We start from the raw sequence: 115,343 nt of genomic DNA, 5'->3' as shown, positions 1-115,343 counted from the left end.
GCTAAATGAGTGGACGCAATGATGCGTGCCCGTGTGGCAGTGGCAAAAAGTATAAGAAATGTCATGGTCAAGAACAAACGCTCGATTTGAAGGAACTGACAGAGAGAGAACTGGCGGTCATCAACCGGCGATTTATCGATGAAGGCATGAACATCACCCATGTCGAGGAAATGATTCAGCGAGATAAACAGTGGTTCACAGCGTTGGAAGCGATTTTTCCTCCTTATTTAATTAGTGATTTGTCTTTTGAGAGTTATGCCTATATAGAGAACCGTGATGTATGGGTGGCGTTTGTGAAGCGCGAACTGAAAAACAGTCATCGGACTGGCGTAACAAGAGTGCTTGAAGCATGGTTGCACCCGCTATGGATCCTGGCGGAAGTGCTTCGTGAAAAAGATGGGGTGCTAGAAGTTAAAGACGAGATGAGCGGGATTGTTTATACGATTAAATCTGAGGCAAACAGTAAAGAAGGGGATTGGCTGTTCGGCATCGCTTTTTATAATTCGGATGCAGCGGACAACCGTTTGCAGATTACGAAAGGCTTGCTGTTTATCCTTCAACACCGTAAAGATGTAATGGAAGCGGTTTATGCTAAACTGAGCGATTTCGATAACGACTCGCTCAGGCTTTATTGTTCTTTTGAAAAATTGCATGAGTAAGATTAAGTAGACAAGAAAACGCGTCCTTTTGAGCGGAACAATTCCGTCTAGACAAAGAAATGGGATAGAGAAAATGCCACCTTCAGTGAAATCAATCGATTTCGAAGGTGGCATTGTTTAGTTAGAAATCCTGTTAACGACATTCGGAAAATCGCTGATTACTGAAAGTATTCATATGTCGTTGGATTACATAAACAAATATGCGGTTCCTAACTAGAGACGAGCATGCACTGTTAGTTTGTTTTTTTATCAAGTCGTCGCCGGAGTGTTAGTGCTGAAATCGCAAGGACCACGAAAGCCATTGCTGAACCGGCCGTAAGGATCTTCCATACCGTGTCGGATGACGGGTTGAATAACTGAGCAACCGATAGGATGAGGACAGCACCCGTAACGCCCATACCTAAAATTGCCGACGCCAAAATTTTGTTCATGCTCTTACCACCTTTCGCTAAAGTAAAAAAAGCTACTCCTGTCATCATACCAGCACCATGTGCCATTGCAATCACGGACTGCCAGATGTCTAAAGCTAGGGAGGAGGGTAAAAGGGAATTGTCGACTCGCGGAAACTCCTTTTTCCAAGATGGGCGATTCTAAAAATAGAGGTGAAGAGGACCGGCCTGCCTGAGCAGCACCGACCACTTTTTACTTCTATAAGATAGGCAAGAACGCTATGGGACGCATTGGAATAACACGTTTACGAAAGCCAAAGATCGTGGGCGTTTTGTAAGAGTGGAAGGTTAACGCATGGAGTGGGAAATTGTATGTCTAAAGCGGGTTGATCGGGTAGCTGTAAAAAACTAATCGTAATTTTCACATTAAATTATTTTAATATTTTGATAATTGGAGTGAAGCAAAGTATCTCTATATAAATTTCTCCTATTTTGTTGGGAAATTTCCTGATTTGAGTTTATTCCTATTTTGATTAGGGAAAAAATCTATATCTTGAAATAGTATTGAGGAGGAAATTCGTTGGAGCGTTTTTTGCAGGGGGTTGCTGATTTTTCAGCTTGGTTATGGGGAGTTCCACTCATCACCGTGTTGCTCATATCAGGTCTTTACATGACAGTAAAACTTGGCTTTTTTCAATTTCGTTATTTTGGTTACATCGTTGGGCAAACTTTTGGCAGTGTCTTTAAAAAACCAAAAGGAGAAGGAACGGTTACGCCTTTTCAGGCATTAACCTCGGCTCTGTCTTCGACAATCGGAGCGGCTAACATTGTCGGGGTGCCGGCCGCGATTATGTTTGGTGGACCGGGTGCTGTTTTTTGGATGTGGGTCATTGCGCTGATCGGGATGGCGCTGAAATTTTCGGAAAGCGTACTTGCTGTTGAGTACCGTGAGAAAAACAGCGTGGGCGAATTTGTTGGCGGGCCGATGTATTACATGACCAAAGGCTTGAATATGAAATGGTTGGGGATTTGGTTTTCATTCGCCTTGATGATTGAATTGATCCCGAGCATCATGGTGCAAGGAAACTCCATCGCGACGACAGTCGAAGCGACATTCGCTATTCCAGCGTTGTGGACGGGCATTGTGACAGCAATCCTGGTGTCGATTGTGGTCTTTGGCGGCATTAAGCGTATTGGAAAAGTGACGGAAATTTTTGTGCCGTTTATGGCCTTGGTTTATGTCGGAGGGGCTTTGGTCATTTTGCTGATGAACGTCAGTGCTGTTCCGGAATTCTTTATGCTAATTTTCAGCAATGCCTTTTCGCCTGCACCGGTGATGGGTGGCTTTGCTGGTGCAGCGATTGTGGAAGTGATTCGCTGGGGATTTGCCCGCGGCCTGTATTCAAACGAGGCGGGACTCGGTACGGCACCTATCGCTCACGCAGCGGCGATGACCGATCATCCTGTGCGTCAAGGATTCTGGGCGGTCATTGGGGTAGTCGTCGATACGCTAATTGTGTGTACGGCAACGGCTTTTGTGGTGTTGTCTTCAGGTGTCTGGACAGAAGAAGGCGCAATGGAGAACTCCTCTGCGCTAACGAGTCTTGCTTTTGAATCGTATTTCGGCCAATTTGGCGCCGTTCTCGTTACGATTTGTTTGATTTTCTTTGTGTTGTCAACGATTTTGGTCGTTGTGTTTTACGGGGCTAAGCAGGCGGAGTTCTTGTTCGGCTTAAAGGCTTCTTACGGCATGCAAGTCGTTTACATTTTGGCGGTTGTGTTAGGAGCGGTTGGTGCAGCAGAAGTGATTTGGGGCTTCCTAGACATTATGCTTGCAGCCATTCTGATTCCGAATGTTTTCGCTATTTTGCTGTTGAGTAAAAAGGTAAAGGCGTTGACGGTCGAGTTTTTCACAGCGGATCCGTATTACAAAAAAGACCAACGAGAGAAAAAAGAGAAAAAAGCAGCAGGTGTGTAAATCTGTGTTTTGGAGAGTAAGTTTGCGTGGTTAGGTAATATAAGTTGTGAAAGCTCTATTGCTGAGGACTTTGTGTTCTTGGGAATGGGGCTTTTTATGTAGAAAAGAAAAAAGACGACGAATTCCACGTGATTTTATTAAATAGCTCTACAGAAAAATTATTTATTTGAGGCTATAGTCTTAGGCTTAACTAACTGGTACACTAAGTGAGTTAACAATATTTGGATGACTTTTTTTGTCGTGAGTAAAGACGGCGACGGAAAATTTCAGCGCAAATAATTGCGAAGAGGAGGAAACAATAATGAAGAAAATTGGTTTTGCAATTATGTCATTGATGGTGGTTATTAGTTTTACATTTAGCGCAGCTCCTACGCCAGTAGACGCTGCAGGCGTAAAAGCGAAGACCTATGCCAACTGCACCGAAATCAACAAAAAGTATAAAGGCGGCATTGCTCGTTCTTCCAAAGTGAAAAACAAAGGCGGCGTAACGAAACACAAGCCGTTTGTTTCCCAAGCCTTGTATGACGCCAACAAAAAGAGTGATCGTGATAAAGATTTGATTGCTTGCGAGAAATAAGCGTTTGGTGTGACTTGTGAGGAAGATGCAGTGCATGAAAAAACCGGTGTCAGGAATCACTCAGATTCCTGGCACCGGTTTTTTGTGGGAATTGTTTGGAAGTTGTGTGGGTGCCTGGCACCCACGCAACTGCCGAGTAGTTGCGCGAGCTCCAGCATGCCGTATTTACCTGCAACCGCTTCAGCGTCTGCATTGTAATTGGTGTTGGTATTAACGTCGTACGTGAAAATATCTCCGTCGCTATTGCGGATAAATTCAATGCCAGCGACGGCAATCTCGTTGAGGCGTAGGAAGTTTTCGTATTTTTCGATGATTGGATCATTGAATCCTTCCACGATTTGAAACTTCGGTTGTTCTTCTGTTTGTTCACCAGCAGGGCACAACAGATCGTCAATTCGGCAAGCGTCTGCTGGGCACAACTCAAACCCTTCTGACGTATCCACTTGTACGGCGTAAACAAATTTTCCGCCCACAAATTCACAGCGCGTGATAAACGGTTCGGGCGCTTGGATGTATTCCTGGATCAGCGTGATGCCGTCAATGGATGGCTCAAATTCTTCGCTGTCTAGGTATTGCTTTAGTGCATCGATTGAGTGGAACAAGCGAACGCCGAGCCCTTTGCCAGCGCGGTTATGTTTGGTGATGAACGCCGAAGCACCTAACTTCTCGGCAGCCTCGATGATTTGTTGCTGACCGTTCGCAGCAATTGTTTTCGGCGTTTTTATACCGGCAGCATTCAATGCCATGGACTGATTCACTTTGCTGACTTCGAGACGCAACGCGCGCGTGCCGTTAAAGACCGTTCTGCCATGGTGCTCGAGCCAAGCAAGTAAGGAATCGGCCATTTCCGGCGCAAAACGGTGACCTCTCGTGTGAGAAGAGGCACTCATGCGACTGTAAAAGATGCCTTCAGGAGGGGTGTCGTTCAAATCCACGAGCCCTTCATTGATAAACCAGTCTTCGTACGGCAATTCCAATTCGTCTAGCCGCTTAAATAAATGCGTCGTCCATTCTTCGTTTTCGTGTATGACGTAAATCTTTTCAGTCATCAGTATCCTCCTTAGTTGATAAGTTCTTTAAGAGCTTGTCGTTTTTCTTCAACGAGTGGCATGACTTGTTTTGAAAAGCGTTCCATTTCTTCCAGTTGTGGTGAAAATTGCAGCAGCAGTAAATCCAGTCCCACTTGTTCATAAGCAAAAATCCGCTCAGCGATTTGCTCCGGTGTACCAATCAAGTTTGGACGAAGCCCCCGGTTGGAGACCGAATAATCTTCCAGTTTTACTTGTTGTTCCAGCTGTGATTTGCTGACGAAATCGTCATAACCGACATAGCCGCTCGAATCTTTCATGTCGACAATGCGGGCATATTCCGTTGCCACTTCTTCTTCGGTATCGCGGCACACAACATAAGCGGCCATACCAAATGACTGGAGCGGTGCTTTCCCAGCTAGGTGTCGCAAGTGTTTCATGTCTTTGATCTTCGCTGCGATTTCCTCTACCGTACCGCCGTGCATTACATAAGCGTCGCATGCGTCAACAATCGATTTCTTGCCGCGTGGGCTTTCGCCTCCAGCATAGAGAATAGGATACGGACGTTGCACAGGCTTTGGTGCGAGGCGTGCATTTTGGACATTGTAGTATTTTCCGGTAAATGAAAACTCTTCTTCAGTCCACATGCCTTTGACGATTTACAAAAACTCATCTGTCCGGTCGTATCGTTCATCGTGCTCCGTAAATTGCCCGCCGTATTGCCGAGCTTCCTCTGCCCACCAAGCCGATACGACATTTAACGTGAAGCGGCCATTGGAGATTTGGTCAATATTCGCTGCCATTTTCGCAGTGACTGCAGGATGATGAAAAGCAGGCCGTATGGCTGTCATGATTTCGATTTTCTCGGTCACAGCCGCAAGTCCTGCCGCGGTCGACCAGGCTTCTAACGAATCAGCGGCCATTCCTTTTATATCATTCAAATTCAGTTCAGCGATCAACGTGATGTCATAGCCCCATTTTTCCGCTGACTGCACCACTTGTTTGGCATAGTCGAACGTAGTCGGCATGTTTTCATCTGCTACATTGCGCAGCCATCCCCCGAAAATCGGTAGCCAAAATCCATATTTCATCTATCAACCATTCCTTTCAGTAGGAGATTCCACTCTCACAACATTCACTCAATTAGCGAGTGAAACTAGTATACATTAAAACAATCTATTCTTACCAGTAAACTTGGTTTTAAATTGTTTGGAAGTTGTTTGGGTGCCTGGCACCCAAACAACTCAAAAAAACTCCCTCCCGGGAATCTACTTCTCAGGAGGGAGTTTGATCTTTGTGAAAAACTTAATAAGCACTCCAACCAGCATCTGCGGCTAGTACAACGCCGTTAATGGTTTTGGATTCATCGCTCGCTAGGAAAAGGGCAATGTTGGCGATGTCTTCGGGTGATGCAGCAGGGCCCATCAAGTCTACGGCGCGTGTTGCTTGTTTAAAGCCAAACATGTCGTAGCCTTCTATTGATTGCGTTAGCCCAGTTTCGACTTGTGCAGGGGCAATGGCATTACAGCGAATCCCTTGTGGCCCGTACATGGAAGCAATGTTTTTGGTCATCCCGGCAACTGCGTGTTTCGCTGCTGTGTACGTTAAGCCACCGCGTCCACCTGTGAGAGCGGTAATCGACGCAAGGTTGATGATCACCCCACTGCCTTGTTCAGTAAACAATGGCAAAATCTTGCGTGATCCGCGCATCACACCACCCACGTTGATGTCCATGACGCGGTTCCAAATGGCGTCTTCTACGTTGTGAGCGGCTTGAATATTATCCAAGACACCTGCACAGTTGACTAAAATGTCGACACGCCCAAAATGAGCTACGGTATCGTCGACCATTTTTTGAATGTCTTCCTCAGATGCAACGTTCACTTTGACGCCAAACGCATCAAACCCTTGTGCCGTAAATTCTTCGACTGTACCGGTTAACGCCTCTTCGTTAAAATCTGCGATTGAAATTTTCGCGCCTTCTTTTGCATATGCTGTGGCAATGGCTTTGCCAATCCCATTTGCGCCACCTGTGATGATGGCTACTTTGTTTGCTAAACGCATAGAAACAACCTCCTCAAATTTATGTATCTAGTAGACTATACTTCGCCAAGTTAAGGGCTGTCAAAGAGAGCAAGGGGAATTGTGTGGGTGCCTGGCACCCACACAACTTTCATTGTTTACACGGAAAGTTCAACCCAAAAAACGTCTCGGGAGATCAACTAAATCTCCCGAGACGCTTTTTGATTATTTTTTCTCGATTCCAAGTGCAAAGCCGAGATACATCAATGCATTGCGCGCTTTAAACGCCGTCGTCATCGACAGGCGTTCGAGTTCAGCTTGCGTCATTTGATGTTTACGCAATTCGCCCGTTTGTGCGACTTCTTCTTTTTTGGTAATAACGTCAACAAAGCTACGTTCCATTTGGTCGCGTAACAACAGGGCACGAACGGTTGCAATGTTTTGAACTTTGGATTGCTCGTAGCCAAATAGTTCCTTGCTGTGCCAGAATAACGCTTTTAGTGCACCGTTTTTAGTGTCCCGAATAAACGGCTTGAGCAGATTTTTTGGATCTTCATCTTCAAACCATATGCGTTGCATGCCCGCACGCGAATTTTTCATGTCGAGCTCGTAGTACGAACTGATAAACTGCGCCATTTTTGAAAACAGTGAAAAAGCCTGACGGTAGACGGTTTTTAATTGTTCGTTGCGTTCTGAACTTGGCTCTTGCTCGAGTGCTTCGAATAGATTCCAGCGCAGCACGGTAAATTCCGAAACCATGGAGTCCATAAATGTTTCAAGGAACAGTCCACGTTCTTTGTCATCGGCTTTTTTATGACGGTAGTTTAAGGTATCGACTTTCATCGTGCCTTTTGGATCGATTTCATTGTTATCATTCAGCAGCAACCGGTGTTCTGCACACCAATCACGGTACTCCCGCTCACGGCCGTCAAAAAAGTTCGGCTTGTAATTGCCGGTTAAGTCGATCGGTCCGATGTCCTCTAGCATTTTGACAGCCAGTTTCAATCGGTCTGCGTACAACGCACGGCCGTTAACATTGGTGATTTTCTCCAGGCCGTCACGCAGCAAGTCGCGCGACAGGTGAAGCGCCTCGGCTTTTTGTTCTTTGCCCCGTAGAAAAGTGGAATAAAACAACAACCCCCAGCCGCGCTCCGCATCTTGACGTTCGTAAGACGCATCATTCTCTGCCTCAGTCATTTGTTCGAGCACATGGAGCCCGTCAAGTGAGCGGCCGATGTAAATCAAGGCTTCTGCGTAATTCAAGCAGATTTGATTCCATATGGTGGGGGGGACTTTGCCACGGAACTGGGCATAGACACTTTCAAATAAAAACAACTGACGCTGTTTCATCGGGCTGTTCCAGTCTTTTTGCAGCTGGTGTTGAACACCGAGCTGACTTGTTTCCAGTAAAATGGCAAGCGGATAAGCAGCTTGTCCATCTAAACGTTTTTTCAAATGATCGATGACGTTTTGCAGTTTTTCCGGTTCGTTACGTGATTTTTGAAATTCCTGCAGCAAGTGTTGAGCCGCTTGGTACACTTCTTTCAATTCAAACTGCCCGTAATCATCTGACTGGGCAATCTCATGTAATGTCGACATAGAAATTCCTCCTTGGATCGGTGCTTCTGTTCTTATTGTATCGAAGAGCGGGCGCCTGGTCACCCATTTGTCCGAATTTTTGGGGATTGCGTTTGACGAAGTCGCATTAGTGGAGATTCCGCACGGTCGTGGGGAAATATGCGCGGTCGGGATGGGGCTTATGCACGCTCACAGAGAAATACGCACGTTCAAGAAGAAATACGCACGCTCACAGAGAAATACGCACGCTCAAGAAGAAGTACGTACACTCACAGAGAAATATGCACGCTCACAGAGAAATACGCACGTTCAAGAAGAAATATGCACACTCACAGAGAAATACGCACGCTCAGGAAGAAATACGCACGCTCACAGAGAAATACGCACGCTCACCAAAAAAGCCTGCGTCAGAAAGAATCTGTCGCAGGCTTACTGTTTTCAAGCAAGAGCTGATAATGCATATAATCGAAAAAATGAGCTTCATTTAATAGATCATCTGTTCCGAGTGCTGTTGCACGTTGGAAGACTTCGCGGGCTAGTTGTTCTTCGCCGGCAACGGTCAAATAAGCGTGCAAGTAGTAATACACAGCGAGCGATTCGTAATCGACGGTCGGCTGTTGTGTTTTTCGGTCATAGCGGCCGTAAAGTCGTTGATCGCTAGGCCATTCTTTTTTCACCCAGCTTAGAAATGTGGGGGAGGCTTCACCCAGTTTCTGCCGATTTATCGCAATTAACAATTGATCGATAAGATGGACTTCGTTGCTTTTTTTATACAATTGCTGTTTCGTATCGTAATACTCTGGAAAAAAGATTTCAGTGGACTCGGTGTTTTTCAGTAACGCGAGCGACGTGTCTGAAATCCATTGATTCTCAGAAACATAACTTAAGGTCAGACGCTGTGCGGGCAATGCAAGTGTCCAGTCGTAAAAATCTACGGTTGAGCCATCTTGCTGCTGAACACTTGCAATGGATTCGCCCAATGTTGTTGCGGTTTCTGCGTATTCCTCACGGCCAAACACAGTTGCCGCTTGTTGCAATGCTTCGATAATGCGCACGTCATCAATCAATGCATTGGTAGTTGCTTGTTCATTTAAACGCCAAAAAACGAAGGAAGTACCGTTTTTTCCGGTAACAAAATGCGCTTTTAATAATTTGTATTGCTCGTGAAATGTTTTTTCATCTCTAGTTAAAACCAAATATTCCATATATAAGCCAATGCTTTCTGACAAATATTCGGATTTTGGATCGTCAGGATAGGCATAGATCAAGCCATCTTCATTTGTGTAGCTTTTTTCAACGTGCTGTTGAACAGAGTCCACACTTCCACACCCACCTATCAGTAATAAAAGAATCAACAGAAAGCCAAGCTTGGTTTTCATTAGCCAATCCCCTTAAAGCGTTTTGTTTTGTCCCAGGCAATGGTTTTGCCTCGCAAGCGGCTCCATAAGTAAGTTGAAAAGCTGCGAACGAGTAGGATAATGAATAATTGAGCGTAGGTAAAGTACATAATGAAAATATACAGGACATTTTTCAATGACACGTTGCGATCGACGACCAATGCGCTCAATAATTGACTGGTGTACACAATGTAACTCATAAACCACAAAATCAATAAAGGCGCGTCCATGTTGGGGAGTTGGTAGCCCGCGACACTCATAACGAAAAACACATCTGAAAATAATAAAACCACGACAAATACCAAGTAGGTTAAAACGTGTTGAAGACTGAGGAAAAACGTTTTCCCTTTCCAATGCGACAAGTCTTGCAGTGACTTTTCCAACAAGTAAATATTACCGGTTAGCCAGCGTGTTCGTTGCTTGATGAAGGTTTTCATTTGTTCCGGTTCTTGTTCCCACGTTCTGGATGTAGGTACTACCGGCAGTAAATAGCCTTTTGCGGTCAAGCGTACGGTTAATTCGGCGTCTTCCGCCAGCGCGAAAACGTCGTAGCCGCCGAGTTCTTCGAGTACCGATCTGCGGAGCAACATATTGGTGCCGGCAAGTGAGCCAAGTTTGAACAGTTTCCAACGTCCCGACTGCATCAACAATTGAAATACTTGGAATTCGAGCGCAATCATACGCGTTAAGGTGTTGGTTTCTGCGTTTTTTGTTTTTACATAACCAACAGCACCGGCAGCATCTTTTGTTGTTTCTGCTGCACGAACCAATTTGTCTAAGGCATCAAATTCCGGTTCATTATCCGCGTCGTAAACCACAAAGTATTCCGAGTTTGAAATACTGAGTCCGTAATTTAATACGCGTGACTTTCCAGAAGGCGAGCCGGGTGGTACTGGGATATAGTGAATGCGTGAAAATACCGAAGCGAATTCCATAGCGATTTCCGCTGTGTCGTCTTTGGAGTTGTCATCGAGTACGTAAATATCGAGTTGTCCTTTGTATTCGAGTCGCGCCATGGCACGCAATGTATGTTCAATCACAATGCCTTCGTTATGGGCTGGAATGAGTAAAGCCACACTTGGATAAACGTCTAACTCGTCGCTGTCTTTAAAGGTCAAACGAAACCAAATGCCCGCGATGGTGACGAGTGAATAGAAGATGAGCAATATCCAGAAAAAAGCCATGATGATCATGATGATGGAACCCATTATAGACGTCCCACCAAACTAGCCAGTTGGCCCGCATTTTCAACGACTGTTTTCATAAATGAAAACGGAGGATCAATAAAATTCAAATCGTTTCGCGTTTTATCTTTGAAACGCTCAATCATTTGTTGTGCGCCTTCAGCGTGCGTATTTTTGAGTAGCACGTAAATAACCCCATTGTTGCTAGTGATCAAATCAAATTTTTGGCGAATCGTTTGCAGCGCTAAGCGTTCGATGTCTTCCTGCAAATTAGCTTTGGTTCGTTTGTTTGAAAAGTGAATGTCGATTTTCACAAGCCACACTTCTTCTTTATTGCGCTCAGTTGATGTTAACAGCCACTGGGCTTGTTCATTAAATTCAGTAAGCGTCAATAGCTTGGTCACGCCGGTATATTTCTGCAACAATTGCACTTGTCGCTGAAGTTCTACGTTTTCGTAACCTGTTTTTTTGATCGAATTCATCAAAATCCAATACAGCAACAGAAAGCTCGTTAACAGTAAATGATCGTACATATACAACAACTGCACTTCTTGTGATTTCAAGTTCACAAAAGAATAGGTAGTTAAAAATCCACCATATACGAGTGATACAGCAATGGCGTACAAAAAGACGAAACGTTCATGAATAACGGTCATGATGACAAGCGACAGACCCGCGATCAGGAGGACTGCGTAATAAAAGGGCAGAGCCAAATAAGCAATCGCCCAACCGTTAATCAAAACACCTAAAATTAAAGTAGCCATAATTACATTTTTCTTCATTTTTTCATCCCTTTTGTCTAATGATTTCAAAAACCTGTGAAATAAATCTTATTGAGGTTATATAATACCATCGTATCTTTTTTTTTCCATTTATTTAGTCTTGATGCTACTAACTACTTGTACCCTCTCCTTGTGGTGAAAAAAGTAGGATAGCGAGTATAACTAATATAAATCGGGTAAAAAAAGTGGATTTTTGTGAAATGGTGCCTGGCACCCACACAATACCCAAACAACTCCCCAAAAAATACCCGCATCAAAGCTAGGCGGTTCAAAGTAGTTGCAAATCTCTTTTTTTCGTATTATATTAAATGAGGAGTCAAACGTTGAGGTATCAATCATTGATGCATCACACAATATTACACACGAAAAAGGAGCACGTCTAACATGCAAACTACGCAAACGTATCAAAAAACAAATGATTTTAATGACATTTTATCGAATCGTCGTTCGATTAAACAATACGACCCATCGGTGAAAATCAGCCGTGAAGAAATGAGCCAAATCATTGAACAGGCATCAACAGCACCTTCATCTATTAATATGCAGCCTTGGCGTTTTGTGGTCATTGACAGCGAAGAAGGAAAAGCGAAAATCGCACCACTGGCTTCATTTAACTTGGATAAAGTGATGAGCTCATCTGCTGTAATCGCTATTTTTGCAGACCGCAAAAATATTGAATACGCGGAAGACATTTATGGCAAAGCGGTTGAACTGGGCTATATGCCTGAAGAAGTTAAACAAGCACAACTGGATTATTTCAAACCGGCTTACGAAAACGCACCTGACGATCAAATGAAAGACATTATTATGCTTGATGCAGGTCTTGTGTCCATGCAATTGATGTTAGTGGCACGTGCTCACGGATATGGTACGAACCCAATTGGTGGCTATGACAAAGAAAACATCGCAGAAGCTTTGGATATGGATAAAGATCGCTATGTTCCGGTAATGTTGATAACAATCGGGAAAGCATTAAATGAAGGATTCCCATCGTACCGTTTGCCTGTTGACACGACTACACAATGGAAATAAGTTGAAAACCGATTGATTTTAGCTTATGTTTGAGAATAGGTCAATGAATAGTGGACACTGCTATAAATTGATCTTGGAAATTACGTAGGAGGTCAATTTATGCCATGTTCATTTTCAAAACAAGAGCAAGTTTTACAGTTAGTTAAAGGCCTCAACAATCAAATCAGTCCTAAATTTGAACGCTGTACAGGCATTAGTGCATCGCGCTATGAATTGCTTTATCAGCTTTATAAAACAGCAGAAATCAACCAGTCCACATTGCAAAAAGCCGTGAACATCGACGGTGCTGCCATTACGCGTCACTTAAAACAGCTTGAAGCAGACGGCATGGTAACAAGACGTAGAAATCCTGCGGACAATCGCGTGATTTTTGTCCGTTTGACTCAACAAGGACGCGAGCAAATTGTCGGCTACCGAAAAGAAAATGTCGGCTTTGTCACGCAAATGCTGAACGACTTCACAACGGAAGAAGTCGACACACTGTCAGACATGCTGACGCGCATGCAACACAACATTATCGACTACTGATTTTTTTCAGTAAATACACTCAAAAAGGATGGATCCCATTGATTATTATTCACGCGAACTTACAAGTAAGAGCAGACCAAGAACAAGCATTTCTAGAAGCCAGCAAAGCACTGGTTCAAGCTTCAAGAACAGAAGAAGGCAACATCAGCTACGAATTAAAAAAATCAACTGAACAAAACCAGCACTACACAATGGTTGAAGTTTGGAAAGATCTACAAGCAACTGAAGTTCATAACAAGAGTGAACATTTCACAGCCTTTACGCAACAAGCACCAGGCTTCATGGCTGCACCAATGGACCTACACGTATTCAGCGGCGAGGCTGTAAAAGCGTAAGAATTTTGAAAATGAATAAGCAATTTCAAGAGTAGCCTCGGCTGCTCTTTTTTTTTGTAAGAACACGATAGTGGCTCATATGAGCAAAAAGATTTATAATAGATTAAATGTTCAGTTTATTTCGGAGGGGAAATAGCATCAAGTAATAAAACTGACTAACAATCGTGTAGTCTTTAGTCGTTTGAATAGAAGGGAAAGCCTAGTGGCTGCTCAAAGACTTCAAGCTACTTGAAAAAAGTTAATGTTGCTTCAAAATAGAGTGAAAGGATGGATACTCATGATTATTAATTATGTCCATTTGCACCTACAGCCAGACCAAGAACACGTATTTCTAAAAGCGAGCAAGCTACTTATTCAAGCATCAAGAGCTGAAGCTGGCAACGTAAGCTACGATTTATTGAAATCTACTGAGCAAGATTTTCGCTACCACGTAGTCGAAATTTGGAGAGATGCACAAACTTTTGAAACGCATATTGCTACCGAGCATTTGGCGACTTTCCTTCAACAAGCACCCAGCTTTCTTGCTGCACCAATGGACATGCATGCTTTCGATGGACAACCTTTAAATCTACAATAAAACTTAGTTCTCGTTCTTTAAACGACTACACGCGATGGGTAGACATCTCAAAAAGTGGCTCTGGCCACTTTTTTACATATCCACAAACTTGCACTAGTTATTTAAAATCAACCGACATATAATAAGCTTAGAGAATCTGCAGGAATTTTTATGTCATATATAGTGAACCGCTAGTCTACACAAAAAAGGGGTTCGAAGGGAAGAATGTTTTGAAAACTAAGTACATACCGGTTGTCCTGTGGGGCTTTTGCATCCTGTTGGCTACCAATAACTACAACTTCCAAGCCTTGTTGTTCGCACAAGAAATAGACTTCCATATTCGTTTACTTCCCGATTTCTCGGATTTGTTCATCACGAGCGACATCCAGTTAGACAGTAAAACGTATGTGTTTCAAAAAATAGGCCATGCGTTGTCTTTCGGTATTCTTTTTCTTTTGCTAGCCAAAACAATTGGAAGCAATGCGAAAGCCATCGTGTTCTGTAGCTTGTTCGCTTATTTCACGGAATTCCTGCAGTTGTTTTTCCTGCGAAGTGGAAGAATCTCCGACGTTTTGATCGACATCGGCGGTATTTATTTGGCTTATCGTTTGACTGGTTATGTCGAATCACAAGGAGGGCTATCTGCTGTTTTCGGAAAAATAGCAGATAGTTTTATAGATGACAAGTCACGCTAAAACGAGATATCTCTTAAAAAAAGAGAATCATTGAAACCTATCCGCTGTGTCGCTTCTTAAAATCTTCCACATGTTAAGCCTGATTCAATAAATCGAAAAAAGCTCCTTCACAAGGGCTTTTTTTCTTTAGCTATGGAGAAACGAACAAACCCTCGTTACTCGAGTTTATTCAATTGCCAAACAATGGTTGAAAACTGTCGAACTGTGCTACATAATAAAAAATAGGAGTATAGTCACGACCGGAACAAATAAGGAATAGAGTAAGGAGTTGCAAAAAATGAAATTAATTTTGAAAACAATCGCAGTAAGCGTCGCGGTATTGGCATTAGTAGCAGCTGGAGGGTATTACTTTATCACGCAGCAGTCCTCTGGCGGCAAAGAAATTCAGCAAGTCGCTGAGAAAATCGAGAAGCGCCAAAGTCAATCGACTGAAAAAGCGGGCAGTAAAGACAGCCAAGCGGACATGGAAGAAAGAGAAGTGCAGATTCACCTCCATCAAATGACGCATCAAAAAGTCGTCGATAAGGAAAAAAACGGTGCTGTCGAAATGACACCTGAAAATATTGAAGGCCTACTAACAATCATAAACGCCAATAAACACTATTATGAGAATGGCGATTACTACGAACAAACCTTAATTTCTTGGCAGCAAGATGATTTTTCCACTATTGTGAGTGCTCATAATACGGTTTGGAGTTGGTACAGTGGCACCGCGGGTAGAGCAACAGGGCGACTGAGTGCAGAGGAAGAACAACAGTTTATTGAGAAGAATTTTAGGTAATCGGAATTTACAACCATACCTCTAAAAATAATCGCAATCAATTGGAGAGGAACTTACCTATACGAAGAAAATGCTGTTCCTTAATTATATTGGGGACAGCATTTTTTTCAACACGATGACGAATCAAGAGATAGCGATTATTTGACTTGAAATAGTTTTTGCTATTATGATTCAATATTCTTATAATATAGGTAGAAGTTGTAAAATCGAGGAGGTAGTGTTGTGAAGCTGAATATGGAACAACGTCGCATTGTTGAACTAGAACCATCAGGACCCATGCTCGTAAAAGGGGTAGCGGGATCAGGCAAGACGACCGTTGCGATTCGAAGAATCCATTTTTTGATGGATCATTATTGTCACGAAGAAAATGATAAAATTCTACTAGTTACTTACAACAAAACCTTACTTTATTATATTAAGCATCAGTATGAGCGTATGGCTGAAAAAGAACTGCAAGAAGCCGAACGTTTTTTCTCATCCGATGCAGAAGTAGAAATAACAACGATTGATCGCTTGATGTATAAAGAGTTTAGGAAATATCAAAAACGTATGGGCAAAAAGCTTGAAATCGCTCCTAATGATCAAATTCACAAACTAATGGTGCAAGCCATACATGAAGTGAAAAAAGCGTACCCTGAAGTTAAACTGCTGTTGCCAAAAAACAGTAAATTCCTATTAGACGAAATAGAATGGATCCATTCTTGCTCAATGGTGAATCTTGAGACGTATCAATCGGTAGATCGAATTGGCCGTGCTTCAGGAAACAGTGGAACGCCGCAAAAATTATTGAAAAATTCGCAAACACGTGAAGCTATTTATGAGGTCATGACAGTGTTTGGTCAATTGCTTGAAAGAGCAGGACTGACAACATTCAAACAAATGAACCTCTATGCGTTAGCAGAATTACGCTTGGGTGCTGCTGGACGATACACGCATATTATTATTGACGAAAGTCAGGATTTAACGCGTGTTCAGCTGGAGTTTCTAAAAGAGTTATACAAAGAAAAGGAATATTCTTCGCTCATGTTTGTTGCAGATAACACGCAAAGCATTTATCCACAGTCTTGGCTCGGGAAAGGACGTCCGTTTACGACCATTGGCTTTGATATGAGCGGGAAATCACGTACATTGAGCAAGAATTACCGAACGACAACGGAAATTTCGACAGCGGCTTTCAATTTGATTGAAGCGGATGAAAGCATCCAGTCGAATGTCGATTTTGTGAAACCGGCATTGATTGATCGCCACGGGCATCCGCCGATTTATCGATTCTTTTTAACGCCTCAACAGCAGGTCCATTTTCTAGCAGAGGAAATCGCATTGCTAAAAAATGATTACGCCTTATCCGAGATATGCATTGTGGCGCGAGGAAAGCGAAATATTGAAAGTGCAGCTATCGATTTAGAGCAGGTCGGCATCCCTTGTGAAATTTTGCAAAGCAACGATCCAGATTTTGAATCCGATAAAGTAAAACTCGTAACAATGCATTCGATTAAAGGGTTGGAATTCAAGGTGATTTTCCTAATCGATTTAAACAGTGGATTGATTCCACAGGATTTGTATGCAGATGCTGAAGATCAAAAAACAGTCGAATCAGATGAGCGAAAATTGCTGTATGTGGGCATGACACGAGCAAACGAGCTTCTGTATATGTCTTCAGTAAAAAAACCATCTAGCTTTGTCAAAGAAATTCAACGAAATCATTTACGAATGAAAAAAGATGCATCGCTCCGGCCATTTGAATCAATCAGTATGACAGAATACCAGATGACGGATCGACTTGTTGATATCCATGCGAAAGAAGAAATTACTCGTCAATGGCTCATCCGAGAGTTGCACGAGACGTATGGCTATCCGTATGAACTGATGGAACTGGAATTTCCTGTTCAGCAGTTTTCCAGAAAAGGGTATTGTGACATTGCGGTACAGGTTTACACAGGAGAAGAAGCAAGGCCTTATATTCTTGCAGAAGTCAAACGTTTTGGCAGCGGAATCGAAGACGCCATCAAGCAGCTGACAAGTTATATGGAAGCCGATAGTCGCGCTTTTTACGGCATTGCGACCGATGGGCTCGAAGTCAAAATAATCGATCGAAAAGGTGAAGAAGTACAAGATTTGCCGAAATGCCGTGCCCAATTCTTACCAGATACGAAAAGTCGGCGTATCTATAAGAATCTTAAAAATGGCAGACAATACAATTATGCAGAAGATCGTGATTCGCCAGGACAAATTGAAGTAAGTGAAGCTGGGCAAGAAGTGCTCACGCAAGTACATGAAACTGTGGCAGTCCCACTGATTGGGAACGTTGCGGCTGGCTTGCCAATTTTAGCGACTGAATCCTACGAAACATTTCATACGTTGCCACGTGAATGGCTAGTATCTCCAACTGAAACGTTTTCATTAACGGTGACAGGAGACAGCATGAACGGCGCTGGCATCGACAAAGGAGACGTCGTCTTTGTTCATCAGCAAAATAATGCTGCTAACGGCGACATCGTTATAGCCGTTATCGATGGCGAAGCGACCATGAAAAAATACATGCCAATGGGCAGTGAAATCATCCTGGTGTCCGAAAATCCAAGCTATGAACCAATTATTATGCGAAGTGAAGATGTCTTCATTAACGGCAGAGTGATCGGTGTACTAAAACAATAAGCAGCAAGCATAAAAAAAGCCGCCTCTTCAATCGCTGAAGAGGCGGCTTTCTAGTTAACGGCTATTCATTTCATTGGGATGCGGACCATTGCGACGTTCTTTGTTTAACGCGTCGATCGCCGCCATTTCGTCTTCTGTTAATTCGAAATCAAACACATCAAAGTTTTCTTCAATGCGCGATGGAGTAACAGATTTCGGAATGGCGATGGTGTTGTTCTGCAAATGCCAGCGCAACACAACTTGAGCGGGTGATTTGTCTTTTGACTCCGCAATGTTGACTACGGTAGGATCCTTCAGCACATCGCCCCCTTGTTCAAGCGGACTCCAAGCTTCTAAGAAAATATCATGCTTGGCACAAAATTCTTTTAAGTCCTTTTGCGCCAAGTAGGGATGACACTCCACTTGGTTCAACACGGGTGGAACGTCGCACTCGTCCAGCAGTCGCTGCAAATGCTCAATTTCAAAATTACAAACGCCAATTGCTTTTACACGGCCATCGTTATACAACTTTTCTAATGCTTTATACGTTTCAACATAATGATCAAACTCCGGAGTCGGCCAGTGAATCAAGTATAAATCCACATAATCAAGACCCAGACGCTCTAAACTTTCATCGAATGCACGCAAGGTATTGTCGTATCCTTGATCGCTGTTCCACACTTTGGTCGTGATAAACAAGTCTTCGCGCGGCACCTTGGTGTCTTTTAAGGCGTTCCCCACACCGATTTCATTTGTATAAATCATGGCAGTATCAATTGACGTATAACCCGTCTCTAATGCTTTGGCAACGACTTTTGTCGCCTCGTCATTTTCTACTTGCCAAACACCAAAGCCTAGCTGTGGCATTTTCAATCCATTATTCAATGTAATAAAATCCATTGTGCATAGCCCCTTTTTATGTAGATTCCGTTGCAGTAACTACATACCCGAAGCTTCGGAAAGCTAAGCATCCCAGTTAACGGAAAGCGCCCTGGCGCTTTCCTGAACTTGGGCATTCTAAAGGTTTTTATGGGAGGAATTGGTCATACTGTCGGATTGAGAGCAAATACTGTCCAAATTAGAAAAATACTGTCCAAAAAGCGCCCTATACTGTCCATATCGCCAAAATACTGTCCGCTCAACGATACAAGCAATCCAGCAACAAGCAAGTCTAGCATCTCAGCTAGCGGAAAGCGCGAACGCGCGCTTTCCATGGGCTTGCATCGCTAATTCTTTTCGTTTTTTGGGTTAATCTGGAAATACTGTCCGAATCAGTTGAAATACTGTCGGATTTGATGCGAATACTGTCCGTTCAAGCCGGAATACTGTCCAAATCTGAAAAATACTGTCCAACCCCAAATCTAACACCTCAATTCCACTTTCTCTAAAAAAGAGTATCTCTTTGCACAGCGGGTAGAGTACAAGCAACTACACATTCAGGAGGAATACACGATGACAAATAATTCACAACACAAGAAAGACGATCACGACTCCACGTTTGATAAAATCGTCGAGAAAACAAGCGAGATGCTGAGTGGTAGCGATGAAGGCTGGGAGTCTGACGGTCAGAACGGCAGCCGTGAAGTCGGCGAAGAACACCAACCGACGCCGGACGAAAGCACAGGAGATGTTCCGACAGAAGACAAAGTGGTTCGTGATTCGAAAACGGGTGAGAAGACCGTGATTAAGAATGACAATAAAAAATGGACACGTTAACTAGACTTGAAAACCCGCTCCATCCAATGGAACGGGTTTTCTCTATTCACATGTGATAAACTTTTTATAAAGTAAAATAATAGAATATTTAATTTTATTTAGAAAATAGAACTAGTAAGCACAAATCATAATTTCTTTAGGAATCGGAAGGAGCTGGAGGAAGATGACTGACAAAATGGAAAAAATTCAACAAGGAGCGTTGCAACGCTATTTGAAATTCGAAAAAGAGCGGGAAACAGCAAGCTTTGCTGCGGCGTCGACAGAGAAAATGATGACGCGGTCGAGTATTATCAATCATCACGACAATTTGGCGATTGAACGCATTATCAACAAAAGCGACTTGTTTCCGATTGCGCATTTACAGGCGGGACTCGACGTTAGTAAAGCAGTATGCCGCATCGCCATTCGTGGCAAAAACGGACAGCTTGAAGGCTACGGTACAGGATTTCTTGTGTCGCCGAATTTATTGCTGACAAACAATCATGTACTGGAAACGGCAGAATCAGCGATGTATGCAGTGGCTGAATTTAATTATCAAGACGATGTCCATTTTATGCCGCTTGAAATCATTAGTTTTAGACTGGATCCTCGCCTGTTTTTCATCACTAATGAAGCGCTTGATTTTACGCTAGTTGCAGTGGAACCGAATAATTCAAACGCGGTACCGTTGGCGAATTTCGGCTATTTGCCGCTGCTGCCAAAGCCAGGGAAAATTCTTGAAGGTGAGTACGTCACGATCATCCAACATCCAAACGGGGGGCCAAAAGCAATTACCATTCGTGAAAACGAAGTCAAGTTCATTTCTTCTGATTTTGTTCAGTATGTCAGCGACACAGAACCCGGTTCGTCTGGCTCACCTGTTTTTAATGATCAGTGGATGGTCGTCTCGCTGCACCACGCCGGAATTCCCGACCCGAACGACAACAACGTCTGGATTGCCAATGAAGGCATTCGCATCAGTTCGATTATTCAACATCTCAGTGACAAGCGGGTCGGAATAGAAAACGAGGAGTCGCGTAAACTACTAGATCAGTTGCTTTCAGTGGTTATGCCGGGATCAACGGCCACACCGATGGAAGTAGGGGTGTTGGACGCCGATTGGTACGCTGGTGCAACAGGTTATAACCCCGCATTTTTAGGCGAAAGATTCACTGTAGCGTTGCCTGGTCTAAGTGACGCCATGCTAGCAGACGTAGCAAAAACGACAGATGGTAAGCTCGAACTGGATTATACGCATTTCTCGATTGCGATGAGTCAGTCGCGGCGTCTTGCTTTTTTCACAGCCGTTAACATCGATGGCAATCAACTTGTAGACGTCAAACGAAGCAGCGACCGCTGGTATTTTGATCCACGTATTGATGAATCGTATCAACTCGGCAATGATTTTTACCAATCAAATGACATTGACCGTGGCCATTTGGTGCGTCGACGCGATCCAAACTGGGGCATTGATGCCGTAAAAGCCAATGAGCACACGTTCCATTTTACCAATAGCTCTCCGCAGCATAAAAATTTCAATCAAAAAGTATGGCTTGATTTAGAAGATTACCTGCTCGATAATGCGCGCGATCACGACATGAAAGTGTCGATTTTTACAGGACCGGTGTTCCGTGACAGCGACCGGATTTACCGCGGTGCAAAAATTCCAAGCCAGTTTTGGAAAGTGGCTGTAATGGTGAAAGACGATACAGAGCTATCAGCAACGGCTTATGTGCAAACACAAGAAGATTTGATTGGCGGTAATTTGGAATTTGTCTACGGAAAATTCGAAACGTATCAAGTGCCGATCGAACAAATTGAAAAGCTGACTGGACTGAATTTTGGTGAGCTGCAAAAAGCTGATCCACTAGCAGCGGGGCAAGTAGCTTTAGTCCAGAGCCGTGAGGACATTCGTTTATGAAAATGATGGTGGAACTCGAAGGCGTAACGCGTCGCAGAGATGACAAACTGCTGTTGGACGGAGTAGATTGGCAAGTCCAACAAGGCGAGCACTGGGTGTTATACGGCTTGAACGGTGCCGGTAAAACCTCGCTATTGGATTTAATCAATGCCTATTTTTTCCCGACACAAGGAAAAGTCACCGTGCTCGGCCTAGAGTTCGGTAAGACTTATCTGGCGGAAAAATTGCGCAGCCGAATTGGTTTTGTGTCAGCGTCTGTTCAGCAAAAGTTGCCGACTCATGATAATGCTTACGAAGTGGTGTTAAGCGGAGCGTTTGCTTCACTTGGTCTTTACCAGGAAACGACAGAAGCAATCGATCAACAAGGTGTCGATATTCTCCACGAACTCGGCTGCCTTGAGTATGCCAATCGACATTATCACTCGCTGTCGCAAGGTGAAAAGCAACGCGTGCTAATTGGTCGCGCGTTAATGGCGAATCCTGAGTTACTCATTCTCGATGAGCCAACTGCCGGACTCGATTTTATCGCACGTGAAGAACTGCTTGAGTCGATCGCGGCCATCGCTAAAAAACCAAATGGCCCGACCATCATTTACGTTACGCATCATATAGAAGAAATTTTACCGGAATTTAATAAAATCCTGCTGCTTAAAGCGGGCCGCGTCTTCGCTTCTGGAGATACCCAAAAACTCGTCACTAGTGAACAACTTAGCGCATTTTTTGAACTGCCGGTAAACGTCATGTGGAATGATGGACGTCCTTTGCTATCAAAAGCCAGAAGTAACAACGACTGAATGGCTAAGGGCAGGGTTCCAAGCCAAACTGCTTGGAACCGACCAATACATGCGTTCGGCGTCAAGATTTTAGCGGAAAGCGCAGTGCGCTTTCCTTTTTTTTAGGTAATTGGATGGGGTTTGAGGCTTTGGACAGTAATGCACTCGATCTGGACAATATTTTCGTTTATTGGACAGTATTTGGAGCGAATCGGACAGTATTTTACTCGAATCGGACAGTATATCCATTTAACTGGGAAAAAACGATCAACATGAAAAAATTGTTCGAAATCATAACGTCTAACTAGGTAAATGGCAATTCCTTCTTGCCATGGTGAACATATCGAGTTTGCTAGACGCTATCCGTTATAAAGACCTTGTCGGCGAAAAGAACATTCTAGCTAGCAAGGTTTTCATTTTGCGAATCGTTCCAAAAAGACTGAACTATCTGTGAACTGTGTTAAACTTTCGGTAGGCAGCTAAGATTCTCAGACGTTTTAAAATCAGTCAAATGGGGGGACTTTCGATGGTAGAGGGCATTCACAAGATTTTAGAAGAGCGGGGAATTCGAGTACCGGAGGAACATCAGGAAATGCTGGTGCAGCAGATGCAAGCTGTACAAAAGTTACGGGAAACAGTAGACAGCTCGAAGTTAAAAGATTTTGATATGGCACTGACACATGTACCAGGAGGTGAGCGTCCATGAATAACGAGTTAGCCGCACAATCGATTGGAGAACTGGCACCTAAATTGCGCGACAAGCAGCTATCACCTGTTGAATTAACGGAAGCAGTCTTAGCGAATGTGGATGCTCGTAACAAAGACATCAATGCTTTTATTGTTGTTCAAAAAGAGCAAGCACTGGAATCTGCGAGACAAGCAGAACAAGAAATCCAAAGCGGTAATTACCGCGGTTTTTTGCATGGCATTCCAATGGCATTGAAAGACATTCTGTATTTTAAAGATGAACCGGCGACGATGGGTTCAAAAATCCACGAAGGGTTTGTTGCTGATTTTGATGCGACCGTGGTTTCAAAACTCAAGATGTCGGGTGTGACGTTTCACGGCAAACTCAATATGCATGAGTATGCGTGGGGCGCAACGACGACCAATCCGCATTATGGTGCTTGTCGAAATCCTTGGGATCTCAACCAAATTCCAGGCGGTTCGAGTGGTGGCTCAGGTGCTGCGGTGGCTGCAGACATGGCCATTGCCTCACTCGGAACCGATACCGGTGGATCGATTCGGATTCCGGCGGCGAGTTGTGGCATCATTGGCTTAAAGCCGACCCATGGCCGCATTAGCAAGTATGGTTGTTTTCCACTAGCTTGGAGCCTTGATCACATTGGCCCCATGACAAAAACCGTTTTTGATGCGGCGCTGTTACTAGAAGTGCTCGGTGGTTACGACCCGAAAGATCCCACTTCGGTTGACCGGCCAACGCAAAGTTATTCTGGTTTATTGAATGAAGACGTCAACGGATTAGTGATCGGTATTGAAGAAGGTTATTTTTTCGAAAATGTCGATAGCCGTGTTGATGAAGCTGTCCGAAATGCGTTGCAACAGCTAGAAAAGCTAGGCGCACGGATCGAAATTGTTCAAATTCCGTCATTGGCACAAGCAGAATTCGCGGAACTGGTGACCATTACAACCGAAGCGAGCGCCGTCCATCATGACAATCTCGTCAAACAGCCGGAGAAATTCGGGGAGGATGTTCGCTTTTTGTTAGAAGTAGGAGAGCTCATGTCGGGTGTTGACTACGTACAGTCCCAGCAAATTCGCCGCAAGCTAAATCTCGAATTTGCCGCGGCATTTGAAAAAGTGGATGTGCTCATTTCACCGACTTTGCCTTTTTTGCCACCGTCGATTGGTGACAGCACGGTCAATATTAACGGTCAGTCATTGAGTTTCTTGGATGAAGTGATTCGTTTTACGGGACCAGGCAATTTGACAGGATTACCCGCACTCAGTATTCCTTGCGGTGTTCGTGACGGATTGCCAATTGGTCTGCAAATTATGGGTCCTGCCTTCCAAGAAGAAAAAGTTCTCAACGTCGCCTATGCCCTCGAGAAGCTGGAGCTGATGAAAGGCCAGAAGCCAAATTTAACGTAATTCAGTGAGTGCGAAACAAGGGGATCAACCAATCTCCTAGCTATGAAATAAAAGCTATTATACACAAAAGTAGTTTAGCCTCCAGCAAATTTGTGGGAAAGCGCAAACTTTTACTTTCCACTTTGCGGGTAATCAAACGGATTTTAGAGCGTTGGACAGTATTTCACTCGATTTGGACAGTATTTTCATTTATCGGACAGTATTTGGAGCGATTCGGACAGTATTTCACTCCAATCGGACAGTATATCCATTTAACTGGGAAATCTAGTAGAGAATACACGCGCTATAGCAGCTCCAAATACAACTTTGACCAAAGAAAGGATATCCTATATGACCACTACCCATCAATTTCCAGAAGACCGCGTTCATTATACATGGGACAAAGACCCGCAGCCCGTACTCACGATCAACAGCGGCGATCAAGTGGAATTTTCCACACGCGAAGTGGCTGATGATCAATTCAATAAAGACTCTGTGACAGAAGACATTGCTAGACTCGACTGGGCGAGAGTGTATCCACTCGCGGGACCCGTCGAAATTCGAGATGCCGAACCCGGAGATACGCTGGAAATTGAGATCGTCAAGTTGGTTCCCGGAAGCTGGGGCTGGATGTCGATTCTGCCGGGACTTGGTTTATTGCCTGAAGAGTTTCCGGAGGCCTACTTACGAACTTTTGATTTGAGTGACGGGCAATTCATCCATTTTAGCGACAACATTAAAGTACCCATTACACCATTTCTCGGCACGATGGGTGTTGGTCCCCAAAATGCGGAAGGGCAAGCCATTATGCCGCCTGGCACATTTGGTGGCAATATGGACACGCGGCATTTAACTGTGGGCACGAAATTGTATTTGCCTGTGCAAGTAGCGGGGGCGATGTTCAGCTGTGGGGATGCTCATGCGGCACAAGGAGACGGTGAAGTTTGCGTCAGTGCTGTGGAATGTCCGATGCAGGCATCGTTAAAATTCCGATTGATTAAAGGCAAGACAATTCCAGCACCGCAGTTTCAAACAGCTGGCGCATTAACGCCAAAAGTCGACCACAAAGGATTTTATGGCACAACAGGTGTGGGACCTGATTTGATGGAAGCTTCGCGCGACGCTATCCGTGCGATGGTGGAACACATTTCTGAGAATTACAAAATGGATCCCAAAGATGCCTACTTGCTGTCAAGCGCCTGTGTCGACCTCAAAATCTCCGAAATCGTCGATGCGGGGCAATACATCGTTAGTGCGCTATTGCCACTCGCTGTGTTTACAGAGGAATAGCCTAAAACGCTGCCAAATTCGGTGGCGTTTTTTAATGCACAAATTTAAAAAGATTTCTTAATTATCTGTATTGTTAGTTAACTAGGTGGTAAAATAGGAACAGCATCCTTAGTAACTGGGAAAATGAAATAAATTCCAGAAACAATTTTCAGTGAGAAAGAGGGCCTCTAAATGAACGATATTTATTTTAACAAAGAGTATGGCCGTTTATATGAAAAAATTGAAAAAGGTGAATGCCAAGAGTTTGTTTTTGAGCATACGTTAGGAAGGATATAGCATTTGTTTATCAAGTGTGAAATTCCACAAAAATTAACTGGTCAGGTGTTTTATGATTTGGTGACACCTTATGGCTATGGAGGTCCTCGAATTGTTAGCGGCGAAAATAGCAACAAGGTAGCATTGGTAAGTGCTTTTGAAGAAGAATTTGGAAAGTATTGCGCTAACCACCACATTGTTTCCGAATCGGTTCGTTTTCATCCGGTTATCAAGAATCATGTAGACTTTGAATCGTGCTACGAACTGAACTTCAGGCGTCAGACGATTCAAACGAGATTGGCAGGCATCGATGATCCGATTCTTACAGAATACTCGGCTTCTTGTAGAAGGGATATTCGTCACGGTTTAAAAGCTGGCGTCACGTATCGCATCATCGAACATCCGGAAAATTTAGAGGATTTCAAGAAACTTTATTATTCTACGATGCAGCGCAATGCTGCAAAGATGATCTATTATTTTAATGATGAGTACTTTCAGCAATGCCTCGATCGGTTGAGTGATTATTTGGTAGTTGTTGAAGTGACGTACGGAGAACAAATTATCGGCATGAGCTTAAATTTTGTCGGTGACTCGTTTATTCACGTTCATCTCACAGGCACATGTCAGAAATTTCACCAGCTGGCACCGGCTTATATTCTCCAATATGCTCTTGCGTTATGGGGAAAAGAGCAAGGCAAGGAATTAATCCATCACGGCGGTGGTCGGACGAAGGAAGTGGATGACAAGTTATATCTTTTTAAAAAGAAATTTGGACGGCGCTCAGAATTGACGTATTTTATAGGTCGCAAAATCTGGAATAGAGCGGTTTATGAACAACTGTGCTACATGAATAACGCATCAACGGGCAGCGACCAGTTTCCTGCATACCGTAGCTCGGGATCACCAGTACCTGTCTATTAGTTCAAAAAAACGCAAGTCGATTTAGGAGGAGAGCATATGGCCACTGTCATGCCAGATATTTATTTTTTGCCTGAATGGGGCAAATTTTTCGAAACAAAAGAACAAGATGGCAAAGTCCATTTTTTTGAAATAAACAATGAATTAGGCCATATTTTTTATCAATTTATCGTTCGTCCAACACCGGTACAAATAGAAGAAGAGACGTATTACGATATCATTACGCCGTATGGTTTTAGCGGACCCATCATTCTATCAGGTGACCTAGAAAATAAACCCCAGCTTATAAATCTTTTTGAGAAAGAATTTGGCGACTATTGTGACGAACACCGAATCGTCACGGAATATGTTCGCTTTAGTCCATGGTTAAAAAACCGATTGGATTTCGAATCGCTTTACGAATTTCGAGACAATGGACATGTGTTGTATATCGATTTAAGGGAAGAAGATTTTTTTATGCAACAATTTGCTTCTGTTACAAGAGGACAAGTCAGAAAAGCTTTAAAAAATGATGTAGAAATTGAATTCGATTTTACTGGTGAACATGTTGAAGAATTTCACCGTTTGTACATGCTGACAGTTAAAAAAAATCAAATCGAACCGTATTATTTATTTTCAGTAGAATCTCTTCGCAGCTCTTTTGAAAAATTTGGAGGGAGCCAATTCCTGTTGTTTGCGAAGCACCAAGGACAGTATATTTCGGCTACATTTGTACTTCACCACGGAGATTACGCTCATTATCATTTAACAGCGAATGACCCGGAATACTCATCGCTGTCCGGCAATAGTCTCATCGTATATGAACTTTGCCGCTGGGCAGTCGAGCATGACAAGAAGGAAGTTCATCTTGGAGGGGCGCCTAACGAAAATCTCTACCGTTTTAAGCGGAATTTCACCAAAGCAGAGCCACTCGAATTATTGATGGGAAAGAAAATCCATAACCAGCAAGCTTATGATCAATTGGTCGAAGCCAAGCGTCAAAATGGTGGCATCGAACTTCCCGGTTATTTTCCGTTATACCGAGGATAATATGCGAGGTGCGGTTTAGTGGCTGAGGTGCGGAAAATACGCTGCGAGGTGCGGAAATGAATGATTGAGGTGCCGTGTTGACCATTTGAGGTGCGGAAACTAGCATAAAAGGTGCGGTCAGACATAAATGCAGAAGATGAAAGGGCGATCTAATATGAGAGAACTAGGCGGATACTTTGGCATGGAGAAGTTAATCCATGATGAATTTTATAGCGAGTTGTTGGCGTTAAATAGCGGCAGTAACGCATTGTTGTATTTATTGAAAGCACGTGACATGAAAAAACTCTACATCCCCTATTATTTATGCGACTCGGTTAGTAATCTGTTGACTAAATACGGCTATGAATATGAGTATTATTCTGTTGACGCGCAGTTTCAACCGATTTTTGACAAGCCGTTGCTGCAAGGAGAGTATTTGTATGTGGTTAATTTGTATGGCCAAGTCACACAAGAAAAAACGCGTGCGCTAAAAACACGCTATGACCAACTGATTTTAGATCATAGTCAGGCTTTTTTCCAGAAGCCCCTAAAAGGCGTCGATACGATTTACTCTTGCCGCAAATACTTTGGCGTGCCGGACGGTGCTTATTTAGCGACGGACGTCGTACTAGCAGAAACACTCCAGCAGGACGTTTCAAAAGACCGCATGACACACGTACTTGGTCGCCTTGAGGGAACAGCTAGCGACTATTACGCAGATTTTCGCAGCAGTAACGACAAACTTTCTGAAGCACCGCTCCGGACGATGTCAAAACTCACAGGCAACATTATGGGCGCTGTCGATTATGAACAGGCCAATCGACTACGAAATGAAAACTATGCCTACCTAGACAAACAATTGGGACAAGAAAATTTGCTGAAACTAACAATGCCAGAAGGTGCTTTTGCGTATCCACTCTTAGTAGAAGATGGTGTCGCCAGTAGAAGTAGACTTGCCAAGCAGAAAATTTACATTCCGTTGCTGTGGCCAAATGTTCTCGATGACTGTCCAGAAGGGAGTACCGAATACCAATACGCTGCCAACATCCTGCCACTGCCTTGCGATCAGCGCTATACTGTAGAGGATATGGCGTATTTGGTGGACATGATGAAAAAACAATTGGTTTAACTAATCGAAAGAACATGCAAATAGTTTAAAGATAATTAGTTTAGTGTTAAACTAGTTGCGATAAACTAATTAAGGAGCTGTTCAGATTGAATAAATTACAAGACAAAGTAGTCATTATCACCGGTGGAGCTGGAGGAATTGGTGGAGGAATGGCAAAAGCGATGGTTAAAGAAGGCGCAATTGTCGTTGTTGTCGATTTAAACGAAGAAACAGGTAAAGCGATGGAGCAAGAGTTGCAGGCAATTTCTCCAAAATCCATGTTCTTAAAAGCCAACTTGATGGAACGTGACAAACTAAGTGGCATTATTGATACTGTAATTGAGAAATACGGTCAGCTAAATGTCTTAGTGAACAATGCGCATGCCTCTAAACAAAAGTTAATTGAAGACACCACGCAAGAAGATATTGATTTGTCATTTGGTACTGGCTTTTACCCGACATTTTATTTGATGCAAGCAGCACTTCCTTACTTAAAAGAAACGAAAGGAAGTATTATTAACTTCGCCTCAGGAGCTGGGTTAGAAGGTCATGCAACACAAGTGGCTTATGTAGCTGCGAAAGAAGCCATACGGGGTATTTCGCGCGTCGCTGCAAACGAGTGGGGTCAGTTTGGCATTAACGTCAATGTGATTAGCCCAGTAGCTGACTCGCCGGGTGTACGTGAATGGGCCAAAGCGCAACCTGAATACTATGAAAGAGTGAAAAACAACATTCCACTCGGCCGTTTTGGCGATTTGGAACATGACATTGGACCGATCGCTGTATTCTTAGCTTCGGAAGATTCGAAATACATGACGGGACAAACATTGATGGCTGATGGTGGTTCCATTATGTTGCATTAATCAAGCATACTAGAGCGTTGAAACCTTGTTGGTTTTCAACGCTTTTTTTTGTTGAATCGAATAAAGAAGAACAACCAAGGGCTAGAAAATAACGGTCTTTGCGGTAGTTACTTTGCGTCACGGATCAACTGTGAACACGTTTGATCTTTATTTTTAATTCGTGTTACACAATACTTATAATGTTCCCGAAATATGGTATGATGCTGAGTAGGTCAGCTTTACGGAAATGATACAAGTATACAAAGTTGCTCGGCAATTTTTGACTATTGTCCGGGCACTTCTATATGAACTGTCGATTATTTGCAGATCAGTATTTACTTTATTTCATCAATTGGAGGTTTTCTTATTACTACTATAGGATTTGTTATTAGTCATAAAAACAACGAAAAACGAAGAGCGCTTTTACCGAAGGACATGCCGAACATCAAAAATATCGAGCAATTGTTTTTTGAAGTGGGCTACGGTGACGCACTTGGTTATGCAGATGCGGAATATGCGGTTTCTGGTGCACAATTTGTATCGCGTGAAGAAGTACTAAAATGTGACGCCATTGTCGACGTAAAATTAGGCAACGCAGATTATTTTGATCAATTATCACCTGGGAAATTATTGATTGGTTGGGCTCACGCAGTTCAAGATATCGCTTTTACAGATTCTGTACTTGCGGGAGACCACACCGTCATTGCTTGGGAAGAAATGTTCGAAGACGGACGTTATATTTTCTACCGCAACCGTGAAGTGGCAGGAGAAGCAGCTATTTTACAAGCGTACCAATATTGCGGCAAAATGCCGTACGAAACGAAAGTAGCGGTTCTTGGTAACGGTCACACGACCAAAGGCGTACTGCGCATTCTTCATGGTTTAGGTGCCGATGTCGATGTATATGGCCGTAAGCTTGAATCGTTGTTCATGAAAAATATGGGCAATTACGACGTTCTTGTTAACTGCGTGATGTGGGATACCAATCGTACCGATCGCATTATTTACAAAGAAGATTTAGTGCGCCTTAAAAAAGGCGCAATGATCGTGGACGTTAGCTGTGATCCAAATATGGAGATCGAGACATCGCGTCCATCGACGATTGATGATCCCGTTTATACAGTGGATGGCATCATCCATTACACAGTAGACAACACACCAGCGATGTTCCCACACACCGTTACTAAAGTATTGAGCGAAGGATTTTCGCCGATGGTGGACAACTTTATCGAAGGCAACTGGACAGAAATGATTCAAAAATCGATGGTGATTGAAAAAGGTCATATTCTTGATCGCCACATTCGAGAGTTTAGAGAAGCCAGAAATCTATTAGTGAAGTAAAAGAAAAAGAGTCTCAACCGACAATTGTCGGTTGAGACTCTTTTTTAGATGAATAATTTACTGGTTAATGAACGCTGTCGTCAAATAGTTTTTGAATTCACCAAACAAATAAGCTTGTCCTTTTGTGTTTGGGTACAACTTATTTTGTATCAAATCGGTTTGTGCGATTTTCTTCGTATGAACGTCATTTGACATCACTTGATAAAAATCAAATAAATAAACTTGGTCTTGTGAAGCGAGTTTGCTGCTTGCACGCATATAAGGCAGCATTTTTAAGTTGTCTTTAAAGGAAGTTGTTGGATTAGGTGTTCGAATTAGCACTTCCGTTTCACCATTCGCGATAATTTCTTCCACAATCAGTCGGTAATTTTTGGCGTATTCCTCAACGGGAATTTTCCAATCACCCAGTGCATCGTTTAGTCCAGCGGAAATAATGACCAAATCAGGAGCATGAGTTAAAACGTCACTGGCGATTCGCTCTTTCATATGAGAAACGGTATTGGCGTTCATGCCTGCGTTGATGACGGTTATTTGCTCCGGGTATTTTTCATCCAACCATTCAGTCAACAGAGATACGTGATTGGGGTGGCCATCCGGCAATGAGTCAGCAGACGTCACGTAGTCACCTAAAAAGACAATCGTCACAGGATTCCCCGCAGCCAACTTTTCTGAAAAGCCAATAGGCTCTGCTTGTACTTTTTCTATTGTAGGAAGGAATGCCACTTCTTCTGATAGCTTAACGCTATTTAAATTTTTTTCTCCAGCTACAACAATAAAAATAAGAGCAATAATTAACAAATAGATTAATTTTTTTAGCATCTTAATACCTACCTTTCTTTTTTGAAATTAACTCTATTTTACCACAATTGTGCATTAAATTAGTTGAAATTTCAGAATGTTTATGAGTAATTTGTAGTTAAAACTGTGATAAAGCTGTTTTAGCAGTTTTAATGCAAGTAGAAAGGGGATAATAGACCGACAATATAACTCTTATCGCAACAATAGGGGGTATTTTAAATGAAGCAAATTGGCGGTAAATTAAAGCAAATGAGAGAACAAAATCAATTGAGCGTGGAAGACTTGGCGAATGCAGTAGGATTTGCCAAAACCGTCATCTGGGGATATGAAAGTGGTAAAAAGCAAGTAAGCGTTGCTCATTTAGAAATACTGGCTGATTACTATAAAGTATCAGTAGATTTTTTACTAGAACGCAACCAAGCAGTTACTGAGCTCGACTTTCTAAAAGTGTAGGATTTAGAATCCATCAAGTTAGTAGTAGATGACCGACCGGTAAACGATGAAGAACTGACAGAAGTTGCTTCTTACTTGCAGATTAAACGCCGCTTGCAACAAGAAGACTCGTAGACCGAAAAAACAGTCTGCAACATAAACGTTAATGGATTGTTCACTCAAAAGAGGCTATCTGTGAAAACACAGATAGCCTCTTTTGAGTGAACAAATACTGTATAGTTCCTGTGCTCGGCTAGTTTAAAAAGCTATGTTTCAGGGAAATCTTTGACTTATGGATGCTTTAAATTTTGGAGGAGATGGCAATGTCAGCTGCACTCGTAACCCTACTGTTAGGTATCGGTTATTTGGTATTTACAATTGATAAAAAACAAGAAAACTTTCCTGTACCGGTAGTGCTCGTATTAATTGGGATCGGCTTGTCATTTGTTCCTTATTTTAATCAAGTAGAAGTAACGGAAAATTTAATTTACGATGTCTTTTTACCCGGCTTATTGTTTGTATCGGCTTATCAATTTTCAACAAAAGCGCTACGAGAAAATGCTGGGATAATCGGTTTGTTGAGTACAGTTGGCCTCGGGCTGACAATTGTACTTGTGGGACTGGCGATCTTTTGGATCGGCGGCTGGTTTTTCTCGATTTCACTGGCTGGTGCATTCGTAGTTGCAGCGATTTTAGCACCTACTGACCCCGCATCGGTCGTTTCCATTTTGAAAAAATCAGCGCCTGATAAAAGTATTGCGGATATTGTTGACGGTGAGTCGATGATTAACGATGGTACCAGTATTGTCTTATTCACTGTTTTGTCGAGTATGTATCTGCAATCACAATCGCTCGATATAATCACTGTTTTTGGTGATTTTCTTTACGTTTCACTGGGAGGAATCCTACTGGGAGTTGCTATAGGCTGGGTGATGAGTAAAGCGGTTCACATTACGCATCACCGTGATTATCAAGTCATGCTTAGTATCGTGCTCGCATATGGTGTGTTTCAATTGGCTGAGAGCTTTGGATTTTCAGGCGTATTAGCAACCGTTTTTGCCGGCATTATGTTATCTTGGGAATTTTCACATACGAATAAAGAAGATCATTACCGAGAAGCGCTTTCAGGCTTTTGGGAAGTCGTTGAACCATCGCTGTTGTCGCTGTTATTTTTACTAATTGGCATCGAAGCAACCAAATATTTATCATGGGATAATTGGCTACTGGCAATCCTCATCTTGTTTGTGAGCATTGCGATTCGATTTCTTGTTGTCGGTAGTACATTTAAGGTAGTAGCTGGCAAAAAACACAAATCCATTTGGAAAAAGTCTCTCGTCATTTCGTGGTCTGGCATCCGTGGTTCGATGTCTGTATTCTTACTCTTACAGTTGGAAACGCTAGCGACTGGGGAAGCGGCAGCAGAATTGATTTCGTTAGGTTTTTCAGTGGTCATCTTGTCCTTGATTATTCAGAGTCTTGGCATACATCCGTTATCAAAGCTGCTCGCTAGCAAATAAAATAGCGCATGCCAAGAAACTGAACTTCTGGCAGACGCTATTTTTAACGATTTATCTAGTTTTTACTTTCAAATACAATTCCTCTATTTTTTCAGGCAATAAAGGCTTTTGAAAATAATAGCCTTGAGCTTGATTGCATCGTCGAGCTTTTAAAAATGTTAGCTGTTCCAAAGTTTCCACGCCTTCAGCGATTACATTCAATCCTAGATTACGAGCCATTTGGATGATTGTGTCGACCAAAGCTGCATCTTTTGAATCAATGAGAATATTGCGTGTGAAATGTTGGTCAATTTTTAATGTATCAATCGGGAACAATTTTAAATAGCTTAAAGAAGAGTAGCCAGTACCAAAATCATCAATTGATAAATGAATGCCCATCGCTTTGAGTTGTTGCATTTTTGAAATGGCGGATGTAGCGCCTTGAATGATGCTTTCAGTTAATTCGAGTTCAAGAAATTCAGGTGCGAGTCCCGCATCGTCTAAAGCTAACGTGATGACTTCGGCAATATTCCCTTGTGAAAACTGCCTCGCTGAAATATTGACAGCTACGCGAAACGGCTCTACTCCTGCATCTTGCCAATCTTTTGTTTGTTGACAAGCAGTTCGAAGAACAAATTCACCGATACGCAGAATCATGCCACTTTCTTCTGCAATTGGAATAAATTCAGCAGGAGAAATGGTTCCAAGCTTCGCATGATGCCAGCGAACCAACGCTTCAACACCAATGATTTTTTCGGTTTCAAGATCAAATTGTGGCTGATAATGAACCGAAAATTCGTTCAGCTCTAAGCCTTTTCGGATACTCATAGCAATTTTTGATTTCCGAGCAATCAGTTCATTCATCTCAGAAGTAAAAAATTGAAAGTTGTTTTTGCCTTCTTCTTTCACGCGGTACATCGCAAGATCGGCATTTTTCACTAAAGTTTCAGCATCTGTGCTATCCGCTGGAAATAAACTAGCACCGATAGAAGGCGTAATAAAAACAGCTTCGTTGTTTAATTGGAAGGGGTTACTTAACATCTCTAAAATTTTCTGTGCGGTAGTTTGAGTTTTTTCATCGTCCGTGTTGGGCAGCAGTAAAACAAATTCATCACTGCCAATTCTCGCTAACGTATCATTTTTGTGGATACAGGATTTAATGCGATCGGCCACTTTCACTAACAGTTGATCCCCTAGTTGATGACCATACGTGTCGTTGACCATCTTGAAATGGTCTAAGTCAAGGTAAAGTACAGATAAAACCATCTTACTTTCTAGTGCTTGATTGATTGTCGAACGAAGGCGATCATTGAACAATCGGCGATTTGGCAAGCTCGTTAACGAATCCAGGTAGACCAGGTTGCTGATTTTCTCCTCGTTCGTTCTCCGGTCAGTGATGTCTCGAATAATCAGGCTGTAGTAGTTGCCCTTGACTGTTTCCCAAGATCCTATGGATAATTCAACTGGAAACTGGCTGCCATCTTTTTTTGAGCCAATTAACTCAAGCGTTTTTTGAGTGATTGATGCTTCGACGTATTGACTCGGATCCAGGCGTGCTTCAGGAAAAATTAAACGAACATCTTCGTAAACAATTTCCTTTTTGTTGTAGCCAAAAAGAGACTGTGCGCCTCCATTCCACTGGATGATTGTGCCTTTCGCATCTGTTACGACAATCCCATCTGTTGCGGATTCGATAATCGATTGAAATTGACGATTGTATTCATCAAGTAATGATTTTACTTTGTTGTCGCTGCGAATGCTCAGTACAGCAATCAGCAAAATTAATGCCATGCCAATCCCAACAGTATAAGCAAGATAACTACTGTTCATTGAAGGAGCTGTTGTTACGTGATGAGTAGACGCTTCAAATCGTGCAGCTAACATGCCGATGTAATGCATGCCTGAAACACCGATCGTGATCAGCGCAGCGCTGGCTATTTTTGACCAAGAAAATCCGTGCCGGTCTCTCGAATAATGCAGTAAAAACATGGCTAATAGAGCAGCGACTAACGCGACCACTACTGACAATATCCACAGTACGGCATCATAGTAGACAATCGCCTGCGTTTGCATCGCGGCCATCCCAGTGTAATGCATGGCAACAATGCCGGTTGCAATTAAAACAGCACCAGCGATTACCTCGAATTTTTGGACGACGGGTTTACTGATAATGCTGAAAGCAAGTCCGCTTGCGAAAAGAGCCGGTAAGATTGAAATAACAACCAACGCTGTATTATAGGTTACTTCCATCGAGAGATGAAAAGCCAGCATACCGATAAAATGCATAGACCAAATGCCAAGTCCCATGACGAGAGCTCCGAACAAGATCCATTTTATTCGTGCTTTTCCAACGGTCTCGTGCAGCATTCCGCTGATGTTCAAGGCGATAAAAGAAGAAACGAAAACGACAGCGACCGAAAGAAAGATTAATCGTGGATCGTAAGACAATGGTAAAACGTTCAAGTAATTTACACTTCCTTTATTTAGTAGAGAGTAAAAAGATAGAGTTATTTATAAAAAAATAGAAATTATTGAATGTAATTAAGGACGTATGACTTATTTATCTTAGCACAGCTATCAATAAAATTGATTTATTTTCAAAATTTATTAATAAAATATTTTCATGTCAAAAGGGATTCGTCGTGCTAAGGATGAAACGGTTTTATAACAATAGCTTTATAATAAAGAACTGTTATTATTAAACAATAAAGGCTTAGAAAATAAGAATGAGAAGGTGAAAAGATGCAAGTTAAAAAAGCAATAATTCCAGCTGCTGGTCTTGGAACACGATTTCTTCCGGCAACTAAAGCAATGCCAAAAGAAATGCTACCTATCGTCGATAAGCCAACAATTCAGTACATAGTGGAAGAAGCAATTGCTTCTGGAATTGAAGACATTATCATTGTTACTGGTAAAGGAAAGCGTGCCATTGAAGATCATTTCGACCACGCCTTTGAATTGGAAGACACCTTATTAAAAAAAGGCAAGATTGACATGCTTGATTCGGTTCTAGAAACTTCCAATGTGGAAATCCATTACATTCGTCAAAAAGAACCACTTGGACTTGGTCATGCCATTTGGTCCGCGCGCCGCTTTATTGGCAATGAACCATTTGCCGTATTGCTAGGCGATGATATTGTAGAAAACGACGAGCCTTGTCTTGCTCAGTTGATGAAGCAAAACGAGTTGACTGGTAAAAGTGTCATCGGCGTTCAGCAAGTTCCAGAAGACGAAACGCATCGTTATGGCATTATTAATCCCGTTTCAATTGACGGAAAGCTAATCAAAGTTGATAACTTTGTGGAGAAGCCAGAAGCGGGAACTGCTCCATCCAATTATGCCATTATGGGCCGTTACATTTTGACACCTGAAATTTTCGATTTTTTAGGACAGCATCAGCTTGGTGCAGGCGGCGAAATTCAATTAACCGATGCTATCCAACAGCTCAACGAAGTACAGTCTGTCTATGCTTATGAATTTGAAGGACAGCGCTTTGATGTCGGTGAAAAATTTGGCTTTATTGAAACGACTATTGAATTTGCTTTAAAACGCCCTGAACTTAAAGATCGATTGTTAAAGCTTTTTGAGGAAAAGTTAAAACAGTCATACATTAGCGAGAAATAAGCAGAAGGCCATAAAAATCGTTTTATCCAATCGGGTGAAACGATTTTTATTTGTGTCTACTGATCAACGGTATCTTTGTATGAATAGCTTAAAATGTGAATAATCTCAAAAATCTGATTTCTTTAGTGAATAAACAAAAAAACTGTGGTAGACTATTTGATGAAGAGTGGAAAATCTTAACAGCTAGCTTTTATGATCAATCTGTCAGTGTTTTTTAAATCCAGGTGAAGGAGGCATCTTTGAGGTGAATGATATTTACTTTGAACCAAATTATGGTCGACTCTATGAAAAAATTGAACAAGGAACGTGCGAGGTTTTTGAATTTCATCATGATTTAGGAACAGTCAATCACATGTTCATTAAAAGAGCTGTTCCCATAAGCATCAATGAAGAACCCTATTTTGATATTACGACACCTTATGGCTATGGTGGTCCTCGTATTACGAAATGTGAAGAAGTCCATAAGCGTGAGCTAGTTCACGCTTTTCAGCTTGCTTTTAAAGCGTATTGTCAAAAAGAAAATATTGTTTGTGAGTTTGTACGTTTTCATCCTTTGTTTACGAATGCGCAAGATTTTGAAAGTTGCTATGACTTAACATTTCGCAGGTATACAACAGGAACCAATTTGAAAGATTATGATGACCCCATCAAATCAGAATTTTCCAAGTCAAAGCAAAAAAGTATTCAAAAAGCTTTACAAGCAGGTGTGGAATATCGAGTAACAGTCAATCCTCCAGACTTAGAGGAATTTAAACGTCTTTACTATTCAACGATGAAAAGAAAAGACGCGGATGCTGTCTACTATTTCAATGATGCCTATTTCAGTAAATTGCTGGACACTTTAGGAGAACACATCGTTCTTGTAGAAGTATTGTACGAAGAAAAGGTCATTGCAGTTGGCTTAAACTTGATTCACGAAAAATTTATCCACATTCACTTATCTGGAACACTCAAAGAATACCAACACCTGTCTTCTGCTTTTATTATGCGATATGCACTCGTTAAGTGGGGGAAAGAGAATGGCATGGAGCTGACTCACGAAGGTGGCGGTGTAACAGGAAGCGCGGACGATCCTTTGTATCTATTCAAAAAGCAATTCGGTAAAAACACAGAATTCAAGTACTACATTAGCAATAAAATCTGGAATCAAAAAATTTACGATTTACTGTGCACAACAGCATGGGTGGACAAAGAATCAACATCCTTCCCAGCTTATCGCTCAAAAGTAACACAAGCAGTACATAAATAAACTGCTTCTACTAATTATTTACGCATAAAAACGAGAGGTCTGCTTTGGAGCAGACCTCTTTTTGGGTTGTCTAAAAGCTTCAGGGATTCAGAAACGACTCTTCCTATCGATAGGGCTGGTTTTCGCTTTTTAAACTACCTGTTATAATAGACTTTATTGAATATGAACTAATTTCAACAGAAAAGGACTTATCATATGACTACTTATAAATTTTTTTCATGGATAGCAGCGTTGTTCTGGATGGCGGTTATTTTTTATCTGTCTCATCAACCAGGTTCTGCATCGAGTAATTTAAGTTCGGGCGTTGTAACGGCATTGTTAGACCTCATTAATCTAATAGCACCGCAAGTAGAATTAAATGTGGAAACATTTCATACCTTTATTCGAAAAAACGCTCACTTTTTCGCTTATTTTCTGTTGGGTCTGTTAAGTTTGAATGCCTGGAGAAGCAGTGGAATTACTGGACTCAAACAACTAATTCTTGGATTTGGCATGTGTATATTGTTCGCAACAACTGATGAGATCCATCAATTGTTTATTGAAGGACGAAGCGGAGAAGTTAGAGATGTCATGATTGATAGTGCTGGGGCAGTTTTAGGCGTTTTAATCTATGGCTTGTTTGGGTATTTATGGGGTTCGATGAAAGAAAAGACGTTAAAAAGAAAGTAAAGATGTAAAAATGACAACTTTATGACTGGATTAGGTTCAAAAGTCATAGATAATTCCGATGCGCTAATAGATATGAGACTAGTAAATGTTGAAAATTTAGCGTAAGATAGTATCAATTAGCAATAATAATGGAAATTATAAGGAGTAATGCAATCATGTCAGCAATTAGTTTGCCAAAAGAGAGGTGGAGTCCATGTGGGCTTTACTAACAGGTGGTTTTGTATTCGTTACGGCCATCATTTTTTCGTTGGGAAAAGCAAGCTCAAAACGAGAAGATGCTAGCCATCGCCATCGCGAAGAACTATTGGCACGTAACAAAGACACTGTCGCAAAAGAAACGGTTGTCACTATTTTAGAACCACAACCAGCAGAACAACAAAAATCACATAGAGAAAACAAGACACGGCATCCTTCAGAGCAACTATGAGGCTGTCGTGTTTTTTAGTTCTTAATGACTAATTCTTATTTTTATTTGAATTTTCAGTTTTTTAATTGTTATTTCCAGTCAACTATCTGTATGATAAGAAGTGAAGACATTTTATGCTGTGAGAGGTGATTGGGTTGAACATAAGGAAAATTGGTTTTGTGCTGCTATTGCTTCTAGGCATCGCGGGGGTTAGTTATTTCTTTTTAATAATGGAAAAGCTGCCGCAAGAAGTTGAAGTTGAAAACGGAAGTGAAGGCAATCGTACAGCTTTAGACGAAGCAGTCGATAAAACAACAGAAATTCAAAAATCCATCGATGAAACACCAGCTGGAGGAACGTTGGAAATTCCACCGGGCGTTTACAAGCTTAGCAAAAACCCAGATTTGAAAGCGGTCACTGGATATGGTGACAGTTATTTTGCATTAAAAATTTCAAAGCCAATCACTATTGTAATGGAAGAAGTTATCTTCCAAACAGATACAGATGACGAATACGGTGTGTTTTGGGTGAATGAAACAGAAGATGTTCATTTAAAAGGTGGTTTTCTTATGGGAGAACGTTTACCAGAAGAAGGCTCTTTAACCTCTCATATCGCAATTTTGTTTTTGTATACGAACAATAGTTCAATTGAAGACACTTACATGAAAAATTATTCTCAAGGCGTGCATCTCAACCATTCAGATCATAATGTTGTTCGAAAAGTAACCTCCGAATTCAATTATGGATCAGGAATTATCAACTTTGACTCTGATCAAAATGTCATTGATTCATGCGTCGTGCGAAATTCGGGTGATGGCCACATCTCTCTTTATGGAGGTGGCAGTGACAACCGTGTAATTAACTGCATGGTTACTGAAGATCGGCCAGGTTATGAGGATCAACAAGGAATTACTGTGGAAAGTGAAAAGGCTAGCACGATTGAAAACAATACAGTAAGCGGATTTTACTATGGCATTGATGTTAAAAATGCCTCAGAGTCAAACATCATCGAATCGAACATCGCCTTTAACAACGAATACAATATCGCTGTAAGAGGTGGAGATGGTGGTGAAAACTTAGAGTTGCCAAGCTACAATACACAGATTCTTAACAATATGGTTGTGGATCCGCGAGGTAAATCCTCCTATGGAATTTATGTTGGTGCAGGTGACGGCCATGTCGTGATTGGAAATACGTTAAATGTCGACAATCTCATCATTCCAGAAAAAGATTTAGAAGTTTATGAAAGCCAAAACTTTTTTGTAGAAGAATAAAATCAAACACGTTTCCCTTTAGAGCGGATAAAGGCTCTGGGAAACGTGTTTTTTACTGCCTGCTGTAAAGTGAGGTGCGGTTATAGACGTTTGGGGTGCGCTTCTAGCCATTTGAGGTGCGGTTTAGTCGAATGGAGGTGCGGCTTTACTCGTTTCAAGTGCGGTCAGTTCTCATCAATAAAATAAACGCTCTTACAAATTTTCTACAAATGATATAATTGGCAATAAGACAATGTTAAACAGCTAAGGGAGGAAAATAATCTATGGTAATTTTAGTTTGTGGGGGCGCAGGATATATTGGCAGTCACACTGTTAAAGAGTTGGTAACTACATACGAGGTAGTCGTGCTCGATAATTTGACGACTGGCTTTGAAAGCTTAGTCGATGAGCGAGCAACTTTCGTCAAAGGTGATTTGGGCGATCCGGAAGTAGTAGACACAATCTTCAAAACGTATAGCATTGACGCAGTCTTTCATTTTGCGGCGAACAGCTTAGTGGGGGAATCAGTGGAAAATCCGCTAAAATACTACCGCAATAATGTCGGTGCCACTTTGGTGCTTTTGGAGAAAATGATTGAGTATAACGTCAACCGCTTTATCTTTTCATCAACAGCGGCGACTTATGGCATACCTAATTCAGAACTGATTACCGAAGAAACCGCCACCAATCCGATCAATCCCTATGGACGCTCAAAACTGATGATTGAGCAAATTTTGGCTGATATGGCTCGCGTTCACGATTTTCAATATGTCGTGCTGCGTTATTTTAATGCTGCAGGTGCGCATCATTCGGGAGAAATCGGTGAGAGCCATGATCCGGAATCGCATTTGGTTCCAATTGTGCTTCAGCATCTTCTTGGAGAGCGTGAGCAAATTTCAGTGTTTGGTACGGATTATGAAACAAGTGATGGTACATGTGTCCGTGACTATATTCATGTAACTGATTTAGCGCGTGCGCATATTCTTTCTTACGAAGGAATGACCGGTGGGAAAATCGCGAATCAAACCTATAATCTTGGTAACGGTGCAGGTTACTCGGTCAATGAAATTATCGAAACGTGTCAACAAATTTCAGGCAAGCAAGCAACGATTAACTATGCGCCGAGACGTGCAGGAGATCCAGCAGCTTTAGTTGCCTCATCCGATAAAATTAGCAAAGAATTAGGATGGCAACCAACATTCGATTTGACTGCTATTATATCGAGCGCGTGGGCATGGCATTCGAAATGAAAAAATCCTTTGAGCCTATAGATGGCTCAAAGGATTTTTTTGAATTCTGCGTGAATGGTTTAGGTCGAGATTTTAAAAGCATTATGAGGTAATTGTGTTTCTGAAAAATTAGAATGTTTTGTCTTTATTTTTTATTGTGTGCTAAAATAAAAAAGGTACTAGCTATAAGTATAAAATGTTGGTTCGAGCTGTTACCTGCACACTCCATTCTTCTAGGTATTTTTATAAAATTTTTTAATTTCGTAATCTGTCTTACTCAAACTTGAAGGAGTGGAGCTTATGACAACTAACCCAGTGGTCAGCATTGTCTGCACGAGCTACAATCACGGAGATTATCTAGCTGACGCGATTGATAGCTTTCTTATGCAAGAAACAACATTTGATGTGGAAATCTTGATTTATGACGATGCTTCAACTGATCATAGTCCTCACGTAATCAAACAATACGAAAATAAGTATCCCTCTTTAATTAACCCAATCTACCAAACCCACAATCAATATTCAAAAGGAGTCCGAGTTGAACTTTTCAATCACAACCGGGCTCAAGGAAAATACATCGCTGTTTGTGAAGGTGACGATTATTGGACAGATCCCTACAAATTGCAAAAACAAGTTGACTATATGGAGGCTCATCCTTCTTGTAGTATGACGGTGCATGCGGCAGACCGTGTTCTTTCAGACAAGAAGAAAGTTCTATCTACGGTAAGACCGGCGCATGGAAATGCCGTTTTTTCCATGGAACGCGTGATAGAGGGAGACGGCGACTTGATTGCGACAAACTCCATGGTCTATTCCAAAGAAAAAATAGCTGTACTTGCCCCGTTTTACTTGAATGCAGTGGTAGGAGATTACCCGTTGGTTATTTTAGCCGCGCTTCATGGAACGGTAGATTATTTGGATGACAATATGTCGGCTTATCGAGTAGGAGTAAAGGGCTCATGGACAGAACGGGAGTTAGCGACCAGTACAAAGCGGATCAACCATTATCATCATATGGAAGAAATGTTCGACGAGATTAACGAATACACCCATTTTATGTATAACGATGCATTGACTAAGGCGAAAAATCGCTATCAGTTTTTACGTTTACTGGATCAGGGGAAATTTAAAGAAATAAAGCAGGGGGACCACCGAAAAATTTACTTAGAGCTCAGTATGAAAAAACGAATAGTTTTGGAGATGAAACGGTATTTTCCAACCATCACAAATACGCTTCGAAAAGTAAAGTGGAAAATGATTCGATAAGGATAAGGCGAACAGGAGAATAGGAGACCGGTAAATGGAACCACAATCGTCAATGAAAAAAAAGACAATCGGCGGTCTGCTGTGGAGTTTCGGGGATTTAGTCGGCAATCAAGGCATTCAGTTTCTTATTCAAATCATTTTGGCACGCATGCTGTTGCCTGAACATTTTGGGTTAATAGGCATGATACTGGTGTTTATTGCATTGTCGAATTCCTTAGTCGACAGTGGATTTACGCAAGCCTTAATACGAGAACGAAACGCGAGTCAAACGGATTATTCAACGGTTTTTTACTTTAACTTTTTGATTGCTGTCCTGATTTACTGGGTTCTCTACGCGGCAGCACCAAGTATTGGTCGCTTTTTTGATGAACCACAACTCGTACAGCTTGTTCGCGTATTGTCTATCAGTATTATGATCAACTCATTTGCCGTTATACCCAAAGCGATGTTCGCTAAAGAAGTGAATTTCAAGGTCCAAGCAAAAATTAATTTGAGTTCCAGTATTCTATCGGGACTTATCGCGGTTGGATTAGCGATGGCAGGATATGGTGTTTGGAGTTTGGTGCTACGGCAATTGTCGATGAACACCATTCAATCTCTGTTGTTTACGCTATCGAAAAAGTGGATGCCATCATTCGTGTTTAGCGTCACCTCGTTCAAACGATTATTCGGTTTTGGCTGGAAGCTTCTCGTCTCAGGTTTGATCGATACTTTCTATACCAATGTTTATTTCTTGATTATCGGCAAGCAATATTCCACTGCACAATTAGGGTACTATACAAATGCATCTCGTTTTAGTGAAATTGTTTCACAAAATCTAGCTGCTACTATTCTACGAGTGACTTATCCAGTGCTTAGTCGCATTCAAGATGATAATGAACGCTTAAAACAGTCTTATAAAAACATCACAAAGCTCGCAGCTTTTCTGATCTTTCCGATAATGGTAGGTATGGCAGCTGTGGGTGAGCCGCTAGTACTTCTCGTGTTTGGTGAAAAATGGCTTCCGATGGTCACTTACTTCCAATTGTTATCCATCGCGGGAATGCTCTACCCAATTTTAGCTCTCGATCTGAGCATTTTTCAAGTAAAAGGCCGATCTGATTTGTATCTTCTTTTGGAAATAATCAATAAAACGTCGTTGACCGTGCTACTGGCAGTTGCTATTGTCCTGGACTTAGGAGTTATTGGGTTGATCGTAGCGGCAATTTTGAATACGTACCTTGAATTTTTCGTTAACTGTCAGTTCTCTAAAAAAGAAGTGGCCTATCCAGCGAAAGAAAAAGTGCGTGACTTACTTCCAACGTACTTGCTGTCTCTAGGAATGGGCGGTGTCGTATGGACACTTGGCGAAATGTTGAAAATTCCAGTTTTTTTCCAACTGACAATCCAGGTTACGGCTGGAATAGTCGTTTACGTGACGGCCTGTTGGATTGCAAACGTCGGGGAACTGAAGACGGTCTATAAACTAATCATGTCTATTCCTTCATTAAAAAACCGGTAAGCAGGATTAGCTGCTTACCGGTTTTCGGGACTTCTTCATTTGGGTTTATGGCCATCGATAGGCTGGGAAAAGTTCGCTTTCAATATTGGCATCTGTTTCTTTTAGTAATTGCTGGTAAACTTGTTGGTCCCATATTTTATTGCCAACATAGTAGTCGAATTCCGTATTCTTCCCAAATTTCTTTTTGAATAAATACAGCGTGTCATCGGGACCAGGATTAACACCGCCACCTGAATGAATATATTCCACGCCTTGTTCTTTAGCCCATAACACAATGGCGTAGGTCATGACGTAAACAGGTGACAGGTGATTAAAGTCGCCGTCAACGGTGCCAGAAAGATGAGTATGGATGACATTGCCAGAATGGAAATGGAGCTCTGCACCAATCACTTGAGAATCGAAAATGGCCTCAACTAATAGTAGCTGATCACCAAAATTATCAAGAATTTTTGAAAAGTATTCACGATCAAACAAGTAGAAATCGGCGGCACCAACGCGTTTCATTGTGGCGAGATAAATATCTTGAAATTGATCTAAGTTAGATGGATTCAATGTAATTCGATAAGTCACACCGTCTCTTAATGCTTTTCGAATTCTCTTGCGTGTTGAGCCTGAAAATTCTTCCTGTACAGGATCTTCAAACCCTTTTAACGTGACGCCTGTAGTATGGCGCCTGAAAAGAACCGTATAACAGGACTTGAAATCTTCAGCATTGCCGGCAATTGGATGAAAGCGAACAAACTCACTGACGATATTGTGTCTTTGACAATAATCTTGAAAAGCTTGAGAAAATTGCGTAATCAGTTCATCCTTACGAGTTTTGTCCGCTAATTCGGTAATGATAGGACCTCCGTAGCCATAAGGCGTCAGTAGGTCAAAATAAGGACCACCTTCTAGTGAGACTGGAATTTCTCTTTTGATAAATTGGTGATAGACCGATCCTAGAGGATGTTCGAATTCGAAAACTTCGCAAATTCCTCCTTCCATCTTTTCATAAAGTTCAATATAATCTTTTGTCAAAAATAAATCCCTCAAAATAAAACCTCATTTCTTCAAATTGGTAGGATACATTTTAAACTTCATCTTCTCTATTCTAAGTTCAGTCATGTAGAATCCATTTTCTTGCTAGATATAACTAAATTTTCAATTAAATTAAACTCTCTATTGATTGTAGCTGATATTATAGGTAAATGCGAGGGGGTAAATCATTCGTTTATCCATCAAACTACATAAAAATTTTTAATACAGTACAAAATGAAGGAGTAAATGGTTATTTTTAAAAGAAAATAGTATTCAGAAAAATGTGCATTTAAAGAAAGGTTAGCTTATACTAGCATTAAACGGTGTGTAGCAATGCTATACCCTTTCGATGTAGTGTTGAGGTGGAAGGAGAAATGTTGATGACCTACAAGAAGATTTTTCGTAGGCTTCTTTGTGTACTAGGAATTTGTGGAATGGTTGCTGTATTTATTATGGGACAAAGCTCTTTCTTACCTGAAGAAAAAATTGATGCAAAAATACAGTTTGGAGCAGAAGGTGATGGTCTGACGGATGACACGAAAGCAATACAGCGAGCTATTGATGAAACGCCAATAGGTGGGACAATGCACATTCCACCGGGTATTTATAAATTGACCAAAAATCCTGATTTAAAAGCGAGTACAGGATACGGAGATAGTTTTTTTGCCTTGAAAATTTCCAAGCCGATTACCATTATGATGGATCAAGCGATTTTCAAGACGGAATCAGCAGGGAAATATGGTGTTTTTTGGATTATGGCTACTGCGGATGTTCATTTAAAGGGTGGTTTTTTGATGGGGGATCAACTACCGGATGGATCATTAACTTCCAATATTGCCATCCTGCTTCAAGATAGCCAAGAAAGTTCGATTGAAAACGTCTATACCAAAAATTACTCTCAAGGCATTCACTTGCACCACGCCAATAACAATATTGTTCGAAATGTGACGAGTGAATCCAATTATGGTTCCGGTATTATTAATTTTGCATCAGATTACAACACAATCGAGTCCTGTGTCGTTAGAAACTCTGGAGATGGCCACCTTTCGTTATTTGGGGGAGGTAAGAAAAACCTGGTGACAGGCTGCGTAGTGACAGAAAATCGCCCAGGCTATACCGATCAACAAGGCATTACGGTAGAAAGTGAAAAAGACAGTAAAGTTGAAAAAAATATGGTTAGCGGTTTTTATTACGGTATTGATGTCAAAAATGGAGCAGAGTCGAATGTCATTAAAGGAAATTTGGTTTACAACAATGAATACAATATCGCCGTCAGGCCAGGTGACGGAGGTGCTAATTTGATGACGCCGAGTCATCATATTAGCATTCTTCATAATCTGGCGATCAATCCGAGAAAAAGCTCAGAGCGTGGAATTTATATCAATGTTGGAAACGGACATATCGTGCAAGGCAATACGGTTGAAAAAAACAATCTGATTCTGCGCGATGAGAGTTTAAGGGTAAAATACCAGCAAGAGAATTTCATTGTCATTGACAAACAATAGTTGAAAACTTGCATAATTGTAAATTTTTTGTTTATTTTTCAGAATAATCAATTTACAATAAGTTTCTATGATAAGATAGAAACTGTGTAAATGAATTAGCGGAATTTTGTTCAGTTGAATCTGACAGTGGAAAGTTGGACGAATTCGTTATAGCTGCTGACAAAATATGCTTAACTGGGAGGGGGCTGTAATTTATGACAAGTGAGATAATGGTGAGTATCGAATGCAACAGTTATAATCATGAAGCTTTTATAGCGGAGGCATTAGATAGTATGTTAATGCAGAAAACAAATTTTGCTTTTGAAATTTTAGTTCATGATGATGCATCTACTGACCGAACAGCTGCTATCATCAGGCAATATGAACGGCAGTATCCAGATATTATTAAACCGATCTATCAGACCGAAAATCAATATTCCCAAAATATCCCTTTCGAGTTACTTGCTAACGAACGTGCATTAGGGAAGTATATGGCGGTTTGTGAAGGAGATGACTACTGGACCGATCCAGAGAAACTGCAAATACAAGTGGATTATATGGAAATGCACCCTGAGTGCAGCATGTGCGTACATGCTGCAGAAAAGGTCTCTGCCATAACTAAAAAAACCGTTGCTACGGTTCGACCAAGTCATAAGGACAAAATCTATTCGGTAGAAGAAGTGATTGAAGGAGGAGGCGAACTATTCGCTACCAATTCAATTTTGTATTCTCGTAACAGAATTTCTGAGATGCCTGAGTATTACCTAAATGCTACTATTGGCGATTATCCACTGGTCATCTGTGGCGCATTAAACGGGACGGTTTATTACATGGACCGGAATATGGCTGCATACCGAGTAGAAGTTAAAGGCTCTTGGACAGATACACAACTGTGTGGCATCTCTGCAAAGAAAAAACATCTTCAAGATGTTGAAAACCTACTCGATGAAGTTAATAGCTATACTCATTTTAAATACGACAAAGTCATCAATCGAACAAAACGTCGGGATCGTTTTTATGTGCTGCTAAAACAGCTGAAAATAAAGGAAACCATGAAAACAGGTTATAGACAGTTTTACGTAAAACCTGAATTTTTCAGAAGAATCTTTAAAAAAATCACAATTTGAAGTACCTGTTAGCTAAAAAAGCTTGCTTACTAACGAAAAACAAAAAGGAATTGGTTGTTTTATAACCAATTCCTTTTTGTTTTGATTTTTAATTAGCAAAATAGACCTATAACGAGTCTGGAAAAATAAATTCGATGAAAATAACAAGAAACAGGAAGGATATACCAGAAAAAACCTGAATTTTACGCGTGAAATTCATCAAAAAAAGAATGTATTTTCATTTTGTCAAAATAAAGTGGAATAATTTGCTTAATTAAAATAAAAAATAATCTAAATTATCTGTTATTTATGACATGTAGTGTGATAGAATGAAAATTAAGAATTAGAATTAAGCACAAAGTAGTGTATCTGAAATGGAGGATTAATAATTTAGAGGTTAACTAGATTTCATTTACCTATAATTAATTGAAAAATAAAATCCGGACTCAAAAATCTGAGTATTAAGTTTTCTGGTCAAAGCGTTTTAAGTAAAGTTGTTTTTCTTAATGTCTCGAACATCAATAACAATAGATGAGTACTATTAATTCGACCAAGTTACCAATAGGTTTGAGTAAATAGTTTTTCAGATAGGAGCCAGCAGATGAAACAGGAAAATTCATTGAAAAAAAAGACAATCAGTGGACTGCTGTGGAGCTTCGGAGACTTGATGGGAAATCAGGGCATTCAGTTTATCATTCAAATTATCTTGGCACGTATACTCATGCCGGAGGATTTTGGAATTATTGGAATGATTTTAGTCTTTGTTGCGTCATCAAATTCACTTGTAGACAGCGGATTTACACAAGCGTTAATCCGTGATCAAAAAGCCAATCAAACCGATTATTCGACGGTATTCTATTTTAATCTAGGTGTATCCATCGTCATTTATGCTGCATTATTCTTTTCTGCTCCATTAATTAGCGGTTTTTTTGAAGTCTCACAACTAACATCCATTATTAAAGTATTGGCGCTAGGTGTCATCATTAATGCATTTTCAATTATTCCCCGGGCAATGTTTACAAAAGAAGTGAACTTCAAAGTACAGGCAAAAGTCAATATGGCTGCCAGTATTCTATCAGGTGTAGTTGCAGTTGCAATGGCAATGACAGGCTATGGTGTCTGGAGTTTAGTTATCCGCATGCTCTTGATGAATTTAATTCAAGCGCTACTTCTCGTTTTTTCTAGAAAGTGGCTGCCTTCGTTAACGTTTAGCATGACATCATTCCGAAGGTTATTCGGATTTGGTTGGAAACTTCTTGTTTCTGGATTAATCGACACGGCTTATAACAATGTGTACTACATGATTATTGGTAAACAATATTCAGCCGGTGCTCTCGGGTATTACACCAATGCTGCAAAATTTAGCGATGTCGCGACGCAGTCGTTAACGGCGACAATTCAACGTGTGACATACCCGGTGTTAAGTGGTATTCAAGATCAAGAAGAGCGATTAAAACAAAGTTTTAAGAAGATCATTAAGCTTTCAGGATTTTTAATCTTTCCACTCATGGTAGGTGTTGCAGCTGTTGCAGAGCCACTCATTCTTTTAATATTCGGTGCCAAATGGATAGATATGGTTCCTTATTTTCAGCTTCTAGCCATTGCCGGTATGCTTTATCCGATTCATGCCTTAAATTTAAATATTTTACAAGTAAAAGGACGCTCGGATTTGTTCTTATATTTAGAAATTATTAAAACGATTGTTCCAACACTGTTGATTATTACCGTTATTTGGATGGACTTAGGTCTCACGGCATTAGTAGCAACGGTTGTATTAGATTCGTTTATATCACTATTTATTAATGTTTATTTTTCGGGACGTGAAATCTCTTACAGTACGAAAGAACAATTCCTGGATTTGTTACCGATTTTTACGATTTCAGTTGTTATGGGATCTGTTGTATACGGGATTGGCAATCTCTTGCTGTTTACAGAACTTTTAACGCTCATCATACAAATTGGAATAGGAGCGGTTCTGTACATTACGATGTGCAAATTGTTTAACATCAAAGAATTCGATACGGTCTACAAGTTACTGGTACCGGTCATAAAAAAGATAAAACCCGCTAAGACGGGATGATTCAGAAAAAAGTAGGTTGACATTGAGGGAGGGAATGGAATGGCAAAAGTTTTTGAACATCCGATTTATGTGACTAGACCATTACTGCCAGACATCACAGACGTTACAGCACGGATAAAGACCGTATGGGACAGTAAGCAATTAACGAATTTTGGTGCACAACACAATGAGTTGAGCGACAAGCTGAAAGTTTACTTAGAAGTGGATCACTTGTCTATGTTCAATAACGGTACGTTAGCGTTATTGCTCGGATTGAAAGCTTTAGCGTTAACAGGTGAAGTCATTACAACGCCATTTACATTTCCAGCAACTGTACAAGCACTAGATTGGAACAACTTGACGCCGGTATTTTGCGACATTGACCCTGTTACTTTTAATATTGATGCCGATAAAATCGAAGCCTTAATTACTGAAAAAACAAGTGCCATTTTGGGTGTTCACGTATTTGGTAATCCGTGCGATGTGGAAAAAATTCAAGCAATTGCGGATAAGCATGGGTTAAAAGTAATTTACGACGGCGCTCATGCTTTTGGATCGAAAATAAACGGGATACCGATTAGCAGTTTTGGAGATATGACCATGTTCAGTTTTCACGCGACAAAGCTGTTCAACACAATTGAAGGTGGTGCACTAGTTTATCAGGATCCAGCGCTCGTCAAAAAACTGGATTTACTGAGAAACTTTGGAATTGCTAATTCTGAAGAAGTAGTGCTGTCAGGGTTAAATGCTAAGTTGAACGAAGTCCAGGCAGGCGTTGGGCTAGAAGTTCTAAAAGTAATGGACGAAGAAAGAACCAAGCGCCATGCCGTTAAAAAAGTGTATGAACAGCATTTAGCAGCTATTGAAGGCATTAGAGTCTTGACGACTCTTGAGGATAGAGCGAGCAGCTATCAGTATTTTGTTATTGAAATTGATGAGGCTAAATTTGGGAAGTCGAGAGACGATGTTCATCGCGAACTTCAAAAACACAATGTATTTGCCAGAAAGTACTTTTATCCTTTATGTAGTGATTTTGACTGGTACAGCGATTTACCGTCAGCACGCCCGGAAAATTTGCCGAATGGTCAGAAGGCTGTTCAGCAAGTGTTGGCCATGCCTTATTACGGGGCATTATCAACCGATTCGGTCGCAGCGATCTGCGGCATCATCCAAGAACTTCATGTGACGCAAAAAAGTCTATCTCAACTATAAGAAATGAGGGAGTTATGATGAAAGGAATAATTTTAGCTGGTGGAACGGGTACGCGTCTTTACCCGCTAACAAAATCGATTTCTAAACAAATGCTGCCTGTCTACGACAAGCCCATGATTTATTATCCACTGTCTGTTTTAATGCTTGCGGGAATTAAAGAAATTTTAATTATTTCAACACCACGAGATATTTCTGGATTTTTAAGCTTGCTCGGTAATGGACAAAAATTAGGAATTAAACTGGAATATGCAATCCAAGAAGAACCGAACGGATTGGCTGAAGCATTTACAATTGGTGAGAGTTTTATTGGGGATTCAACGGTTGCGCTCGTATTGGGCGATAACGTTTTTTATGGCTCGGATTTTGGTAGCAGGTTACAAGAGTCTGCAGAATTAACGAAAGGTAGCATTATTTTCGGCTGTCACGTAGCGGACCCGAGAGCGTATGGGGTAGTTGAAATAGATGATGAATTAAATATCGTTTCTATAGAAGAAAAACCAGAACAGCCAAAATCTTCCTATGCTATTCCAGGTCTTTATTTCTTTGACAATCAAGTTGTTGAAATCGCTAAAAGCATAACGCCTTCAGCGCGCGGAGAAAAAGAAATTACTTCTGTTGTCGATGAATACTTAAAGCGCGGGGAATTGAATGTCAATATTATGGGGCGTGGACTAGCATGGTTAGACACTGGGACGCACGAAGCTTTGCTGGAAGCTTCAAACTTTGTCGAAGCTATTCAAAAAAGACAGGGGTTATATGTCGCTTGTTTAGAAGAAATTGCTTATAGGAGAGGGTATATTAGCCAAGCGCAATTGATAGAGTTAGCGCAGCCTTTGAAAAAAACCGATTACGGGCAGTATTTATTAGATATTGCTTCTGAAAAATCGTTGTTGCCGAGAAATACATTGTTGCCCAATAACTCATAGAAGGAGCACACCTATGGAAAACCTATTAGTAACCGGTGGGGCAGGTTTTATTGGGGGGAACTTTGTCCAATATATGGCCGACAAATATCCGAATTATCATATTTACAATTTAGATGTACTAACATATGCAGGGGATTTAACAAAACATCAGAAAATCGAAAATGGAAAAAATTATAGCTTTGTTCGTCTTGATATCGCAGATCGGCAGGCAATTAGTGAACTATTTGAGCAAATAGATTTTACTTATATTGTTCATTTTGCAGCAGAAAGCCACGTAGATCGTTCGATTACAGAGCCAGAAATTTTTATCCGGACAAATGTGTTAGGCACACAAGTGTTGCTGGATGCCGCAAAACGATCAACGATCAAAAAGTTTGTCCACGTTTCGACGGATGAGGTATACGGAGAGTTAGATTTCGATCCGACAACTTTTTTTACCGAAACAACACCGTTACAGCCAAGTAGTCCTTACAGTGCCAGTAAAGCGTCATCGGATTTATTGGTCAGAGCTTATTACGAGACTTACGGTTTGCCAGTTAACATTACGCGTTGCTCTAATAATTATGGCCCTTATCATTTTCCAGAAAAGCTAATTCCGTTAACAATTTCACGCGTATTAAATGACCAGAAAGTGCCTGTTTATGGCGATGGCAAAAATGTTCGTGACTGGTTGCACGTTCTGGATCATTGTTCAGCGATTGATTTAGTGTTGCATAGCGGGGAAATTGGCGAAGTTTACAACATCGGCGGTCACAACGAACAAACGAATTTGGAAGTGGTGCGGACGATTATTGAGACTTTAGGCAAATCACATGACTTGATCGAGTTTGTTGAAGATCGGTTAGGTCACGATAAACGGTATGCAATCGATCCGACAAAAATTGAGCAATTGGGTTGGCGACCTGTTTATGATTTTGAAACAGGTATTGCCCAGACAATCGATTGGTTTATGGAAAATAAGGAATGGTGGCAACAAATCATCAGCGGGGAATACCAACAGTATTTCGACAGGCAGTATGCAAGAAAATAACAAAATGTGCATAGTCTAGTATGCCGGTGGACGAGGAGGAATGGAATGATGGCAAATCAGCCAACAATCAGCGAGTATATAACGGCTTCTTATCCGAACAAACAAGCAGTGAAAATACTGGAATACAATGCTGAAACCAGCAGTTTAAAAAAACAGCTAGCAACTTCAGGATATAAAAACTTTCTTGGAATTTGTCGACGTAAATTAAGTGATAAACAGGATCCGGAGCTGTATTATGCGACTGAAAAGACGCTAACTTATAAAAACAATGCCGAAGTATTGATTATGAACAACGCTGATTTTTTAGATTTGAAAAATGCGTTTCATTCATCAGCAAATTTAATTCTTTTCATTCCGTCTAACATTGTTGATCGTGCCAGTTTCTTGCCGCTTTGGGCTTACAAACTAGCGAGAAAGAAAAAATGGACGTTCTATTTTGAGTCCTTTATTGACGGTTTGGGAAAAACAAAAGCGACCGTTGTCTTTAAACGAGATCATCAAAAGGACAAAGAAGCCCGACAATACTTGTCGCCGGAACTTGGACTTGATCCTTTTTTCAAGCTTCTCAACGAACATCAACTGGATTACGTTGTATTGCGCTGGTTTGATGAACTTCCTTTTCTAGACCTTAACGAAGATGTCGATCTGCTAGTTTCGGATAAACACATTGAAAAAGTCAGAGAACTGTTAAATGAGAAAGTCGGCATATTGCCGTTTGATATTTATAGCGTAGGGGGGCTGACAGGCAGTAACTTTAAGAATATTGCCTATTACCCACCTTATCTTGCTGAAACCATATTGGACCAAAAAAAACTGTGGAACAACAAGTATTACGTACCGTCTAACATTCATTATTTTCTTAGTCTGATGTATCACGCAGTTTATCATAAAGGTGAAAAATCAGGAATTCCAGTAAATGTAGAAGACCGTGTTAAAAAAATGCCTCAAGATCATGATTATCCAGCAGTTCTTCAGCAACTTGCAGCTGAAACGGGTAATTCTCTTGAAGAAATTAGTTTGCCTTATTTTCATCATTTTCTGGAGGAACAAGGCTGGGCACCTTCGACAGATACCATTCGGAAGCTTATTGAAGTCAGTGGCAATTGGTTAGAGTCTGTTATCAAGTCAAGTGAACATCATTTTGAGAAGGATGGCGAATTAATGGTTTTTGTCGTTCGGGAATGGGCAGAACAGAGGCAACTGACAGATTACATGATCGACTGGTTTGAACGTAATGGTCTATGTTTAGTTCGTGCAATCAAACTCGATGATGAACAAAAAAGAAACGCTGCTCAAAATTTGCGAGGAGGAAATTGGGGGCAAGGTCCATGGCCAGTTAGTGGAGGCAAGCCTTCCACTTTACTGGTCATGTATGATTATCATCCAAAACAACTCGATTCAAAAATGAAGAAAAAGTATCCGCATGTCTCAAATGAACATTACTTACTAAAAGAGCAGCTGCGCTCGGAAATTAATGGTGCATTGTCCAAAGAACAACGTGCTAATCCACTTCACAGCGCCGATGATGAAATTGAAGCGCTGGATTATATCGCTGCAGTTGCTCCTGATCTCGTAAATGAAGTTAAAAACGTCATCAATTGTTGGGATGAAGCTTATCGAACGCAGGAAAAAGTAATTGCAGACGTTTCAGAAAAAAAGCGACGCGCTAAAGTAGAGATTATTGAATATCTAGGAAATAAAGCGGTGAAGAAAACGTATAAAGCGGGTAGAGAACGATTTTTGGAACGAGAAAAATTTGTTTACGGAGAATTGAGTAAGGAGTGTGATTTTATTCCTAAGCTGTTAGACAGTGGGGAGAATTACATTATCGTTCCGTACTTGAAAACCAATCGACTGACTGAAAGTTGGCATATTAAAAAGCAAATTCTAAAACGAAAACATAAGCAGGAGATTTTTACGATAAATGAATTTTTCTACAATAAAGGCTATGCGCTAATTGACTTTCATCCCGGAAATATCTTGCTGAGCTCTGATGGATTAAAAATTATTGATTTTGAGTTTTTGTATCAATATGAAAAACTCCCACCAAATGTTAATGATTCATTTGATCTGAACGGATTTCCAGAAGATTTTGCAGCAGACAAGCCTTATGGAATATTTCCAAAGCAGCGCCGGAATATGTGGAAGAAGATTTTATATTAAACGCGATTAGAGGAATGACTTATGGCGTCTTTGAAAAACCAAGCAGCAAGCAGTGTAAAACTCACTTCCATTTCCATGCTCGTAACCAGTGTCCTTCAAATCGCTCAATTGCTGATTTTAGGTAAAGTATTGGGGCCAGAAGTTTTCGGACTAATTGCGATGGTCCAAATTGTCATTCAGTTTTCTCAATTATTCCTGGAGATGGGAATAACCGATGCTATTATTCAGAAAGAAAAAATCACCAAAATTGAGTTATCAAGTTTGTATTGGTTTTCTATTTTTGTTGGACTGGTGCTATTTATTGTCTTGTTGCTTGCGGCTCCTTTAATTGCAGGGTTGTTTGATCAACCGAGCTTAACGTCGATGATTCAAGTAGTGGGCATTAGCTTTCTCATTTTACCGTTTGGATTACAATTCCAAACACTTGCCACAAAAAAGTTGGAGTTTCTGCAAATTACAAAAAATGAAATTTTAGCAACAACTACTGGTGTGATGCTGACTATTTGTTTGGCTATTTTTACAAATCTTGGTCCGTGGTCTTTAGTCTATGGCCACATCGTTATGTCAGTGTTTAGGAGTGTTCCGTGGGTAATTGAAGGATACCGAAATCCAGAAACGAGACCACAATGGCTATTTTCTTGGGCTGCTATTAAAGGATTTGTCGCATTTGGTATGTATCGTCTAGGATCGACCAGCATCAATTATTTCACGACGAAAATTGATCAAATGATTGTCGGCATTGTTCTTGGTTCAGCGGCACTTGGTTATTACAGCATGGCCATGAACCTAATTATGCAGCCGGTTCAGAAATTAAATTCCATGATTAATCGGGTAGCCTTTCCGGTGTTTTCGAAAATTCAGCTGGATAAAAGCAAGTTGCGTAGAACCTATTTATTCATAACCCATATGTTAACGAGCTTTAATGCACCGTTATTGGCAGGAGTAGTAGTGTTAGCGCCGTATGCAGTTCCGGTAGTGCTTGGAGATGACTGGAAACAGAGCACAGTCATTATTCAAATCCTTTGTCTATATGCTTTGTTCAAAGCTTTGGGTAATCCAAGTGGCAGCTTATTTATTGCAGTGGGGAAAGTAAGATGGAGCTTTTACTGGCAACTGGTTCAATTAGCGATTATTCCAATTGTTGTCTTTTTCGCCGGTTTATCAGGAAGTGTCGTTATTGTTGCCTTAGCGGTTGGTGTACTCAGACTGGTTTTATTTTATGTCAGTTATTTTGTCAGGATTCGTCAAATTATTGGTGATAGTTTAAGTGAACTAAATAGAGCAATTGCTAAGCCGGTCATTCACTCAGTTATTATGTTAGCGCCTTTGTATATCCTAAATACTCAGCTAACGAAAGTTGGACCACTTGGTATTATGACGATCGATGTCATTATCGGAATGTTAATTTACAGCTTGTTAGTATTCTTAAATCAACGTGAGCTAGTAATAGAAGTAAAGAGTTTTTTTCAAAAAAGAACGACGATTAAAGAAGGGTAAGAAAAATACGGCAACCAGCTGGGGGAGACGAGTCCGATCGCTATGTATGAAAAAAGTTTTAGCAAGTTGGTTGAAAGTTTGTTGTTAAAATAAAAGAGAATTCATATTAATTATCAAATAGTCTAAATAATCTGTAATATTTAGGTTATTATGTGTTAGAATAAGAAAATAAAATCAATTAGTAAGTATATAGTCTTGGGTACAAAGGTTTTATAGCTACTAATTATCTTTTTTCTGAGGAACATGTAATAAATTCCAGCATCCATGAACTCATAATGGCATAGGCTGAAAAAAAGGTGGGGTACTTATGAAGTTAGATTCAAAAATTTATGTAGCTGGACATCGGGGCCTTGTAGGCTCTGCAATTGTGAGAAACCTACAGAAAAATGGGTATACGAATCTCGTATTTCGGACTAGCCAAGAATTGGATTTGACAAAAGCCGGTCAGGTTAGTGCATTCTTTCAAAAAGAGCGACCTGACTATGTATTTTTAGCTGCTGCAAAAGTAGGTGGCATTGTTGCCAATAACGATTATCCAGCAGATTTTATTCGAGATAATTTAATGATTCAAACAAATGTGATTGATACAGCTTACCAAAATAATGTGAAAAAACTACTGTTTCTAGGCAGTACGTGTATTTATCCGAGACTAGCAGTACAGCCGATGAGAGAAGACTCGTTGTTGACGGGTGAACTTGAGCCGACGAATGAGCCTTACGCAATTGCCAAAATTGCCGGTATTAAAATGTGCCAATCCTATAACCGTCAATACGGCACTGACTTTATTTCGATTATGCCAACAAATTTATATGGACCGAATGATAATTTCGATTTAACGAGTTCCCATGTTCTACCCGCATTAATTCGGAAATTCCATGAGGCGAAAATGAATCACGTAACGACTGTAGAGGTATGGGGAACGGGAGCGCCAAAACGAGAATTTCTTTACTCAGATGATTTGGCTGATGCTGCGGTTTACTTGATGAATACTTACAGCGGCAATGATTTGGTCAATATCGGAATGGGGAAAGATATTTCGATTAAAGAGTTGGCAGAGAAAATTGGGGAAACGGTTGGGTACCAAGGAGAAATCGTCTTTAATACATCAAAACCTGATGGAGCTCCGCGCAAATTAGTAGATGTTAGTCGTCTAAAAAGCCTCGGATGGGAAGCGGGAATTTCGTTAGATGATGGCTTAGAGTTAGCTTATAAATGGTTTTTAGAACATGTAGAAAAAAATACAACCATAACCACTTGAGGGGGAAAATCATGAAAAAGGCATTGATTACAGGAGTTAACGGGCAAGACGGTTCGTTTCTATCAGATTTCTTACTAGACAAAGGTTATGAAGTCCATGGCATTATTCGTAGAAGTTCTAGTTTTAATACGGGACGTATTGAACACCTATATATTGAAGAACTAAAGTCGAGTGAGAATTTTTATATTCATTACGGGGACATGACCGATACATCTAATATTATTCGGTTAATTAGCGAAATTAAACCAGATGAAATTTACAATTTAGCAGCAATGTCTCATGTAAAAGTATCCTTTGAGACGCCTGAATATACAGCAGATGTGGATGGCATTGGAACTTTACGTATTTTAGAAGCAGTACGTATTTTAGGGCTAGAGAAAAAAACGCGAATTTACCAAGCTTCTACCTCAGAACTTTACGGCAAAGTGCAAGAAGTTCCACAAAAGGAAACGACGCCATTTTATCCTCGTTCTCCTTACGGTGTGGCGAAACTTTATGGCTACTGGATTACGAAAAACTATCGTGAATCTTATGATATGTTCGCAGTCAATGGCATTCTGTTCAACCACGAATCAGAGCGTCGTGGTGAAACCTTCGTAACGCGAAAAATTACGATGGCAGTCGCACGCATCGCCAGTGGCAAACAAGATAAACTGTTGCTTGGTAACCTGGATGCTAGGCGGGACTGGGGTTATGCTAAGGATTATGTGGAATGCATGTGGCTAATTTTACAGCATGAGACGCCTGAAGATTTTGTCATTGCGACAGGAGAAATGCATACAGTTCGTGAATTTGCGACGCTTGCTTTTAAACATGCAGGAATTGAAATTGAATGGCAAGGAGAAGGAATTGACGAAAAAGGCATCAATGCAAAAACAGGAGACGTTGTGCTGGAAGTCAATCCCGAATATTTCAGGTTGTCAGAAGTTGAGCAACTAATGGGAGACCCTTCAAAAGCGAAAAAACTACTTGGGTGGAATCCAACTGCGACGTCATTTGAAGAACTTGTAGAAATCATGGTCACGCACGACTGCAATTTGTTGAAAGAAGAAAGAACTACGATCGTTGAGTATTAGTCGAAGGGAAGTTCCTTATCCGAGTGGGGGGATCGAATGTAATGATGGCTTCAAATGATAAAGTTAGCGTTATTATTCCGACGTATAATCGTTCAGCGTTGCTGAAAAAAGCAGTGAAAAGTTTAGAAAACCAAAGTCATCAGAACTTGGAAATCATTATTATTGATGATTTTTCGACAGATGATACAGCAGAAGTCGTAGAGAAGATGGCGGATGAACGAATTATTTATCTTAAACATAGTAAGAACAAAGGGGGATCGGAAGCTAGAAACACTGGGATCAAACGAGCCACAGGAGATTATATTGGCTTTTTAGATTCAGACGATCAATGGCTTCCGAAAAAGTTGGAAAAACAACTAAAACAATTTCAAGGAAAACCGAATGTAGGTGTAATCTACACGGGAGTTCAAGTAGTGGACGAAAACAATCAATCTACTCGTAAAATAATTCCTGAGTTTCGAGGTGATATATTAGCCAAATTGTTTGAATTTAATTATATTGACACGACTTCTTCTGTATTAGTGAGAAAAGACATATTAGATCAGACGGAAGGTTTCGATTCTAGTTTGCCCAGTTGCCAGGACTGGGATTTGTACATAAGACTAGCGCAAATCACTGAGTTTGATTTTGTTAAAGAAAGTCTTGTGCTGTTTTATCATCACAGTGGTGAACGCATCACAACGAATGTAAATTCGGTGCTCAGTGGTCATTTGAGTATTTTTGAAAAGTACAGAGAGTTAGCGGGAAAACAACGCAAAGCCACTTTTCATCGTTTTGCTTTAACCATTTGGAAAGTTATTTTCAGAGCTGGCATTACGGATCAAAACAAAGAAACGATAAAGCTGTCTAGAAATATATTGATAGAAGCGTTCAAAAATAATCGAATGTCATTAAAGTTTCTCTTCTATTATATTTCTACTTTTTTAAATTTGAAGATTTTAGTCTATCTCTATACACAATCCAAAAAAACCAATAAAAAATCTCATCTTCTATCTGTGGATGCACCTTCTTGAAATAGGTAGGTAAAAATTGGGTTGTCGCAAAGGGAATCATAAATAAAGGGATGAGACGATGGAAAAGCATATTGAGACCGATGATCGATTTGAAAAAGTCCTGTTTATCATCGTTAATTTAATAACTGGGATTTCAGTGATTTATTATTTACTTCACTTAGGCCAGACTTTCAATAGTGAAGATCCATGGAACCTGTTCATTTTGCTTATTTTTTCTCTTAAATTAGTTATGGACATCTACATCTTCAAAATAGGTTTTGCTTCTTTTTCGTTAGTGCTGCTGTTTTTACCCATTATTAGCATACTGGGCTTTGCACCGATAGGAGAAGTGCAAGCATTATTCAATGACCGCACTCACCTCATTGAAAAACACTTTTATATACTGGCATTTAGTGCGCTGTTTTTCTACTACATTTGGTCGATACTGCTGTGGATGACCAATAAAACCTATAGCAATTACGATGCTAAAATTTTGTCCTATTATTCAGGGACGGTTCATAGTTTATTGGCGACATGGGTGTTCAGTGCATTAGCTATCGTCTCTTCTATTATCTACTTACCTGATCTGCCAGGCTTAGCCTATAAGGATTTGTCGCCTAGCTTATTGCCGGGAAATGCTTGGAATTCTGTTGTCGTAATTTCCTATTTCTTTGTGCTAATGGGTGTTAAAGGCAGTGCTATTCGAAAATTCGCGTTATTATTTGTGCCGTTTTGGTTGTTATCGCATTATGCGAGAGTTGATATTTTAGGGTTGTTGCTCATTCTGTATATGTTGTTAACTGCAACTAAAAAGCTGGATGTGGTGAAGTCAAAATTTTCCTTTAAAAAAGCAGCATTGATTGCAGGAGGATTGCTGGTGTTTTCTTATTTGGGTTTGGTTAGGCATTCGGGACTCATTTTTGATGTAGAAGCAATTGTGGATTCTGTATCAATTCTCATTAATTACCCGACTGTTCAAGATTTGGTTTATTCAACAGCGGCTGCCATTGAGGTCACTCAAAGCTATGGCAATTACTATACGCTCATCGATTACATCCCTCAGCTCATTCCGTCTTTTTTTGGAATTGAAGCCCAGAGTCCGCAAGCGGCTCATCTCGTTGCTTCGCTGATTCATACAAATTATGGCTTGTTTGTATATGGTGAATTTTACTTAAATTACGAAGTCCTTGGACTGATTGCAGCGCCATTTGTTACGTATGCCGTTATTTTCATACCAGCCTTTATACTAAAAAAACTGTTTGGGAAATTTGGTTTGGCGCTAGGCTATTACTGGATTGTGCTAACCATTGCGCGCGTATTTTGGTATGGTTTTATTTATTTCATTAAGCCGTTAGTCATTATCTTACCTATTTTTATTCTTATTTATTTTATTATTTCATCGTTCGAAAAAGAATTAGTAGACAAACCTGCGTTAAACTCTGCTGATCCTCATTAGCATTTGATACACATGAATAGCGGGCAAGCAGAGCTTAGTTCGAGGAGGGGATTTAGAATGACTAGAACAAAAAAAAGGGATTTAATTTTTGTTGGACCTTTGCCACCTCCGATATTAGGAGAGAGTATCGCTCTTCAATCTTTATACAATTCTGATAGGCTGCACAGGCAGTATAAAGTGAAAAAAATCAATTTAAGTCGCAAAGATTTTGAACATCCTGGCGCCCTTTCTTTTGATAAATTGTTTCACGATTCTTTTGCCATTGGCTATTCGATCTTGCTGTCCCTTCGGATGAAAAATCCGATTTTGTATATTTCAATTTCACAAACAAAAATGGGACTTTTACGAGATTGTGTAATGATTCAAGCCTGTAAAGTAGTAGGGCGCGGCAAAGTAGTGAGTCATTTGCATGGGAACAATTTAGGTGGGACGATTGACGCAACTTCTGGAATCACAGAAAAATTTGTTGTCAATACGCTGAAAAAAATTGATGTCGGCATTGTGTTAGGTGAAAAATTGTCAACTAATTATCGCGGTTATGTCAACCGCATTGAAGTAGTATCTAACGGCATACCTGCAGACTTCATCTTAAAAAATGAAGTGGGTCAAGCGAAGAAGAGCGGACCACTTTCTCTTTTGTATTTAAGTAATCTGATGTTCGAAAAAGGCTATGTCGAACTAATCAAAGCAACGACTGCTTTGATCAAAGAAGGCCATAATCTTCGGTTAGACTTAGTTGGTGGAATTCAAAACGAAAGTGAATTTCAAGAAGTACAACGCTATATTGCGACAAATGAGATGGAGCAGCATATTCAATACCATGGTCTCAAGCAAGGAGAAGAGAAAAAACGCTTTTTCCTAGAATCAGATATGATGGCTCTGCCAACTAAATACAAAGTAGAAGGTCAGCCGATGTCCATTATCGAAGGAATGGCCGCTGGATTGCCGATTATTTCTTCAGACCGGGGAATCATCGCAGAATTGATCAAAGACTGCGGAGTTGTCGTTGAACCGACAGTTGAAGGCGTCAAAACTGCGATCAAAGCTTTGGTATCTGATGATGCAGAACGTATGCGCCTTGGGAGGGTGAGCCGAGAAACATTTGAAGAATTTTATACGGAAGACAAATACACTGATTCTGTAGTTGCCATTTTTGACAAACTTTAAATGGAGACGGCTTTTTTGCATGCTCTCTGGAAAAGGAAGTGCCATATGCTACGTAAAAAGAAAATTACTTTTGTAATTAATTATTTTTATCCGGATTTAGCTGCGACCAGTCAGTTGATGACAGAGCTGACTGGGTATCTTCAAAAAGATTTTACGATTACGGTAATTGCAGCGCAGCCAGGGTATGCCGGCGAAAATCATCAAAGCAAAAAACTCTTTGAAGAAGGATATGTAGAAACGATTAAAGTAGTTCGCATTAAACTACCCGAGGTGAATAAAAACTCGAAAGTTAGTCGATTAAAGTATATTTCTTCTTACTTTTTCTTGGCCAATATTGCTTTATTGAAAGAAAAAGGAACCGATGTCATCTTCACGATTTCTCAGCCCCCTGTATTAGGTGGATTGATCGGCACTATTGGTAAGTTGTTGAAACGTTCGAAGCATGTTTATAGTATTCATGACTTTAATCCCGAACAAGCTCAGGCAGTGGCCTATACTAACAATCAGTCCGTTTTTAAAATCGCGAAAATAATCGATAAACTAAATTGCAGTTACGCAGACCAAGTGCTGGTCGTCGGTGAGGACATGGCGGAAACCTTGAGAGGCCGTTTTGAAGATGAGACAGTGCCAAATTATACCGTTATTAGCAATTGGACAGATGAAGATGCTATTGTGCCAATTGAAAAAAGCGAGCCTGCGATACGTGGATTTTTGGAGACGCATGGCTTAAAGGACAAGTTTATTGTCATGTACTCAGGAAATCTAGGGCTCTACTACGACCTAGAGAACTTGATTCAAGTGGCGGACAAATTTAGGGAGCAGCCTGATATTGTCTTCTTATTTATCGGAGAAGGCGCTGTAAAAGAGCGGATTCAACGATATGTAACTGAAAAAAATCTAGAAAACGTGAAGTTTTTGCCTTATCAACCGAAAGAATTTCTCAAGTATTCATTGAATTCGGCGGATGTTCATTTAGTTGTCAATCAAAAAGGCATTAAAGGTGTTTCTGTGCCAAGTAAAATTTATGGGGTTATGGCAGCAGGAAAGCCAGTTCTCGGTGTTTTGGAACAAGGAAGCGAAGTGCAACGTTTGATTTTTGAAAGTGGAGCAGGAGTGGTCATTGAACCGCAAAATTATGAGGGTGTTATTCACGCTATTCATTATTTGCATAGCTTAGATCCAAGGGAACTAAAAGCGATGGGCTTAAAAGGTCGTGCTTATCTTGAGGAAAATTTAACGAGAGCTACCTCTATCAACAAATATCGTCAAGTACTCCAGGCAGTGGCAGACAACTCACCGCTTGAACATTCTTTTCAACCAAAACAATATAAAGAAGTTGTCCACAAAAAATAATTACAGTTTAAAAAACCACTTCTGAGAAATCAAATGATTTCTCAGAAGTGGTTTTTTAATGTGGATTTTTGATAAGCAAACAAGTAAATTGCAAACACGTGATGTCTAGATAACTAACAAACTAAAAAATGCCTTTAATTTCTAAAAAAAAAGAATAATAAAACAACTTAGAAAGCTTGATTTAATAGCATTCGGGATGTTAAATAGGTAAATATATCTGATATTTCTAATTTATTAGAAAATTACATTGAAATATTAGGTATTTATATATATAATAGGGTCATGCCTTACTAGAAAGATTGAAAATAGTGGTTACTTAGTTTTGCTTTAGGATAAAAATTACCTATGTAATTTTTACGGGTTCATTATTTTAGTTGTTAAATAAGTATAAAGGACTATTTTTTATGGAGTTGGATAGAGAGAAGGAGGACTTACTATGAGATTAGTTTTGTTATCAGGAGGATCAGGAAAACGCTTGTGGCCGCTTTCTAATGATGCACGGTCAAAGCAGTTTCTTAAAGTATTGAGTGATGAAGATGGCAATAAAGTTTCTATGGTTCAGCGGGTTTGGAAACAAATCGAGCAAACAGGAATGGCTGAAAACTCCATTATCGCTACGAGTAGCTCACAAATAGATATGATCAAAACACAATTGGGGCAAGAGGTTCATGTCGTTACTGAACCAGAGAGAAGAGATACATTTCCAGCAATCGCTCTTGCAGCTGTTTATCTCTATTCTGTCCAGAAGTGCGGATTGGATGAAGTAGTAGGAATGCTGCCAGTGGATCCTTATGTTGAGAATCGATTTTTTAATCGTGTTCAGGATCTGGAAAAAGCATTGCTTGAGTCTGGTGCAGATTTAGCATTAATGGGAGTGAAACCAACGTACCCTTCTGCAAAATACGGTTACATTATCCCAAAAAATCAAGAAGATAATTCCTATTTGACAGTAGATTACTTTAAAGAAAAGCCAACTGAGCAGCAAGCGGAAGAGTTAATCGAACAACATGCTTTATGGAATTGTGGAGTATTCGCCTTTAAATTGGGCTATATCATAGATCTGTTAAAAGAAAGAGGAATGCCAATCGAGTACGCTCAACTGCTGAGAAACTATCACCGTCTTCCAAAAAACAGCTTTGACTATGAAGTTGTTGAACGTACAGCTCATATTGTGTCGCTGCCCTATGATGGGTATTGGAAGGATTTGGGTACTTGGAATACGTTGACAGATGAAATGGCAGTCCAAATAACAGGCAAAGGAGTTATTGGCAAAGGAGTAGAAAATTCTCATATTGTCAATGAACTTGACATCCCAATCACTTTGCTTGGATTAAGTAATGTAGTTGTAGCAGCAAGTCCAGATGGGATTTTGGTGACAGATAAAGACGCTAGTACGAAAGTAAAAGAATATGTAGAAGGCTTTAACAGCCGTCCGATGTACGAAGAGCGACGGTGGGGGTGGTACCGTGTATTGGAATATACGCGGTATGCAGAAGGTAATGAAGTATTGATCAAGCGGCTGGGCATAAATGCAGGGAAAAATCTTAGCTATCAAATGCATTATAAACGCAGTGAAGTGTGGACCATTGTTAAAGGAGAAGGGATTTTTGTTTTTAATGATCAATTAAGCCATGTCAGAACGGGCGATGTCATTCACATTCCTTTAGGTGCTAAGCATACATTAAAGGCCACAACCAATATGGAAATTATCGAAGTTCAAACTGGTAGTGAACTGATTGAAGAAGACATTTTCCGTACTTCGCATGAATGGGAAGAAATTGAAGAAATTTGCAAAGAAAAGTTAATCGCTCGCTATGGATAATGTAAGAAAATTTCTAAGTATAAGTGACTTGCTATTTCCATGATGGGAGGAGATCTCATGTATAAGGAACCGGTTTTTTTAAAACCGATTTTTCAAGAAAGAATTTGGGGTGGAGGCAAACTGCAGGAATTGTTTAATTACGATATTCCTTCGCAGACGACAGGAGAAGCATGGGTCATATCTGCTCATGAAAATGGACCGTCTATTGTCATGAATGGTGAACTGCAAGGAATGAGCCTATCGGAAGTATGGTGGAATTACCCACAGTTATTCGGTTCAAGAGTCACCGATAGTGAGTTTCCGTTACTCGTAAAAATTCTCGATGCAAATGACCAGTTGTCTGTCCAGGTACATCCCAATGATCAATACGCTAAAGAGCTTGTTGACAAGCCTAGTGGAAAAACAGAATGTTGGTATATTTTGGATTGTGAAGAAGATGCCGAAATTATTATTGGGCATCAAGCGCAATCGAGAGAAGAGTTTCAGCGGCTAATGATCAAAGGAGAATGGGGAAAGTTGTTTCAAAGTCTCAAAGTGAAAAAAGGAGATTTTGTGTATGTTCCGAGTGGGACGCTGCATTCGATTGGTAAAGGCATTGTGATTTTGGAGACACAACAAAGCTCTGATATTACATTTCGTCTCTATGATTATGACCGTATCGATCAACAAGGAAAAAAACGGGAATTACATTTGGAACAAGCATTGGCTGTGATGACTTGTCCACATAGGCAAGTCATACAAGACAATTTAAAAGAACAACTAACAGATCTAGAGTCTACTCGCTTAATTGAAGGAGAATTCTTTACGGTTTATCATTGGAAGCTTGGTGGAAAGGTCGAAGTCCCATTAACGACTCGTTTTCTACTAGTCAGTGTTATCAATGGTACAGGTCAAATTGTAACTGAGGAAAGTGTTTCCACAGTAAAAAAAGGTGATAACTTTATTGTGCCAGCGACTATCGGTAATTATTTTATTGATGGAAATCTAGAGATGATCGTATCTCATACTTAAACACAATTGTAATTATCTTAATATTTAAAAGTAACTGAAAATAATTTGCGCTTTACAAGAACTTTTGCTGAGTATCGCAAACTGTTCAAGTCTTGCGAGTTAAATTTTTCAAACTACAATTCAGGAATTATCGATGATGAAAGAGGCACTGGTCAGCGCTACACGCAAAAGAACCTGTTTTTTGATAACAGTAAGGTTCGCGTCGAGTAGAAAAAAGAAATCGATGTCCTGAAAAATCGAAAGGCGGGTGAATACTATGACAAAAAAAGTGACAAAGGCAATTATTCCAGCAGCAGGTCTTGGTACTCGATTTCTTCCAGTAACGAAAGCGATGCCAAAAGAAATGCTGCCAATCGTAGACAAGCCGACTATTCAATATATTGTCGAAGAAGCGATTGCATCAGGAATTGAAGACATCATTATTGTTACGGGTAAAGGAAAGCGTGCCATTGAAGATCATTTTGATAAAAATTTTGAACTCGAAGATAATTTGTTTAAAAAAGGTAAATTTGAACTTCTTGAAAAAGTTCAACATACCTCAAATGTAGAAATTCATTACATTCGTCAAAAAGAACCAAAAGGTCTTGGACATGCGGTTTGGAGTGCGCGTAAGTTTATTGGAAATGAACCTTTTGCGGTGCTGTTGGGGGACGACATTGTAAAAGCTGAAAAACCATGCTTAAAGCAGTTAATTGATCAGTACGATAAAATGCAATCATCTATTATTGGGGTCCAGCAAGTTCCGGAACATGAAACGCATCGATATGGAATCATTGATCCAAGTGGAATCGATGGACGCTGCTACGAGGTTAGCAATTTTGTGGAAAAGCCAACTTTGGGAACTGCCCCTTCAAACTTGGCGATTATGGGACGCTACATTCTTGAACCTGAAATTTTTGATTTTCTTGGTACACAAAGTGCTGGAGCCGGTGGAGAAATTCAATTAACCGATGCTATCCAAAAACTTAACGAAGTGCAGAATGTCTACGCTTACGACTTTGAAGGCAAGCGCTATGATGTGGGTGAAATGCTCGGCTTTTTGCGGACAACCATTGAATTCGCTTTAGATAGCCCCGAATTTGGAAAAGACGTAGAAAACATTATTAAAGAATTAATGGCCGGAAAATCAGCTGCACCACTACTTTAGTTCGGGGGGAACGGTATGAAAATAGCTGTCATAGGAACGGGATACGTCGGGCTGGTAACCGGCGTAAGTTTAGCTGAAATTGGTCATCGAGTTAGCTGTATAGATGTCAACGAAGAGAAGGTTGCAAAAATGCAACAAGGGATATCACCTATCTATGAACCGGGACTTAGTGAATTAATGACAAAAAATATCAATGAACGGCGGTTAAGTTTTACTAGCAACCATCGCGAAGGGATCGAGCAAGCAGATGTGATTTACATTGCTGTTGGAACTCCTGAAAAAAGTGATGGCTCTGCTGACTTATCTTTTGTGGTTCAGGCGGCACACAATATTGTTGACTGTATCAATCACAATGTCATCGTCGTCATTAAAAGCACGGTGCCAGTCGGGACAAATGACATGATTAGTGAAATCATGCAATGTCATTTGACCAGTGATATAGAGGTCGAGGTCGTTTCGAATCCTGAATTCTTAAAAGAAGGATCGGCCATTTACGACTCATTTCACGGAGACCGCATTGTTATTGGCGCAAACAGTGAACGCGCAGCTAGCCTAATTGAGCAGATCAATCAGCCGTTCCAGGTACCTGTTTTTAAAACCGATATAAAAAGTGCTGAAATGATCAAATATGCGTCCAATGCATTTTTAGCAACTAAAATCAGTTTTATCAATGAAATCTCTAATATTTGCGAATTATTAGGGGCAGATATCGAAAATGTATCAAACGGTATGGGGATGGATCAACGAATTGGGAGTCAGTTTCTAAAAGCTGGAATTGGTTACGGAGGATCCTGTTTCCCGAAAGATACAAAAGCATTAATTCAAATCGCGGGAAATGTCGAGTATGAATTCGAGTTGCTAAAAGGCGTAGTTAATGTCAACAAAAAACAGCAGGGAATCTTGATTGGAAAGTTAAATGACTGCCTTCCGAATATCCTGGGTAAAAAAATTGCCGTATTGGGACTGGCCTTTAAACCAAATACAGACGATTTACGAGAATCAGCTTCGATTCTTGTGACGACAGAATTAATCAAGCAAGGTGCAGAAGTTGTGGCATACGATCCTATCGCAATGACTAATGCGAAATCCATTTTAGATCCGCTTGTTCAATATGCGGTATCAATTGAAGAAGCTATTGAAAATAGTGATGCCGCATTAATATTGACGGATTGGGATGAATTTAAAAATGTAGATTTAGCAGTATTCAAAAAGATGAAAAAGCCACTCGTTATTGACGGAAGAAATTGTTTCTCTGTAAAGGAAATGGAGAGAAACGGGATTGACTATTATTCAATTGGTAGATCTGTTCCAGCAAAAATAGCTGAAGTGGCGTCCATCTGAATAATAACGAGAATTTATAATGAAAGTGGTGATTCAAATGTCAGTGTCCGCACCTGAAAAAGAAAAAATAGATCTAAATATAAGGTATAGCGAAACGGTATTTGAAAGCGTAAAAACAAATACGAGCAATGGTTATTTGTACACGAAGCGCTTTCTTGATATTGTCGGTTCGCTAGTGGGGCTGATTATGTTGATGCCTTTGTTTCTACTTATCGGTCTGCTGATTAAAATGGAAGATCCCCAAGGTCCTGTATTTTTCAAGCAGAAAAGAGTAGGGAAGCATGGTGGAACCTTTGATATGTACAAATTTCGATCAATGGTCTGCAATGCAGAAGACTTAAAAGCTTCTTTGCAGCAGCAAAATGAAGCTTCAGGGCCTGTATTTAAAATCAAGAGCGACCCACGAATTACTAAAATCGGGAAATTCATTAGAAAAACGAGTATTGATGAATTGCCTCAACTAGTTAACGTACTCAATGGCGATATGACGGTTGTCGGTCCAAGACCCGCGTTACCAGATGAAGTGGCACAATACACAAATTATGAAAAGCAACGCATAAGCGTAACTCCAGGATTGACTTGTTTTTGGCAAGTTAACGGGAGGAGTAATATTAGTTTTCAGGAGTGGGTTGAAATGGATTTGGAATATATTCGCACTCGAAATACAACGATGGATATCAAACTGATTTTTAAAACTATTTTGGTGCTATTCGGCTCGAAAGATGCGTATTGATACATGAACTCACGCTTCAAACGAATTCCTTAGTTGAATTAGGGACAACCGACGCATGGAATCTACATAAGGTCCTTGCAGAAGAAGATAAGCGATACATCAGAACTCGGGGACATCAATAATTGAGTTGATGTCCCATAGCTGGGTCTACACGAAAAGGGTTGAGGAAGTGAGTATTGGAGCGGTACCATCTTTACGCTTCCCTATTTCTAAATGAAAGGAGGTTTGGCGAAATGATAGAAACGATTAGCTTGCGTGAAATTTATGGGATATTAAAAAATAGAATTCGCTTGATTTTGACTGTCACAATTGTAGCTATGATTATTACGGCATTGGTATCGTATTATTTAGTTACACCCATCTATCAAACATCTACTCAGTTGCTTATTAGTCAACAGCGCGGTGAAGTAGTAGTAGATAGTCAAAGCATCGAAGCCGATTTGCAATTGGTCGCTACATACAGTGAAATTATTAAGAGTCCGGTGATACTCGAGCAAGTGATTAGTCAATTGGGATTAGAAATGTCATTCGAAGAGTTACAAGGAAAAGTGAATGTGGAAATCGCGGAAAGTTCGCAGCTGCTCAATATAATGGTGATGGATGCAGATCCTGCTGTAGCTGTCGGTATCGCAAATAAAACTGCTGAAATTTTTGAAGCTGAAATTATCGAACTAATGAATGTCGATAATGTTTCGATTTTATCACCGGCCGTAGTCACAGAAAGTCAGGCACCCGTATCGCCAAATCCTCCATTAAACATATTGCTTAGCGCAATTGTCGGACTTCTAATTGGTATGGCCATGGCCATGATCTTACGCTATTTGGATACGACACTCAGAAGTGAAGAAGATGTTCAGAACGTTTTAGGAATACCGGTCCTCGGCGCAATTTCACCGATGAATGAAGAAGAGGACATCCCGGCTAATGAGCCGATTGCCTTTAAGCGTAGGGAGGCATAAAATGGTCGGACAACAGAAGAAACCAGAAGTGAAAAACAGAAAATTGAATACCTTTACTAATCCCAAATCACGCGTGTCAGAGCAGTTTAGAACATTGCGAACGAATATTCATTTTACTTCTCCTGATGGAGATATCCGTTCGTTGGTCGTCACATCGGCTTCTCATTCGGAAGGAAAGTCAACTACGGCTTCGAATTTAGCGATTGTTTTTGCTCAAGAAGGCAAGCAAGTTTTATTCATCGATGCTGATATGAGAAAACCGACTATGCACCATACATTTAATATTGCCAATACAAGAGGGCTTTCAACGGTATTGAGTCGTCAAATCGCATTGAAAATGGCAATTCAGCCTGCTGAAATTAAAAACTTAGACCTTTTGCCATCTGGTCCAATTCCACCGAATCCTGCAGAGTTGCTGAGTTCGAATCATATGGATTTTCTTCTTGAACACGCCTTAGACACCTACGATTTACTAATCTTTGATACACCACCCGTATTATCTGTCACAGATAGTGTGATTTTAGCGAATAAATGCGAAGGTACAATTTTAGTGGTGAACTCAGGAAAGACCGAAAAGGCCTATGCGCTTAAAGCAAAAGAAGCCATTACTACTGCGACAAAAGCTCGCTTGCTCGGTGCCGTGCTGAATAATGTCAAAGTTCAACAGGAAAGTGATTATGGGCAGTATTACGGAGTTGAAAGATAGTAGATTCCGAGTAGTTGAACGGTGAAATTCTATTCTGCTGACTCTGTACCAAGGCACTAAGCTTTAAAAGTAACTTTTCTATATATACAGTAAAAAAGTTCAATCAGTTATTGATTGAACTTTTTTGTATTTTATTTTGTCCGTTGTTGTAAACTGATTGGACGAAGCGTCCCCCAACGAGAAACGTCTATAGTCACTTGCAAGTCACGCGCTGCTTCAAGTTGAGGGCCCATTCCTTGTTCGACATAAAATTGTTCTAATTGTGGTGCAGTGACGTTACCATTGTAAACAGAACCTTTAATGGCTCCGAAGAAAGCTTCATTTTCAATATGATCGATAACCGCATAGCCATCATCTGCCGATTTTAAAGTAAAATAAACAGAATCGTCATTATTGATAGAATCTGACTGCAAATCGGGGTATTGCAGCGCAACATATTCACCGTAAAATGGATCAACTGGATCAAAAGGTTCAGCTCTTAACACATACTGCTCGCCGAACCATGATGCTGCGTAATAACTAACTAGTAGAATTAAGACGACGGCTGTTTGGACGATTGGGAAGAGCCAGGTTTTCATGACGTGACACCTTCTTTCCGGCGATTGATCCACCAGGCTACAGCTGATAACAGGAACAACAGTAAAGCGCCAAGCAAGAAGAACAGCGACATGTCGAGGCGTTCCCATGCATAAATGATATAAATAACAAACTGTACAACGATGAAATAGACAAATCCTAGTCCAAGAGGTTGATTTTGGCGCTGGGCCATAATTAAGTAGGCAAGGCCACCTAATTCCGCAACAACTGCAAGGCCAATCGCTGTTTCGTCATAGAGCAATAACCCAATGGTGCCAGGAAGTGCAATCCACATGAGAGAACGGAATTTGAAAAAACTGAAAAGCAGAACGGCGATACCAGCAAAAGCTAGAGCGACGGCTTCTGCAAAATGACTTTTATCAATCAAACCAATGAACGTTTGTCCGCGAATCGCTAAGTATACGACGATTAGCATACCTGCTGTAATTAGATAAAGCGGCCGCATCATTCGCTGCTTGTTTTCAGGAATAATGGCGAACAACAAGACGAGCGCAAACAAAGTCCAAATTGGCCATAGTGTACTGTTGTAATCTACTAGAATCCATAGCATAAAACCAGAAGCGAATAGCAACATCCAACTGAATGCCAAAGAGGCAAAGGTTCGACTAAAGTAAAACCAAGCTGCTGCAATAACAATGAAGACGCTCCATTCTAGCCAACCGATTTCAGGCACAAATGAGATTAAAACAGCTGCTCCAAAGAAAAATCCGAGAACGGAATAAATAACATGCCGCCAGTAAAAGTAGTGAGCGATTGCGGCCAAAAACAGCGCCCAAGGCAAAAAGGAATTTGCCAGTGGAAAATGGAAAGTTTGTGCCACTGTCAGCAAAGTAGCACCAAACATGGCGAGACCAATGACTCTAAACAGCAGAGGATAACCAAAAGCTTGTTTCTCTGAAAAATAAGCAACACTATAAAATAACCACATTAATGACAGCATCAGCCCGACTTTAGCTCCATCAGGGATCAACTGCCAGTTTGCTGCGATAAAGCTAAAGACGGCAAGAGAGAAGAAAATGAACCCAATCATCAAAAGTAACGGTAATTTTTTAGGAGCAGGTTGACGTTTCTCGAATGCTAAAAGTCTGTCTACCGTGTCTTGATCTATTAACGAAGCTTGTTGCCATTGCTTTATTTTTTTCTCCGTATCCATAGCTAATCCCTCCGATACTCTTACTCTGATTATAGTCCTGAAATAGTAGAAATGACAGTTGTGAGAGAGGAATAAGATACATGTACCCCAAAAAAATAATGGGATGTTCAGCAAAATTAAGTTTGAGAAATTGCCTCAAATAGATTTCGGGAAAAGGACATTTTTTTAGAGTTGGCTAAGTTGAAAAGAGGACTTGGTAACCAAATTAAGAGTCAGTGAATTTTTAAAAAAATGGAAAAGTGGTTATGCGAAAAAATGTTCAACCGAATACTTAACGTGACACTAAGTCTCTTTATAGTAAAGATTTTTCTCGCTTTCTAAAATCGCTAAGTTAATAGCTTCAAGGGGTTTTTCAATCATTTGCCCATGTCCAACTGCGAGCAACTGTGGGGTTAGCTGGAGAATTTTCTGAGCACTTTCAAGAGCTACTTGTTTGTCCCAAATCGCAAAAGCAGGAAATGGAAATAATACGTTGACTGTAGCGGAAACGGCGATACCGCCGCGTGTTTGGAAAGCGTCACCGGCAACGAGAAATCGGTTGCGCGTATCAATTAATGAAATGGAACCAGGTGTACTTACGACTTCGAGTGAACCAATCGTGTCACCTTCTTCGAGAAGGCGATCAGGCGGCGTTTTGATCGTTTTCGGAATGCCACCTTTTATCGGTGAATTGGGCTCACTAGAGAGCAGGCTAGTGTCATCAGCAAGCAGGCGAGCGTCGCGCGAAGACATACTAACGACAACGTCAGGCCATTCTTGCTTGATAGCATCAAGTGCACCCAAGTGATCGATATGTGCATGGGTAATGACAATCTGGGTTAACGGTTTTTTCATGACCTTGATTGATAATAAAATCTGTTTGGCAGTAAATCCTAAGGCAGCATCAATTAAAGTTAACTCTTTTCCTTCATCTACGACATAGCAATTTATAGGGGAAAATCGGGGCATAAACGTTTATTGCTAAATAGGTCTTTTTTTGGTCATCTGCATTTTCGATTCGCTCCTCCTGAATCAAGTATAGGTCACTCTATTTTATCCTATTCAGAGGGTTTGGACAGTAAATGACAGAACTTGGACAGTATTCTATCTGAACTGGACAGTATTTTGCCAGTTTGGACAGTATTTTAAGAGAATCGGACAGTATGTCCATAAAATGGTAATATCGAAGTACTGCACAATGGGATTCGTTGAGAAAAACTGACTTTTCTTATTTTTCTCATTATAATAATGGGGAAGGAGATGTTCTTATGAGATATTTCGCGGTATTATTGCCCATGAAAGACGCTAACAAAAGTCAGGAGTTTCGAGCGCAGCACTTGGCATTTCTAGCAGCTCAGCGCAACAGTGGACAAGTAGTAGTCAATGGGAAATTTGTAGATGGCTCTGGCGGACTTGTTATTTATCGAGCTGAGTCATTTGCAAACTGTGAAGCATTGGTGAAGGCAGATCCGTACATCGTAGAAGGTGCTAGAAAATACGAAATCTTTGAATGGGAAGCGGTTTGGGCGGATAATGGTACGTAAAGGGATGGCAACAATTTGAGGAGGAAACCTGGTGCATGAGTTAAAAGGCGTTTTGCCTGTTTTGCGCAATATGAAAGAATTTGAACGCTTACTAAATAGCGATCATGAGTACATCATTTTTTTGGAAATACGGTTGGCGCAGTTAAAGCAATTGGTACAAGTCGCCAAAGCAGCGAATAAAAAAGTGATTTTGCATGTGGATTTGATTCAAGGACTGAAAACAGATGCTTATGGATTCGAGTATCTGGTTAGAGAAGTGAAACCAGATGGTGTCGTTTCAACACGAAGCAATGTTATCTCCTTGGCGAAGAAGAATAAGCTGCTGACGATTCAACGTTTGTTTTTGCTAGACAGTCAGGCGCTTGAGCACAACATCAAGTTAATCAATCAAGTGAAACCCGATTACATCGAAATTTTGCCGGGAATCATTCCTTCTGTTATCAAGGAAGTTTTCGATAAAACAGGGATCCCGGTTATTGCGGGTGGACTGATTCGGACAAAAGAGGACATTCAACTTGCTTACGATGGCGGAGCAAAAGCCATTTCCACATCACAACCAGAATTATGGAAAATATAACGGTTGACAGCGTTTTCATTAACTGATAACTTTATACTTACAAGTTAAGAACTGTGTTGGAGAAATGGAGACCCGCACTGAAGCAAGCACCTTTAAAAAAAGAGTGTCTGGTTCAGTGTGGGTCTTTTTGTTTTCTTCTAATCCGTTCTGAAGCTAAAAACAAAGGGGTGTAAAACGATGACGGAATTTTTAGCAGAAGTAATTGGTACGATGATTTTGATTATCTTTGGTGGTGGCGTTGTGGCAGGTGCAGTTTTAAAAGATTCGAAAGCGGAAAATGGTGGTTGGGTTTTGATCACGCTTGCTTGGGGTCTAGCGGTTACAATGGGTGTCTATGCAGTAGGGAATTTTTCAGGAGCGCATTTAAATCCGGCAGTAACACTTGGTCTTGCGTCTGTTGGTGACTTTCCTTGGGCAAAAGTACCCGTTTACATTGCAGCACAAATGCTCGGTGCCATTTTCGGTGCAGTTATTGTTTTCTTAAATTATTTACCGCACTGGAGACGGACTGAAGACAAAGCTGCGAAACTAGCGGTTTTTGCTACAGGTCCAGCGATTCGTCGACCATTCTCTAACTTAGTTAGTGAAATTATTGGTACAGCTGTATTAGTAATGGGCTTATTGTTCATTGGTGCTAATGACTTTACTGAAGGCTTAAATCCGTTAATCGTTGGTGCATTGATCGTTGCAATCGGGATGTCGCTAGGGGGCACGACAGGATACGCGATTAACCCTGCGCGTGACTTAGGTCCACGTATTGCACACGCTTTGCTGCCAATTCCAGGCAAAGGAAGCTCTGACTGGTCATATGCGTGGGTACCAGTTGTCGGTCCTGTTTTTGGTGGTATTTACGGAGCATTGTTTTATAAAGCTATGTTTACCGGTGCATACGATTTACCATTTTGGGTTATGAGCGCCGTCTTATTGCTAGTATTATTTGGAGCAGCAAGTGTAGAATTAAAAAAAGAGCATACAACTGCAGATACAATCGAAGAAAAACTTTCATAACTTATAATAGGAGGAGATCATTTTGAGCAAAGATTATATTTTATCCATAGACCAAGGAACGACGAGTTCGCGTGCAGTATTATTCAATCATAAAGGTGAAATCGTTGAATCAAGCCAGCAAGAATTTCAGCAATTCTTTCCGAAACCAGGCTGGGTAGAGCATGATGCCAATGAAATCTGGACTTCCGTACTGGCATGTATGGCGGAAGTACTACGCAAATCAGACATTAGCCCAAGCCAAATTGCAGGCATTGGGATTACCAACCAACGTGAAACGACAGTCGTCTGGGACCGTCATACAGGTAAACCAATTTATAAGGCGATCGTTTGGCAGTCACGTCAAACAGATGGTATTTGCACCGAATTAAAAGAACAAGGGTTAAACGAAGTGTTCCGTAAGAAAACCGGTCTTTTGATTGATGCTTACTTCTCAGGAACGAAAGTAAAATGGATTCTTGATAATGTTGAAGGCGCACGTGAAAAAGCGGATAATGGCGACTTAATGTTTGGAACCATTGATACGTGGCTGGTCTATAAACTGTCAGGCGGTAAAGCGCACGTCACGGATTACAGTAACGCGTCGCGTACATTGATGTACAATATTTATGACTTGGAATGGGATCAGGAATTATTGGATATTTTGACAGTGCCAAAGAGCATGCTACCAGAAGTGCGTCAATCATCTGAAGTTTATGCCAATACGATCGATTACCATTTCTTCGGTCATGAAGTACCGATTGCCGGTATGGCTGGAGATCAGCAAGCTGCGCTATTCGGTCAAGCTTGCTTTGAAAAAGGCATGGCGAAAAACACATACGGCACAGGCTGTTTCATGTTGATGAACACCGGTGAAAAAGGTGTCGATTCGGAACACGGACTATTGACAACATTGGCATGGGGTGTTGACGGGAAAGTTGAATATGCGCTTGAAGGCAGTATTTTTGTAGCAGGTTCAGCAATTCAATGGTTGCGTGATGGTTTGCAAATCATTGAAAATGCACCAGAAAGTGAAAACTACGCGATGCAAGTTGATTCGACAGACGGCGTTTATATGGTACCAGCATTTGTCGGACTTGGAACGCCTTACTGGGATACCGATGCACGCGGTGCAGTTTTCGGTTTAACACGCGGAACAACAAAGGCTCATTTCATTCGTGCAACACTTGAGGCGCTCGCATACCAGACAAAAGACGTTGTAGATGTTATGATAGAAGATGCAGGGATTGAGTTAAAGACTTTGCGTGTGGATGGTGGCGCAGTTGCTAACGATTTGCTTATGCAGTTCCAAAGTGATATTCTAGATGTTCCTGTAGAACGTCCAGTCGTTCAGGAAACGACAGCTCTAGGCGCAGCTTATTTAGCGGGTCTTGCAGTAGGATTCTGGAAAGACAAAGAAGAAATCGCACAGCAATGGAAGATCGACAAGAGCTTTACATGTGATATGCCAGTTGAAACAAGCGAAAAGCTTTACGAAGGCTGGAAAAACGCAGTAGCGGCAACACGATCATTTAAACCAGCAAAATAACTTACAAGTTAATTATGAGAGATATATGGCCGGAGACTTTGAGAGACCAAGCCAGTTTAGCAGAAAAATTCTGCAACTGTGCCTGGATCTCTCTTTTTATATGGAAAAACGGGTATACAAGTTTGATAGGGAATAGATTGAACACACCACGTCGATCGGTAGGCCCGCAAGAACACAATTTTGGGGAATCGTAGCAGTAAAAACTCATCTAAAAAAAGGAGCAGATTAACTTATGAAATTTTCAAGCTTAAACAGAAATGAACGTTATAACCAGATGAAACAGTCACAATTAGATGTACTAGTCATTGGTGGAGGAATCACAGGTGCTGGGATCGCACTGGATGCGTCCGTACGTGGCATGAATGTAGCAGTTGTAGAGATGCAGGATTTTGCAGCAGGTACAAGTAGTCGTTCTACCAAATTGGTTCACGGAGGGTTGCGCTACCTAAAGCAATTTGAAGTGAAAATGGTTGCGGAAGTCGGCAAGGAACGCGAAATCGTTTATGAAAATGGACCACATGTGACTACCCCCGAATGGATGCTTTTGCCATTTTACAAAGGCGGAACGTTTGGACCGCTCAGCACAAATGTCGGCTTGCGTGTGTATGATTTTTTGGCAGGTGTTAAAAAAGATGAACGTCGTAAAATGTTAAGCAAAGAAGAAACATTGCGCCGCGAGCCTTTATTAAAGAAAAAAGACCTTAAAGGCGGAGGGTATTACGTCGAATACAAAACCGATGACGCACGCTTAACGATGGAAGTTATGAAAAAAGCGATTGAAAAAGGCGCAATGGCAATGAATTACGCAAAAGTCAAAAGCTTTATCTACGATAACGGCAAAGTAGTCGGTATTGAAGTAGAAGATCAAATCAACGGCACAATTCATGAATTATTTGCGAAAAAAATCGTCAATGCGGCTGGCCCATGGGTTGATACATTGCGCGACGAAGATCACTCGAAATTTGGCAAAACTCTTCAGCTAACAAAAGGCATTCACTTAGTTTTTGATGGTCGTAGATTCCCGTTAAAACAAGCCATCTATTTTGATATGCCAGATGGCCGGATGGCATTTGCGATTCCGCGTCAAGGCAAAGTTTATGTAGGAACAACGGATACGGTTTACAAGCAAGATATTGCACATCCAACGATGACGTTAGAAGACCGGAATTATGTCTTGAAAGCGGTCGACTTTATGTTCCCAGAAGTCGCGATTACGGAACAAGACGTTGAATCTAGCTGGGCTGGTTTACGTCCATTGGTTCATGAAGAAGGCAAGGACCCCTCTGAAATTTCACGAAAAGATGAAATTTTTGTTTCGGATTCTGGTTTGATTTCGATTGCGGGTGGTAAATTGACCGGCTACCGTAAAATGGGCGAAAGCATCGTCAATCTAGTAGCAGAGCAATTGCAAAAAGAAGATGGAGTCAAATATCCAAAAAGTTCAACTAAACGATTGCCGATTGCAGGCGGAGAAGTGGGCGGTTCAAAAGGTTTTGAAACCTTTATGGCTGACCGCGTCCAACAAGCAGGCAGCATGGGCTTAACAGCTGATGCAATGCGTATGCTCGTAAGTCGCTACGGTGCGAATGTCGATAAAGTGTTGCATTTCTATACAGCTGGCCTCGACGAAGCGACAGACGCGGGTCTTGATCCATTAGTGTACGCGATGTTGCGTTATTCAGTAGAATACGAATCCGCCTATAAGCCAATTGACTTCTTTATCCGTCGTACTGGAGCGTTGTTCTTCGATATCCACTGGGTTCATGCACATAAAGAATCAGTCACTGCTTATATGAGCAAAACCTTTAATTGGACCGAAGAACAAACTACGGATTACCGTGATGAATTGGAAGGCTTGCTTTATGAAGCAACGCATCCAGTTGAAGTATCTTCTCAAAGCTTAAGCTAAAAAACAATCCCGCCTGAAATCCGTAAATGGATTGCAGGCGGGATTTTTATGTAGAAAACACCTTTTTTTCAACTCATGTTATAGTAAAATTAAAAGAAAGACTATTCTGAATTCTGGAGGAGCGATGAATATGAGCAACGCTGAATTAATGGAAACCTACGAAACGTCTTTACATCAATTAGCGGGGCACGGACCGAGAAACGTAGCAGTTTTAAAGGATGTCTTTGAGTCAATCGATGGCCACTTAAAGAGTGATAATTATGGAAGTGGTCCAGTTATTGAAGGTTTTCAAGAACAAATGGCGGAATTTTTAGGAAAACAAACAGCGGTGTTTTTTCCAAGTGGCACAATGGCACAGCAAATTGCTTTGCGAATTTGGTGTGATCAACAAGGCATCAAAAAAGTTGCTTATCATCCATTGAGTCATTTGGAAATTCACGAAGAAGACGGATTAAAGGAATTGCATGGTATTGAAACGATTCTTTTGGCTGATAAAGGCCGTGTGATTGAATTATCAGACGTGTTGTCTATGGATGAAAAAATTGCTTGTTTGTTACTGGAATTGCCGCAACGCGAAATTGGTGGTCAGCTGCCCAGTTTTGAAACACTTGAGGCAATTTCAGCATACTGTCGCGAACAAGGCATTAAGCTGCATTTAGACGGTGCACGTATTTTGGAGTGCTTGCCTTATTATCAGAAAACTATTAAAGAAGTATGTGATTTATTTGATTCTGTATATTTATCCATGTATAAGGGCATTGGTGGAATCGCTGGAGCCATTTTGGCGGGGGATCAAGACTTTATGGCCCTATCAAAGATCTGGAAAAAGCGTCACGGTGGCGATTTAATTTCATTGTATCCGTATATTTTGAGTGCAGAAACGTATTTCGCGCAACGCAAAGATCGCATGGCTGCATATTATGAGAACGCTGTTGAATTGGCTTCGTTTTTTAATCGGTGTACTGGGATTTCCACGATTCCAACCGTGCCAGTTACGAATATGTTTCATGTGCATTTTCAAGACACGGCAGAGCAAATCGCGCCTCTATTGAGTCAAGTTCAGCAGATGATGAATATTGGACTGACAAGGTATTTAAGGGCTGAAAATACAGGTTGTTCATTTGAACTAAGTATCGGAGATCAATACGAAAAAATTCCAAAAGGTAAAGTCATTGTCACATTCGAGTGGTTAGCCGAGAAAATGCGGAATGAATTTAACCAAAAGCTTTAAAGAAAGCTTTTTCTACTAATTAAACAGTAGGTGAAGTAGTCCTTTTAGAAACCCTCTACGGATTAAAAATTTAGAAAAAATGGCGGTGATCGGGTAATGTGGATTCAGCAGAAAAGTGGATGGCAAATAGCGACGTTAAGCGGAGCTTTAAGTGTCCTCATTTATATGGCTCACGTCATTATGGGCAGTGTGTTATGGGACGGTTACAGTCACGTCAGACAGACAATTAGTGAACTGACCGGCAACGGAGCACCAGACGCCGAAATGCTGAGGGTCTTTACCATTGGCTACGGACTGCTTGCGCTGCTTTTTTCAGTTACTGTCTATGTGTTATTCCGCAAATACCAAGTTCAAAAAACTGCGCAGTTGGGAGCTATACTTTTGATTGTGATGTACATAGCTTCGTTGATTGGCTTTGGGTTATTTCCATTAGAGCAAGGAGGCGATGTCCTGACTTTTGGCAATTTTATGCATTTGGCAATAACTGCGATCGTTTTGATTGCAACAGTGGGTGCTTTGTTTATGATGGGTCATGGTCTGTTGCTGACCAAAAACTTTCGCGGCATCGGACAGTTTACGCTAGCTTGTGCCATTGTAATTGTCTTAGCAGGCATCGCAACTCCATTCGTTTTAAACAGCGATTTTCCCTATCCAGGGCTGCTCGAACGTCTATTAATCTTCACTTTTCAACTATGGATGTTCGTCTTATCTATCTATCTCTTCAGATTGCCTAAAATTATGGATATGGAATTAAAGCGTGTCGGCCTTGTGGAAATTTACAAAGAGCGATGAAAGACTTTAGTGCAGCAGTAAAAGCAATTGCGTCCGAACGTTACAACTAGCGTTCACAACGATTTTGTAATCCATATCATTACTACTATTTCATGCACTCGGTCCTATTCGGAAAATTTACAAAAAGTTAAACAAATTTCACATAATGTCCTGCGATAATGGGTAAAGAAGTATATTGAATGGCAACGACAGTTTGCCAAGTTGAAACTAGGGGATGAGCAGATGAGAAAGATGAACCGAGGAATGATTACTTCATTAAGTGCGATTGCTGCGGCACAAGCATTAAAAATCGTCACTCACAAAACCGTAACAGGTCAATGGGATTGGAGACAGGCCTTTACAACAGGTGGCATGCCAAGCTCCCACTCAGCTGGTGTTTCAGCACTCGCCTCGTACGTAGCTGCCAATAAAGGCGCACGTCATACAGAGACAGCCCTTGCAATCGTATTTGGTGTCATCGTGATGTACGATGCACAAGGAATACGTCGCCATACTGGAGAAATTGCTCGACTAGTGAATGAATTAGAAGACAGCTTTGTGAAATTCTCAGGCGAATTTCCAAGCTTTGAATTTGTGGAGCGTGAAAAAGACTTGAAAGAGTTACTTGGTCACCAGCCGGTTGAGGTAGTAGCTGGAGCTGCTTTTGGAACAATTCTTGGCTTGGTGTCAGCCGCAATCGAGAACCGTGTACGTGAAATCGAAGAAAAAGAAAAACGTTCAAAATCTCAACTGGCATACGATGGTCGTGGCCGCAGATCGACAAGAGCATAGAAAAAAATACAGCCATTCCAGTGGAATGGCTGTATTTTTCTGTCCAAATTATGTGACCGCACCTCGGAAGGAGAGAAGCGCACCTCGGAAGGAGAGAAGCGCACCTCGGAAAGAGAGAAGCGCACCTCGGAAAGAGAGAACCGCACCTTGGAAAGAGAGAACCGCACCTCGGAAGGAGAGAACCGCACCTCGCCAAAAAACAAGAATAGGCGCGTAGCCTATTCTTGTTAGTTTGGAATCCGCGCTGTCCACCGTGACAAATCAGGATTGCTGACTTGAAGTGTATCTTTCGGGAAAATGAAAGTCCAAGGTTTTGTTGTATTAGCTTTGACAGTGAGCGGTGCTAGTTTAAAGGAGCCTTTTACTACGGAGGAGCCCGTTGCATCTATGATTTCCAAAGGCAAATTTTCTAATTCGATCTGTTTTGAATAACCGTTACGAATAAAAACGGAAACCGCTAAATTTCCATCTTCCGAAAAGCTTGTCTGAAACCCTGTAAGATTCAATTCCTGAGAATTTAACTTAGGGAGTTTTTGGACTAAATCTCTCAATACGGATTTTTTTTCAGATGATAATGCCTCTTCCCAGGAAATGTCTAAATCCAACGCATGTGGCACAAGAGATTGAACATTAAAAGCTAATGACCAATCGGCAGTTGGAACTTGTGCCGTTTGAATCGAATCTTTTTTGAATTTGAAAATCCAAGGGCGATTGGACAGAGCGGGAATTGATCCCAATTCCGATAAATCGAATTCTTGTGACGCAATGGTTTCTTTGTTGCCATCTTGCAATACCAACTCGGCTTTTTCCATCGTAAATGGACGTTCGAGCGACGAGCGGAAAAAGGCTTGGACGTTCCAATCGCCTGTGTATGGATCTGCTTCGATATCAATTCCTGCCAACGACAATTGGTTTGCTTGCAAAGGTGGGAGGTCATTTGATAGGAATTTTAGGACGTATTCTTGTTCTTTGCTAATCTCCCACTCTTGAGAAATAGATAAAGTAGGTGTCACTTCTTGTGTTTCTAAAGATGCTGTTTCGGAACCGGCTCCTAGTTCTGTAGAAGACACAATGGAATCTTTTCCAGTTTTCCCGGTTTTGTTGAAGAAAGAAAAAATACTCAATTTTTTACCCCTTTTCGTGGCGATTCAAGTTGCGCAGAAATCCAAGTATCTCTGAAGCAACAGAATAACGCAGGTTCTGGAAATTCAAAGCGAATAGCTCAAGGCCTTCTTTTTGATAAATTCGCATAGGATCTTCTTGTTGATAAGAACGAAGTCCGATGCCTTCTTTCAGGTGAGCCATCGACTCCAAGTGTTTGATCCACATGGCATCAATTTGTGATTGCATAACGAGTTGAACAGTTCTAGCGACTTTAAGATCGTCTTGATTGGAGCCAATAAACTCGGAAATGCGGTGCAAATAAGGTTCGATTTCCGCGTCAATGACTTTTCGTTTGCTTAAATTTTCGGAAAGCGTGATGGATTCTCCTAATAGTTGTTGCAAGTCCTGTTTGATAGCAGCAAGATGAATCAATTGAATGTCGTCGTTTTCAGGAAGTGTTTCAGAGATGACATAATCAGCGGCGTCTCGAACCATGCCTTGCACGATTGAGAAGTTTTCTTGTCCGCTGAGCACGCGATTTCTAAGGTCATAAACGATTTTACGTTGCTCGTTAATGACATCATCAAGTTTCAGGTTATACTCGCGCATGGAAAAGTGAGAACCTTCTACAATTCGTTGCGTACGATCAGTTAGTTCATGAATGTCTTTATTGGTGATTTCTCCAATTTTCGACGTTTTCATTTTTTTCTCGAATTTTTCAACGTCTTCTTTTGCAAAACGTTTGAACATATCGTCTTCAAGAGAAATGATGAATTGAGATGAACCTGGATCGCCTTGACGACCAGATCGCCCACGCAATTGATTATCAATTCTCCGATTTTCATGCTTTTCGGTACCAATCACATGTAAGCCGCCAAGTTCTGCCACTCCATCGCCTAGAACGATATCGGTGCCGCGACCCGCCATATTGGTGGCAACTGTAATTTGGTTTAACTGACCTGCTTGCGAAATCAACTCAACTTCTTGTTCCATGCTTTTCGCGTTAAGTAATTGAAAAGTCAAATCGTGCTTTTTCAAATAAGCAGCAACGGCTTCTGATTGCAGGATGGATGTAGTACCAATAAGAACAGGCTGACCAGTTTGATGAAGCTTGCCAACTTCCTCAGCAACGATTTTGTATTTATGGTCCGCAGTTTGAAACACGCGATCAAGCAAATCGACCCGAATTTTCGGATGATTAGTCGGTACTGCTATGACATCCATGCCGTAAACTTCACGGAATTCTTTTTGCTGAGTTTTTGCTGTGCCCGTCATGCCGGAAAGATGCGGATACATCCGGAAAAAATTCTGTATCGTAATTTGAGCCTGTGCTTTGTTTTCTTCGGTAATTTCTACTTTTTCTTTTGCTTCGATTGCCTGATGCAGACCATCAGAAAGAGTTCTACCGTCTAAAGTACGACCCGTGAACATATCTACCAGAAGAATTTTGTCGTCTTTGACAATATAGTCGACATCTCGTATAAACATGACGCGCGCACGAAGTGCCATAATCACATAATGATAAAGCGTCTGGTGTTCGAGCTCATATAGATTGTCGACTCCAAATGCTTTCTCCACTTTTTCGATGCCTTTATCCGTCAAGGAAGTGGCTTTTGTTTCATCATCGTATTCGTAATCTTCATCTTCAATAAAACGCAGAGCCAGCAAGGAAGCAATTTGATGAAGCTCAGCGCTGACTTTCATCTTTCCAGCGACGATAAGAGGTGTTTTTGCTTCATCAATCAAGACACTATCGACTTCATCGATAATTGCATAATGATAAGGTCGCTGTACTTTTTCTTGCAAGCTGGGTGCCATATTGTCTCGTAAATAATCAAAGCCAAATTCGGTGCCGACACCATACGTTATATCTGCTTGATAAGCTTGTTGTTTTTCATCGCTAAGCATCATTGGAAGGTTTAACCCAACCGTTAATCCTAAAAAGCGATGGATTTGGCCTATTTGGTCGTAGTCTCGTTTTGCTAAATAGTCATTGACTGTAATAATATGTACGCCTTTTCCTTCTAGCGCTCTAACATATGCAGAAAGGGAGGATACTAATGTTTTTCCTTCGCCGGTTGGCATTTCAGCGATATTTCCTTCAGCTAGTACTAATCCACCTAGTAACTGAACATCGAAATGGCGCATATTTAGTACACGCTTTGAAGCTTCGCGAACGACAGCAAAAGCGTCTGGAATAATTTTTTCTATAGTCGTTCCTTTTAGTAGTTGTTCTTTAAAGATGGCCGTCATTTGCTGAAGTTCCTCATCGGACATGCCTTGGTATTTCGCTTCTAGTGCATTAATGGCTGCTACAATCCGATTGTACTTTTTCAACGGTCTTGTAATCGATTTAGTTGATCGCTTGAATAACGTTACCATGAATACTAATCTCCTTCTTCTCTCCAATTGCTACCTGCTTATTTTATCAAACTTTCCCAGTAAACTCCACATTACTTTGTGTGGATAACCGTCTCTGCAACAAGATGGCCGCTTAAATTTAGCTTTTTTTAAAATGAATAAAACAAACTGTATCAGTAATAATATTTTGATTATATAAGAATTTTTCAGCTGAGGATAGTATAGTAATAAAACAGCTAGGAGGCTCTGTAAACTTGTACTCAAGTCTATCCTAAATTGATGTAAAGCGTATATTAAGAAATTCTAAAGTCTTAGGAAAAGGTGTTGCCTCTATGAAAAGATAGGATAAGCTGACTGTAATATCTAATTAGTTTAAAGGAGGAAACACATTTGAGAACCTTGTTTTTGAAAATGTTCATTCCCATTCTTTTTATTGGATTGTTCTTGACCATGAATGTTGATAGCCATTACATGGCAGCAGAAGCTCCGGCAATAGACGAACAACAAACACTCAATGAACTAGAAGCTGAAGTTACAGAAAAATTAGTTCCTTACGAGAAACAATTAGCTGATGCAGAAGAAGCACTACACCGTTTGATTGCAAAGCTAGAAAGACAAGAAACGATTAGTTTTGAACAATACCAGCAATATCAGTCGACTTTAGATGAGTTAATACGAAGACTAAATACTATATCTCAAGAAATAGCGGCCGAATCGACTCTTTTAAGCAATAAGTTTGAAGATTTATTGCGAGTACAAAAGAAAATAGACGAGATGGATGTGAAATAAAAATGGTAACTAAAGGGAGCTGTCTCAAAAGGAGTCGCCATCTGCATTGCCATCAGCCCTTGAGGATAGATCGATGAGGAATATCTATGGCAGACGCCAAATTGTGGCAGATAGTTTGTTCTGTCCTACAAAAGGCAATCGATCGTTCCGGTGAATTTACCTCGGAGATTTCGAAAAAGTGCACAACGACTTCAATAATGTGGGCATCAACTCAAAAAACAGACCAAGAAAAGATGTCCTTTTTCTTGGTCCGTTTTAGGTTAGAGAGGTAAAAACAGTCTCTTAGGTGTTCCTAACATGTTTAGGCTTTTAACTAAATCTCTAAATTTTCCATATTTATCAGCACACGAAATTTTGTCACGCAAAAGATGTTTGGAAAAGTAGTTTGCGAAGCTGAGCTTATTTTTTCATGTGAATTAATTTACATATTCTAAAAAAATGAAATTTTATTTCATTATTTAAATATAAATATGATTTTCATGGTAACATTATGTTCTGAATAGATAGAATTATTACAAATACGAAGAGTTCATTACATCTTGCAACCCTGAGTAGTTGTTTGACGTTATAAGGTTTATAATGGAAGAAAATAAAGAAATTTATGCTAGTTCATCAAGGGGGTTCAGCTATGACGTGCAATAAATGTGGAAAAGAAAATGAAGAAGGCTCAAAATTCTGTAAGCATTGTGGGCATTCACTTATACAGAAAAGAAGTAAAAAGCAAAAAAAACGTAATTTTATTTATGCAATCGTACTAGTTTTGACATTACTCGGAGTTGGGGTTGGATCGGCCCAATTAATGGCAGATAAATCAGCTCAAGAAGATCAAACAGAACCACCAAAACAAGAAAAACCGGCTGAAAAAGAGCCAGAAGCAACAGAAGAACCAAAAACAGAAGAACCGGGTGTAGTAGAGAAAATTGAAGAACCTGAAGAAACAGTTCCAGCGGAAGAACAAGTCGCAGGTACTGTAACGAAAGTGGAAAATGTTGTGCCACCTTCTGAGCAAACAGAAAAAGTGGAACCAAAGAAAAAAGAGAAAACGGCAATCATTAAAGAATCACAGCAAAAAGTTTACACCATAATGACTGAAGGGGGACAAGGGTCGGGATTCTTGTTTTCTGACACAGGGATGGTTGTGACAAATGCCCATGCAGTAGCAGGTTTTACAGATGTCGTAGTTCGCAACATTAACGGACAAGATCATCCAGGCACAGTCGTTGGCATTTCCGCTGAATCTGATATTGCGTTGATCCATGTAGAAGCGTTTGAAGGCATCACACCATTGCCAGTTGAAATGGAAGCAACTGATGTAGGCACTGAAGTCATTGCACTCGGGAGTCCTGCGGGTATGGAAAATACCGCTTCAATTGGTTACTTAACAGGCATTGATCGCGACTTTTATCAAGAATTTACGTACGAGGATATTTACCAAATGGATGCGAAAATTGCGCCTGGTAGCAGCGGGGGACCATTAGTAGACGCAACGACCGGGAAAGTGATTGGCATTAACTCATTAGTAATCGAAGAAGGCGATTCAATTGGCTTTTCGATTCCTATGTATTCGATGCATGATCAATTGAGTCAGTGGGTTACTACGCCGATGTCCGCAGAAGAAGTAGCCGCTTTATTCAAAGTGTACGACGATTTTAGCGGGTACGAAGATGAAGATTATGAATACGATGTTGATTTAGAAATGAAATTCGATGAAACTAATTTAAGCGAGTTTATCGGTGATTTCCGTTATTATTATGAAACAGCTTTAAAAGAAGAAGACTTCTTTTATGTTCAAAATCTATTGGTTTATCAAAGTGATATTTACAATGGTATTTCTGAATACATTGCAGACATTGCTGGGCAAGGAATGGAATTTAACTTTACGAAGCTGGAAATTTCAAGTATCGAAATTTTAGACGATCATGCTGTTGTTCAAACGGAAGAGGCATTTGACTTTAAAGATGCAAACGGCAAATGGTCTGTTCAAGAACGCAGCAAAACCTATACGATTGTCATGGATGAATATGGCTTTTACTATATTTCGGATATTGTCAATAAGGAGTAATTATTAAAGCAAAACACAAAAAAAAGAAATTCCCGAAAGTTGGGAATTTCTTTTTTTAATTGCTGGAAACGAGATCTGCTACTAAGATATATCGATCTGGAGCATACCCAACGTAATCGAATGGGTAGCAGGTGGAAACAATTAAAGTGGCTCTTGGTTTTGGAACAATGACGGTTCTGTCGTCTTCATCCACAATTCGAACTTGACGTACTTTGTAGGTAAAGGTGCCTGAATAGGTTTCAACAATCAGCAAGTCTCCTTTGCCAACATCGCCAAGTTCTCGAAAGACCGTATCGCGATGTCCAGACAATACGGAATTATCATGTTCACCTGGCATCACGCTTTGCGCAAAATGCCCAACGCCCTGTTCAAGTTCGTCTTCATCGGTGCCATGTATAATCGGTAGCGTGGCTTCGAGCTTCGGAATAATCAATTCTCCCATTAAGTCTCCGATTTCGGGCGTTTCTGGATATTCAGAATGGGTTGTTTCTTTTGATGTGTGTTTGTCGCTATGTGCAACAAAAAGAGACTCAGTTTTACTGCTAAAGTCCGTTGCTTCAACGTTACCTGTTTTATAAAGCAGATAGCCTTTTACGAAAGTGGCAGTGCTTGTCGTACTAAACCATAGACCCGAAACGATAAGGACGACAGAGAAAGTAAGAAAGAACCGTTGTATGTTCTTCTTTTTTTTCGGTTGGTTGATCAGCATTCATTTTTCCCTACTTTAAAGCGACGGAATAATGCTAAACCGCTTAAAAGTAGTACGAATCCAAAAATTGCTTGGGCTGCAAAATCAGAAGCTGTTGCGGGTAATTTTGCACCTTTTAAAGTTTGAGTAGCAGGAACTTCTACTGGCTTTTGTACGACAGCTGGTGTTGCGATGATTGTTTCAACAGCACCCAGGTCTTTCCCTGTATCTACGATTAAATCAGATCCGAACATGTCGGCAGTCAAAAGAACGTCAGCCAAAAATACATCTTTTAAATTATAAATTTCAATTAATAAATCAGCGCCTTCAGTTGATTCAAGCGTCATTAAAGTCGCTAATGAAACAGCTGTTTTTTGACCATCTTTTACAAAGAAATAAGCGGTTCTTAACTCAAATAAGTCAATCATGTCGCTGTAAATATCCAGGACTTCAGCAATTTGTTCAGCGGTTAACTCATCTGCCGATTCAAATTCTTCCATTGCCATCATGCGATCACTTAATTGTGTTAGTTTTTGCTCGAAAGCAGGATCTTCGAAATCCAATGTTTCAAGGTGAGCAACCAGCCGTTCTACTTCTTCGTCTGTCAAACCTAGTTCAGTAAAAAGTCCATCAAGTTCTAGTTCGTAATCATCCATTTCTGTATAAAAAACAATAGAAGACTCCAAGTCTTCGATAAAATCATAGTTTGAAAGAGAATCCGAATAGTTTTGCAAAAATTCTTCAAGTTCTTTTTCAGAGGTGAATCCGAATCTATCCATTAACTCTTGAAGATTGATCGCATCAATCGGAGTGCCTGCACCGTCATTTAGATAAAATTCAATTGAGTATTCAACATCCTCTATAAAAATTAAGTAAACGCCATCAAGAACATCTTGTCCATACTCGAGGTCACCGTATTCATAAAGAATTTCATTCAATTCTGCGCGAGTTAAGTCTAGTGTTGCAGTCAACAATTGAACGCCTTCTTCAGTTAAAGGGGTGCCTAATTCGTCAACTGTATCAAATTCGTCTAAAGACCAATTTTTGCTTTTTAAATACGCTAAATAATCTTGCTTCTCCCAATTGATGCCAGCTAAAAATTGTTCAAATTCAGCATCGTTTGATTTGATAGCAGATGCAGAAAGTGGCATTGTACTAAATGCAAATACTAACAGTAATAAAAATACAGCTAAACGTTTCACTTTTTTTCCTCCTGTATTAAAAAATGGAATATCCATACTATTATAGAGTTGCACTCATTCTATTAGAATAGGTATATATAACTTGTTATTTTAGACAAAAAAAGAAGCCGGAAAACAAATTCCAGCTTCTTTCTATCGTTGTGCCGTAACATTCTAAGTTTTAACTCTGCTAGTTTGGTATCACTAGCACTTGTCCTACACGAATGGAGTTGACGTTCGTTATGCTATTGGCTGTTGCGATTTTTGCGACAGTCGTTTTATAGCTACGAGCAATACTGTAAAGCGTATCCCCAGCTTTGACTGTGTATTTAATAGAAGTAGCAGGTGGAGGCGTAGATTTTCCAGGAATCATTAATACTTGACCAACTTTGATCAAATTATAGTTGGTGATGTTATTAGCTTTAGCCAATGCGGAGACCGTTACTTTGTATGTTCTTGCAATGCTGTAAAGCGTATCCCCAACTTTGACTGTGTATTTAGTTCCACTGACAGGTGCTGTAGGCAACTTCAGTAATTCAGAAATAGTAACAAATTTATAGCCTTTCGCTTTCAATTTGCTGATCATGCCGGGTAAAGCACTCGGAGTTCCAGATGCTCCTGCGCCCGTATGCATCAAAACGATGGATCCTGGTACGATGTTATTCATAACTTTATTGGTAATTTGTGTTGAAGAAACACCTTTCCAATCGACAGTATCAATGTTCCACTGGAGTGTATGGGTGTATCCTGCATTACCGACTGTTTTCAGGACGGAGGCATTGGATGCACCAAAGGGAGCTCTGAAAATGGGTTTGGTCGATTTTCCGGTAATGTCCTTAATGGTTTTTTCTGTTGTGCTAAGCTCGCTTGTTATTTTTGAGGCCGACAGTTTGGTGAAATCAGCGTGAGAATAAGAGTGATTGCCAAGCTGATGATTTTTTGCTGAAATATTTTTAATCCAAGACGGGTGATTTTTTGCTCCGGAACCTGTTAAAAAGAACGTCGCTGTGACCTTATTGGCAGACAGAATGTCTAGGATTTTATTGATGTTCGTGCCATCTGAACCGTCATCAAAAGTCAAAGCGACCACTTTTTCGGTCGTGTTGCCTTTAGTGATGTAGGTGGAACTCGCTGCTTGTGACTGACTAGAGAAAGACAAGACAGTAAACAGGATTAATACGAAGGCTGCTGAGACTTTAAGCCATTTAGAAAGCACCTTTCTCACCCCTTTAGTTGGTGCGCTGACTAGAGTCAACGTATGTATAGGGATCCGGGTGATAGAAGATTTTTCCGACAATACTATACACCTAATATACCATGAATAGAAATAATTTTCCTTGATTTTAACTGAATATTAAGAAATTTTAATTGGGGGAGCTGAAATAGAATTTAGTGGGAGTGAGGTGCGGTCTTTGCTGTTTGAGGTGCGGTTAGGAGCCTGCGAGGTGCGGTGTTGCCCGTTTGAGGTGCGGTTATTGGTAAATGAGGTGCGCTTTTCACCGAACAAGGTGCGGTCAGCCAAAACTACGCAAAAAAACAGGCAGCTCGGGTTATGAGCTGCCTGTTTTGCTATTAATGTACCACTTAGTCGACGCGTTTTTTACGGAATTTCGATACCACTTCATAAACGATTGGCACGATAACCAATGTCAGTAAAGTCGAGCTGATCAATCCGCCGATAACTGTGATTCCAAGGCCTTGGGAGATCAATCCGCCACCGCCGCCTTCTACACCAAGAGCAAGTGGAATAAGCGCACCAATTGTAGCTAAGGCTGTCATCAGAATCGGACGCAAACGTGTAACACCGCCTTCTAGTAGAGCCTCACGTGTGGTCAATCCGGCTTTTTCCATATGGATAACGCGATCAATCAAGACGATAGCATTCGTAACCACGATACCGATCAACATCAATACACCAATCAATGCGTTGACACTCAATGCTTCTCCAGTGATCCATAATGCCACTAGAACGCCAATCACTGTGAATGGCAGTGAGAACAGAATAGCGAATGGAGCAAGCGCGCCGCCGAATGTGACGACTAGAACAAAGTAAACAATCGCGATGGCTGCAAGCATAGCCAAGCCAAGCTGAGTGAACGATTCGTTGATTTGTTCAGTGATACCACCATGATCGGTTGTGACACCCGCTGGCAAGTCAAGCTCTGCTACTTGCTCATCAATTTTTGTCGTGATTTCAGCGGCATTGTTACCGCGTACATCTGCAGTTAGAGAAGCAAACATTTGACCGTCTCTACGGTTAATTGTATCGGGTGATTTGCCTTCTTCTACTTCCATGACTTCGCCAACTGTGACAGTCGTGCCAAGTGCTGTTGGAATTTCTACAGCTGTTACATCTTCAATGCCAGCGTATTGTGTTTCTTCTGTTTCGATGTAAACATTTATGTCTTTTTCTTCATGAGTCACTGTCGTTAATACAGGTGCTTCAGCAACACTGCTTAGTGCCATGCCGACTTGTGCTGCAGTCAATCCATTTTTGCTTAAGCTTTGTTGACTTGCGACTAATGTGAATTGATCATAAGCTTCGGTTAAACTCGATTCTGTATTTTCCAGCCCTTGGTTGTCTTCCATAAATGGCTGAATTTGATCAATCGCCGATTGGATATCTTCTAGGTTGTCACCGTAGATGAACATTTCTAGACCACTTGCTCCTGTAGCAGCAAAGTCGAGACTCGCCCATTCACCGGATTCAGTAGAGCCGTTTAATTCGTCAATTAAATTAGTGCTTTCCTCACCGAAAGCTTCGAATTCATCCTCATACTCAATATAAAACAGTGCGGAATTATCTCCTCCGCCAGCCATTGCTGTCAGTGGGTTGCCACCGCCGAGTGAATATTGGTAAGATGTAACACCTTCACGTCCATCAATGGCACTTTCTGCATCTAATGCGATAGCTTCTACATCTTCACGAGTTTGACCTGGTTCAGGACTATAAGTTGCCATCACCATTTTTTGTTCTTCTTCAGGCAAGAAGCTGACACCAATAACAGGAATCAAGAACAAACTCGCCACAAGAACCGCTGAAGCACCACCAAATGTAATGATTTTATGGTTTAATGACCATTGTAAAATACGTTTATAGCTTGCTGTCATTTTACTTGGCTTATGTGCTTTTTTCGTGGATTTATTGGCATCCAAGTTTTGCAATTGTTTGCGGTACATCAAATGTGCCATCATTGGTACGATGGTAACAGCAACAAGCAGCGACGCAGATAACGCAAAGACAACGGCTAAAGCGAACGGCAAGAACAATTCGCCAATCTGTCCGCTAACAAGTGCAAGTGGTAGGAATACCGCGATGGTAACGACAGTAGATGAGAAAATGGGTACGAACATTTCGCGTGTTGCTTCACGAATCAATTCTTTGCCACGTAATTTCTCACCAGGCAAAGCCATCCGGCGGTAAATGTTTTCAATTACTACAATCGAGTCATCAATAACGCGTCCTATCGCAACAGTCAGAGCACCGAGCGTCATAATATTCAAAGTGATATCCAATTGGTTCAGTAGGAAAATCGCCATTAATAACGACAAAGGAATAGAGATAATTGAGATTAGCGTTGTTTTGAAACTACGAAGAAATAGCAAAATGATGACGACAGCAAACAAAATACCGAATAACGCTTTGCTGAGCATCGTTTCAACTGATTTCTCGATGGGTTCACCTTGGTCAAATGTAGAAGCCACGGTCAAACCGTATTCATCTTCAACCTCAGCAACGATGTCTTTTACGCCATTAACGACTTCAACGGTATTGGCATCTGGTGATTTGACAATTGAAATCCCAATCGATTCTTCTCCGTTCGTGCGCGAAATCGACTCTGCCTCACTAACAATTTCAATGTCAGCTAGTTCGCTTAAGGCTACAGTTGGAATCGCAGACGGGGTAGCTGGCGTTTCAACAACAGGTGTTTCGGCACCTGGTGCTTCAGTTCCAGGCGTACCAGGTGTTGCCGGTGTTTCACTTGGTGCAACCGGTGCAATTTGAGGGACAGCTGGGATTTGCAGGTTTTTCAAATCATCAACGGACGTAACGTCGCCGTCAATCACTAGATTTTTCAACTCGCCATCAAACTCAGTCAAGCCTAACGGGAACGTCAGATTGGATCCTTGAATTAGTTGTTGAATGGTTTCTTCAGTCAAGCCGTATGTTGCTAAAGCTTGCTGATCAAAGGACATGGTCACTTTTTGTACACGCTGACCAGAAACTTGAGCATCGGATAAGCCGGCTACTCCTTCAAGTTCAGGTAGCACGTTTTCTTCAACAGTTGCTGTTAGTTCTTCTAGTGAACTGCCAGAATCGCTGATGCTCAGTGACAAGACCGGGAAGGCATCTAAACTAAGACGCGAAACTTGAGGGTCATTCGCCGATTCCGGAATGGCTACTTGCGATAGCGCATCTTCTAACTCACGTGTTGCTTCATCCATGTCGACTTCAAAATCGTATTGAACTTGAATGGTTGACGCATTTGCTAGTGATGAAGAAGTCATTAGCTCAACGCCGTTCATGTTTTGGATGCGCTGTTCCATCGGAATCGTAATCTCTTCCATAACTTCATCGGGTGCAGCTCCCGGATAAGTTGTTACGACAGTAACTGCAGGTAAGGTAATACTTGGAATTGACTCTTGTTTCATCGTTAAGCCTGCGTATAAGCCTGCCACGACGACCATAATAGTCAAAATCCAAATCGCAAATTTGTTATTTAATGAAAAGTCGATAATTTTCTTCAAGTTGTAGACTCCTTTTTTATATAAAGTTTTCTAAATACGATACTTCGTTCTTAATAGAAGGATGTTGCTTCAAATAAACGAGTAGGGCTTCAATTAAAAATTCTTTTGACTCTTTATTGGCAACTTGTTCTTTCAACATATCCAGTGAGGCTAGTAATTTATCAGGATATTCTTCGGACGCTCTAATTTTATGAGCGACTTGCTGAAAAGCTTCTTCAAGCGTTGCAGCGGGAGAACGTGCCTCAGTTAAAACTGGCTCCATGGTTTCTAAATTGTCCACTATGGCATCGATCGCACTCGTGATAAAAGTAACGAGCTTTGGAATTGGCACTTGTTTCTTTTCGAATACGAGTACGAAAATGTATTGCTGCATCAATCCTTCAAGTAGTGCTACTAAGTCAGGCAAAAAGGGTTCGATTTCTACACCATACGTGTCTATTAAAATGGTTTTGTGTAAAATCATCGTCGACTGCCTTAACTCCATGAACACCGATTTTAATTGTCCGCTTTCTGTCAGTGTGAAATCTTTGAAAATCATCATGAAAAATTCCTGATTAGAAAGTGTACGTTCAATTTCAATGGCTAATTTCTTCTTGAAAACGTCTTTGTTATTAGACCCTGGAGCATGCTGTGATTCGGAAATTTCTGTCGTGATTTCTTCGTGGTATTGCTTTAAAATTTCAATAAACATATTTTCTTTCGAATCAAAATGCTTATAAAAGGCTCCTTTAGAAATACCAACAGCTTCTGCTACTTCCTGTACAGAGGTTTGATGAAAGCCTTTCAATGAAAATAAATGCACAGCTTGATTCATTATTTCTGTTCTTTTATTCATTTGGACCCTCCCGAACTACCTAGTCACTTTTAGTGACCGCTCAGTCACTCTTTTTAGATTATCTTTTAGTTTACCTAAAGTCAATTTGGAGAGATGTTGATTTTGTGACAATCAAGTGGCTTCTTTAATTTACCTAACACCTTTTCAAACAGATTTTAAAAGAGCTTGCGGGGGTATAGAACATATAGGAGTAGTTGTGTAAATTGTTCATAAAGGAGATGGTTGGATGGTGCAGAAGTATATCAGTGAACCATTTGTAGAAGAACGTACAGAACAGCCGTATGTGGGAATTTCTGTTCTTGCTGGTTCATCGGAATGGGAAGCAATTAACAGGCTTGTGGGGGAGTTGTTTGACTGGCTAAAGGTGAATAATAGTAAACCGGCAGGAGCTCCATTTTTTCGCTATTGGTGCATGGCTGATTCGAATGGCAACTACAAGATGGAAGTAGGTGTGCCAGTCAAACGAATGGTAACGGGAGATCATCATGTAGTTGTGGGATATATTCCGGGAGGGTCCTATGCGACGGCTTTGCATAAGGGACATCCCGATCATTTGGAAAAGTCGCTGATCGCACTAGAAGAATGGGCTGTGAAAGAAGGGTTGGATATCGACAAACGTTGGGAAGGTAGAGATGAAATTTGGAACGGTCGTTTTGAATTTTACGTAACCGATGCGGATAGACAAACTGATCTAAACAATTGGGCAATCGAAATCGCCTTTTTACTCGTTCGAGATGATGCAGCTTAAGGTTATAATTCCAAGGAATTGTAAAGATGAAAAAAGACATCTCTCTCTGCACTAGCATTCTAGCTAGTGCAGAGAGAGGTGTCTTTTTATAATTAGGACTTGTTTCTTTCGCGAACGTAAGTATAGAAGATGCAGGTGACTTCGTTGCTTTTGGAGGATACGAGTAGAGACATCAATTTCTACCAAGATCTTTTATTCATCAAACAGCATACGCAATCTGGATTACTAGATGATTTTGGGGGATATGCGGCCAATCCGTCTTTAGAGATGAGAAGTGTTATTTTTTGTATGAAGTCTTGTTGCTTTTACACGACCCTCATGCATAACTATCAATCAAGATCTGAACCGAATGATTGGAATAGAATAGACCATTTTTAGGCACAATTCCAGTCTTTTTTCCTTCCTTATTAAAATAATTTGTTTCAAACAATACTGCTCAACCAATCAAATGATTATCATACGTCTCCATTATTTCAAGCTCTCCTTTCACAATACATGAAAATTCTACCACTTATAACTTTTAAAATAAATATTTTTTGAAAATATACACTATTTTGACAATTAGATAAAATGAATAATTTATTTGTGATGTATAAAAAGGGAATTTAAGTGAAGGAAACCGTTTGGTGGCCAACTGGCTACAATTATTTTTTTATTTTATTCTGAACAGACCCGGGAATTAACGAACGTTCAGAAGGACAAAACAATGAAAAACTTTGAAGAAGTTGCTGTACAGTATGCCCCTATGATTTCTGCGATGATTCGCAAACTTCATATTCATCGTGACTACGATACCTTTAAACAACTTGGCAATATCGCATTGTGGCAAGCATGGCAACGCTTTGAAGAGGGAAAAGGACATTTCACTCCTTTTGCTTATCGTAGTATTAGAGGAGCAATGCTTGATGAATTAAAAAGAGAAACGAAGAGAACAAATCAACTCTCTCTACTAGAAAGTATTTTAATAGAAGAAGGCATAGAAGAAGAGATGGAAACTTTGCCGGAATGGTTAATCCTAAACAAATTAGACGCAAAAGAAAAATGGTTGCTAGAGGCACTTTTTGTGAGAGGATACAGTCTTTCTTATTTAGCTGATCAACAAGGTATTTCACTTGCTGGGATGAAAAAGAGACGCGAACGACTATTGAAAAAGGTGAGAGATGCAATAGACCATCCATTTAAGACATAAAAAGTGGTAACATTAATGGAAATGACCCTATGAAAGAAGTGACAGAAAAGGATTAAACCTTACAAAAATGAGTGACGCGGTGAATAGCGCAGGACTAAAAAAGGGGGTGACTTTCTTGGAAGCAATGATGACGGGTATGATTAATAATATCTTTTTTATTGTGTTTCCACTCATCGTTTATCAAATGTTGGCGACAGCAGGCCAACGAAATTTCTTTGTTAGTCATCGCTTTATAATGACTGTCCTTTTTTCAGTATCGCTTGTACTGTGTATGCTGTTTCCTTATCAGTTTATAACCGATGGCTATATTTTTGACTTGCGCCAAGTTCCAATGATCGTTGGAGCCCTATACGGAGGTCCATTGGTTTCAGCCATTTTGTTCCTTGTGGCTTCGATCAGTCGGATTATTATTGGTGGAGACGGAATGTACATCGCTCTTTTGAATCAATTTGTCATTGCGGTAGGAGTGCCATTTTTGCGACCGCTCTATATGTGCATCAATCGTTCTCGAAAAATTATGTTGATATTTAGCATTTCAATTACTTCACTCCTTTTCAATTTGTTCGCAGGTGCTTTTTTCTTTGGAAATCCGATTCACGATATTGTGGGTATTTGGATTATGTTAATGATCAATCAAAGTACCATTATTGCGTTAACGGCTTTAATGATTGAACATATGCAGCGACAAGAATACATGTATGAAGCTTTTCTGAAACACGAAAAAATGGAAACAGTTAGCCATTTTGCAGCAGCCGTTTCGCACGAATTGAGAAATCCTTTGCAAAGTATTAAAGGGTTTGTTCAGTTAATGAAGGAATATGAGTACAGTCGCGAAAAACAGATAGAATTTCATCAAACGATTTTGAGAGAAATCGATGCAGCGGAAGAGTTAATCGAGGATTATTTAGTATACGCTAAGCCTACGTATGGTCAGCTTGAACCAATCATTGTCGCTTCAGAAGTCAGTCATGTGCTGAAAATTATGGTGCCTTATGCAAATGGAAAAGATGTAGAAATGCATACAGATGAACTGGACGAAAGTGCTGAAATTCTAATCGATCGTTATAAATTCCAACAAGCGCTAGTCAACATTATCCGAAACGGTATTGAAGCGATGCCAGAAGGCGGCAAGCTAGTCCTTACCGTCAAATCATCTCCAACAAAAGTATGGATTCGGGTAACCGATACAGGAGTGGGTATGACAAAAGAACAAGTCAGACGTTTAGGGGAACCTTACTTCTCTAGTAAACTTAAAGGAACCGGACTCGGAATGATGGTGACTTATAGCATCATCAGTCAAATGGAGGGTCAAATTTTAGTAGACTCTGAAAAAGGAAAAGGTACCGAATTTACTTTGGAATTTGCAAATCTTGCTACAACGAAAAGTAAATAAAACAGCAGCCTGTATATAGGCTGCTGTTCAGATTGTAGACAAAGTCTTATTAAACTGAATAGTGATGTACAATCTCCAACTGGGCTGGCCACTTCGCTTTCCATGGGCTCAGCTTCAGTTTCCTCGTTACTAACGGGACCTACAGCCTTCGTCGCTTTGCTGCTTCCACAGGAGTCTGCGTGGCCATACGGGTTGTCAGCAGATGGCTCAAATCAGCGAGAGACCCAACAAATCTACTTTTCATCAGTACTCTCTCAAGGATTCGGAGCGCAATGCGGCGACTCCTGCGGAAGAACGAAGTGATGAGACCCCGCAGGAGCTTGCGACGAGGAGGCTCAGCGCTTCGCGGAAAGCGTCCGCATGGAGTGCAGAATCCTGTATACCTAAGATGAAACGACTACTTATTCTTTAAGTTTGTCTACAGTGTAAACAGCAGCCTGTAAATAAGCTGCTGTTTTAGTTGTTCATTAATTGACGCACGAATGGCAGAACAGACTGCTCTTTCAGTTTAGCTTCGAACATGATATCAGCATCTATGCCGTTTAATTGTCTTATTAATTGTTGGAAATCGGATTCAGAAACCAATTCGTGATGGCGTAAATCTGTAAATCCTTCTTTGCCTGTACTAATATGAACTTTCGGTGTGCCAAAACCTTGCCACGTTTTTAGAATTTCAGAAAAATCAACGGGCTCACCGTCGTTATTGCAATTATGATGATGGATATCAAAGCATACAGGAACGCCACACATGCTGTGGACGTCTAAAACGTCTCTAACGGTAAAGGTTTTATCATCATTTTCCAAGCGTAACCACTTCCGAATGCTAGGAGACAGCGACAAATAGACAGCAGCGAAACGCTGTTTAGCTACGTCTTTATCTCCATAAGCACCACCGGTATGAAGGATGATATCAGATCCACCGAGCAATTGAATCAATTGGTCATGATACTCAAGATCTTCTATCGATTTGCGAACAACTTCAGGTTTAGGTGAATTGATGACGGTATATTGACCAGGGTGTACAGAGACTCTCATGTTATGTGTGTTAACAAACAAGCGGATTTCATCTGTTATGGCCAGCACTTCTGGATCTTCCCACCAGTTCCAATCATTTATAGGGTGAGTGGACAGCGGAACGATCGAACTAGAAGCTCGGTAAAAGTAAATATCGTTTTTTAAATTCCAGCGAAGAATTTCCAGTGTTGTCTCGAAATTTTTCATCGTCAATTCCTTTATTTTGCCGGTGCCTTCTGCCTCTGCAGTCGCGACACGTAAAGTTCTAAATACCGTTTTCAATTCAGTGTTCATACAGGCATAACCTAATCTCATGTTGTTCAGCTCCTTGCTATACGTATACCCTTCCAGCATAGCGCACATGCCTCGAAATTGAAAAAGCTGTGTGCGAATTTTGAGGGAGTAACTCGACTTCGTAACCGCGTTGTAAAACCAGAATTTTCTATAGTATAATAATACCAAGGAAATCTAAAGAAGAGGTGACTCAAATGACTCATTTAACGCTACATACAGGCTATCAAGAAGAAGATACCTATTTTATGAAATACAAATTAATTACGCACAATAAGAATTTAATTGATTACACGGAAGAAGAGAAAGTCAATTTTATGTTAAAAGATGAAGAAGAAAACATTCTGGGTGGACTTGTTGGACATATAGATTGGGAATGCTTTTTCGTTGATATATTGTGGGTCGACGAGTCACTGCGTGGTTTAGGAAAAGGGCAACAACTAATTCAAGAAGCTGAGGATTATGCACGCAAAAAAGATTGTCGTCTTATTCGGTTAGAAACATTCAGTTTCCAAGCACCAGCATTCTACAAAAAATTAGGATTTAAAGAGATGGGGAAACTCGAAGATTTCCCTAAAGGGTATACTCACTATTATCTATACAAAGAATTGACGTAAAATGCCGCAAATTTCAACAGAATGTAAATTGATTTTGAATAGATGCTACAAAAGAGAAAGAGCACCCAAATGGATTCAGAGGGCGCTTTTTCTCTTTTTACTTTATCTTGAAATTGAAAAGACGATCCTCTTTAAACTGGCCATTTTCATAATTTCGTTCAGCAAATGTAAGGGTGTTGTCATGCGTTATTAAGACGATTGTTGAAGAACGAGTGCCGTATTCAGGAGTTTTAATAAATATCGGAGACAGCATTCGTTCTAAGTCCAAGCTAACACCGGTAGTGGGAAGAAGAGCGTCGTGTGCTTGTTCAGCATCTGAAAGTATCGCAAAAATTTCTTCCAAGTCAACTGTAGAAGTACGCGCCATATAAGAAGTGAGACTTTCTTTTCCTTTCGACACTTTTGGCCAAGGCGTGTTCAAAAAGTGATTGCTGAGTCCATGAGTACCCAGGGGAACTTCGTAAGATTTATTTTGAATATTGTTATAGTACATCAATTGTTCAACATCTCCTACAATCAGATTAAAACCCGCATAGTCTTTCGGATTGATTGATCGCAAATAGTCTTTAGGGGAAGTTGAAGCTGCTAAAAAATTTTTGACGACGGCTCCTCTAGAAAAAGTAGCTGCTTCTATATTAGTGGGATCGCGAAAATTTGTTAATGCAGCAATGCGTCCTTGCTTTGTGACACCTAACCACGTACCCATTTGTGTCAAGTCACGACCGGCTAGTATATGGGGCTCATCTTCCCAAAAATGAGCAGCTGCAGTAGGACGACTATAAAATTCATCTCGATTAGCAGCAATAATTAATTTGTAAGTTGGATGATTTCGAAATTGGAGGTTGATCAGGCACATAGTATTCTCCTTTTAGATTTAGTATATCCAATAGTTGAAGTCAATGGTAAAAATAGTTGCGACACGATGCTTTTGCTATTTTTTAGCCAATAATAGACGGGCTTGTAAGCAAGAAAGTACGTAAGAATAGCAAGAAATTCGAAGCTTTGTTTGTAAAAAAGGATTATTTGTATCAATTAAATAAAACTTTTGTAGGAAAAATATTTTTTTATTTAGGTATAAAGCTTCAATCTAATTTTATCTCTGATACACTATAAAAAGAGTTTTGAAAAGAACATATGTATTCTCAAGGAGTGGGGGGAGCAGAGATGGAAAGCGAAGTAGCTTCATTGTCTTTTGCGCGCGTATTAATGGAAGGAATTAAAGAAATGGTGTTTGTTGTAAGAGTTGATGGAGCGAATTCTTTTACGTATGATTTCCTTAATAATGCAGTAATAGAGAGGACTTCACTAGTTTCTGCTTCAGTTGGCAAGAAGTTAAACGAAGTCCATTCCACATCAATGACAACATTTTTAACTGAAAGATACAATGAAGTCGTTCAAACAACTCAAAGTATAAGCTATGAAGATTCATTTTATTGTAACCGAAATAAGTTGCTGTATTCAAAAACTGTTATGACACCTTTTTTAGATGAAAAAGGTATATGTACCCATATTGTTAGCTTAGTCAAAGATATAACGAATGAGAAAATAGCCAAACTAGAAAGTGAAGGAATTCGTGAACGCCTAGAAGAAAGCAACGCACGATATCGGTCCCTCTTTGATAATAACGCAGATGCTATTTTCACCGTTGATTTTAACGGACATATTACAGGAGGCAATTCCTCAGGCAGCATACTCAGTGGATGCGCTATGAAAGAATTAGCAGGTAAAAGCTTTTTTGACTTTGTTATTACGGAGGATGTAGAACGGGCAAAAAACTATTTTCACTTGTCCATTTTAGGTGACAATAAAGATTGGCGTTTTAGCATATCTAATAAGTCAGGTAAATCGATTGCTTGCTTAGTGAAGTTTATTCCAATAAGTGTGAAAAACAACATCCCGGGATTTTATATGATTGTCAAAGATATGACAGAGTTGGACAAAATTTCAGGTCTCTATGAAGCTGGAGAAGAGAATTTCCGAATCATTGCGGAAAATGTCCACGATGTCATTATATTAATGGACCAAGACAAACAATACCTCTATATGTCGCCGTCATGTGAAAATATTTTTGGCTTTAGAGCAGAAGGTATTATTGGAAAAAAACCATTTTATAATGTTCATCCTGAAGATACGTCAGTTGCTGAACAAGCCTTTAATCAAGCAGCAAAAGAAGGTTCTACGTTTCAATTACAAATTCGTCTTTTGCATAAAAGTAGAGGCTGGATTTGGACAGAAGTCAGTGGAATGCCGGTTTTTGGAGAAGATCAAAAATTTAACCGGATGGTTATGGTTGCAAGAGATATTTCGATTCAAAAAGAATATGAAAGTCAACTTCATCATTTTGCTTATTTTGATTCGTTAACCGAGTTACCAAACCGACGTTATTTTCAAGCGTATGCAACTGAAAAATTGGAACAGAATGACACAAGCCAAAGAAACTTAGCTATTCTACTTATTGATATTGATGATTTCAAGGACATTAATGATCAGTGGGGACATGAAATTGGTGATGCGGTTATTCAAGAGTTCGGTTATCGCTTGAACCGTTGTATGGTTGGAGAAAATATGGCTGCCCGTTTAGGGGGAGACGAATTTATCGTCTTACTGACGGATGCAGCCGATAAGGAAAAAGTATCAGAAGTTACAGATGCTATTTACCGTATCACGAAAGAACCAATCAATGTGCAAGAGTTATCATTGTACATCACGATTAGTATGGGTGTTGCATTAGCACCAACTGAGAAAACTTCCATTTCTACTATTATGAAGCGTGCAGATATGGCGATGTACAAAGCCAAGCAACTGGAAAAAAATTCGTTTTTCGTAAGTCCAACATGAGCAAATGCAGCTCGTGTTTTTTTGTGTTCAGAAACAAACCGACGATTTATCGTAATAAATCGTATATGTGGTATTTGAATTTTCAGAAATAAAATAAGTATGCTTTCAATTTAAAAAATGGTATGCTTTTGTCAAACCATAAATCCTGATTAAAATACAAAAAATGGTTCTCTAAGTAATTATATAGACCTTTAATGGTTATATTTTTTGGAAGCATTTAATAATAATATGTACTCTAGACTATCGCTATATTTTAATATTCTCTTATAATTCCCTACTTATTTGATTAGTTGAGGTGAGAAAATGAACAATTTCTACCAAAAAACTTCTATTAGTGTGAAAGTGTGTTGCATTTTCTTGGCGTTCTTTTTTTTGAGCGATACTGAAAAAATTGCTAGTACGAATGACAGCGAAAAAGTAGTGTTGTTAAGTGAAGAGGATAAGAAAAAGACGCTTTCAAAAAATCTTCAGATTCTTGAAGATGTAGAAGGTACGCTTAAAATTAGTGACCTGCAGTCTCCACCATACAGTTGGAAATTTAGTTTAAATGAAAATGGAATTCCGAATATGGGATTTTCATCTGATGTTTATTGGGTAAAGTTTACGATTGAAAATCATGCAGAAACTGAAGAATGGCTTCTTGAACTTGCAAATCCTTTTCTCGATCATGTCATTCTTTATTCACCAGAACCTTCTGGGGGATTTTCGATTACGGAATTTGGAGAAACAATGTCAGATTCGAAAAAACTTTATTCAAGCCGTTCTCCGGTTTTCAAGTTGCCTCTTCTAAATAAAGGTGAGAATACATTCTTTATGAAAATTGAGTCACAAGGAGTCCTATACTTTCCTGTGACTGTTTGGGAACACGCAGCATATGATGCTAAATCCCAGCAAATGACGGCGATGATTGGACTAGTAAGTGGAATAAGCCTGATGTTTTTTGGCTGGTGCATCTACTCATTTTTTAAGTATCGTCAGAAAAATTTTCTTTATTTATTAATTTTGGCGGTTTCGTTACTGTTTACTGCTGCTGAATGGACAGGTTTAAATTTCACTTATATTTGGCCGGATTTCAAATGGGGAAGTAATCAAACGATACTAGTAGCTTGTGGTGCAGCGAGTTTAATGACGTTCTTTATCCTTAAAGAATTGTTGTCAGGTGTTCTCAACATACACTGGCTTTCTATGGTTATTAAGTGGATGGTAGCGTGTGTCTTGTTTTCAGTGATGGTTTCTTTCTTTTCTTATTCACTAACAAGCCTGTTCAGCTTTGCATCTTCTGCTCTAACAATCGTCTTAACGTGTGTTCTTGCTTTTTCCGCTTGGCAAAAAGGAATTTCTTATGCTGCTCCATATACTGCCGCCTTGTTCGTATCGATAGCCATCCTCACCATTTCCTTTTTAACGGCTACGGGGGTTTTACCCTATATCGAAACTGTTCAATACGCCGTGTACGTTATCAGCTGGAGCATACTCTTACTTGCTGCTAAAGCATTGCTGAAAAAAGAAAAAATGAAGCTTGAAAAAACACAACAGTTGGAACGTCAAGCGAATGACCGTCAACTGCTGAAAGTCACAACGCTAAAAAATGACAACAAAAGAAAAGATGAGTTACTGGCGCTTGCATCAAATGGCTTGCGAACACCACTTTATGGTGTGATTGGCATTGCAGAATCACTTCAACAATCTGCTAGTGGTAAAATGTCTCCTCAGATGATAACCCAATTGGATGAACTGGTGACCAGTAGCAAAAATATGGCGCATTTGATCAATGATGTTGTCGATTTTTCAAAACAGAAGCCGTCTTCTTTACAGCGCCATACGACAGCGATTGCGCTTGATGAACTTTGCACGAATGTGATCGCAATTTATAAGCCACTTTTAAAAAATGAGGCCGTCAAGCTTTATCACACAGTACCAGCCTCGTTGCCAAAACCATGTGCAGATCCTGATCGACTGCGACAAATTTTGAGTAACCTTGTCAACAATTCTATTGAGCATACCCGTGTAGGTGAAATCGTGCTATCGGCGAGGATTTTTGAAGGAGATTTAGAAATTTCAGTAAAAGATACAGGAAATAGTATAGAGGAAAAGAAAATCCCAATTTTTTTTGAATGGAATATTCCGCAAGAAAAACCGTTGAGAAATCATGGGATGGATTTGAAAATCACTAAAAATCTAATTGAACTTCAAGGGGGGACGTTGAAACTTGAGTCTTTAAAAGAAAGTGGCTCTCTTTTCATTGTTACTTTACCCATTTGCACGGATGCATCTAATGCTCCGTTGCTAGGAGACTCTAGAAATCAGACGAAAGAATTGACCGCTTCGCAGTTAGCAGATTCCTTGTTAAAGCAGCGTCCTACTAAAAAAAATCTGCACGTTCTGGTGATTGAAACAGACGAAATCAATCGGCTTGTTTTATTGCGGCAACTGATATCAGCAAACTATCAAGCAGTCGGTGTAGAGGATGGCAAAGCAGCGCTGCATTTGTTGTCGCATCAATCAATAGATTTGATTGTGATGGATGGTAGTTTACCGGACATGACAAGCGATGAATTATGCAAACTTATACGCTTGGAGTATACATTAACAGAAATGCCGATTTTGATGTTATCGGATGCAGACAGTCTTCAAGAGAAAAAAGATGCTTTTACAGCAGGAGCCAATGACTATTTGCTAAAGCCTTGTGATAAAGAAGAGTTTTTGTTGCGTGTTAAGACCTTGGCAAATATGCGCAGCTTGACTCAAGAAATTACGAATCTGAACTACTTTCTTGAACGCAATGTGAATGAGCGAACAATGGCACTTGAAATTACCAATATGAATCTACTGACAGTGAACGATGAAATTCAAGAAATTGAAAAGTCTCGAAATGAAATGTTGTCAGCAATTTCACATGAGTTAGGTACACCCATTACGCTAATCCATAGTTATATACAAGCAGTGAAAGAAAGTTTAATCGAAGAAAACAACCCACGCTATCTGGATATGATTCATAAAAAACTACTACTGCTAGAAAGACTCACAGAAGATCTTGTAGAGTTGACTAAATACAAGTCTGGACATATGACTCTGCGTTTCTTGGAAAAAGATTCGCTCGTGTGGATCGCAAGGCTCGCAGAATCAATGGCTTCTGATGTTACTCAAAGTGGCCGTGTTTTCGAATTTTTCGGTACAAAAAATCCCGATAATATTAGTCACTCGCTGTTAGTAATTGATTTAGATCGTCTTGATCAAGTAATTTCCAATATTTTATGGAATTCTGTTAAGCATACTTCTCCAGAAGAAGGCAAAATTACGTTATCTATGGAAATCGTCGCTAATAACAACGACAATGCATTATTAGACGAGGAGTCTGATGGAGAACTGGTGGTTCGCATTGCTGATAATGGAAGTGGGATCAAGAAAGAGGCCTTGCCCTATATTTTCGACCGTTTTTACAAAATCAATCGTTCTGCTAGCTACAAAGGAAGTGGACTTGGATTGGCAATCGCCAAAGAAATTGTATTAGCGCATAAAGGACAAATATGGGCGGATAGTATAGAAGGACAAGGAAGCGTTTTCGTCATTGTATTGCCGCTAACTTTTCAGTAAGGATGGGAGGAAAACAGATGAATGTTGCGACTGTGTTAATTGTTGAGGATGATGAAGGCATCCGCGAACTGATGCGGTTGTTTCTGCTAAAAAAAGGATATGGTGTTATCCAAGCTGAAGATGGCTATCAAGCTTTAACATTAATAGAAAAAGAAAAGCCAGATCTCATTTTGTTGGACGTAGAAATGCCTGGTATGAATGGACTGGAAGTATGCAAAAAAATCCGATTAAAAACGACTTTGCCAATTTTGTTCGTTAGTTACCGAAAAGAGTTGGTTTATAAAATTCAAGGACTTGAAGTAGGGGGAGATGATTACATTACCAAACCCTTTGATTTTAATGAGTTAGAAGCTCGGATTCGTGCAATTCTTCGACGAAATGGTTGGAGGAGCGGTGAACAAGAACAGCTAACGATTTTGAAGTATAACGACCTGCATATTCATGTGGATGCCCGAGAACTTTACGTTGCAGGAACGCAGGTCAAACTGTATCATAAAGAATTTCAATTATTGTTGTTGCTCGCGCAGACTCCCAACCGAGTTTGGACCGCTGAACAACTATACGATCAAGTGTGGGGCTATTATTCTGAAGGAGATGTCCAAACAGTCAAAGTACACATTAGTAAATTACGGAAAAAAATTGAGCAAGACCCAGCCAACCCAATTTATATCCAAACCGTACGGGGTTTTGGCTATAAATTTATACTAGCGTAAGCGGGACTGTCCCATAAGCCTCTAACAGAAAAGAGACGATCTTTGTATTTTTTAAATTCAGCAAGGTTGTAGCCGAAAAGTCATTGTTTATGATTTTTTTGACTACATCCTTTTTTTTATTAAAAAAATAAAATAAGTAGTAAGAACTACGAATAATTAGTTTTCTAAATTTTTAGATTATTTAACGTCTATTTAACCTAGTCACTTCAAAATAAGAAGTACAAAGGATAGACCATAGGAGGATTTAATTATGGAGAGTACATTCAATCTGAATAAATTCCTGAAAGCGATGCAAAAGAGAAAGGCGTTAATCATTTTTGTTACGCTTGCGTTCGTTGTCTTTAGTGCAGTAGCAAGTTATACCCTTATAAAGCCGGTTTACAAGGCGACAACTCAAATTTTGATCAATCAAAATACCGCCATTAATCAGGACTTTACTAGTTTGGATATTGATACGAACTTGCAATTAATTGGGACGTATAACGTCATTATTAAAAGTCCTGCGATTTTAACAACTGTAATTGAAAAATTACAGTTGGACGAAACAGTTCAATCATTGACCGATCGGATAACTGTCAACAATATTGAAAGCTCACAAGTAGTAACTTTATCGGTTGAAGATTCTTCTATGGAAGGAGCGGTACTGGTTGCTAATACGACTGCACAGGTTTTCCAAGAGGAAATTCAGCGAATGATGAAAGTGGATAATGTCAGCATTTTAGCTGCAGCTGAAACTACTGCAAATCCTAATCCAATTCGTCCCGATCCGATTTTCAATATGGTGATTGGTGCAATTGTTGGTTTGGCTTTTGGTGTCGGCATTACGCTAATTTTGGAGCAGTTAAACACGACAGTGCGCTCGGAAGAAGACATTGAAGAAATGGCTGGACTTCAGATTTTGGGGGTCGTTAGTCAAGTAGACAGTAATTTAAAGATGGAAAAGCCGTTAAATCTAACAACTAGATTGGAGAAGGATCATTATGCGGACAGCGAACAAGACAAAAAGGTTAATGCCGCGAAAATTGGTGGCTCGTACTAATCCGCATTCCATCGCAGCGGAACAATACCGAACAATAAGAACAAATATTAACTTCTCGACGCCTGATTTGCATTCGAGAGTCATTTTATTTACGTCTGCTGCAAAAGAAGAAGGAAAGTCGACAACGGCTGCAAATATGGCCATCGTTTTTGCCGAAACTGGAAAAAAAGTACTATTGATTGACGCAGACATGCGGCGTCCAACTTTATATCGAACATTTCAACTCGGCAATAACACAGGCTTATCCAATTTATTGTTGAGAAAAGGAAGCCTGAAGCAATCAGTCAAAGTGAGTGGCATAGCAAATTTAGACCTACTTATGAGTGGACAAATCCCACCAAATCCGGCCGAGTTACTCGAAGCGGATGCTTTGGATGAATTGATCGCAGAGATGCGTGAAACCTACGATTATATTCTTTTCGATTCACCGCCAATCCTTTCTGTAACCGATTCTAAAATTTTAGCCAATCGATGCGACGGCACGGTACTGGTCGTTAATACCGGCAAATCAGAAAAAATAAGCGTTGAAAAAGCACGTGATTCTTTAGCAACGGCAAAAGCCTTAATTTTGGGAGTGGTGTTGAATAATTACCCGATGAACAAGGAAAATTACTATTACCATAATTATAATGAATGACCAAATGGAACTGTAGGAAAGGAAGAAAGTGAATGAAGATTAGCAAACAGCAACTACTTGGAAATCTTCATCGTTGTCTCGTTCCTGTTCTTGTCCTCTTTCGCCATTTCCATACATTTGTGCTCGTAGGATTTGAAAACCTGGAAGAAAAAATGGAACACGTAGTCTTGCCCCAAGCACCTCATCTTACTGACAAAATAGTGATGGTAATCGGAGCGGGAGGAATGATTGGTTCAGAAATTAGCCGTCAGCTCATTCACTATCAACCCGCTCGAATTTTACTGCTCGGACATGGACCGCAATCGATTTATTCGGTTGAGTACGAAGTAAGAAAACTGATGAAAAAACAGATAGAAATTATTCCCATTATCTTAAATATTCAAGACAAAAAACGTCTTTTTGAAGCAGTCGAACGATACAAGCCCGATATAATCTACCATACAGACGGTCAACAGCAAATTGATGTCACAGAAGAAATGCCATTAAAAGCAGTATACACCTCAGTGTTTGGAACAAAAAATAGTGCAGAAGCAGCCACTCGCTATCACGTTGATGCGTTTGTGTTAGTATCTTCTGAGCACGCAGCAAAGCCGTTAAACCTCAAAGAAGCGAATAAAAGATTGGCTGAAATAATCATAAATACTATTTCAACAACTAGTTTGACACGGTACGTCATCATTCGTTTACCAGCACATGTTTTTAAAGAACAACTACCAGGAAACTTCTTTCCGCTGTTCGAGCAAAAAACAAAAACTAGTTACGCAGTTCAGCACATTCTTCATGGTGGAGGACTAAAAACAGCTATAGATAAAAGTAGCTTGTTTCAACTACAAGGGAAGTCTATCTACAAGGTACTCCAAAAATCACAAGGGCTTAGTCAACTAGACATGGCCCGTTTGTTGAAAAAGTTGAAAACAGCATCTGAAGATGAGGCGCGTAAACTGGTTATTTCAATCATCGAACAACAAAAGAATTTCTAACCGGTACCTGAATGATTGCGTTTGAAGATTTCCCTTTTTAAGCAGCGATTTTTTTGTTGCTCAGTAGAATAATAAAACAGGAAAAGGGTGAATTCGGATGGGTGTAGAAAAATATCGAGATGAATTTAGTTTTGAAGAACTAGTGAGAAGCAACATACCTTTTCAAGATAGAGACATGATAGAACAGCATCCTTTCTTAAATAAAATCTATCCGTATGCTTTAAATACGATTCATCTTGTAACGTATTGCGAAAACAATACGGTATCGTTATTATCTGGCAGTTTGGAAATTGGGGCGGTTGAAAGCGATAATGGATTTGTGGAAAAGCTCGGTGAAATTTCATGTGGTTTGGATCAACAAGGAAATTTAAAATCGCATGCATATAAGTTGAATACGCTTGAGAAAATTGATAAACATCCACAGACACGTTTTGTTTTTGGCGGAAGCCAAATTCCGCATTTTGATCGGCTTAAAGCTTTTGTCATCAGTTTGCATATTCAAAACAAAGTTGAAGATGTTGTGTCATGGAAACTAGCGTTAACTTCAAAAGGACAAGTCATCTTACTTACCTTACTAACGGAAAAAGAGAATTTACTTTAACAAATTTCAAGTGTCTTATACTAGCTGCTTTATTTTTTTGACATTCTACTATAAGAATTGTGCAAGATTTGACAAATTGGCACGGGCAATCCGAGAGCATATGGTAGAGGCAGGAGAAAGGGGATATCCGTCATCATGTTACAAAATTTAAAAATAGCAGTTGTTGGATTGGGGTATGTCGGATTGCCCGTAGCAATTGCGTTTAATCATAAATACCCAGTTACCGGCTACGATACGAATACCGCTAGAATTCAGGCTTTGATGCTTGGACTAGATAAGACAAACGAAGTAAGCCGTGAGGAATTTGAAAAAGCAACCATTGTTTTTACGGCGACTCCTTCAGATTTAAAAGATGCAGGGTTTATTATCATAGCCGTACCATCAGCGATTGATGAAGACCATCTGCCAGATTTATCCGCTTTAAAAAAGGCTAGTAAATGTGTCGGGGAACATATGAAAAAAGGCGCGGTTATCGTCTACGAATCCATTGTGGCACCCGGTGTAACTGAAGACTTGTGTATTCCATTACTCGAGAGGTATTCTGGGTACGAAATTGGCAAGGAGTTTTTTGTCGGGTATTCCCCTGCAAGAATTTTTCCGGGAGATAAAAAAAACAACTTTAAAAAAATGAAAAAAGTAGTTGCAGGACAAAATGAAGAAGTCACAGAATATCTGGCGATGGTTTATGGCAGTATCGTTACTGGAGGTATACATAAAGCCCCTTCCATTCGTGTTGCTGAAACAGCACAGTTGATTGAAAATATTCAACAAGATGTTAATATAGCATTGATCAACGAATTGGCGCAGATCTGCGAGCAGTTGGGCATCGATACACAAGAAGTGCTAGAAGCGGCAGGAAGTAAACGCGGTTTTTTAAAAACAATGCCAAATTTAGTTGGTGGACAGGGAATCGGACTAGCTTCACATTATTTAGCGGACAAAGCAAGAAGTTTGGGGCAGCGTTCGGAAGTGATTGTGTCAGGACGTAAAATTAATGACGGAATGGGTCGTTTTATTGCGCAGTCGTTAATCAAAAAAATGAATCAGGAGAATACTAATGTTGCAAACAGTCGTGTGACGATTTTGGGACTTTCTTTTAAAGAAGAAGTTCCCGATTTACGCAATTCTAAAGTAGTCGATATCGTCAAGGAACTAAAAGAACACGGCATCGATGTGCAATTAGCAGATCCTTATGCTTCCGCTGAAGACACCACTCTCTACTACGAGTCTCATCTTTCACCTCACCACCAACTAAAACCAGCGCATGCAGTTATTTTGGCTGTTCCGCACAAGCCTTATAGAGAAAATGGTTGGCAGCAGTTTGACAGTTTATTGATTGAGCAACAAGGAATAGTCTTTGATCTAAAAGGGGCGCTTGATGCAAAGAAAAAACCTGAAAAGGTTCAGTTATGGCGCCTATAGTTATAAAAAAAGGATGAATGTCAGTTCACCGAATTACACTAGTTGACCTATTTGCTTCTTGCAAATGGGTCTTTTTTTGTCAACGAAAAACAAGAGGTTTACGCACTTACAGTTTTTTCGAGTGACTTGACGGGTATGGAACAGTATAAAACTGGAGGAGGGCGAAGTTATGGAAATTATTCCGAAAAGAGATTTGTTAAAAGATCGTTACGGAAATTTTTATATGGTGTCTTATGCTTCTAAAAAATCGTTAACAATCGTCAATGCAGCTATGTATCATGCTTTCAACCAAACACTCGATGAAGAGCTGGTAGCTAAAGTAAAGGCAAAATATCCGAATGATGTCGCCTGCGGAAAATATTTCGCCGATTTGGTTCATGAACAAGTAGAACAGATGAGTACGGCTGAACACGCTGGCACTATTTACGACATCGAAGACGTAAAAAAAGAATACGATTTGCACATGAAACCGCTATACGACGATTCGTTTCACTTGTAACAGTTTATAAGTTTGTACCAATGAAAATTGCCAAGTTAGCACAAAAGGATTCCTGCTAGTTTCAGTTTTAGAAAA

At 40.4% G+C, this 115,343-nt stretch carries 98 protein-coding genes and 1 pseudogene; 75 read left to right on the top strand and 24 right to left on the bottom strand.

Translation table 11 applies throughout. From position 1 onward, the window contains the following. Positions 1-5 precede the first annotated feature (5 nt). Positions 6-659: a YecA family protein gene (locus AJGP001_RS13340; RefSeq protein WP_071154250.1), complete on the top strand. Its 654-nt coding sequence runs from the start codon at positions 6-8 to the stop codon at positions 657-659. A 233-nt stretch (positions 660-892) separates the two neighbouring features. Here AJGP001_RS13340 and AJGP001_RS13335 read toward each other — a convergent pair whose 3' ends face one another. After that, positions 893-1,135, bottom strand: a complete 243-nt coding sequence (locus tag AJGP001_RS13335; protein ID WP_245830191.1) for a hypothetical protein — start codon at positions 1,133-1,135, stop codon at positions 893-895. Between the two features lie 493 nt (positions 1,136-1,628). Between AJGP001_RS13335 and AJGP001_RS13330 the strand changes: the two genes are divergently transcribed. After that, a complete protein-coding gene (locus tag AJGP001_RS13330; RefSeq protein ID WP_071154251.1) occupies positions 1,629-3,026 on the top strand; it encodes an alanine/glycine:cation symporter family protein in 1,398 nt (465 codons plus the stop codon). A gap of 301 nt (positions 3,027-3,327) precedes the next feature. Beyond that, the gene (locus AJGP001_RS13325; protein ID WP_071154252.1) at positions 3,328-3,603 is read left to right on the top strand and encodes an excalibur calcium-binding domain-containing protein; all 276 of its coding nucleotides are present in this window, start codon (positions 3,328-3,330) and stop codon (positions 3,601-3,603) included. Between the two features lie 56 nt (positions 3,604-3,659). Here AJGP001_RS13325 and AJGP001_RS13320 read toward each other — a convergent pair whose 3' ends face one another. From AJGP001_RS13320 to AJGP001_RS13290, 7 genes and pseudogenes are all read right to left on the bottom strand, one after another. After that, positions 3,660-4,652: an ATP-grasp domain-containing protein gene (locus tag AJGP001_RS13320; protein ID WP_245830189.1), complete on the bottom strand. Its 993-nt coding sequence runs from the start codon at positions 4,650-4,652 to the stop codon at positions 3,660-3,662. Between the two features lie 11 nt (positions 4,653-4,663). Beyond that, positions 4,664-5,722 (bottom strand): annotated as a pseudogene (locus tag AJGP001_RS13315) (LLM class flavin-dependent oxidoreductase). Between the two features lie 214 nt (positions 5,723-5,936). Continuing rightward, complete coding sequence (locus AJGP001_RS13310) at positions 5,937-6,695, bottom strand: SDR family oxidoreductase (protein WP_071154253.1); 759 nt, start codon at positions 6,693-6,695, stop codon at positions 5,937-5,939. Positions 6,696-6,878: 183 nt separating this feature from the next. Next, positions 6,879-8,252 (bottom strand): LA2681 family HEPN domain-containing protein, encoded by a 1,374-nt coding sequence (locus AJGP001_RS13305; RefSeq protein ID WP_071154254.1) that lies wholly within the window; start codon positions 8,250-8,252, stop codon positions 6,879-6,881. Positions 8,253-8,638: 386 nt separating this feature from the next. Next, positions 8,639-9,610, bottom strand: a complete 972-nt coding sequence (locus AJGP001_RS13300; protein WP_071154255.1) for a hypothetical protein — start codon at positions 9,608-9,610, stop codon at positions 8,639-8,641. Continuing rightward, positions 9,610-10,836, bottom strand: coding sequence for a glycosyltransferase family 2 protein (locus AJGP001_RS13295; RefSeq protein WP_078080643.1), 1,227 nt, complete (start codon positions 10,834-10,836; stop codon positions 9,610-9,612). Before AJGP001_RS13295 ends, AJGP001_RS13300 begins: the two co-directional genes overlap by 1 nt. Beyond that, positions 10,836-11,594, bottom strand: a complete 759-nt coding sequence (locus AJGP001_RS13290; protein WP_078080642.1) for a hypothetical protein — start codon at positions 11,592-11,594, stop codon at positions 10,836-10,838. Before AJGP001_RS13290 ends, AJGP001_RS13295 begins: the two co-directional genes overlap by 1 nt. Before the next feature lie 384 nt (positions 11,595-11,978). Here AJGP001_RS13290 and AJGP001_RS13285 point away from each other — a divergent pair, with 384 nt between their 5' ends. The 7 genes from AJGP001_RS13285 (at position 11,979) to lexA (ending at position 18,176) form a co-directional block, all read left to right on the top strand. Then, positions 11,979-12,626, top strand: coding sequence for a nitroreductase family protein (locus AJGP001_RS13285; RefSeq protein WP_078080641.1), 648 nt, complete (start codon positions 11,979-11,981; stop codon positions 12,624-12,626). Between the two features lie 99 nt (positions 12,627-12,725). Then, positions 12,726-13,154, top strand: a complete 429-nt coding sequence (locus AJGP001_RS13280; RefSeq protein ID WP_071154257.1) for a MarR family winged helix-turn-helix transcriptional regulator — start codon at positions 12,726-12,728, stop codon at positions 13,152-13,154. Between the two features lie 38 nt (positions 13,155-13,192). Then, entirely contained in the window at positions 13,193-13,489 is a 297-nt protein-coding gene (locus tag AJGP001_RS13275; RefSeq protein WP_071154258.1) for a putative quinol monooxygenase, read from the top strand. Between the two features lie 277 nt (positions 13,490-13,766). Continuing rightward, a complete protein-coding gene (locus AJGP001_RS13270; protein WP_071154259.1) occupies positions 13,767-14,066 on the top strand; it encodes a putative quinol monooxygenase in 300 nt (99 codons plus the stop codon). Between the two features lie 209 nt (positions 14,067-14,275). Continuing rightward, the gene (locus AJGP001_RS13265) at positions 14,276-14,740 is read left to right on the top strand and encodes a VanZ family protein (protein WP_078080640.1); all 465 of its coding nucleotides are present in this window, start codon (positions 14,276-14,278) and stop codon (positions 14,738-14,740) included. 277 nt (positions 14,741-15,017) lie between these two features. Continuing rightward, a complete protein-coding gene (locus tag AJGP001_RS13260) occupies positions 15,018-15,521 on the top strand; it encodes a DUF6241 domain-containing protein (RefSeq protein ID WP_071154260.1) in 504 nt (167 codons plus the stop codon). Positions 15,522-15,743: 222 nt separating this feature from the next. Continuing rightward, positions 15,744-18,176 carry a transcriptional repressor LexA gene (gene lexA, locus AJGP001_RS13255; protein ID WP_078080639.1) on the top strand — a complete coding sequence of 811 codons (2,433 nt, stop codon included), beginning with the start codon at positions 15,744-15,746 and terminating at the stop codon, positions 18,174-18,176. A 54-nt stretch (positions 18,177-18,230) separates the two neighbouring features. Here the strand turns inward: lexA and AJGP001_RS13250 are convergent, their stop codons facing one another. Beyond that, entirely contained in the window at positions 18,231-19,055 is an 825-nt protein-coding gene (locus AJGP001_RS13250) for an aldo/keto reductase (RefSeq protein WP_058384575.1), read from the bottom strand. Positions 19,056-19,607: 552 nt separating this feature from the next. On the opposite strand from AJGP001_RS13250, the gene AJGP001_RS13245 reads away from it, so the two are divergent. The 11 genes from AJGP001_RS13245 to AJGP001_RS13195 all read left to right on the top strand — a co-directional run bounded on the left by AJGP001_RS13245 (position 19,608) and on the right by AJGP001_RS13195 (position 31,397). Beyond that, positions 19,608-19,871, top strand: a complete 264-nt coding sequence (locus tag AJGP001_RS13245) for a hypothetical protein (RefSeq protein ID WP_071153330.1) — start codon at positions 19,608-19,610, stop codon at positions 19,869-19,871. A 163-nt stretch (positions 19,872-20,034) separates the two neighbouring features. After that, a complete protein-coding gene (locus AJGP001_RS13240) occupies positions 20,035-21,771 on the top strand; it encodes a DNA/RNA non-specific endonuclease (protein ID WP_078080638.1) in 1,737 nt (578 codons plus the stop codon). Positions 21,772-21,773: 2 nt separating this feature from the next. Beyond that, positions 21,774-22,565 carry an ABC transporter ATP-binding protein gene (locus AJGP001_RS13235; RefSeq protein WP_071153333.1) on the top strand — a complete coding sequence of 264 codons (792 nt, stop codon included), beginning with the start codon at positions 21,774-21,776 and terminating at the stop codon, positions 22,563-22,565. Positions 22,566-23,070: 505 nt separating this feature from the next. Continuing rightward, entirely contained in the window at positions 23,071-23,250 is a 180-nt protein-coding gene (locus tag AJGP001_RS13230) for a hypothetical protein (protein ID WP_058384578.1), read from the top strand. Continuing rightward, positions 23,247-24,656 carry an amidase gene (locus AJGP001_RS13225; RefSeq protein ID WP_078080637.1) on the top strand — a complete coding sequence of 470 codons (1,410 nt, stop codon included), beginning with the start codon at positions 23,247-23,249 and terminating at the stop codon, positions 24,654-24,656. Before AJGP001_RS13230 ends, AJGP001_RS13225 begins: the two co-directional genes overlap by 4 nt. 330 nt (positions 24,657-24,986) lie before the next feature. Then, positions 24,987-25,925: an acetamidase/formamidase family protein gene (locus AJGP001_RS13220; protein WP_071153328.1), complete on the top strand. Its 939-nt coding sequence runs from the start codon at positions 24,987-24,989 to the stop codon at positions 25,923-25,925. A gap of 279 nt (positions 25,926-26,204) precedes the next feature. Further along, positions 26,205-27,101, top strand: a complete 897-nt coding sequence (locus AJGP001_RS13215) for a GNAT family N-acetyltransferase (RefSeq protein ID WP_245830187.1) — start codon at positions 26,205-26,207, stop codon at positions 27,099-27,101. A 36-nt stretch (positions 27,102-27,137) separates the two neighbouring features. Further along, positions 27,138-28,127: a GNAT family N-acetyltransferase gene (locus tag AJGP001_RS13210; RefSeq protein ID WP_071153327.1), complete on the top strand. Its 990-nt coding sequence runs from the start codon at positions 27,138-27,140 to the stop codon at positions 28,125-28,127. Positions 28,128-28,281: 154 nt separating this feature from the next. After that, complete coding sequence (locus AJGP001_RS13205; RefSeq protein ID WP_071153326.1) at positions 28,282-29,235, top strand: hypothetical protein; 954 nt, start codon at positions 28,282-28,284, stop codon at positions 29,233-29,235. An 86-nt stretch (positions 29,236-29,321) separates the two neighbouring features. Next, a complete protein-coding gene (locus AJGP001_RS13200; RefSeq protein ID WP_078080636.1) occupies positions 29,322-30,077 on the top strand; it encodes an SDR family NAD(P)-dependent oxidoreductase in 756 nt (251 codons plus the stop codon). Between the two features lie 345 nt (positions 30,078-30,422). Continuing rightward, positions 30,423-31,397 carry a N(5)-(carboxyethyl)ornithine synthase gene (locus AJGP001_RS13195; RefSeq protein WP_177167569.1) on the top strand — a complete coding sequence of 325 codons (975 nt, stop codon included), beginning with the start codon at positions 30,423-30,425 and terminating at the stop codon, positions 31,395-31,397. 57 nt (positions 31,398-31,454) lie between these two features. On the opposite strand, the gene AJGP001_RS13190 is transcribed toward AJGP001_RS13195, so the two are convergent. Then, entirely contained in the window at positions 31,455-32,216 is a 762-nt protein-coding gene (locus AJGP001_RS13190) for an SGNH/GDSL hydrolase family protein (protein ID WP_071153325.1), read from the bottom strand. Positions 32,217-32,414: 198 nt separating this feature from the next. Here AJGP001_RS13190 and AJGP001_RS13185 point away from each other — a divergent pair, with 198 nt between their 5' ends. After that, positions 32,415-32,648 carry a helix-turn-helix domain-containing protein gene (locus AJGP001_RS13185; RefSeq protein WP_245830185.1) on the top strand — a complete coding sequence of 78 codons (234 nt, stop codon included), beginning with the start codon at positions 32,415-32,417 and terminating at the stop codon, positions 32,646-32,648. A 302-nt stretch (positions 32,649-32,950) separates the two neighbouring features. Further along, a complete protein-coding gene (locus AJGP001_RS13180) occupies positions 32,951-34,144 on the top strand; it encodes a cation:proton antiporter (protein ID WP_078080634.1) in 1,194 nt (397 codons plus the stop codon). Positions 34,145-34,195: 51 nt separating this feature from the next. On the opposite strand, the gene AJGP001_RS13175 is transcribed toward AJGP001_RS13180, so the two are convergent. After that, on the bottom strand, positions 34,196-36,430 hold the full coding sequence (locus AJGP001_RS13175) for a bifunctional diguanylate cyclase/phosphodiesterase (RefSeq protein WP_078080846.1): 2,235 nt from the start codon (positions 36,428-36,430) through the stop codon (positions 34,196-34,198). A gap of 435 nt (positions 36,431-36,865) precedes the next feature. Between AJGP001_RS13175 and galU (AJGP001_RS13170) the strand changes: the two genes are divergently transcribed. The 8 genes from galU (AJGP001_RS13170) (at position 36,866) to AJGP001_RS13135 (ending at position 45,320) form a co-directional block, all read left to right on the top strand. Further along, positions 36,866-37,747: a UTP--glucose-1-phosphate uridylyltransferase GalU gene (galU, locus tag AJGP001_RS13170; protein WP_058384589.1), complete on the top strand. Its 882-nt coding sequence runs from the start codon at positions 36,866-36,868 to the stop codon at positions 37,745-37,747. A 244-nt stretch (positions 37,748-37,991) separates the two neighbouring features. Continuing rightward, positions 37,992-38,996 carry a peptidoglycan bridge formation glycyltransferase FemA/FemB family protein gene (locus AJGP001_RS13165; RefSeq protein WP_071153324.1) on the top strand — a complete coding sequence of 335 codons (1,005 nt, stop codon included), beginning with the start codon at positions 37,992-37,994 and terminating at the stop codon, positions 38,994-38,996. A 195-nt stretch (positions 38,997-39,191) separates the two neighbouring features. Then, on the top strand, positions 39,192-39,665 hold the full coding sequence (locus AJGP001_RS13160; RefSeq protein ID WP_071153323.1) for a VanZ family protein: 474 nt from the start codon (positions 39,192-39,194) through the stop codon (positions 39,663-39,665). Between the two features lie 193 nt (positions 39,666-39,858). Continuing rightward, positions 39,859-40,092, top strand: a complete 234-nt coding sequence (locus AJGP001_RS13155; protein WP_058384592.1) for a hypothetical protein — start codon at positions 39,859-39,861, stop codon at positions 40,090-40,092. A gap of 134 nt (positions 40,093-40,226) precedes the next feature. Beyond that, complete coding sequence (locus tag AJGP001_RS13150; protein ID WP_078080633.1) at positions 40,227-41,345, top strand: right-handed parallel beta-helix repeat-containing protein; 1,119 nt, start codon at positions 40,227-40,229, stop codon at positions 41,343-41,345. A gap of 263 nt (positions 41,346-41,608) precedes the next feature. Then, positions 41,609-42,574, top strand: a complete 966-nt coding sequence (galE, locus tag AJGP001_RS13145) for a UDP-glucose 4-epimerase GalE (RefSeq protein WP_071153322.1) — start codon at positions 41,609-41,611, stop codon at positions 42,572-42,574. A 279-nt stretch (positions 42,575-42,853) separates the two neighbouring features. Then, positions 42,854-43,819 carry a glycosyltransferase family 2 protein gene (locus AJGP001_RS13140; RefSeq protein ID WP_078080632.1) on the top strand — a complete coding sequence of 322 codons (966 nt, stop codon included), beginning with the start codon at positions 42,854-42,856 and terminating at the stop codon, positions 43,817-43,819. A 34-nt stretch (positions 43,820-43,853) separates the two neighbouring features. Next, positions 43,854-45,320 carry a lipopolysaccharide biosynthesis protein gene (locus tag AJGP001_RS13135; protein WP_071153321.1) on the top strand — a complete coding sequence of 489 codons (1,467 nt, stop codon included), beginning with the start codon at positions 43,854-43,856 and terminating at the stop codon, positions 45,318-45,320. Positions 45,321-45,365: 45 nt separating this feature from the next. On the opposite strand, the gene AJGP001_RS13130 is transcribed toward AJGP001_RS13135, so the two are convergent. Beyond that, positions 45,366-46,355, bottom strand: coding sequence for a GNAT family N-acetyltransferase (locus tag AJGP001_RS13130; RefSeq protein ID WP_058384597.1), 990 nt, complete (start codon positions 46,353-46,355; stop codon positions 45,366-45,368). Positions 46,356-46,720: 365 nt separating this feature from the next. Between AJGP001_RS13130 and AJGP001_RS13125 the strand changes: the two genes are divergently transcribed. The 21 genes from AJGP001_RS13125 (at position 46,721) to AJGP001_RS13025 (ending at position 72,838) form a co-directional block, all read left to right on the top strand. Beyond that, positions 46,721-47,845, top strand: coding sequence for a right-handed parallel beta-helix repeat-containing protein (locus tag AJGP001_RS13125; RefSeq protein ID WP_078080845.1), 1,125 nt, complete (start codon positions 46,721-46,723; stop codon positions 47,843-47,845). 194 nt (positions 47,846-48,039) lie between these two features. After that, complete coding sequence (locus AJGP001_RS13120; RefSeq protein ID WP_071153320.1) at positions 48,040-48,951, top strand: glycosyltransferase family 2 protein; 912 nt, start codon at positions 48,040-48,042, stop codon at positions 48,949-48,951. Positions 48,952-49,531: 580 nt separating this feature from the next. Beyond that, positions 49,532-51,010: a lipopolysaccharide biosynthesis protein gene (locus AJGP001_RS13115; RefSeq protein WP_078080631.1), complete on the top strand. Its 1,479-nt coding sequence runs from the start codon at positions 49,532-49,534 to the stop codon at positions 51,008-51,010. A 39-nt stretch (positions 51,011-51,049) separates the two neighbouring features. Then, positions 51,050-52,201 (top strand): DegT/DnrJ/EryC1/StrS family aminotransferase, encoded by a 1,152-nt coding sequence (locus AJGP001_RS13110; RefSeq protein ID WP_058384601.1) that lies wholly within the window; start codon positions 51,050-51,052, stop codon positions 52,199-52,201. Between the two features lie 17 nt (positions 52,202-52,218). Beyond that, positions 52,219-53,127 carry a glucose-1-phosphate thymidylyltransferase RfbA gene (gene rfbA / locus AJGP001_RS13105; RefSeq protein ID WP_078080630.1) on the top strand — a complete coding sequence of 303 codons (909 nt, stop codon included), beginning with the start codon at positions 52,219-52,221 and terminating at the stop codon, positions 53,125-53,127. A 13-nt stretch (positions 53,128-53,140) separates the two neighbouring features. After that, entirely contained in the window at positions 53,141-54,157 is a 1,017-nt protein-coding gene (rfbB, locus tag AJGP001_RS13100; RefSeq protein ID WP_071153319.1) for a dTDP-glucose 4,6-dehydratase, read from the top strand. Between the two features lie 45 nt (positions 54,158-54,202). Beyond that, positions 54,203-56,320, top strand: coding sequence for a protein kinase family protein (locus tag AJGP001_RS13095; RefSeq protein ID WP_245830183.1), 2,118 nt, complete (start codon positions 54,203-54,205; stop codon positions 56,318-56,320). Between the two features lie 21 nt (positions 56,321-56,341). Continuing rightward, positions 56,342-57,817, top strand: a complete 1,476-nt coding sequence (locus AJGP001_RS13090; protein WP_078080629.1) for an MOP flippase family protein — start codon at positions 56,342-56,344, stop codon at positions 57,815-57,817. A gap of 307 nt (positions 57,818-58,124) precedes the next feature. Further along, entirely contained in the window at positions 58,125-59,075 is a 951-nt protein-coding gene (fcl, locus tag AJGP001_RS13085) for a GDP-L-fucose synthase (protein ID WP_071153318.1), read from the top strand. An 11-nt stretch (positions 59,076-59,086) separates the two neighbouring features. After that, positions 59,087-60,151 carry a GDP-mannose 4,6-dehydratase gene (gene gmd / locus AJGP001_RS13080; protein ID WP_058384605.1) on the top strand — a complete coding sequence of 355 codons (1,065 nt, stop codon included), beginning with the start codon at positions 59,087-59,089 and terminating at the stop codon, positions 60,149-60,151. 41 nt (positions 60,152-60,192) lie between these two features. After that, positions 60,193-61,164 carry a glycosyltransferase family 2 protein gene (locus AJGP001_RS13075; protein WP_058384606.1) on the top strand — a complete coding sequence of 324 codons (972 nt, stop codon included), beginning with the start codon at positions 60,193-60,195 and terminating at the stop codon, positions 61,162-61,164. Between the two features lie 58 nt (positions 61,165-61,222). Next, positions 61,223-62,599, top strand: a complete 1,377-nt coding sequence (locus tag AJGP001_RS13070; RefSeq protein ID WP_071153317.1) for a hypothetical protein — start codon at positions 61,223-61,225, stop codon at positions 62,597-62,599. A 57-nt stretch (positions 62,600-62,656) separates the two neighbouring features. Continuing rightward, positions 62,657-63,766: a glycosyltransferase family 4 protein gene (locus AJGP001_RS13065; RefSeq protein WP_071153316.1), complete on the top strand. Its 1,110-nt coding sequence runs from the start codon at positions 62,657-62,659 to the stop codon at positions 63,764-63,766. 45 nt (positions 63,767-63,811) lie between these two features. Further along, the gene (locus AJGP001_RS13060) at positions 63,812-65,119 is read left to right on the top strand and encodes a glycosyltransferase family 4 protein (protein ID WP_071153315.1); all 1,308 of its coding nucleotides are present in this window, start codon (positions 63,812-63,814) and stop codon (positions 65,117-65,119) included. Positions 65,120-65,555: 436 nt separating this feature from the next. After that, complete coding sequence (locus AJGP001_RS13055; RefSeq protein WP_071153314.1) at positions 65,556-66,941, top strand: sugar phosphate nucleotidyltransferase; 1,386 nt, start codon at positions 65,556-65,558, stop codon at positions 66,939-66,941. Positions 66,942-66,998: 57 nt separating this feature from the next. Then, a complete protein-coding gene (gene manA, locus AJGP001_RS13050; RefSeq protein ID WP_058384611.1) occupies positions 66,999-67,952 on the top strand; it encodes a mannose-6-phosphate isomerase, class I in 954 nt (317 codons plus the stop codon). Positions 67,953-68,208: 256 nt separating this feature from the next. Next, positions 68,209-69,099: a UTP--glucose-1-phosphate uridylyltransferase GalU gene (galU, locus tag AJGP001_RS13045; RefSeq protein ID WP_058384612.1), complete on the top strand. Its 891-nt coding sequence runs from the start codon at positions 68,209-68,211 to the stop codon at positions 69,097-69,099. A gap of 15 nt (positions 69,100-69,114) precedes the next feature. Continuing rightward, on the top strand, positions 69,115-70,440 hold the full coding sequence (locus tag AJGP001_RS13040) for a UDP-glucose dehydrogenase family protein (RefSeq protein WP_058384613.1): 1,326 nt from the start codon (positions 69,115-69,117) through the stop codon (positions 70,438-70,440). 19 nt (positions 70,441-70,459) lie between these two features. Then, positions 70,460-71,173, top strand: a complete 714-nt coding sequence (locus AJGP001_RS13035) for a sugar transferase (RefSeq protein WP_058384614.1) — start codon at positions 70,460-70,462, stop codon at positions 71,171-71,173. A 233-nt stretch (positions 71,174-71,406) separates the two neighbouring features. Continuing rightward, positions 71,407-72,132 carry a YveK family protein gene (locus AJGP001_RS13030; RefSeq protein ID WP_078080628.1) on the top strand — a complete coding sequence of 242 codons (726 nt, stop codon included), beginning with the start codon at positions 71,407-71,409 and terminating at the stop codon, positions 72,130-72,132. Between the two features lies 1 nt (position 72,133). Beyond that, entirely contained in the window at positions 72,134-72,838 is a 705-nt protein-coding gene (locus tag AJGP001_RS13025; protein WP_078080627.1) for a CpsD/CapB family tyrosine-protein kinase, read from the top strand. A 131-nt stretch (positions 72,839-72,969) separates the two neighbouring features. On the opposite strand, the gene AJGP001_RS13020 is transcribed toward AJGP001_RS13025, so the two are convergent. The 3 genes from AJGP001_RS13020 to AJGP001_RS13010 form a co-directional block, all read right to left on the bottom strand. Continuing rightward, positions 72,970-73,416, bottom strand: a complete 447-nt coding sequence (locus AJGP001_RS13020) for a GDYXXLXY domain-containing protein (RefSeq protein ID WP_071153313.1) — start codon at positions 73,414-73,416, stop codon at positions 72,970-72,972. Next, positions 73,413-74,588 (bottom strand): DUF2157 domain-containing protein, encoded by a 1,176-nt coding sequence (locus AJGP001_RS13015; protein WP_078080626.1) that lies wholly within the window; start codon positions 74,586-74,588, stop codon positions 73,413-73,415. Before AJGP001_RS13015 ends, AJGP001_RS13020 begins: the two co-directional genes overlap by 4 nt. Positions 74,589-74,870: 282 nt before the next feature. Further along, the gene (locus tag AJGP001_RS13010; protein ID WP_169835274.1) at positions 74,871-75,536 is read right to left on the bottom strand and encodes an MBL fold metallo-hydrolase; all 666 of its coding nucleotides are present in this window, start codon (positions 75,534-75,536) and stop codon (positions 74,871-74,873) included. A gap of 299 nt (positions 75,537-75,835) precedes the next feature. Between AJGP001_RS13010 and AJGP001_RS13005 the strand changes: the two genes are divergently transcribed. The 8 genes from AJGP001_RS13005 to AJGP001_RS12970 all read left to right on the top strand — a co-directional run bounded on the left by AJGP001_RS13005 (position 75,836) and on the right by AJGP001_RS12970 (position 83,924). Further along, positions 75,836-76,111 (top strand): YciI family protein, encoded by a 276-nt coding sequence (locus AJGP001_RS13005; RefSeq protein ID WP_071153312.1) that lies wholly within the window; start codon positions 75,836-75,838, stop codon positions 76,109-76,111. A gap of 31 nt (positions 76,112-76,142) precedes the next feature. Then, positions 76,143-76,688 (top strand): glycerol-3-phosphate responsive antiterminator, encoded by a 546-nt coding sequence (locus tag AJGP001_RS13000; protein WP_058384621.1) that lies wholly within the window; start codon positions 76,143-76,145, stop codon positions 76,686-76,688. A gap of 177 nt (positions 76,689-76,865) precedes the next feature. Then, positions 76,866-77,696: an MIP/aquaporin family protein gene (locus tag AJGP001_RS12995; protein ID WP_078080625.1), complete on the top strand. Its 831-nt coding sequence runs from the start codon at positions 76,866-76,868 to the stop codon at positions 77,694-77,696. 22 nt (positions 77,697-77,718) lie between these two features. Then, on the top strand, positions 77,719-79,221 hold the full coding sequence (gene glpK, locus AJGP001_RS12990; RefSeq protein WP_071153310.1) for a glycerol kinase GlpK: 1,503 nt from the start codon (positions 77,719-77,721) through the stop codon (positions 79,219-79,221). Positions 79,222-79,453: 232 nt separating this feature from the next. Then, the gene (locus AJGP001_RS12985; protein WP_078080624.1) at positions 79,454-81,130 is read left to right on the top strand and encodes a glycerol-3-phosphate dehydrogenase/oxidase; all 1,677 of its coding nucleotides are present in this window, start codon (positions 79,454-79,456) and stop codon (positions 81,128-81,130) included. A gap of 130 nt (positions 81,131-81,260) precedes the next feature. Next, positions 81,261-82,361 (top strand): threonine aldolase family protein, encoded by a 1,101-nt coding sequence (locus AJGP001_RS12980; protein ID WP_151897515.1) that lies wholly within the window; start codon positions 81,261-81,263, stop codon positions 82,359-82,361. 96 nt (positions 82,362-82,457) lie between these two features. Continuing rightward, positions 82,458-83,153, top strand: coding sequence for a DUF998 domain-containing protein (locus tag AJGP001_RS12975; RefSeq protein WP_058384626.1), 696 nt, complete (start codon positions 82,458-82,460; stop codon positions 83,151-83,153). 222 nt (positions 83,154-83,375) lie between these two features. Continuing rightward, entirely contained in the window at positions 83,376-83,924 is a 549-nt protein-coding gene (locus tag AJGP001_RS12970; protein WP_058384627.1) for a divergent PAP2 family protein, read from the top strand. Between the two features lie 227 nt (positions 83,925-84,151). Here the strand turns inward: AJGP001_RS12970 and AJGP001_RS12965 are convergent, their stop codons facing one another. Continuing rightward, on the bottom strand, positions 84,152-85,048 hold the full coding sequence (locus AJGP001_RS12965; RefSeq protein WP_078080622.1) for an accessory Sec system S-layer assembly protein: 897 nt from the start codon (positions 85,046-85,048) through the stop codon (positions 84,152-84,154). Positions 85,049-85,052: 4 nt separating this feature from the next. Then, complete coding sequence (gene secA2, locus AJGP001_RS12960) at positions 85,053-87,410, bottom strand: accessory Sec system translocase SecA2 (RefSeq protein WP_071153877.1); 2,358 nt, start codon at positions 87,408-87,410, stop codon at positions 85,053-85,055. A gap of 369 nt (positions 87,411-87,779) precedes the next feature. Between secA2 and AJGP001_RS12955 the strand changes: the two genes are divergently transcribed. Both AJGP001_RS12955 and AJGP001_RS12945 read left to right on the top strand, forming a co-directional pair. Beyond that, positions 87,780-88,178 carry a hypothetical protein gene (locus AJGP001_RS12955; RefSeq protein WP_078080621.1) on the top strand — a complete coding sequence of 133 codons (399 nt, stop codon included), beginning with the start codon at positions 87,780-87,782 and terminating at the stop codon, positions 88,176-88,178. Between the two features lie 628 nt (positions 88,179-88,806). Continuing rightward, a complete protein-coding gene (locus AJGP001_RS12945; RefSeq protein ID WP_071153874.1) occupies positions 88,807-90,240 on the top strand; it encodes a trypsin-like peptidase domain-containing protein in 1,434 nt (477 codons plus the stop codon). A 55-nt stretch (positions 90,241-90,295) separates the two neighbouring features. Here the strand turns inward: AJGP001_RS12945 and AJGP001_RS12940 are convergent, their stop codons facing one another. From AJGP001_RS12940 to AJGP001_RS12920, 5 genes are all read right to left on the bottom strand, one after another. Beyond that, positions 90,296-90,949 (bottom strand): class D sortase, encoded by a 654-nt coding sequence (locus tag AJGP001_RS12940; protein ID WP_078080620.1) that lies wholly within the window; start codon positions 90,947-90,949, stop codon positions 90,296-90,298. Continuing rightward, the gene (locus AJGP001_RS12935) at positions 90,943-92,130 is read right to left on the bottom strand and encodes a processed acidic surface protein (RefSeq protein ID WP_071153873.1); all 1,188 of its coding nucleotides are present in this window, start codon (positions 92,128-92,130) and stop codon (positions 90,943-90,945) included. The genes AJGP001_RS12940 and AJGP001_RS12935 overlap by 7 nt, the downstream gene beginning before the upstream one ends. Positions 92,131-92,299: 169 nt before the next feature. Then, positions 92,300-93,325 carry a LysM peptidoglycan-binding domain-containing protein gene (locus AJGP001_RS12930; protein ID WP_071153872.1) on the bottom strand — a complete coding sequence of 342 codons (1,026 nt, stop codon included), beginning with the start codon at positions 93,323-93,325 and terminating at the stop codon, positions 92,300-92,302. Between the two features lie 368 nt (positions 93,326-93,693). After that, complete coding sequence (locus AJGP001_RS12925; RefSeq protein WP_071153871.1) at positions 93,694-96,858, bottom strand: efflux RND transporter permease subunit; 3,165 nt, start codon at positions 96,856-96,858, stop codon at positions 93,694-93,696. 16 nt (positions 96,859-96,874) lie between these two features. Continuing rightward, positions 96,875-97,693 carry a TetR/AcrR family transcriptional regulator gene (locus AJGP001_RS12920; protein WP_078080619.1) on the bottom strand — a complete coding sequence of 273 codons (819 nt, stop codon included), beginning with the start codon at positions 97,691-97,693 and terminating at the stop codon, positions 96,875-96,877. Between the two features lie 226 nt (positions 97,694-97,919). Here AJGP001_RS12920 and AJGP001_RS12915 point away from each other — a divergent pair, with 226 nt between their 5' ends. The 3 genes from AJGP001_RS12915 to AJGP001_RS12905 all read left to right on the top strand — a co-directional run bounded on the left by AJGP001_RS12915 (position 97,920) and on the right by AJGP001_RS12905 (position 101,023). After that, a complete protein-coding gene (locus AJGP001_RS12915) occupies positions 97,920-98,441 on the top strand; it encodes a GyrI-like domain-containing protein (protein WP_071153870.1) in 522 nt (173 codons plus the stop codon). Positions 98,442-99,147: 706 nt separating this feature from the next. After that, the gene (locus tag AJGP001_RS12910) at positions 99,148-99,630 is read left to right on the top strand and encodes a sigma-70 family RNA polymerase sigma factor (protein WP_071153869.1); all 483 of its coding nucleotides are present in this window, start codon (positions 99,148-99,150) and stop codon (positions 99,628-99,630) included. 124 nt (positions 99,631-99,754) lie between these two features. Continuing rightward, positions 99,755-101,023 (top strand): sensor histidine kinase, encoded by a 1,269-nt coding sequence (locus AJGP001_RS12905; RefSeq protein WP_245830296.1) that lies wholly within the window; start codon positions 99,755-99,757, stop codon positions 101,021-101,023. A 456-nt stretch (positions 101,024-101,479) separates the two neighbouring features. Here the strand turns inward: AJGP001_RS12905 and uvsE are convergent, their stop codons facing one another. Further along, positions 101,480-102,352 (bottom strand): UV DNA damage repair endonuclease UvsE, encoded by an 873-nt coding sequence (gene uvsE, locus AJGP001_RS12895; RefSeq protein WP_078080618.1) that lies wholly within the window; start codon positions 102,350-102,352, stop codon positions 101,480-101,482. A gap of 173 nt (positions 102,353-102,525) precedes the next feature. On the opposite strand from uvsE, the gene AJGP001_RS12890 reads away from it, so the two are divergent. Continuing rightward, positions 102,526-102,945: a GNAT family N-acetyltransferase gene (locus AJGP001_RS12890; RefSeq protein WP_071153866.1), complete on the top strand. Its 420-nt coding sequence runs from the start codon at positions 102,526-102,528 to the stop codon at positions 102,943-102,945. Positions 102,946-103,042: 97 nt separating this feature from the next. Here AJGP001_RS12890 and AJGP001_RS12885 read toward each other — a convergent pair whose 3' ends face one another. After that, positions 103,043-103,801, bottom strand: coding sequence for an NRDE family protein (locus AJGP001_RS12885; RefSeq protein ID WP_058384643.1), 759 nt, complete (start codon positions 103,799-103,801; stop codon positions 103,043-103,045). Positions 103,802-104,109: 308 nt separating this feature from the next. Here AJGP001_RS12885 and AJGP001_RS12880 point away from each other — a divergent pair, with 308 nt between their 5' ends. From AJGP001_RS12880 to AJGP001_RS12840, 9 genes are all read left to right on the top strand, one after another. Then, the gene (locus AJGP001_RS12880) at positions 104,110-105,783 is read left to right on the top strand and encodes a sensor domain-containing protein (RefSeq protein ID WP_071153865.1); all 1,674 of its coding nucleotides are present in this window, start codon (positions 104,110-104,112) and stop codon (positions 105,781-105,783) included. Positions 105,784-106,155: 372 nt separating this feature from the next. Continuing rightward, on the top strand, positions 106,156-109,377 hold the full coding sequence (locus tag AJGP001_RS12875) for an ATP-binding protein (RefSeq protein WP_245830181.1): 3,222 nt from the start codon (positions 106,156-106,158) through the stop codon (positions 109,375-109,377). A gap of 17 nt (positions 109,378-109,394) precedes the next feature. Then, positions 109,395-110,090, top strand: a complete 696-nt coding sequence (locus tag AJGP001_RS12870; RefSeq protein ID WP_071153863.1) for a response regulator transcription factor — start codon at positions 109,395-109,397, stop codon at positions 110,088-110,090. Positions 110,091-110,340: 250 nt separating this feature from the next. After that, positions 110,341-111,129 carry a YveK family protein gene (locus AJGP001_RS12865; RefSeq protein WP_071153862.1) on the top strand — a complete coding sequence of 263 codons (789 nt, stop codon included), beginning with the start codon at positions 110,341-110,343 and terminating at the stop codon, positions 111,127-111,129. Next, a complete protein-coding gene (locus AJGP001_RS12860; protein WP_058384648.1) occupies positions 111,071-111,766 on the top strand; it encodes a CpsD/CapB family tyrosine-protein kinase in 696 nt (231 codons plus the stop codon). Before AJGP001_RS12865 ends, AJGP001_RS12860 begins: the two co-directional genes overlap by 59 nt. Positions 111,767-111,798: 32 nt before the next feature. Continuing rightward, entirely contained in the window at positions 111,799-112,746 is a 948-nt protein-coding gene (locus AJGP001_RS12855; RefSeq protein WP_071153861.1) for a polysaccharide biosynthesis protein, read from the top strand. A 97-nt stretch (positions 112,747-112,843) separates the two neighbouring features. Continuing rightward, positions 112,844-113,347: a sugar-transfer associated ATP-grasp domain-containing protein gene (locus AJGP001_RS12850; RefSeq protein ID WP_071153860.1), complete on the top strand. Its 504-nt coding sequence runs from the start codon at positions 112,844-112,846 to the stop codon at positions 113,345-113,347. A 135-nt stretch (positions 113,348-113,482) separates the two neighbouring features. Beyond that, the gene (locus AJGP001_RS12845) at positions 113,483-114,769 is read left to right on the top strand and encodes a nucleotide sugar dehydrogenase (RefSeq protein ID WP_071153859.1); all 1,287 of its coding nucleotides are present in this window, start codon (positions 113,483-113,485) and stop codon (positions 114,767-114,769) included. Between the two features lie 169 nt (positions 114,770-114,938). Then, positions 114,939-115,268: a hypothetical protein gene (locus AJGP001_RS12840; protein ID WP_071153858.1), complete on the top strand. Its 330-nt coding sequence runs from the start codon at positions 114,939-114,941 to the stop codon at positions 115,266-115,268. Positions 115,269-115,343: the final 75 nt, after the last annotated feature.

The organism is Planococcus faecalis, from assembly GCF_002009235.1.
In the GTDB taxonomy this organism is placed as follows: Bacteria; Bacillota; Bacilli; order Bacillales_A; family Planococcaceae; genus Planococcus; species Planococcus kocurii.
This window is presented reverse-complemented; position numbering and strand designations above follow the sequence as displayed.

Bases quoted from the DNA above. Each gene is read 5' to 3' on its own strand.
- AJGP001_RS13185 (WP_245830185.1), top strand. From the start codon at position 32,415: ATGAAGCAAATTGGCGGTAAATTAAAGCAAATGAGAGAACAAAATCAA.
- AJGP001_RS13075 (WP_058384606.1), top strand. From the start codon at position 60,193: ATGATGGCTTCAAATGATAAAGTTAGCGTTATTATTCCGACGTATAAT.
- AJGP001_RS12905 (WP_245830296.1), top strand. From the start codon at position 99,755: ATGATGACGGGTATGATTAATAATATCTTTTTTATTGTGTTTCCACTC.
- AJGP001_RS13320 (WP_245830189.1), bottom strand. From the start codon at position 4,652: ATGACTGAAAAGATTTACGTCATACACGAAAACGAAGAATGGACGACG.
- AJGP001_RS12970 (WP_058384627.1), top strand. From the start codon at position 83,376: ATGAGAAAGATGAACCGAGGAATGATTACTTCATTAAGTGCGATTGCT.
- AJGP001_RS13070 (WP_071153317.1), top strand. From the start codon at position 61,223: ATGGAAAAGCATATTGAGACCGATGATCGATTTGAAAAAGTCCTGTTT.
- AJGP001_RS13295 (WP_078080643.1), bottom strand. From the start codon at position 10,836: ATGGGTTCCATCATCATGATCATCATGGCTTTTTTCTGGATATTGCTC.
- rfbA (WP_078080630.1), top strand. From the start codon at position 52,219: ATGAAAGGAATAATTTTAGCTGGTGGAACGGGTACGCGTCTTTACCCG.
- AJGP001_RS13240 (WP_078080638.1), top strand. From the start codon at position 20,035: ATGACTGACAAAATGGAAAAAATTCAACAAGGAGCGTTGCAACGCTAT.
- AJGP001_RS13180 (WP_078080634.1), top strand. From the start codon at position 32,951: ATGTCAGCTGCACTCGTAACCCTACTGTTAGGTATCGGTTATTTGGTA.
- AJGP001_RS12995 (WP_078080625.1), top strand. From the start codon at position 76,866: ATGACGGAATTTTTAGCAGAAGTAATTGGTACGATGATTTTGATTATC.
- AJGP001_RS13025 (WP_078080627.1), top strand. From the start codon at position 72,134: ATGGTCGGACAACAGAAGAAACCAGAAGTGAAAAACAGAAAATTGAAT.
- AJGP001_RS12850 (WP_071153860.1), top strand. From the start codon at position 112,844: ATGGGTGTAGAAAAATATCGAGATGAATTTAGTTTTGAAGAACTAGTG.
- AJGP001_RS12885 (WP_058384643.1), bottom strand. From the start codon at position 103,801: ATGTGCCTGATCAACCTCCAATTTCGAAATCATCCAACTTACAAATTA.
- AJGP001_RS13230 (WP_058384578.1), top strand. From the start codon at position 23,071: ATGGTAGAGGGCATTCACAAGATTTTAGAAGAGCGGGGAATTCGAGTA.
- AJGP001_RS13060 (WP_071153315.1), top strand. From the start codon at position 63,812: ATGCTACGTAAAAAGAAAATTACTTTTGTAATTAATTATTTTTATCCG.
- AJGP001_RS13020 (WP_071153313.1), bottom strand. From the start codon at position 73,416: ATGAAAACCTGGCTCTTCCCAATCGTCCAAACAGCCGTCGTCTTAATT.
- AJGP001_RS13220 (WP_071153328.1), top strand. From the start codon at position 24,987: ATGACCACTACCCATCAATTTCCAGAAGACCGCGTTCATTATACATGG.
- rfbB (WP_071153319.1), top strand. From the start codon at position 53,141: ATGGAAAACCTATTAGTAACCGGTGGGGCAGGTTTTATTGGGGGGAAC.
- AJGP001_RS13010 (WP_169835274.1), bottom strand. From the start codon at position 75,536: ATGCCCCGATTTTCCCCTATAAATTGCTATGTCGTAGATGAAGGAAAA.
- AJGP001_RS13040 (WP_058384613.1), top strand. From the start codon at position 69,115: ATGAAAATAGCTGTCATAGGAACGGGATACGTCGGGCTGGTAACCGGC.
- AJGP001_RS12860 (WP_058384648.1), top strand. From the start codon at position 111,071: ATGCGGACAGCGAACAAGACAAAAAGGTTAATGCCGCGAAAATTGGTG.
- AJGP001_RS12920 (WP_078080619.1), bottom strand. From the start codon at position 97,693: ATGAATAAAAGAACAGAAATAATGAATCAAGCTGTGCATTTATTTTCA.
- AJGP001_RS12870 (WP_071153863.1), top strand. From the start codon at position 109,395: ATGAATGTTGCGACTGTGTTAATTGTTGAGGATGATGAAGGCATCCGC.
- galE (WP_071153322.1), top strand. From the start codon at position 41,609: ATGGTAATTTTAGTTTGTGGGGGCGCAGGATATATTGGCAGTCACACT.
- AJGP001_RS13175 (WP_078080846.1), bottom strand. From the start codon at position 36,430: ATGGGACTTGGCATTTGGTCTATGCATTTTATCGGTATGCTGGCTTTT.
- secA2 (WP_071153877.1), bottom strand. From the start codon at position 87,410: ATGGTAACGTTATTCAAGCGATCAACTAAATCGATTACAAGACCGTTG.
- AJGP001_RS13030 (WP_078080628.1), top strand. From the start codon at position 71,407: ATGATAGAAACGATTAGCTTGCGTGAAATTTATGGGATATTAAAAAAT.
- AJGP001_RS13335 (WP_245830191.1), bottom strand. From the start codon at position 1,135: ATGACAGGAGTAGCTTTTTTTACTTTAGCGAAAGGTGGTAAGAGCATG.
- AJGP001_RS13235 (WP_071153333.1), top strand. From the start codon at position 21,774: ATGATGGTGGAACTCGAAGGCGTAACGCGTCGCAGAGATGACAAACTG.
- AJGP001_RS13115 (WP_078080631.1), top strand. From the start codon at position 49,532: ATGAAACAGGAAAATTCATTGAAAAAAAAGACAATCAGTGGACTGCTG.
- AJGP001_RS13015 (WP_078080626.1), bottom strand. From the start codon at position 74,588: ATGGATACGGAGAAAAAAATAAAGCAATGGCAACAAGCTTCGTTAATA.
- galU (WP_058384612.1), top strand. From the start codon at position 68,209: ATGACAAAAAAAGTGACAAAGGCAATTATTCCAGCAGCAGGTCTTGGT.
- AJGP001_RS13325 (WP_071154252.1), top strand. From the start codon at position 3,328: ATGAAGAAAATTGGTTTTGCAATTATGTCATTGATGGTGGTTATTAGT.
- AJGP001_RS13225 (WP_078080637.1), top strand. From the start codon at position 23,247: ATGAATAACGAGTTAGCCGCACAATCGATTGGAGAACTGGCACCTAAA.
- fcl (WP_071153318.1), top strand. From the start codon at position 58,125: ATGAAGTTAGATTCAAAAATTTATGTAGCTGGACATCGGGGCCTTGTA.
- AJGP001_RS13035 (WP_058384614.1), top strand. From the start codon at position 70,460: ATGAAAGTGGTGATTCAAATGTCAGTGTCCGCACCTGAAAAAGAAAAA.
- AJGP001_RS12840 (WP_071153858.1), top strand. From the start codon at position 114,939: ATGGAAATTATTCCGAAAAGAGATTTGTTAAAAGATCGTTACGGAAAT.
- AJGP001_RS13055 (WP_071153314.1), top strand. From the start codon at position 65,556: ATGAGATTAGTTTTGTTATCAGGAGGATCAGGAAAACGCTTGTGGCCG.
- AJGP001_RS13155 (WP_058384592.1), top strand. From the start codon at position 39,859: ATGTGGGCTTTACTAACAGGTGGTTTTGTATTCGTTACGGCCATCATT.
- AJGP001_RS12915 (WP_071153870.1), top strand. From the start codon at position 97,920: ATGGTGCAGAAGTATATCAGTGAACCATTTGTAGAAGAACGTACAGAA.
- AJGP001_RS13245 (WP_071153330.1), top strand. From the start codon at position 19,608: ATGACAAATAATTCACAACACAAGAAAGACGATCACGACTCCACGTTT.
- galU (WP_058384589.1), top strand. From the start codon at position 36,866: ATGCAAGTTAAAAAAGCAATAATTCCAGCTGCTGGTCTTGGAACACGA.
- AJGP001_RS12940 (WP_078080620.1), bottom strand. From the start codon at position 90,949: ATGCTGATCAACCAACCGAAAAAAAAGAAGAACATACAACGGTTCTTT.
- AJGP001_RS13310 (WP_071154253.1), bottom strand. From the start codon at position 6,695: ATGCGTTTAGCAAACAAAGTAGCCATCATCACAGGTGGCGCAAATGGG.
- AJGP001_RS13065 (WP_071153316.1), top strand. From the start codon at position 62,657: ATGACTAGAACAAAAAAAAGGGATTTAATTTTTGTTGGACCTTTGCCA.
- AJGP001_RS13160 (WP_071153323.1), top strand. From the start codon at position 39,192: ATGACTACTTATAAATTTTTTTCATGGATAGCAGCGTTGTTCTGGATG.
- uvsE (WP_078080618.1), bottom strand. From the start codon at position 102,352: ATGAGATTAGGTTATGCCTGTATGAACACTGAATTGAAAACGGTATTT.
- AJGP001_RS13135 (WP_071153321.1), top strand. From the start codon at position 43,854: ATGGAACCACAATCGTCAATGAAAAAAAAGACAATCGGCGGTCTGCTG.
- AJGP001_RS12880 (WP_071153865.1), top strand. From the start codon at position 104,110: ATGGAAAGCGAAGTAGCTTCATTGTCTTTTGCGCGCGTATTAATGGAA.
- AJGP001_RS13300 (WP_071154255.1), bottom strand. From the start codon at position 9,610: ATGAAAACCAAGCTTGGCTTTCTGTTGATTCTTTTATTACTGATAGGT.
- AJGP001_RS13340 (WP_071154250.1), top strand. From the start codon at position 6: ATGAGTGGACGCAATGATGCGTGCCCGTGTGGCAGTGGCAAAAAGTAT.
- AJGP001_RS13250 (WP_058384575.1), bottom strand. From the start codon at position 19,055: ATGGATTTTATTACATTGAATAATGGATTGAAAATGCCACAGCTAGGC.
- AJGP001_RS13280 (WP_071154257.1), top strand. From the start codon at position 12,726: ATGCCATGTTCATTTTCAAAACAAGAGCAAGTTTTACAGTTAGTTAAA.
- AJGP001_RS13140 (WP_078080632.1), top strand. From the start codon at position 42,854: ATGACAACTAACCCAGTGGTCAGCATTGTCTGCACGAGCTACAATCAC.
- AJGP001_RS13005 (WP_071153312.1), top strand. From the start codon at position 75,836: ATGAGATATTTCGCGGTATTATTGCCCATGAAAGACGCTAACAAAAGT.
- AJGP001_RS13090 (WP_078080629.1), top strand. From the start codon at position 56,342: ATGGCGTCTTTGAAAAACCAAGCAGCAAGCAGTGTAAAACTCACTTCC.
- AJGP001_RS12865 (WP_071153862.1), top strand. From the start codon at position 110,341: ATGGAGAGTACATTCAATCTGAATAAATTCCTGAAAGCGATGCAAAAG.
- gmd (WP_058384605.1), top strand. From the start codon at position 59,087: ATGAAAAAGGCATTGATTACAGGAGTTAACGGGCAAGACGGTTCGTTT.
- AJGP001_RS13095 (WP_245830183.1), top strand. From the start codon at position 54,203: ATGATGGCAAATCAGCCAACAATCAGCGAGTATATAACGGCTTCTTAT.
- AJGP001_RS12980 (WP_151897515.1), top strand. From the start codon at position 81,261: ATGAGCAACGCTGAATTAATGGAAACCTACGAAACGTCTTTACATCAA.
- AJGP001_RS13285 (WP_078080641.1), top strand. From the start codon at position 11,979: ATGCAAACTACGCAAACGTATCAAAAAACAAATGATTTTAATGACATT.
- AJGP001_RS12985 (WP_078080624.1), top strand. From the start codon at position 79,454: ATGAAATTTTCAAGCTTAAACAGAAATGAACGTTATAACCAGATGAAA.
- AJGP001_RS13290 (WP_078080642.1), bottom strand. From the start codon at position 11,594: ATGAAGAAAAATGTAATTATGGCTACTTTAATTTTAGGTGTTTTGATT.
- AJGP001_RS13120 (WP_071153320.1), top strand. From the start codon at position 48,040: ATGACAAGTGAGATAATGGTGAGTATCGAATGCAACAGTTATAATCAT.
- AJGP001_RS12845 (WP_071153859.1), top strand. From the start codon at position 113,483: ATGTTACAAAATTTAAAAATAGCAGTTGTTGGATTGGGGTATGTCGGA.
- AJGP001_RS12890 (WP_071153866.1), top strand. From the start codon at position 102,526: ATGACTCATTTAACGCTACATACAGGCTATCAAGAAGAAGATACCTAT.
- AJGP001_RS13110 (WP_058384601.1), top strand. From the start codon at position 51,050: ATGGCAAAAGTTTTTGAACATCCGATTTATGTGACTAGACCATTACTG.
- AJGP001_RS13260 (WP_071154260.1), top strand. From the start codon at position 15,018: ATGAAATTAATTTTGAAAACAATCGCAGTAAGCGTCGCGGTATTGGCA.
- AJGP001_RS12855 (WP_071153861.1), top strand. From the start codon at position 111,799: ATGAAGATTAGCAAACAGCAACTACTTGGAAATCTTCATCGTTGTCTC.
- AJGP001_RS13205 (WP_071153326.1), top strand. From the start codon at position 28,282: ATGAGAGAACTAGGCGGATACTTTGGCATGGAGAAGTTAATCCATGAT.
- AJGP001_RS13125 (WP_078080845.1), top strand. From the start codon at position 46,721: ATGACCTACAAGAAGATTTTTCGTAGGCTTCTTTGTGTACTAGGAATT.
- AJGP001_RS13270 (WP_071154259.1), top strand. From the start codon at position 13,767: ATGATTATTAATTATGTCCATTTGCACCTACAGCCAGACCAAGAACAC.
- AJGP001_RS12975 (WP_058384626.1), top strand. From the start codon at position 82,458: ATGTGGATTCAGCAGAAAAGTGGATGGCAAATAGCGACGTTAAGCGGA.
- AJGP001_RS12945 (WP_071153874.1), top strand. From the start codon at position 88,807: ATGACGTGCAATAAATGTGGAAAAGAAAATGAAGAAGGCTCAAAATTC.
- AJGP001_RS12910 (WP_071153869.1), top strand. From the start codon at position 99,148: ATGAAAAACTTTGAAGAAGTTGCTGTACAGTATGCCCCTATGATTTCT.
- AJGP001_RS13305 (WP_071154254.1), bottom strand. From the start codon at position 8,252: ATGTCGACATTACATGAGATTGCCCAGTCAGATGATTACGGGCAGTTT.
- AJGP001_RS13190 (WP_071153325.1), bottom strand. From the start codon at position 32,216: ATGCTAAAAAAATTAATCTATTTGTTAATTATTGCTCTTATTTTTATT.
- AJGP001_RS13210 (WP_071153327.1), top strand. From the start codon at position 27,138: ATGGCCACTGTCATGCCAGATATTTATTTTTTGCCTGAATGGGGCAAA.
- manA (WP_058384611.1), top strand. From the start codon at position 66,999: ATGTATAAGGAACCGGTTTTTTTAAAACCGATTTTTCAAGAAAGAATT.